The sequence below is a fragment of the Duganella caerulea genome (assembly GCF_040362985.1).
GTDB lineage: Bacteria > Pseudomonadota > Gammaproteobacteria > Burkholderiales > Burkholderiaceae_D > Rugamonas > Rugamonas vulcania.
Genome location: NZ_BPWJ01000004.1, coordinates 225,731 through 341,073, shown reverse-complemented (window position 1 = coordinate 341,073; position 115,343 = coordinate 225,731). Strand labels below are relative to the sequence as shown.

The following is a 115,343-nucleotide window of genomic DNA, read 5'->3' as shown; positions in this document are numbered from 1 at the left end:
GTTTTCATCGGATATGGAGCACCGATTGGTTCTATAGCCGCAGCATCGAGATCGAGCGCTTGCGCGTCGCCCTCGACGATGCGCGAATCGCGGCGGAGGCTGGCGTAAAGATAGAAGGAGCCAATCGCGCGCGTCCGGTGCCGGCCATGGATCTGCCAGTGGAAGCGCCTCCGTCATTTGATGTCTCGCGAGTGGAGCCTCGACAGATGCCTGCCTATCAGCGGGCCCATTTCCCGGTGACTGGCGGACACGAGCCGCATGAGGTGGCCGTTGCCGTGCTGGCGGATCTGGTGAAGCGCATTGTCGATGTCGAAGGACCGATACACATAGAAGAGACCGCCCGGCGCCTGGCGGCCTGCTTTGGAAAGGAAAAGGCGGGCGCGCGCATCGTGACAAAAACGCGCGAGGCGCTCAGCCATGCGCAATCGAATGGGCAGGACCTGCTCTCCGACGGAACGTTTTGGTTTACCCGCCAGCAGTCGGAGGCGCCGCCGGTCAGGGATCGATCGGCTGAGAGCGGTGCGACGATCAAGCCTCTTAGCATCTCCATGCTGGAGGTGACCGCAGCCCTGAAGATGGCGCGCAATGACAACGCGGGCGGTGCCGAGAGCGATCTGATACGGACGGCGGCCAGGTTGCTTGGTTTCCGTCGGGTGGGGCCGGACTTGCAGGAGCGGCTTGCGGCGGGCCTGGAACAGCGGAGTTGATGATATAAGCAAATCTCTTGAGGAGCGGTCGCATCGCGCCGAGGCAGTGGAATAATTTTTAGGTGTCAGCGGCCTGCGGTGGTACGCCCGGCTCCCGTGCATCGAGCAGGGATCAGGGAACCAGCACGGCAGCGCCATCCAGATCGCCGGCGCGCAACGCGGCCAGCGCTTCGTTGGCCTGCGCCAGCGGGAACACCGTCGTGTGGGTTTGCAGCGGGCATTCCGCTGCGAGCTGGAAAAAGGCCAGCCCATCGGCGCGCGTGAGGTTGGCTACGGACCGCAGCGTCCGCTCTCCCCACAGCAGCGCGTAAGGAAACGCCGGCACGTCGCTCATGTGGATGCCGGCGCAAATCACGCTGCCGCCGGCACGGACCGCCGCCAGCGCGCGCGGCACCAAGGCTCCATTCGGCGCGAACAGGATGGCGGCGTCCAGCGGAACCGGCGCGTCTTGCTCGCTGTCGCCAGCCCAGATCGCGCCCAGGCTGCGGGCGAATTCCTGTGAGCGCGTGTCGCCTGGCCGCGTGAACGCATACACCTCGCGTCCCTGATGGCGGGCGATCTGGCACAGGATGTGGGCCGCCGCGCCGAACCCATACAGGCCGATGCGCTGGGCCTGGCCTGCCATCGCGTACGCGCGGTAGCCGATCAGTCCGGCGCACAGCAGCGGCGCGGCGTGGACGTCGTCGTAAGAGGCGGGCAGGCGGAAGACATAGCGCGCGTCGGCCACCATGTATTCGGCATAGCCGCCGTTCAGGTCGTAACCTGTGAAGAGAGCCTGTTCGCACAGGTTTTCATTTTGCCTCGCGCAGTAGGGACAATGGCCGCAGCTGTCGCCCAGCCATGCAACGCCGACGCGGTCGCCGGGTGCATAGCCTTGCACTTCGGCGCCGCAGCGCACCACATATCCGACCGCTTCATGGCCTGGTATCAGCGGTGCCTTGTGTGGCGCCAGTTCGCCGTCGACGATGTGCAGGTCGGTACGGCATACGCCACATGCACTCACCCGCAACAGCAACTGTTGGGGCGAGGGTGTGGGTGTCGCCATGTGCGCGGCGCGCAGCGCCTGGCCCGGCCGATCCAGCAGCATGGCCAGCATTTGGCCATCCGGGCCAAGCGAGCCACTCATGATGTCAGCGGAACACCAGCACCGGGATCTGGCTGTGGGTCAGCACTTTCTGCGTTTCGCTGCCCAGCAACATCCCTTTGACGCCGCGCCGTCCGTGCGAGGCCATGCAGATCAGGTCGCAGCCGTGCAGGCGCGCGGTCTCGATGATCTGTTCGTAGGGCTGGTCGTCGGTGCAGATGACCGTCTTGCATTGCACGCCCATTTCACGCGCGGCCTTTTCGATATCGTCGAGGTAGCGCTGCGCGTGTTGCTGGCTGTCGCGGACATATTCGTCGCGGGTGGCTTCCAGCATGTCGGCATGCGCCGTCAGGACGTGGAAGGGCGCGATCACGTGCACGGCGGTGACCGTGGCGTTGCTCTCCTTGGCGAAGGCGATGGTCTTCTGGATGATGGCGGAGGAAATGGCCGAGCCGTCGGTCGGCAATAAGATGTGCTTGAACATGATCTTCTTTCCGTTGCGTGAGCGAGTGGGTGGCTGGTTACACTGTACTGCGAATCAAATAAATCGGACGTACGACTAACGCTTGCTGCCGCCAGCGATGGCGACCTTGGGCTTGCGCGGCGCGGCCTGCTTGTCTTGTTCGCGCTGCAGGCGCGCCATGCGGCGCCGGATTTCATCCGAGTCCATCCACAGGTCGGAGCCTTTCAGGATGTTCTTGATTTCGCTGGCGGCCAGGAAGGGCTGGCACGTGCGCGACATGAATTTCTCGAACCAGCTGCTGAGCGCCAGCGATTCGGCTTGCTGTTCGTTGCCCTTGCCGGTGAAGACGCCGGAATAGATGTGGAACAGCAGCTGGCAATTGTCGTGCACCACCAGTTCGTCGCCGGCCAGGAAGATGAACGCACCCATCGAATAGGCGCGCGCTTCCAGCACGGTGACCACGTGCGCATTCGACGCCTGCATGTTGTTGATGATCTGGAGCCCGGTGTCGAAGTCGCCGCCGGAGGTGTTCAGATGCAGGAACACCAGGTCGTTCTCGCTGGCGGTGCGCAGGGTGTGGAACAGATCGGTGTAGTAGCTTGCCTGGACGATGCTGCCCGACAGGTAGTAGGAGATCTGCCGCAGCTGCGTGTGGTATTCGTAGCGCATCAGGCCCTGGAACGGTTCCTGCCCGGCATCTTCCGGTTCCTGCTCCTGTTCCTTGAAGAGCGCTGGCCTCATCGTGCAACTCCCGCGGCGGAAGTTTTGTTCGTCACGGAGCGCAGCACCGAAACCACGGACAGCCATAGGGCGCGTGGGCGTGTTTGCGTGCGATAACGTTGAATCACGGGCATGATGGTTCCTTTGTGAATTGGCGATGTCAGCCGTGGCGGCCTCCTTGATTTACAAGGTAGTGCATCACCTCAACAGAAGCATCAGCGGCGCTTGACTCAAATCAAAAAACCAAGAAATTGTTTGTGGCGGCTTCCTCGTCCTGCCGTCAGGGGCCTGTTTTCCGGGGCGCCCTTCTGTCGTCCGTGTATCCGTTCGAATGTCTTTTGTAGTTTCTCAATATATAAAAATGTCCACGCTCAATAATTGGCGCTCGGCATTGTTCTTTTCTTCCCTCGATTAACAAGGACAAGGAGTTATGAATGCGGCGCTATACGATTACGTTGGGGGCATCGACCACTGCTGGCGGTAAAGTCATCACAGCCAGCGCTAATGGCAGCATTAGCGGAGCACAGATCGCTCTTGAGAACGATCTTATTTTTTGCCCCGCTTGTAAGTCCCAAGGGAAGATATTGTGCGTTGGACCACGCATCCCGGAAACCTGGAACGGAAAGCGAGTCGCACTGGGGGATGACTTGTGCATGTGCGCTTGTACGGTACTTCCGAAGCTTGTTCCAAATCAAACCCTGCGAAGCCAAGTAATCGAGGGTTCCCCAACGTCAGCTGGTGTATCGTCCGCAGCAGAAATTTCATCTGATGGTCAAAATGTCCGCACGTCAGAAGAAGAGATTATCGAGCAATTTTTTTCTCTCTTGGATGAGCGAGGCCAACCGGTGGAAGGCTTCCGGTACGATCTGTATAAAAATGGTGAACTACACGCCAGAGCGGCCGACTATGCGAACGGTGCCACTGAGAAGATACCAGGGATGGGCGACTTGAAGTTGGTAACTTGGTTTAATACTGATGGAGCAAGTCGCCATGGCTGATAAGACTACTAAGGGACTGAGTGCTGAGACGAGGCTGCTTGCGGCAATTACATTTGGTGAGTCGTCGACTAAAGATGATCCTGACGAGATGTTTGCCATTGCCAGCTTGCTTGTCAGACAGCGGGATGCGCGCAGATATAAGGACATCATGCATTTCACTGCGCGGGAGAAATCGTTTGCATTTGCTGTTAGTGATGGCAACGACCGATACGAAGATCTGATGAAGGCTTCGGAAAATAAGATAGACCAACAGCCTGGGATGAAGATCGCGATCTTGGCCGCTGTCAACGCGCTCGAAGGCGGCGAAGATAAATCTAATGGTGCATATTTTTGGGATGGCGCTGACATCAAATCGAACTACAAGCATCACTTTAAGGTCAGACGAGGAATCAAGTTTGCCGAACCCTCGCATAACATCTATGGGATTCAAGATTCCATCAAGCTTGAAATCAAATACAAGACGACCAAGGTCAAGAACACCAGCACGGGAAAGGTTTCCGTGACTCGTGTAGAGATTGGTCGCTACGATCATCAATATGATTCAACAGCAGCGTACGGTGGAACCATCTTCTGGAAGTTTAATCCACAGTTTCTGGAAGTTACGCATGGATGGGAGTACAAATGATGCGTGGACCTTTGTTTTTCGTGATCTGGCTGGTTATGTCGGAAGCACCGGCTGCCGAGCCTTCCAGAGCGGCGATTCTCAGCTGTTTATCGGCGAGGGCGGTTTCCTCGTCCGTGACCTGGAAGGCGTTGCCGACGGCGGAAATTAACTCGCAAGACGACTACCAGGATGGGTTCAACGCTACCTATTATCTCGTCGCGCAAGGAAAGGAGATTGGCTATGCGGAGAAGGGCGCGGCTAAGGGGATCCTGTTCGATCACAAAATTTATCCGATGGAGATGGCTCGGGCACTCCCCGGCTTTGAAGTACGGCCGACTGAGTTGAACCCGTACATCGCGGAATGGGGAACGGTGAAGGATGCCAGCGGAAGATTTATGTGCGTCAGTTTTCCTTTTGGTACGCTAGGACAGAGCGGGAGCTTTCAGCAAAATAGAAGCGCCTATTTGGTCGCACTTACCGCTTCCAAGAAAGCCCGCATCCTTTATTCGGCGACTGGTCATATTGATTTGATCGGGACGCCAAAATAATGGTGGCGCGATGAGGCGTTCAGGTAGCAAAGAACCTGGCCGAGTCCGATACTTGCCACACTCCTTCCAATCTTGGTAATGTTGGCCAATTCGGCCCGTGTGGATATTATTTGATAAATGGTATAAATTATATACTTCGTTATCTCTTCGGCTGGGATATGCGGTTCGCTGCTGGCAGCTCCATCGCCGCTGCTTCGTCGTCCTGCCGTTCCTTGATGCACCAGTCGACAAAGCCGCGCAACGCGGCAGACATGTGCTTGCGGCTCGGGTAGTACAGGTAGAAACCGGGCATGGCCGGACACCACTCTTCGCACAGGCGCACCAGCTTGCCCTGCCGGATGTGCTCCAGCGCGTAGGACTCATGCACGAAGGCGATGCCGACGCCGTCGCATGCCGCGTCCACCATCATGGCGTCATCGTCCAGCACCAGCGGGCCGTCGACGCTGACCGCCATGCCCTGGCCGTCGCGTTCGAATTCCCATGCGTAGATCACGCCGCTGGGGAAGCGGCGGCCGATGCAGGGCAGTCCGCGCAGCTCGGACGGGCTGGCCGGGCGGCCGTGCACATCGATAAAATCAGGCGCGGCGACCACCGCGAAGCGTTGCGCCGCGCCGATAGGGATGGCGATCATGTCCAGCGCCAGGCTCTCGCCGAAGCGCACACCGGCGTCGTAGCCCTCGGCCACGATGTCGACCAGCTGATCGTCGGTGACGACTTCGATCTTGACGCCCGGGTGCATCTTCAGGAATCCGCTCAGTATCGGCGCCAGCAGCAGGCGCGCGGCGGGACGCGGCACGTTCAGCCGCAGCGTGCCCTGGATGGTGTCGCGGAAGCCGTTGATTTCATCGAGCGCCTGGTCCAGGTCCTCGATCACGCGGCTCACCCGCGCGTACAGATGCTTGCCCGCCTCGGTGGGCTCGACGCTGCGCGTGGTGCGGTTCAACAGGCGTATGCCCAGCCGCGTCTCCAGCGCGCGCATGGCGTGGCTCAGCGACGAGGCGGTGACGTTGCGTTCCTCGGCCGCCTTGCGGAAGCTGCGGTGGCGCGCGACGGCGACAAATATTTCCAACTCGTTGAGGTCATGGCGCATGGGGCTATTGCTGAATTCCGTTCATTGGTTCAAGTGATTTCCTGGTGATTGTATAGAGGATAGAGCAAACGTATCATTTTCACCATTGATTACAAGGAGCGGAAAATGAAACAGCGAAAATTAGGAAGTGGCGGCTTGCAGGTATCGGCCATAGGCCTCGGTTGCATGGGCATGAGTTTCGCCTACGGTGGCGGCGACGATGCGGAGTCCATCCGCACCATGCACCGGGCCGTCGACCTGGGCGTGAGCTTCTTCGATACGGCCGAGGTGTACGGGCCTTACGTCAACGAGGAGCTGGTCGGCAAGGCGCTCAGGAGCTTGCGCGACAAGGTGCAGATCGCCACCAAGTTCGGCTTCCGCATCCTGCCGCATGGCCAGGGCCTGCAGCGCATGGCCGGCGTCGACAGCCGGCCGGAGCATATCCGGGAAGCGGTGACGGGTTCGCTGCAACGGCTCGGCATCGAGACCATCGACCTGCTGTACCAGCACCGTCCCGATCCGTCCGTGCCGGTGGAGGAGGTGGTGGGCGTGATGGCGGAGCTGGTGCGCGAGGGGAAGGTGCGCCACCTGGGCCTGTCGGAAGTGTCCGCCGCGACGGTGCGGCGGGCGCATGCGGTGCATCCGATCGCCGCCGTGCAGAGCGAGTATTCGCTGTGGAGCCGCGATCCGGAGCAGCAGGTGCTGCCGGTGTGCCGCGAGCTGGGCATAGGCTTCGTGCCGTACAGCCCGCTGGGCCGGGGCTTCCTGACCGGCGCGCTGACATCGGCCGATGGGCTGGCGCACGATGATTTCCGCCGCACGCTGCCGCGTTTCCAGGATGCGGCCATGCGCAACAACCTGGCCTTGGTCCACCAGTTGCGGCGGCTGGCGGACGGCCACGGCATCACCCTGGCGCAGCTGGCGCTGGCCTGGCTGCTGCATCAGGGCGAGGACATCGTGCCCATCCCCGGCGCGCGCCAGCTCGGCCATCTGGAGGAGAACTGCGGCGCGGCGGAGATCAAGCTGGGCGCGGCCGACCTGGCCGGCGTCGCTGCCCTCTTCGACGAGGGCAGCGTGCACGGCGCGCGTTATACCCAGGGCGATTTCGATTTGCTGGAGCGTTGATCGCTGTTTTCCGGGGTGGCAGAAATTCATTCATGATTGTCACTTCCGCCAGGCAGGCGGCTGATATGGTCTGCGTTTTCAACTGAACACGGGCGTATCAAATGTCGATCGGTAGCTTCAGCAGAATCAGCGCGGCAGGTCTATGCGCCATGACGGCATTGTCGGCGCATGCCCAGGCGTTGCCGTCTGGGTGCGACAGCGTGGGGAGCGGCGGGGGTACCGTCTCGTCGGAAGGCGCGCCGGCGCCCGTATTCCCGCCGATCCAGCTGGAGATCCGCACGCCGCTGGCGCCGACCCTGTTCGCCGGCGGCGGCCGCAGCTTCCTGCTGTATGAACTGCACCTGCATAATTTTTCCGATCAGGCCTTGCCGCTGCGCGGGATCGAAGTCATCAACGCGGACAACGGCGCGGTGCTTGATCTGATCAAGGAGCCGCAACTGAAGGAGCGCGTGCGCCTGGCCGGGGGCGACGACGATGGCGGCGCGCCCCGCCTTGCAGCGGGACAGGGTGCCGTCGCCTTCCTGTGCCTCGCGTTCGATACGGCCGCGGTCCCGCGGACATTGCGCCACCGTGTGCTGCTCGATAATGCCTTTGCGGACAGCGCGTCCATCGGAACGCGCGCCAATAAAATGCACGTGCTTGGCCCGCCGCTGGCTGGTGCGAATTGGAGCGCCGATAATGGTCCGAGCATTCAGTCGCACCACCGCATCGGTGTGTTCGTCGCCGGTGGCCTGGCCTACAATGCCCGCCGCTACGCGATCGATTGGAAGAAGTACCAGGCCGGCGCCACCTTCAGCGGCGATGCGCGCGACGTTCATGCCCACTTTGCATACGGGCAGGACGTGCTGGCCGTCGCGGACGGCAGGATCGTCGCCGCGCGCAACGACATGCCGGACAATATCCCCCGCACCAAGGATGGCTTTACGCCCGCCGTGGCCATCACGATGGACAATATTGCCGGCAATTTCGTTGTGCTCGATTTGGGGGACGGACAGTTCGCGCAGTATGCCCACCTCCAGCCCGGCAGCGTGCGCGTCAAGGCCGGCGACCGGGTGCGGCGCGGGCAACTCATTGCGCACGTGGGCAATTCCGGTGACGCGCGCGTTCCGCATCTGCATTTCCAGGTCGCGAACGCGCCGGACTTCCTGGCCAGCGAGGGCTTGCCGTACCTGATCGACCACTTCAAACTCAAAACGGCGGAGGGGGTATGGAAGACGCGGAAGCGCGAGTTCCCGCTGGATGCCTCTGTTGTTGATTTCGGCTCCGAGGGCAAGGGACCAATGAAATAGGGTGGCCCGGGCACAGCGGGATAGGCACGCCTTGGCGTCCCGTGAACGGTGATTCGTGGCGCGGTCTGATATCATCGCCCGATGAACAAGAAACTGCTTTCCGTTGCCGCCGTCGCTGGCCTGCTGGGTGTGCTCAACCTGATGAGCCACGCCGAGCAGCGCGGCCAGGCGCCGTTCAAATCGCTGGTCAGTCCGATTAGCTGCGCGCAGCCGCAGTGGCCGGACGAGGCGCGGCGCTATGAAATCGAAGGCGTGACGACGATACGTTTCCAGATAGGCGAGGACGGCAAGGTGGTGCGCCCGGAAGTGACCCAGGGCAGCGGCTGGAAGATCCTCGACGATGCCGCCGTCAGCGGCATCTCCCGCTGCGTGTTCCAGCCGCACCTGGACGAAGCCAAAAGCGGCGCTTCCTTCCCGATGCAATTTGTCTGGCAGTTCAGCGACGGCCCGGCCGTCCGGCCCAAGCTGGTGGCCGGCAGCTGCCAGCCGTCCGACCGCTTCGACGGCTTCAAGGAATTCGACCGCCGGCCGAGCGGCAGCGACGGCATCCTGCTGCGCTTCCTGGTCAACAGCGATGGTGCGCCGATCCGCGTGGTGGCCGAACCCAGCGGTCAGGCGCCGGATGTGGTGGCGCAGGCCGCCGGCTATCTGCAGAGCTGCCGTTTCGCGATCGATCCGCAACTGCCGGGGCAGCATACGGACACGGCTTTCGGCCGCGTGCTGCTCAAGCCCTAGCTATTTGCCGGCGCGCAGCGCTTGCAGTTCGCCTTTGAGCCAGACGCCGCTGGCGACGGCCGGCTGGGTGCCGCATCTCACCTGGTAATTTTTCCCCGAGCTGCTGCTGGAGCTGGCGGCCAGGTCGATGAACTGTTCGGTGCTCTCGACCTGTTTTTTCTCGACCAGATAGTCGAGCTTGCGCGTCAGGTGGGTCTTGGCGTCGACCGGCGTGTACCAGCTGCCGTTGCGGTTGAACTGGCAGCCCGAGCTGGCCAGCCGGTTGAGCAAGGCGTTGATTTCCGTGCGCGAGGCCGGCGACAGTTCTGCCGCCATGCCCGAAGTCATGGCCAGCATTAAAATGGGCAGGGTCAGGTATTTGATTTTCATGGGCCTTTAGCGCAGGTCTTCGGCGCGGCGCTTGTCCGGTTCCGACAGCACGCGGGCGATCACGGGCAAGGGCACGCCCGCGTCTTCGAGGAAAGTGGCGGCGGCTTCGCGGCCGGCGGTTTCAAGCAGGGCCAGGCCCGCGTTGACGGCGATGGCTTTGACGCGATCTGGACGCGAACGGCGTTCTATTTGCATGGGTGACTCCGGTTGTTGGTCAACAGCAGCGTTTGAGCTTATCACAAAAGCAATTGGAAGATCCTTCTTTTGGCCGGCTTGAAGAACCGGGGAACGTCGCTAAATTGTACAGAGATACTCACTAAGGATGGAATATGACGACAACTGAAAAAGCGATATTGGCCGGCGGATGCTTCTGGGGCGTGCAGGATCTGCTGCGCAGGTACCCCGGCGTGCTGGCGACGCGGGTCGGCTACACCGGCGGCGATGTGGCGAACGCCACGTACCGCAACCACGGCACCCATGCCGAGGGGCTGGAGATCATCTTTGATCCGGCCGTCATCAGCTATCGCAAGATCCTGGAATTTTTCTTCCAGATCCACGATCCGACCACTCGCAACCGGCAGGGCAACGACATCGGGACCAGTTATCGCTCAGCAATCTACTATGTCAACGAGCAACAGAAGGCGGTTGCCGAGGACACCATCGCCGACGTCAACGCGTCCGGTCTGTGGCCGGGGAAAGTCGTCACCGAAGTGGCGCCGGCCGGCCCGTTCTGGGAGGCGGAACCGGAGCACCAGGACTATCTGGAGCGCGTTCCCAACGGCTACACCTGCCATTTCATCCGTCCGGACTGGCAGTTGCCCAAGCGTTGATGCTGGAAATATTTTCAATATAATCAAGCGCTTGGCGGCCGGAAGGTATTCGGAAGGCAAGTTTTAGCTTGCGCCGCTAGAGTTGACTCATGTTTCATCTTCATTCGTCAGGAAGCACCATGAGTCAATTATTTACTGCAGTGTATGAAATCACCAGCGCCATCGAAGGCAATCCGACCTTGCGCTTGAACCTGGTCGTCAATGCCTTGAACGACAGCGTGATGGGCCACGCCCGCGTGGAGTTCGGCGACGGCGAAAGCGCCGGGATTTCCATCCGCGGCCATCACACGGAAATCGACAGCGGCGAGCCCTTGCGGGCGGTGGTGCTGGCCGGATTGCCGTCGATTTTCCCGTCGGTGGAGGAAGAGCCGAGCGCCTTCCAGCTGCTGATGGTGTTGCCTACCGCATCCAAGGACGGCCAGGTTTGCTACAAGATGAGCTTTGGCGATGCGCGGCAACCGCGTATCGTCGAAGTCCGCGACGGCGTCGCGCGGGCCATGCTGCCGGAGCTCGACTCCGCGATGTAGCCGGCCGTACCACTTGCCGGACGCGCAAAATTGGTACTCGTCATTTAACACCATGTTCAATTTGAGACATTCGAAAGTCAGGGGCGAGCCGCGCCGGTTTGCCTGCTGAATTTGGTTGGTGAGTACTCACATACTATTTCAAGCCGCACATCGAATCTTTCCGTAATAACTCTTCCTTGGTTGAAACTGGTATTCGAATGGTCGCAACAAAATAAAACCACTTGACTACCACTTTTTTAGACTCCATCCTGAAAAAATAATAAAAGCAGAGAGTCACCCAACCAAGGAGGAGAGAGCATGGAACGTGCAGTCAAGGGTAATGCGGCCGTACTCGGCCTGATCGCCAGTATGCTGGCGGCTTGCGGCGGGGGCAGCGACAGCCCCGCCACCACTTCATCACCAAAATTGCTGGCCAGCGTGCAAACCGCCGACGCCACCGCCGATTGTCCGGCATGGTCGTCCAGCGCCATCTACACGGTCGGCATGTGCGTGACCTATAACGGCTCGACGTACAAGGCCAAATGGTGGACGCAAAATAACGTGCCGGGCACGGAGGAGTGGGGGCCATGGGCGCTGCAGTCGGTGACGCCGACACCAACGCCGACACCAACGCCGACACCAACACCAACTCCAACGCCGACACCGACGCCAACGCCAACGCCAACGCCAACGCCAACGCCGGTCGGCGGCCGCGAGATCGGCTCCTACTTCGCGCAGTGGGGCGTGTATGGACGCGGCTACGAAGTGGCCGACATCCACACCACCAAAACCCCGGTCAACGGCGTCCAGACCAGCATCGCCGACCAGCTCACCTTCATCAACTACGCCTTCGGCAACACCTACGCCAAGAACGGCGGCTACGAATGCGACATGGTCACCAGCGCCGAAGTGGGTAACGACAATCCGACCTCACCGGCGGCCGGCACCGGCGGCGACGCCTACGCCGACTATCAACGCCAGCCAGCGCGCACCGTCGACGGCAAGACCATTCCGTGGGACGCTCCGCTGACCGGCAACTTCCAGCAACTCAAGCTGCTCAAGGCCGCGCACCCGAACCTGAAGGTGTTCATCTCGCTGGGCGGCTGGACCTGGTCGAAGAACTTCTCGGCCGCGGCCAAGACCGACGCGCTACGCAAGCAGCTGGCCAAATCCTGCGTGAAGATGTTCATCGCCGGTGACCTGCCGGTGCAGGATGGACGCGGCGGCCCAGGCTCCGCCAAGGGCGTCTTCGACGGCATCGACATCGACTGGGAATATCCGGGCGGTGGCGGCCAGCCGTACAACACCGTCGACGCGGTCAACGACAAGCATAACTTCACGCTGCTGATGGCCGAGTTCCGCGCGCAGCTGGACGCGCAAGGCGCCATCGACGGCAAGCGTTATGCGCTGACGGCCGCCATCGGTGCCGGGACCGAGAAGATCGCCCAGACGGAACCCAACCTGTATTCGCAATACATGGACTGGGTCAACCTGATGAGCTACGACTTCCACGGCGCATGGGAAAGCACCACCAACTTCCACTCGCCGCTGTACCACGATCCCGCCGATCCGGCCACCGGTGTCCTCGCCAAGTACAACACCAACGACGCCGTGACGGCGCTGGTGGCGGCCGGTATGCCGCGCAATAAGATCCTGCTCGGCGTGCCGTTCTACGGACGCGGATGGAAAGGCGTGGCCGCCGGCCCGAACGGCAACGGCCTGTATCAAACCACCACCGGCGGCGCGGCGGGCACCTACGAAACCGGCATCGACGACTACAAGGTCCTGGTCAACAAGGCTGGCACGCGCTGGTACCATCCGCAGACCAAGCAGCTGTTCCTGTACACCGGCACCGGCGAATGGTGGAGCTACGACGACCCGACCGTGATCGCGACCAAGATGCAGTACATGCGCGACCAGAGCCTGCGCGGCGCCTTCTCGTGGGAGCTGGACGGCGACGCCAGCGGCGCCCTGACCAGCGCCGTCTGGAAAGGACGCTAAGCCATGAAGCGCCATGCCGTTGTCCAAACCATCGGCGTCAGCGATGCATGGCGCAGCTGGATCGCCGAGAACCTGATCCTCGGCAGCCGGCCGGATACACTGGCCGGCATCCTGATCCAGTCCGGCATCGGCGCGCGCGATGCGCACGCGGAGATCGCCGCCGCGCTGCACAGCCCTTACCTGAAGGGCGTATCGCGATTGCATAACCGGCTGGCCAAGCGCGACTGGGTGATCGGCATCCAGTCGCAATTGAACCGGCTGGCGCCTGTTGAACTTCCGCGGCGGGCGCGCCTGTCCGGCGCGGAGTTCCTGGACCAGCACTACCGCCGCAATCTGCCGGTGATCATCACCGGCATGCTGGACGACTGCGCGGCGCGCGCCAAGTGGACGCTGGATTACCTTGGCGCGCAGCTGGGCGAGCGCATGGTGGAGGTGCAGTTCGGCCGCAGCGCCGATCCGGATTATGAGATGAACAGCCAGTCGCACAAGCGCCGCATGCGCTTCGGCGAGTACGTGGCGCTGGTGCGCGACAGCGGCCATACCAACGACTTCTACATGACCGCCAATAACGACGGGCAGAATCGGGAGTCGTTGCAGGAGCTGATGGCGGATGTGCCGCCGCTGCCGGAGTATCTGAATCCGGAAGGGCGGGGCTTCTTCTGGTTTGGCCCGGCCGGCACGATCACGCCGTTCCATCATGACTTGACCAACAACTTCATGATCCAGATCGCGGGGCGCAAGCGCGTGCGGCTGATCGCTCCTTGCGATACGCCCAAGCTGTACAACCAGCGCCACTGTTTCACTCCGGTCGATGGACGCGACATCGACCTGCAGCGTTTTCCGATGATGGCAGACGTGCCGGTCATCGACTGCGTGCTGGAGCCAGGCGAGATCCTGTTCCTGCCCGTCGGTTGGTGGCACTTCGTCGAAGCGCTGGATATCACCATCACCATCTCCGCCACCCACTTCAAGTGGGACAACGATTTCTACAGCCGTTACCCGAACAATCACGATTTCTAAAATACGGGAATACAAAATGAGACACAACCTTTTGATGCTGGCGCTGATCGGCAGCGCTGTTGCCGCCTGTGGCGGCGGTTCCGATCCGCAAAGCGCCACGCCCGCGCCCAAGCTGATGGCCGGCATACAGACCGCCGACGCCACCGCCGATTGCCCGGCATGGTCGTCCAGCGCGGTCTACACGGTCGGCATGTGCGTGACCTACAACGGCTCCACCTACAAGGCCAAGTGGTGGACGCAAAATAACGTGCCGGGCACGGAGGAGTGGGGACCGTGGGCGCTGCAGTCCGTGACGCCAACGCCTACTCCGACACCAACGCCAACGCCAACGCCAACGCCAACGCCAACTCCGACGCCCACGCCTACGCCGACACCTACGCCCACGCCCACGCCAGTCGCGTGCCGCCCCGATGGTCTGACCTCGCCGGTACCGAACGTGAACTACTGCGGCGTGTACGACGCCAACGGCCGCGAGAAGCTTGCCAATGGCCTGAACCGCCGAATCGTCGGCTACTTCACCAGCTGGCGCACGGGCGCGAACAACACGCCGTCCTACCTGGTCAACAACATCCCGTGGGACAAAATCACCCACGTGAACTACGCCTTCGCCTCGGTGGACGCCAACGCCAAAGTGCAGCTGGGCAGCGGCGCCAACAACCCCGACACCGGCATGACCTGGCCCACCATCCCCGCCGCCGCGATGGACCCATCGCTGCCGTACAAAGGCCACTTCAACCTGCTGGCGCAATACAAGAAGCGCTACCCCGGCGTGAAGGTCATGCTGTCGGTGGGCGGCTGGGCCGGCAGCGGCGGCTACTACACCGCCACCACCAACGCCGACGGCTCGCTCAACACCGCCGGCATCAACACGCTGGCCGATTCGATGGTGGCCGTGCTGCGCCAGTACACCTTCTTCGACGGCATCGACATCGACTACGAGCACCCGACCACCAACAACGAAGCCGGCAACCCGCTGGACTTCAGCCTCTCCAAGCCACGCCTGGCGGGCCTGATGAAGAGCTACAACGTGCTGCTGAAAACCGTGCGCCAGAAGCTGGACACGGCGGCCGTCGCCGACAACAAGTACTACATGCTGACCATCGCCGGCTCCGCGTCCGGCTGGATACTGCGCGGCGAGGAAAACCTCTCCGGCCTGCAGTACCTTGATTACGCCAGCCTGATGTCCTACGATCTGCACGGCGGCTGGAACCAGTACGTCGGCCCCAACGCCGCGCTGTTCGACGACGGCAACGACGCCGAACTCAAAGCCGGCAACGCCTACTCCTACGGCGGCATCGGCTACCTGAACGTCGACTGGGCCTACCGTTACTATCGCGGCGCATTGCAGGCCGGCCGCATCAATATCGGCGTGCCGTACTACACGCGCGGCTGGAAGGACGTCACCGGCGGCAGCAGCGGCCTGTGGGGAACCACGCCGCTGGTGAGCGACACCGTCACCTGCGCCGGCGTCAAGACCTGCGGCACCGGCGCGGTCGGCATCGACAACGTATGGTACGACCTCGATGCCAACGGCAAGCCGGTTCCCGGCGGCGGCAATCCGCTGTGGCACGCGCTCAACCTGCAGAACGCCATCGTGCCGGATTACCTCGATGCCTACGGCGTGACCGAGAAGACCATCACCGGGACGTACGCCGCCAACTACAGCGCCACGATGGCCGCGCCATGGCTGTGGAACGCCACGCGCAAAGTCTTCATCTCCACCGAGACGGCGCAATCGATGGCCGCCAAGACCCAGTACGTGATCGACAACGCCATCGGCGGCATCATGATCTGGGAGCTGGCCGGCGACTACGGCTGGGACGCGAGCAGGAACGGCGGCAAGGGCGAGTACTTCATGGGCTACACGCTGACCACCAACATCTACAATGCCTTCAAGGCCGCCAGCCCGTACGGCGCCACGCGGGCGGAGTCGCCGATGCCGGCCAGCAGCGCGAAGGTCAGCATATCGCTGGGCGACTGGAAGCTCGGCGACAGCAACTACCCGATCAACCCCGTGATGACGGTGACGAACAACACCACCGTCACCATCCCCGGCGGCTCGGTGGTGGAATTCGACTATCCGGTATCGGCGCCCGCCAACATGAGCGATCAATCGGGCTATGGACTGGTGGTGACCAAGGCCGGCTACACGGGGCCGAACAACATCGGCGGCTTCAAGGCCAACTTCAACCACGCCAAGTTCACGATCCCATCGTGGCAATCGCTGGCGCCGGGGGCCTCGGTGTCGCTGACGCTGAACTACTCGCTGCCGATCTCGGGACCGTCCGCCTACGTGGTCACGGTCAACGGCGTGCGCTACGCCTTGAGCGACGAGTATCCCGGCCTGCCGGTCGCGCTGAAATAAGGAGACGCGATGAAACCAGTTCACAGCATCGCTGTGCTGGGCGCCTTGCTGCTGGCCGCCTGTGGCGGCGGCAGTGGCGGCGGCCAGGCAGACAGCAACGCTCCACGCGTACTCTCCGGCGGCATCAGCACGGCTGCCGCCACCGCCTGCCCGGCATGGACCGCCACGGCGGTCTACACCGCCGGCATGTGCGCGATCTATCAGGGCAAGCAGTACGAGGCCAAATGGTGGGTGCAGGGCACCGCGCCCAATCAGGCCGACACTTGGGGGCCGTGGAAGTACATCGGCGACGCCACCGATCCCACGCCCACCGATCCGGGCACACCGCAACCGGGCGGCGTGCCGACCAAGGCGCAGGCCGAGGCGCGCGAGGCCCAGCTCACCGACAATGACTTCTTCCGCACGGTGAAGGCATCGATCCGCACGCTGGACAACGCGGCGGTGGAAGCCGTATCGCCCGGCGCTGCGGCCAATCCCGCCAACGTCAAGCGGGTGGAGCACCTGCTCACGTCTTCCAAGTGGGACTACTACTTCGGCATCCGTGAGCCCAGCTACACGTACGGCCGCTTCCTGCAGGCGGTGGCCAAGTTCCCGGCAATCTGCGGCGACTACACCGACGGCCGCGATGCGGACGCCATCTGCCGCCACTCGCTGGCGACCATGTTCGCCCACTTCGCGCAGGAGACGGGCGACCACAACGCCAGCCTGCCGCTGCCGCAATGGCGCCAGGGACTGAAGTACCTGCGCGAGATGGGCTGCGACGAAACGGGCACCAACTGCGGCTACAACGTCGAGTGCTCGGACCCGGTGTTCAACACCGTCTGGACCTGCGGAAAAAACGCCGACGGCAGTTTCAAGAAGTACTACGGGCGTGGCGCCAAGCAGCTCTCGTACAACTACAACTACGGTCCGTTCTCGCAGGTGATGTTCAACGGCGACCAGTCGGTGCTGCTGAAGAATCCCGATCAGGTGGCGTCGACCTGGCTCAATCTCGCCTCGGCGACGTTCTTCTTCGTCTATCCGCAGCCTCCCAAGCCGTCGATGCTGCATGTGCTGGACGGGACCTGGGTGCCGAATGCGGCGGACAAGGCGGCTGGCGCGGGCAACAACTTCGCCACCACGATCATGATCATCAACGCCGAATGCGGCACCGGCACCGAGAAGGCGGCGGCGCAGAACCGCATCGACTACTACAAGCAGTTCGCGGCGGACCTGGGCTGGAACATCGGCAGCGAGCAGCTGTCCTGCGCGACGATGCAGCGCTTCAGCGGTTCCAGCTCGGCGGCCTACAACATCTACTGGGAGAAGAACTGGAGCAGCGGCGGCGACTACCAATGCCAGTTGGTCAACTATCAAACGCCGTACAGCGCTCTAATCCCCGGAAACTACACCAAATGCGTGGAGAAGAACTGGGGAGTAACGCTCAAGTGAGGTGATGGCATACAATGGACGGGCCGTCAGTAACAAGGAGGCCCCCCATGCCTATGCACTACCTGCGGGCCATGACAAGTCCGCAACGCACCGATATCAGTAACCGCCGCCTTGGTCGTTCGCTGGCCTTCGTGGCCGGCGCGGTCAATGCCGGCGGCTTTTTCGCGGTGGGACAATACACGTCCCACATGAGTGGCATCGTCTCGGCGGTGGCCGACGACGCCGCGCTGGGCGAGGTGCGGCTGGTGCTGGCGGGCCTGGCGTCGCTGCTGTCGTTCCTGCTGGGCGCGGCCACGTCGGCGATCCTGATCAACTGGGGCCGGCGGCGCGGGGCGCAAAGCCTGTATGCGCTGCCGCTGATCGTGGAGGCGGCGCTGCTGCTGTGTTTCGGCCTGATGGGCGCGCGGCTGGACGCATCCGGGCAGGTGTCCGCCATCATCGCCTTGCTATGCTTTGTGATGGGACTGCAAAACGCCATCATCACGAAGGTGTCGCGCGCCGAAATCCGCACCACCCACGTCACCGGCCTGGTGACCGACATCGGCATCGAGCTGGGTAAAATGTTTTACTGGAACGACAGCGCCCTGGCCGAGAGGGTGATGGCCGACCGCGGCAAGCTATTGTTACTGAGCTCCCTGCTGGGGATGTTTTTGCTGGGCGGCCTGGCCGGCGCCTTCGGCTTCAAATACCTGGGCTTCATCGTCACGGTGCCGCTGGCGGTGGCGCTGCTGTCGCTGGCCATCATCCCCGTGTTCGACGACCTGCTGCAGGCGAAGAGTTAAGGATTAGTCTATACTTTGCCGCAAGGAGATACCACCGGGATGATGAGGACTTACCAAGGTAGCTGCCATTGCGGCGCGGTGCGCTTCGAGGCGGATGTCGACCTGGCGCACGGCACGCTGCGCTGCAATTGCTCGTTCTGCCTGAAGATACGCTGCTGGGCCGTGATGGCCAAGCCGGAGGCCTTTCGCCTGCTGGCCGGCGAGGGCGAGATGAGCGTCTACCAGTTCGGCGCGAAGAACGAGCATCACTACTTCTGCAAGCACTGCGGCGTGCGACCGTACGGTGTCGGCAACTCGCCGCGTTACGGTGTGTTCTACGGCGTGAACGTCGCCAGCCTCGATGGCGTCAGCGACGAGGACTTCGCCAACGCGCCCATCACCTATGTCGACGGCCGCGCCGACAACTGGATTTCTCCACCCACCGAAACCCGCTACCTGTGAATCCGATGATACGACCCGCCACACCGGACGATGCATCCGCCATCGTCGCCATCTACAACCACTACATCGCCACCACCACCATCAGCTTCGAGGAGCATCCGGTCGCGCCGGAGGACATGGCGGGCCGCATCCGCGACGTCACCACGCACCTGCCTTGGCTGGTGTATGAGCGGGATGGCGAAGTGCTCGGCTACGCCTACGCAACCAAATGGCGTGCCCGCAGCGCCTACCGTTTTTCCGCCGAGACCAGCGTCTACGTGAAGTTCGGGCAGGGCGGCAAGGGGATAGGATCGGCGTTGTACAAGGTGCTGCTGGAGGAGTTGCGTGCGCGCGAGATCCACATGGCGATAGGCGGCATCGCCCAGCCCAACGAGGCCAGCGTGGCGCTGCATGAAAGCCTGGGCTTCGAGAAGGTCGCCCATTTCAAACAGGTCGGCCGCAAGTTCGACCGCTGGGTCGACGTCGCCTACTGGGAGCTGCAGCTGGCCTGAGCCAGCCGCGCCCCGTCGCATCAGTAGGTGGTCAGCGCAACCGGCTGGCCGCCCTTGAAGTGGAAGATGGTGACCGGCGACTGCTTCATGTCGCCGCGCTGGTCGAACGAGTAGGTGCCCGCCACGCCCGTGTACGAGCCGGCGCTGATCGCGGCCCCCACTTTTTGCGGATCGATCGAATTCACCTTCTGCATCGCCTGCGCGTACATCATGGTCGCATCGTAGTAGGCCGCCGCGTAGACGTCCGGCTCCTGCTTGAAGCGCGCCTTGTACTTCGCCTTGAAGGCCGGGCCGCTGGCCAATTTATCCAGGCTGGCGCCGCCCTGCGGGCACAGGACGTTCTCGCCAACGGCGTCGCCACCGAGCTTGCCCATCTCCGCGGTGCAGATGGTGTCGCCGCCCAGCAGCTTGGCGTTGATGCCCAGCTGCTTCATCTGGCGCGCCATCGGTGCGCCCTGCGGCGCGTAGCCGCCGAAGAAGATCGCCTCGACCTTCTTGGTTTTCAGCTTGGTCAGGATGGAGCTGAAGTCGAACGACTTATCGGTGGTGAACTCGTGGCCGGCCACGGTCATGCCGGCGGCCTTGGCCTGCTTCTTGAACTCCTCGGCCAAGCCCTGGCCGAAGGCGGTGCGGTCGTCGATCACGGCCACGGTCTTCAGTTTCAATTCATTGGCCGCGTACAGCGCCATCTTGCTGCCCAGCTGCGAGTCGCTGGCGTTCACGCGGAACAGGCCCTTGTAGCCTTGCTGCGTGAGTTTGGGATTGGTGGCGACGGAGGCGATCAACACGCCGGCGTCGTTGTAGGCGCGCGAGGCGGGGATGGCCACGCCCGAGTTGTACGGGCCGACCACGTACTTGACGCCCTGGTCGATCAGCTTCTGGGCCGCCGCCATGCCGGCTTTCGGATCGCCCTGGTCGTCCTCCGATTGCAGTTCGAACTTGAGCTTCTTGCCGCCCACGGTGATCGGCTTGGCGTTCAGCTCCTCGACCGCCAGGCGCGCGCCGTTCTCGTTGTCCTTGCCCGAAAACGCCTGGGCGCCGGACAGCGGGCCGCTATGGCCGATCTTGACCAGGGTGTCCTGGGCGTGGGCGCCGGCGGCGGCCAGCAGTGCGGCGGCGGCTGCGATGTGCTTCAGTTTCATGCGATCTCCTGATTGTGGTGTTGTAAGGTGCTGGCGAGATTATCGCCAAAAACGCAAAATATTATCGTGTGACTTGCACTTGCGAATGGCCTGTTTTGCGGCATATCGCCTTTCGAATCGGCTGCGGCCGAAATTTAATTCGGCGCGTGCTGGCGCCTCGCGTCCTCCTCGCGCTTGTGGATGCGCGCCAGCGCGAGGTTGATGCGGTCGATGATGCCGTCGTCACGGTCGCGGGCGATGGCGAAAAACTGGCCGCTGTCGGTGACCAGGGGCTTGGGCAGCACGCTGAAGCCGGCGTTGGCGGCGGCGCCGATGGCCGGCAGGCGTGGGGCCATGAACAGGCGGATGCTGGCCTCCAGGTCTTTGGCGGTCAGGCCCTCGGGCTGGAACAGCAGCACCGCGTCCACCCGCTTGAGCATCAGGCGCGTGAGGCGCGTGCCGCGCGAGGAGATGTCGTCGTCGGTGCGGAACAGCTTACCGCGCGCCGCGTCGAACTCCGGGCCGTAGCTGTAGCCGCGCACCGTGCTGATGGTTTTACCGCGCAGGTCTTCGAGACCGTTGAAGGGGAAGGTGGCGTCGCTGCGCGTGACCACCCACAGGCTGTTGTGGGTGGCGGGGTCGGAGTAGTGCAGCGCGCGCAGGCGGTCGGCGGTTTTCGGCAGGCCGAACACCAGGGCCTCGCCGTTCAGCGCGTGGCGTTCGGCGCGCGCCCATGGATAGGTGCGCGGCTCGAAGGTCACGCCCAGCTCCTGCGCCACGGCGTCGAGCACCTTGCGCTTGACCGCCGGCATGGGGCGGGGCCTGCCCTGTTCATCGAGCGTGTCGCCGATCAGCAGTGGCACCTTGGGCGCGGTGGCGGCGAGCGCCGGGGCGGCGCACGACAGCGCGGCGGCGAGCAGCATTGCGGTGATGTTCAGGCGCTTCATCGGCAACAGGGCAGTGGGCAAGCGCCGATTATTGCATGGTTTGGAAAACCCCCGGTGCTTATGGCGTGTGGCCGTTGGCGCGTGTGCGGGCGGTGGCGGCCACCGCCGGCACACGCGGGATGGCGCTGCCCGCCGTTTGCGCGAGATGGCTGGCGGCGCCGGCGATGTCGTTGATGCGGTAGGCGGCGATGGCGGCGGCCAGCGCCGGATTGGCGCCCAGCGGATCGTTCTGCTGCGCGAAGGCCAGCCGCGCGGCGAAGTTCTCCGCCACGGCGTCGAAGTTGCCAAGGGTCGCTTGCAGCGTGGCGGCGGTGGCCTCCGGGGCGGTGTGGAAGGCGGTTTGCAGCTGGACGTCGTCGAGCGACAGGCTGTTGTGCGCGTCCGGCGGCAGGGTCGCTTGCAGGGTCAGGCCGATCTGCGCCAGGTTCTGCGCGACCGCCGGCGGTCGCAGGCTTTGCACCAGCGTGTCCAGCAGGGACGGTTCCTGCGGGGCGCGGTCGAATTCGCCGGAGGGCAGCAGGTTGAAGGCGTCGACCACGTCGCGCGTGCGGTCGCTCAGGGTGGTGTCGCTGTTGGGCGGCGCGGTGCCTTGGGCCAGGGCCGCCTGCAACTGGGCCAGGTGTTGTTGGGTCTGCGACACGGTCAGCAGGAAGCTGGCCACCGGCGACAGGTCCACCGTGACCGCGGCGGGGGCGGGCGCGTCGGTGGACGAGGCGATTGCCGTCACCAGGTCGGCATCCAGAGGCCCGAGGGGCGTCACGTTACTGGCCGGCGTGGATGAAATGGGAAACATGCGGCGCTCCAGAGCAGTATTTTTAGCTCAGCATGCGCCATCCGGCCGCCGCCGTCCGTGTGGCAGCTCACATAGCACGATGATTGCTAGGTGGGGGCGGCCAGGCGGTCTGCTGTTGTGTCCGGCATGGGGTGTTGCGCCAGATGGTCCAGTTCCGCGCGCGCCAGGTCCAGCCGCGCGTTGGCCGCCATGTCGGCGGGCGTCAGCGATGGCTGCGGCCGGGCCGCCTGCGCTTCCGCCGCGTCGTTGCCGGCGGCGCTCAGCTGTTCCGCGTAGCGCTTCGCCACGTCGCTGAAAGTGTCCAGTGTGTCCTGCAAGGCCAGCATGGCGCTTTGCGGTTGGCGGTTGAACGCGGCCCGCAACACTTCGTTGTCCAGCGACAGGCCGCCGGTCGCGTCCGACAGCAGCGGCGCCTGCAGCGTGATGCCGATTCGCGCCAGCCGTTGCTCCGGCGTCCATGCCGCTGGCGCTTTGCCCGAGCTTGGTTGCCGCAAGCTTTGCACCAGGCTGTTGAGCAGCGACGGCGTCTGCGATTGCGCCTGGTTGAAATCGACCGAGGGCAACAAGTTGAAGGCGTTCACTAGATTTTGCGCGGCATCGTTCAGGGACGCGGCCGCTTCGCGCTGCTGTGCGCCGTTGGCAAGCGCCGTGTGCAGCTGCGACAGTTCCTCCTGGGACTGCGACACCGCCAGCAGGAAGTTGGCCACCGGCGACAGGTCGACGCTGGCCGAGGCCGCCGCCGCGTCGTCGGCCGGGTCCGTGCGCGCCGGGGCGACCTCGGCAGGCGTCGTCAGCGACGCCGATGAAATGGGAAACATGCCGCTCTCCTCAACCGGGCAATGGATGCTAGCAACCAGCATCCTCCTGTCGGACGCGGCAGTCCGTGTGCCAGTTCACATACCCGGCGCGTTGCCGCAAAGCTGCGCTCTGCCTGCCACTTTGTTAGTTTCCGCACGGTTAAGCGGCGGCGAGGAGCCTATCGTATCCCTTGCAGTTCCAACATTCACTCGAAAAAGGAAAGCATCATGGACAACAACCTCGACAACAAAATCAACTCCACCCGCGACGGCGTCACCCAGATCGGCAACAACCTGCGCGCCGATGCGCACGCCGCCATCGACAAGGTCGCCGACAAGGTTCCGCCCGCCACCGACCGCCTGGCCAACAGCGCGCACAACAGCGTCGACCGCGTCGCCGACGGTGTCAACAAGATGGCCGACACGATGGAACACACGTCCGACAGCCTGCTGGAACGCGGCAAGCGCGTCACCGCCAGCTGCAAGGCGCTGACCGAATCGGGCCGCAGCCGCGTGCGCGCCAGCCCGGCCATGTCGGTCCTGCTGGCCGCCGCCGCTGGTTACGGCCTGTCCAAGCTGCTGAGCTCGCGCAGCGCCAAATAACACCAGGCTGCCCCGCCGGTGCGCCCGCCGGGATAAGCGGCGGCCCGGCCGGGCGCCGCTTATCGGAGTACATCGATGGAAAATTCCAGCAAAGCGCCGGCCGCCGTCATCGGGGCCGGATCGGTTTTGAGCACGGTGTCCGGGCCTTCGTCGGCGCCGCCGGATCATCTGGGGGACGACTCCCCGCAGCAGCAAGCCTTGCTCCACAAGGTCAAGGGCGGCCAGCAGCTGGCCGCCGGCATGGCGTTCAACGCCAACAAGCCCAATGAACACGGCGAGGCCGCGCGCACGCCGCAGGCCGGCCAGAGCTGCCCGGTGCCGCATCCCGCCGCCACCGCCAGCACCGCCGGCGAAACCACGCCGTCCGCCAAGACCGGCAGCGGCGTGCCGCCGCACGGCGTCAATCCCGCCAACGCGTCGCTGGACCGCGTGCGTGTCGACAGCGGCGACCAGCGCCTGACCACCAACCAGGGCGTGCCGGTCGCTGACAACCAGAACTCGCTCAAGGTCGGCCTGCGCGGCCCCACCGCGATGGAAGACTTCATCCTGCGCGAGAAGCTCACCCACTTCGACCACGAACGCATCCCCGAACGCGTGGTGCACGCGCGCGGCTCGGCGGCCCACGGCTACTTCGAAAGCTATGGCGACTTGAGCGACATCACGCGCGCCGCGCCGTTCGCGGCGGCCGGCAAACGCACGCCGGTGTTCGTGCGCTTCTCCACCGTGGCCGGCGAGCGCGGTTCGGCCGACACCGTGCGCGACGTGCGCGGCTTCGCCGTCAAGTTCTACACGGATGAGGGCAACTGGGACCTGGTCGGCAATAACATCCCGGTGTTCTTCATCCAGGACGCGATGAAATTCCCGGACCTGGTCCATGCCGTCAAGCCGGAGCCGCACAACGGCATGCCGCAGGCGGCCAGCGCGCACGACACCTTCTGGGACTTCGTCACGCTGATGCCGGAATCGACGCACATGCTGATGTGGCACCTGTCCGACCGCGCGATCCCGCGCAGCCTGCGCACCATGCAGGGCTTCGGCGTGCATACCTTCCGGCTGGTGAACGCCGAGGGCGCGTCGGTGTTCTGCAAATTCCACTGGAATCCGGTGGCCGGCACCCACTCGCTGATGTGGGACGAGGCGGCGAAGATCTGCGGCGCCGATGCCGACTTCCACCGCCGCGACCTGTGGGAGGCCATCGAGGCCGGCGCCTACCCTGAATGGGAACTGGGCCTGCAAATCTTCACCGAGGAGGAGGCCGAGCGCTTCCCGTTCGACGTGCTTGACCCCACCAAGCTGGTGCCGGAAGAACTGGTGCCGGTGCGCGTGGTCGGCAAGATGACGCTGAACCGCAACCCGGATAACTTCTTCGCCGAGACCGAGCAGGTGGCCTTCTGCACCGCGCACGTGGTGCCGGGCATCGATTTCAGCAACGACCCGCTGCTGCAGGGGCGCATCCACTCCTACCTGGACACGCAGATCAGCCGCCTGGGTGGCGCGAACTTCCACGAGATTCCGGTCAACGCCTCGCTGGCGCCGGTGCACAACAACCAGCGCGACGGCATGCACCGCCAGGCGATCGCGCGCGGTCGCGTGGCGTACGAGCCCAATTCGCTGGGCGGCGGCTGTCCCTTCCAGGCCGGCATGGCCGGCTTCACCACGGCCGCCAGCAGCAGGCCGCAGCCGCCGGAGGACAAGGTGCGCGGCAAGCCGGAGCTGTTCGCCGACCACTACTCTCAGGCGCGCCTGTTCTGGATCAGCCAAAGCCCGGCCGAGCAGGCCCACATCGTCAACGCCTACCGCTTTGAATTGAGCCGCGTGCAGACGCCGGCGATCCGCGTGCGGCTGCTGTCCATGCTGGCCAACGTCGATCCCATCCTGGCCGAGGGCGTGGCCGAAGGATTGGGGCTGGAGGTGCCGCCGCCGATGCCGCTGGCCATCGACGCCGAGCCGCCGCAGTACGCTCCGTCGCCGACGCTGTCGCTGCTGGCTCGGCCGGGTGCGACCGGCATCGCCACGCGCCGGGTCGCCATCCTCGCGGGCCACGGCGTGGAGGCGGCCAGCGTCAAGGCGATTTACGCCGACCTGCTGGAAGCCGGCGCGGTGCCGCGGCTGGTGGCGCCGCAGCTGGGGCAACTGACGGCGGCCGATGGCGGAAAGCTCGATATCGACATCTCCATCGAAGCCGGTCCGGCGGTGCTGTACGACGCGCTGATCGTGGCCGACGGCGCCGCCAGCGCGGCCATGCTGATGCGCGACGCCGACGCGCTGGACTTCGTGCGCCAGCAGTACCGCCACTGCAAGCCGGTGCTGGCGGTGGGCGCGGGCGTCGAGCTGCTGTTGAAGGCGGGCCTGCCGGCCACGCTGGAAAACGGCGCGCCGGACCTGTCCCTGTGGCGCGCGGATGCCGCCAGCCTCGATGCGGCGCTGGCGGAGTTCAAGCACGCGCTGGCCGGACACCGCAACTTCCAGCGCGAGACCGAGGCGGTGGTCCTGTAGGCTCTCCCTTTTGAGTGGGCTGTAATATACGCAACAATGACGAGCATAGTGATATGCTCGTCATTGTGTTGTTTACGCCCCATACAATTCGCTTCCGGACCTTCTGACCACCATGGACGTTTACGCCCCACAGGTATGGCTTCCGCACGAGCGCCCCTCCTTGCCGGGATCGCCGTCGACACCGCTGCACACGGCCGAGCGCCGGCTGGCCTTCCTGGTGGTGGGCTTCATCGTCGCCGTCACCGGTGGCCTGGGGAACGCGCTGGTGTCGGTCAACCTGCCTTACCTGCAAGGCTCGCTGGGCGTTTACTCGGCCGAGATCCAGTGGCTGCCGGCTGCCTATGTGATGGCCAACGTGTCGATGAACCTTCTGCTGGTGAAGTTCCGCCAGCAGTACGGCCTGCGCCTGTTCACCGAATTATTCCTGGTGGTGTACGCGGTGGCCACCGTGGCCCACCTGTTCGTGCACGGCCTGGCCTCGGCCATCGCGGTGCGCGCGGCGCACGGCATGAGCGGCGCGGCGCTGACCACCCTCGGCCTGTACTACACGCTGCAGGCCTTCCCGGCCCAGCACCGGCTCAAGGCGGCGGTGTTCGGCATCGGCTTCTCGCAGCTCGCGCTGCCGATGGCGCGCTTGTTCTCGTCGGAGCTGATGGAGTTCGGCGAGTGGCGCGGCCTGTACTTCTTCGAGTTGGGACTGGCGCTGTTGTCGCTGGCCTGCGTGCTGGCGCTCAAGCTGCCGCCGGGCGACCGCGTCAAGGCCTTCGAGAAAATGGACTTCCTCACCTTCGGCCTGTTCGCGCCCGGCGTGGCCTTGCTGTCGGCGGTGCTGGCGCTGGGCCGCACGGTGTGGTGGTTCGAGTCGCGCTGGCTGGGCCTTTGCCTGGCCGGCGCCATCGTGCTGATCGCCGCCGCGCTGCTGGTCGAGCATAACCGCGCGCGCCCGCTGCTCAACACGCGTTGGCTCAGCAACGGCAATATCGCGAGGCTGGCCTTGTCGGTGCTGCTGATCCGCGTGGTGCAGTCGGAGGCCAACGGCACCGTGGGCTTCCTGCAGGCGCTGGGCCTGAACAACGACCAGATGCAGATGCTGTGGATCGTCGTCATGGTCGGCACGGTGGCGGGGCTGGTGGCCAGCGCGCTGACCATCACGCCGCCGCGCATTCCCTTGCAGCTGATGTTCTCGCTGGTGCTGATGGCGATCGGCGCCTACATGGATTCCGACGCCACCAATTTGACCCGGCCCTCCGACCTGTATGTGAGCCAGTTCCTGCTGGCCTTCGGTGGCGCCTTCTTTGTCGGGCCCACGTTTATCTCCGGCTTTGGCGCGGTGATTGCGGCGCCGAATAACCTGGTCAGCTTCTCGGTCATGTTCAGCATCACGCAGACGCTGGGTAGCCTGCTTGGCTCGGCGCTGGTCGGTACCTTCCAGGTCGTGCGCGAGAAATTCCACTCCAGCATACTGGTCGAGCATCTGACCCTGCTCGATCCGTTGGTGGCGGCGCGCATCCAGAGCGGCGGCGCGAGCGTGGGCGCGGGGCTGGCCGATCCCGCCGCGCGCAGCGCCACCGGTGTGGCGGCGCTGGGCGCGGCGGCCACGCGCGAGGCCAATATCCTGGCCTATAACGATGTCTTCCTGATGATTACCCTGGTGGCGCTGCTGACACTGGCCTGGATGCTGGGCCGTCATCTGTGGTCGGTGTGCGTCGTCTGTCCTGGCAGCCCTGCGCACAACGCGCAAACCGGCATGGCCAACGTCTCCCTTAACAATTCTGGATCCCGCTGAACCACATGGCTAACACGACTCCCGACAATACCTCTTCCTCCGAAACCCGCGTCGCGGCGGTGGCCGCCGCCGCTGCCGCGGCAGCCGTCGCCGCGGCGGCGCCCACCGCGCCAGCGCCCGACCGGCGCGCGCAGATCCTGTCGGCGATCGCGTTCTCGTTCGTGGCGCTGGTGGGTGTGCTAATCGTGCTGTATGCGTGGCGGCTGCCGCCGTTCAGCAGCGCCATCGTCTCCACCGAGAACGCGCTGGTGCGCGGCCAGGTCACGTTGATCGGCACGCAGCTGCCCGGTTACGTGGTGGATGTGCGGGTGCAGGATTTCCAGCAGGTGAAGCAGGGCGATTTGCTGGTGCTGATCGATGACCGCATCTACCAGCAGCGCTATGAACAGGCGCAGGCGCAGTTGGCTGCGCAGAAGGCGGCGCTGGCCAACTGGGAGCAGGCGCGCCGTACGGCGGAGGCGGGCGTGGCGCTGAACCAGGCCACGCTGGCCAACGCGGAGGCGCAGGCCGCCAAGTCGGTGGCCGATTTGAGCCGCGTGAATTCGCTGGCGGCCGATGGATCGCTGTCGGTGCGCGAGCAGGATTCGTCCAAGGCGGCCAAGGTGCAGACAGCGGCGGCGGTGTCGCAGGCGCGCGCCAGCCTGGAGATCGCGAAGCAGCAGGTGCAGACGGTGGTGGTGAACAAGCTGTCGCTCGAGGCGGCGGTGGCCAATGCGACGGCCGCGCTGAACGCGGCCAAGGTGGACCTGGATAACACGCGCATCACGGCGCCGGAGGATGGGCAGCTGGGGCAGGTCACGGTGCGCAAGGGCGCCTACGTCAACACCGGCGCGCAGTTGATGGGATTGGTGCCGCGCCAGTTGTGGGTGATCGCCAATCTGAAGGAGACGCAGATGAATGGCGTGCAGGTTGGCCAGAGCGCTACCTTCAAGGTCGATGCGCTGGATGGGGCGCTGTTGACCGGGCAGGTGGAGCGGATCTCGCCGGCCACCGGTTCCGAGTTCAGCGTGCTGCCGGCCGATAACGCGACCGGCAATTACGTGAAGATCGCGCAGCGCATCCCGGTCCGCATCCGCATCGATCCGGGCCAGGCCAAGGCGCGCAGGCTGGCGCCGGGGATGTCGGTGGTGGTCAGCATCGATACGTCGGCGGTGCTGGACGACGCTGGCGCCCAAGCCAAACACGCGGGAGCCAGGCCATGAGGGAGCGGGCCGTAACGGCGCGTCCGGTCGCTGCGGCGCTGGCCGTGATGCTGGCGCTGGCCGGCTGTGCCGCCAAGGCGCCGCCGCCTCCCGCGTCGTCCTTGCAGATGCCGGCCGCATGGCGCACCGCCGCCGAAGCCGGGCAGGGCGCCGCTGTCGCAGCCCAATGGTGGCAAGCGTTTGGCGATCCCGCACTGAGCGCGCTGGTGGCCGCCGCGCTGGAAAACAACGGCGACCTGCGCATCGCCCGCGCCCGCGTGGCGCAGTACCGCGCGCTGGTGGGCGTGGCCGCCGCCGGCCAGAAGCCCAACGTCATCGTCGACACCGCGCCCACCCGCGCGCGCCAGCTGGCCTACAACGGCGTCCCTTACGTCACCAACGTCTACCAGGCCGAGTTCCAGGCCAGTTATGAAGTCGACGTGTGGGGCCGCTTGGCCGCGCTGACCGATGCCGCCACCGCCACCTATCAGTCGGAGCAGGCCAACGCCGATGCCGCCGCGTTGTCGATCGCCGCCACCGTGGCATCGGGCTACCTGAACCTGCGCGGCCTGGATGCCCAGCTGGCGCTGACCGAAGCCACGCTGAAGCTGCGCGAGGAATCGCGCGACCTGGCCAAGCGCCAATTCGACGTCGGCTACAGCTCGCGGCTGGAATGGCTGCAGGCGGAGGCCGAATACCAGACCACCGCCGAACAGGTACCGCAGCTCAAACGCTCCATCTTCGAACAGGAAAACGCGCTGTCGATACTCACCGGCGGCAATCCGGGCCCGATCGCGCGCGGGCTGGAGCTTGCGCAATTGGCCGCGCCGCCCGTACCTGCGGGGCTGCCGTCCGAACTGCTGCGCCGCCGGCCGGACATCGCCCGCGCCGAATTGAACCTGGTCGCGGCCAACGCCAACCTGGCCGCCACGCGCGACCAGTTGCTACCGTCGTTCAAGCTGACTATGGTGGGCGGCGTGCAAAACCTGAAGTGGCATGATTTCGTCAACGCCCCGACGGCGCTGTGGCACCTGACCGGTGCGGTGGCTGCGCCGGTGTTCGAGGGCGACCGCGTGCAGCACCAGACCGACGCCGTGGCGGCGCAGCGCGATCAATCGGTGTACGCATATGAGAGCGCCGTGCGCACCGCCTTCGCCGAAACCGACAACAGCCTGGGTGCGTTGGCGCGCCTGAAGGAACAGGCGGTGCAGAACGATGCGCGCCGCGCCACGGCTGCGGAAACGCTGCGCATCGCGCACAACCGCTATCGCAATGGCTACGCTTCGTATCTGGAGGAACTGGATGCCCAGCGCACGCTGTACAACGCCGATGTCGGCCGCTTGCAGCTGAAGACGCGCATGCTGGTGGCGTCGGTGGATCTGTATCGCGCGATGGGCGGCGGCTGGGCGCCGCCGCCGTAAGTCCGGTGGCTTATTTCACCGGGATGCACAGCTCCGATTCGAACACGCCGGTGGCCGGGTCCATCGCGTAGTCGGCCGGATAGCGCTCGAAACAGATGCCTGCGACGGCCTTGCCTTCAGCCTGCAGCTGGCCGAAGAACTCACCCCACGCCTGCGGCACCTGGTCGCCGGTGCCCTTGAACTTGGCGACGGCGTAGCGGCCGCCGGGAATGGTGGCCTCCTTGGCCGGCTCCTTGACCGGATAGTCGGCCGACACCTCCACGCAGGCGTCGTAGCGGCACTGGTCCGGCGGCGTGGTGGACGGATCGTCCTGCGCCACACCGTAGGTGACCTTGTTCACCAGGCCGAAGGCCTTCTGCCACGGCGTGAACACCTCTTTCCAGAACTCGCCGATCGGCGCGCCGAACGGACCTTTGTAGCGCAGGTAGGCGACGCGCACCGCCGGCAAATCCTTGACTTCATATTCCATGATCATCTCCTAATGTTAGTGGCCACCGCCGGCGACTTTGCGCAGCGGTTGCATGGCTTCTTCAGGCGCTGGCGCAGGCTCGCGGCGCAGCTTGCCCATCAGGCGTTTCAGCAGGTGTTCGAGATCGTCGATGTACGTGAACACCGCCGGTATCACCAGCAGGCTAAGTAACGTCGACGTGATCAACCCGCCGATCACCGTGATCGCCATCGGCGAACGGAAGCTCGGATCGGCGCCCCAGCCCAGCGCCAGCGGCAGCATGCCGGCGCCCATCGCGATGGTGGTCATCAGGATCGGGCGGCTGCGCTTGTGGCAGGCGTCGACCAAAGCTTCGAAACGGCTCATGCCTTCCTGACGCGCCAGAATAGCATAATCAACCAGCAAGATTGAGTTCTTTGTAACGATCCCCATCAGCATAATCAGGCCGATCATCGACGGCATCGACAGCGCGCGGCCGGTGACCAGCAGCGCCACGAAGGCGCCGCCGATCGACAGCGGCAGCGCGAACAGAATCGTCACCGGCTGCATGAAGTCCTTGAACAGCAGGACCAGCACGCAGTAGATGCAGACCACGCCGATCAGCATGGCGATGCCGAAGCTGGCGAACAGCGACGCCATCTCCTGGGTATCGCCCAGTTCCGCGATCCGCACCGATGGCGGCAGGTTCATCATGGTCGGCAGCGCACGCGCCTCGGTGTTCACTTCACCCAGCGAGCGTTTGCCCAGCTCCACTTCCAGCGTCACGTTGCGGCTGCGGTTCAGGCGATTGATCTGCGCCGGGCCGCTCTCCATCGTGATGGTGGCGACGGTGGCCAGCAGCACCGGGCCGTTCTTGCCCGGCACCGTCAGGCGGCCGATGGCGTCCAGGTCGGCGCGCACGGCATCCGGCAGCTTGACTCGGATCGGCACCTGGCGCTCCGGCAGGTTCATCTTGGTCAGGTCGGTGTCGTAGTCGCCGGCGGTGGCCACGCGCACTGTCTGGCCGATGGACGCGGCGGTCACGCTCAGATCGGCGGCCTTGGCGAAGTCCGGGGTGACGATGATCTCGGGCCGCACCAGCGAGGCGCTGGAGCGCACGTTGCCCACGCCTTTGAGAGTGCGCATTTCGCGCTCCACTTTCTGCGCCGTCTCCTTCAGCGCGACCGGGTCTTCGCTGCGCAGCACCAGCTGCATCTTGACGCCGTTGTCCGGCGGGCCGACCTTGAAGCGGGCGCCGGGAATGGCGCTGAGCTTCTGGCGGATCTCGCCTTCCAGGTCGGCCATCGATTCCTTGCGGTCGTTGCGGTGCGCGGTGGTCAGCGTCAGCACGGCGCTGCGCGCCTCGGCCGCCGCGCCGGGCGCGAAGGCGTCGCCGCTGGAGCCGCCGCCGATGGAGCTGAACACGGCCTTGATGCCTTTGACTTCCATCGCGGCCTTGCGGGCGCGCTCGGCGACCACGCGGGTTTCGGCCAGCGTGGAGCCGGGCGGCAGTTCCAGGTTGATCTGGGTCTGCGCGCGGTCGGCCGCGGGAACGAAGCCGGTCGGCAGCAGGCCGACCAGCATGATCGAACCGATGAAGAACGCGGCCGAGGCGATGGCCGTCACCAGCCGGTGCGACAGGCACCAGCGCATCACGCGGATGTAGCGCGTCATCAGCCAGCCGTCTTTTTCCTCGGCGTGGACGACCGGCTTGAGGATATAGGCCGCCATCATCGGCGTCAGCAAACGGGCCACCACCAGCGACGCTAGCACCGCCACCACGGCGGTCCAGCCGAACTGCTTGAAGAACAGGCCCGGCACGCCGCCCATGAAGGCGGTCGGCAGGAACACGGCGACCAGCGCGAAGGTGGTGGCGATGACAGCCATGCCGATTTCGTCGGCCGCTTCCATCGCCGCCTCCATCGGGGTTTTACCCATGCGCAGGTGGCGCGCGATGTTTTCGATTTCAACGATGGCATCGTCCACCAGCACGCCCACCACCAGCGCCATCGACAGCAGCGTGACGGTGTTGAGCGTGTAGCCGAACAGGTACAGGCCGAGGAAGGCCGGCATCACCGACAGCGGCAGCGCGGCGGCGGCCACCAGCGTGGCGCGCCAGTCGCGCAGGAACCACCACACCACCAGCACCGCCAGCAGCGCACCTTCGTACAGCAGCTCCATCGAGCCATTGAAGTTCTCTTCGACCGGGAAGGCGTTGTCGATCACCGGTTTCAGTTCCACGCGCGGATTGGCGCGGGCCAGTTCGGCGACGGCGGCGCGCGCACCCTTGGCGACCGCCAGTTCGCTGGCGCCCTTGGTGCGGAAGATTTCAAAGCCGATTACCGGCACGCCGTCCTGCAGCGCGATGGCGCGCGGCTCGGAGACGGTGTCGGTTACGGTGGCCACCTGGTCGAGACGCACGCGGCGGCCGTCGGTCAGCGGCAGTTCGATGGCGGCCAGCGAGGCCGCGCTCTGCACGGTGGCGATGGTGCGCACCGATTGCTCGGCGCCGCTCACGTCACCGCGTCCACCCGGCGCTTCCTTCTGCACCAGGCGCAGTTGGCGCGACACGTCCAGCGCCGACACGCGCAGCGCGGCCATGCGGGCGTCGTCGAGCTCCACGCGGATTTCGCGCTTCACGCCGCCGACACGTTTGACCGCGCCCACGCCGGGCACCGCCAGCAGGCGCTTGGAAACGGCGTTGTCGACGAACCAGCTCAGTTCCTGGTTGTCCATCTTCTCGCCGGGCGTCTTGGCCGCGGCGGCGGTGAAGGTCATGATCACGCGGCCGGCGGTGGAGGCCTTGGTCACGGTCGGGTCGCGCAGCTCGGCCGGCATGTCGGCCTTGACCCGGGCCACCGCGTCGCGCACCTCGTTGACGGCGTCGGAGATCGGCTTCTCAAGAATGAACTCCACGGTGGTGGTGGAGACACCGTCCAGCACCGTGGTGTAGATGTTCTTGATGCCTTGCAGCGTGGCGACCGAATCCTCGATCTTGCGCGCCACTTCGGTTTCCAGCTGGGCCGGCGCACTGCCGTCCAGCGTGGCGGTGACGGTGACGATGGGCAGTTCGATGTCCGGGAAGTCCTGCACCGGATTGGCCTTGAAGGCCATCAGCCCGGCCAGCGTCAGCAGCGCGAACAGCATGATCGCCGGGATCGGGTTCTTGATCGATAGGGAGGAAAAGTTCATGGCGCGTCCTTACCTGGCTGCCAGCTTATTGGCCTGTTTTTCGGCAGGCGCGGTCTCGGCGACGTTGTGTACCAGGTCGCCGTCGTTGAGGAAGCCGGCGCCGCGCACCACCACCTGGGTGTCGGCGGTCAGGCCGCCCAGCACTTCGATGCGGTCGCCCAGGCGGCGGCCCGGCTGCACCTTGATCTGGCTGACATGCTGGTCGGCGTTGAGGCGGAACACGAAGCTGAAGCCGTCGCGCACAACGATGGATTGCTGCGGCACGGTCATCGCGTCCGACGTGCCCAGTTCAAACTGGCCGCTGGCGAACATGCCGGCCTTGAACGGCGCGTCCTTGGCGCCGGCGCTGGCCGGCAGGTCGACGTAGACCAGCGCGGAGCGGGTCTGCGCATCGACGGTCGGCGCGATCATGCGCACCTTGCCGGTCACCTCGCTGCCGTTGGCCGCCTTGACGACGGCGCCGGTGCCGGTCTTCAGGTTGCGCAGGTCGGCGGCCACCACTTCGGCGCGCCATTCAAGGCGGCCCTGGCGGATCATGCGGAACAGTTCCGTGCCGGGGCCGGAGACCGCGCCCACGGTGGCGTTGTTGGTGCGGGCGGAGATGATGCCGCTGTCCGGCGCCACGACCCTGGTGTACTTGAGGCGCAGCTGCTGGCTGGCCAGCGCCGCCTTGGCCGAGGCGATGCGGGCGTTGGCGGTCTGCTCGGCGGTGGTGTATTGGCTGATCTGCTGCGCGCTCAGGGCGCCGGTGTTTTGCAGCGTGCGCGCGCGGGCCGCGTTGGCGACGGCATCGGCGGCGTTGGCTTCCGCCTCCTGCACGGCGGCCTTGGCCTGCGCCAGGTCGGCGTTGACGGTATCGGCCGAGAACACGGCCAGCACGTCGCCGGCCTTGACCACGTCGCCGACGTTGACGCGCACCTCGGTCAGGCGCAAGCCGTTCGATTCGCTGCTGACGCTCGCCTCCTGCCAGGCGGCGACGTTGCCGTTGGCGGCCAGCTTGATCGGCAGGCGCACGGCCGATGGCTTGGTGGTCGTGACGGTCAGCGCCGGCTTGGCGGTTTCCGCCTTCTTGTCGTCGGCGGCCTGGGTGGCGGACGGGTAGAACGCCATGCCGGCGCCGCCGATGACAAATACCGCCAGCAGTGCGTAGGCGACGGGCTTCAGATTGGTTTTCAGTTTTTTCATGATGAGCACAAGTTAGTTGGCGCTGGCGACGGCGGGAGCGCCGTCGGTCGGGGCGGTCCAGCCGCCGCCGGCCGCGCGGTACAGCGCGACCCAGGCGGCGCTGCGTTCGCGCTGCAGGTTGATGACGGTTTGTTCGGCGGCCAGGCGGGTGCGGCGCGCGTCTTCCAGTTCGAACAGGCTGGCCAACCCGTTCTTGTAGCGGTCTTCCACGGCGGTGTAGTTGACGCGGTAGCCGTCCAGCGCGGCCTGCGCATCGGCGGCGCGCGCGCCGGTGGCGTCCAGGTTGACCAGCGCCTGTTCCACTTCGCTCACGGCCTGGCGCACGGCGGCGCGGTAGCTGGAGACGGCGGCGTCGTAGCGCGCGCTGGCCGCGTCGACGTTGGCGCGGCGCTTGCCGGCGTCGAAGATCGGCAGCGACATCGAGACCGGGCCGATGGTCCAGGTGTCGGTGCCGGTGTTGACGCCACCGGCGCGGAAGTTGCCGTAGCCGATGGAGCCGGACAAGGCCAGGCGCGGATAACGCTGCGCCTGCGCGCTGCCGACATCGGCGCTGGCGGCGGTCACTTCGCGTTCGGCGGTGAAGACGTCGGGCCGCTGGCTCAGTGTTTGCGCCGGCAGTTCGGCGATAGCGATGGCCGGTGCATTGGCTGCAGCGCCGGCGGCCGCCGCTGCGCCATCGGCCAGCTTGCGGCGCAGATCAGGTTCGGCGACGGCGGTCAGTGCCACCAGCGCCTTGACGTTGACGTCGCAGGCGGCGCGTTGCGTGATGTAGCGGTTGTTGCCGTCGGCCGCGCTGGCACGCGCCAGCGCCAGGTTGGCCGGCGACTGGAAGCCCGCCTTGGCGCTCAGCTCCGTGAGGCGCGCGGTGTCGGCGCGCGAGGCGGCGTCCTGTTTGGCCACCGCCAGCAGCTGTTCGCAGGCGCGCAGGCCATAGTATTGGTTGGCCACTTCTGCCGCCACCGAGACGCGGGCGTCATGCCAGCCCGCGTGGGCGCTGTCCAGGCGGGCCTGGGCCGCATCGCGCGCGGCGCGGTTGCCGCCGAACAGATCGATCTCCCACGAAGCCTGCAAGGCAGCCTGCGAGGTGGTCCCCATCGGCATCGTCGATTGCTGGTTGGAGCGGTTGACGCTCGCCGATGCGTCCAGCGACGGCGCCAGCGCGGCGCCGGCGGCCACGCGCTCGGCGCGCGATTGCGCGATGCGCGAGCCGGCGGTGGCGATGGTCGGGCTGACCGCCTGCGCCGATTCGATCAGCTGCACCAGCAGCGCGTCGGCCTGGCGGCTCCACCACGTGGCAAGGTCGGCCTGGCTGCCGTTGTGCGGAAGTTGCGTCGGCAGCGGCGCCTGCCACTGCTGCGGCGCTTGCGCGGCCACGTGCGGCGCGGGAGCCTGCGTGGCGCAGGCGCTCAGCGACGCGGCGACGGCCAGCGCCGCCGCGCGTAGGAATATCTTCATGGTTATCCTTGTTGAAGTTTGGATCTCTCGGCGAGCACCAGGGCTTCGGCAAAGCCGACCAGGTACTGCGCCCACTTTTCTATCGCTTCCGGCCCGTCCAGCAGGTGCGGCGTGATCGAGGCGATGATGTCGCGTCCGACCATCAGCTGCACCGCCATGCCGACTAGGGCATAGGCCAGGCGGTGCACGTCGTCGGTCGGCCGCTTCACGCCCAGGTGGCGGCACAACGCATCGACCAGTGCCAGGTGCTCCGGCTTGATGTTGTTGTCGATCTCCTGCTGCCACAGGCCGGTCGGCTCCAGCATCTCGCGGTAGAACAAACGCAGCATCAGCTGCGCATCGCCGCCCGCCGTCAACGGCGCCAGCATCTGCCGGTAGAAGCCCTCCAGCGTTTGCCGCAGCGTGAAGTGCGGCTGCGCGAACTGCGCGATGTTGTCCGGCTCCGGCTGGCACATGAAACTGAAGCAGGCCTGGTACAGCCCCGCCTTGTCGCCGAAGTAGTAGCTGATCGCGGCGACGTTGGCATTGGCCGCCTGCGCGATCTCGCGCGTCGAGGTCTTGGAAAAGCCCTGCGCGGCGAACAGGCGCATGGCCGCCAGCAGCAGCCGCTCGCGCGATTGCTCGCCGTCGGAACGTGGCTTGCGGCCGTCGTCGGCTGGCTGGCTGGTATCGATGGAAGTGGGTTTAGCGTTCATGGGCGGCATTAGATCACATAACTTAAACAATTGATATAACTAAATCAGTTGTTTAATTTATTTGTGAAGCAACGCTAACAGCCGCTTACAACCGATACATGGCAGTCGTTTGGGGAGCAACAATATTGCGTTATAAAGTAAATATATTTTTCGACAGGAGCACCGCCATGAACTTCTCCCGCTGGATCGCCGTTGCCGCCATGGCCGCCGCCTCCGCCACCGCCATGGCCGCCGAGCCGCTGACGCCCGAGCAGGCCGCCGCCCATGTGCTCAACCGCATCGCCTACGGTCCCAAGCCGGGCGATATCGAACGGGTGACGCAGATGGGCGTGCAGCGCTACATCGACGCGCAGCTCAATGCGGGCATGCCGCTGCCGCCGGCGCTGAATGCGCGCCTCGCCAGCCTGGATGCGGCGCAGGAGCCGGCCGGCGTGGTGATGAAGCGCTTCCTGGAAGTACGCGCTATGGCCAAGGACGAAACGGACGGCGACAAGTCCAAGCGCCGCGAGGTGGTCACCGCCATCGCGCAGCAGACGGCGGAGGCGCGCATCGCCCGCGCCGTCGACAGCCCGAACCAGCTGGAAGAGGTGATGGTCGATTTCTGGTTCAACCATTTCAACGTCTTCTCCGGCAAAGGCGTGGACCGTGCGCTGATCGCCAGCTACGAGCGCGATGCGATCCGCCCCTACGCGCTGGGGAACTTCCGCGACCTGCTGGGCGCCACCGCGCACCATCCGGCCATGCTGTACTACCTGGACAACTGGGTCTCCACCGCCAACGGCTACGTCCCGCGCGGGAAGAAGCAGGGCGGCCAGAAGGGCAAGAGCAGCGGCCTGAATGAAAACTATGCGCGCGAGTTGATGGAGCTGCACACGATGGGTGTCAACAGCGGCTACACGCAGAAGGACGTCACCGAACTGGCGCGCATGCTGACCGGCTGGACCTACGACAACCGCGAACTGGTGAAGCGCAACCGCACCTTCGCCTTCGACCCGGCGCGCCATGACCGCGACGACAAGGTCTGGCTGGGCCGCCGCATCAAGGCCGGCGGGCAGGATGAGGGCGAGTACGCGCTCGACGTGCTGGCGATGCTGCCGGCCACCGCGCATCACCTGAGCTTCCAGCTGGCGCAGTACTTCGTGCAGGACCAGCCGCCGCCGGCGCTGGTGGACCGCATGGCCAAGACCTACATCGACAGCAAGGGCGACATCCGCAGCGTGCTGCGCACCTTGTTCACCAGCGCCGAGTTCATGGCGCCGGAAGCGGTGGGCGCGAAGTTCAAGACGCCGTATCAATACGTGATCTCGGCCGCGCGCGCCAGCGACACGGCGCCGACGGACATCAAGCAGACATTGGGCGTGTTGAACCGCCTCGGCATGCCGCTGTACGGCTGCCAGACACCGGACGGCTACAAGAACACGCAGGACGCGTGGCTCAATCCCGATGCGCTGAGCCGGCGCATCGCCTTCGCCACGCAGCTGTCGCCGGCGCTGGACGCGCAAGCCTTGCAGGCCACGCTGGCCGGTTCGATCTCGCCGAAGACGCAGAACGCCATCGCCGGCAGCCCACCGCCACTGCGCGCGGCCATGCTGCTGGGCAGTCCCGATTTCATGCAGCGCTAATCACCAGACGGAGAACACCATGCAACGCAGAGACTTCCTGAACGCGCTGGCCGCCGGCGCCGGCCTGATGATACCGCTGGGCCGCCATGCCTGGGCCGCGACCGCCGCATCGCCAAACACCACACCAAACACCGACGCCACCAGCCGCAAGCTGATTGTCGTCATGCTGCGCGGCGCGGTGGACGGCCTGAACGTGGTGGCGCCGGTGGCCGACGTCAACTACGCGCGCCTGCGTCCGACCATCGCGCTCGGCCGGCCGGGCGAGGACAACGGCGCCCTGAACCTGGACGGCTACTTCGGCCTGCATCCGGCGCTGGCGCCGCTGCTGCCCTTGTGGGAGCAGAAGAAGCTGGCCTTCATCCACGCCAGCGGCTCGCCGGACATCACCCGCTCGCACTTCGACGCGCAGGACTATATGGAATCGGCCACGCCCGGCATCAAGAGTACGGCGGACGGCTGGATGAACCGGCTGGTGGCATCGCTGCCCGGCACCACCACGCCGACGCGCGCGCTGAGCATCGGCCCGACCATGCCGCGCATCCTGTCGGGCCATGCGGCGGCGGTCAACCTGGCCAACGGCGCGGCCGGCACCAAGGCCAATGTGCTGGACCGGCCGGCGGTGGGCAAGGCCTTCGACCAGCTGTACGCGGACAACGCGCGCTTCGGCGCCGCCTACCAGCAGGGCCAGGACGCGCACCGTGAAGTGATGGACGCGGCGGCCGGCAAGATGAGCGGCGGCGGCATGGCGGGCGGGATGTCGGCGGAGATGCAGGCCGCGAACGGCGGCGCGCCTTTGCCGAACGGCTTCCCCGACGATGCGGCGCGGCTGGCGGCGCTGATGCGCAACGACCCCAATATCCAATTGGCCTTCGTGGCCTTGGGCGGCTGGGACACGCACGCCAGCCAGGGTTCGGCGCGCGGCCAGCTGGCCAATCGCCTGCAGCCATTGGGGCAGGGCCTGGCGGTGCTGGCGCAGCGGCTCGGGCCACTGTTCGACCAGACCACCATCGTGGTGATGTCGGAGTTCGGCCGCACCGCGCGCGAGAACGGCAACGGCGGCACGGATCACGGCCATGGCAATGCGATGTGGGTGTTGGGCGGCGCCGTCAAAGGCGGGAAGGTGCTGGGCGACTGGCGCGGCGTCGGCGACGCAGAATTGAACGAGGGCCGCGACCTGCCGGTGACGACCGACTTCCGCACAGTGCTGGCCACGATCGCCGAGCGTCACCTGCGCCTGGGCGACAAGCAGCTGGTACAGGTCTTCCCATCGATGCCGCGCGCCGGGCGGCTCGATCTGGTATGACAAAAAAATGCCCGCTACCTTGACGGGGCGGGCTTAATTCCAATGTTCAGCGAACGGTTGGAGGAGACAGTTCCAACTATATGCCGATTTATGTTGCGGTGCAATACCGTAGAACTACGGTGTCCAACTTTCTACAGTATAAAAAAGCCAAGCTTGTTCACGCGCCGCGCAGCGGCAGCGCCAGCGTGAAGGTGCTGCCTTGGCCGAAATCGCTCTTGAAGAACAGCGAGCCGCCAATCAGGTTGGCCAGGTTCTGGCACAGGTACAGTCCCAGTCCCGCGCCTTCCGCGTGCCGCGTCGAGGTGGAGTCCAGCTGCGAGAAGGCCTGGAACAACTTGGCCTGGTCTTCCTCGCGGATGCCGGCGCCGCTGTCGGCCACCGAGAATTCGATGGTGTCGTGGCCATCGCCCGGCCGCTGCGACAGCGTCACCCGCACCTGGCCCGACTCGGTGAACTTGATCGCGTTGTTGGCCAGGTTGAGCAGGATCTGCGTCAGCGCGCGGCGGTCGGTCTGCAGCACGATGGGATCCGGCGCCAGTTCCACCTCCAGCCCCAGCCCCTTTTGCAGCGCCAGCGGCCGCAGGGTGTCCACCACGTCGTTGACCAGGTGCTGGCACTGCACCGTCTCCAGCTCCAGCGTGACCTTGCCCGCCTCGATCTTGGCCACGTCCAGGATGTCGTTGATCAGCGAGAGCAGATGGCGCGCGCTGGTGCGGATGGTGTTGAGCTGCTTGTCCTGCTCGTTCGTCAGCGGGCCGGGAAGCTTCATCAGCAGCGCGCCGGTGAAGCCGATGATGGCGTTGAGCGGCGTGCGCAGCTCGTGCGACATGTTGGCGATGAAGGCCGACTTCATGCGGCTCGCCTCGGCCAGCTCCAGGTTCTTGAGCGCGATCTCGCGGTTGATGGTTTCCAGTTCACCCGCGTGGTGCGCCAGCCGCATATTCAGTTCGATCACCTGGCGCTCGCGCGCCTGCAGCTCGCTGTTGACCTGCACCGCCTGCTCGTAGGTGGAGATCAGCAGGTCGAGGATCTGCTGGCGCTCGGCGTTGATGAAGTGCTTCTGGTCGCCCAGGTACAGGGCGATGCCGATCTCCATGTTCTGGTTCCGGCGCAGCTTCTGGTTCATCAGCATGTGGCCGATGCGGTTGAGCAGGTAGTCCTCGGCGTAGGGCTTGCGGATGAAATTGTCGGCGCCGCATTCGATGCCGCGGATGATGTCCTTCGGATCCATCAGCGACGTCACCAGGATCACCGGGATGTCGCGCAGATCGGGATCGGTCTTGATGGCGCGGCACAGCGTGTAGCCGTCCATCTCGGGCATCACGATATCGGACAGCACCAGGTCTGGCTTGCGGTCGCGGATCGCCTCCAGCGCCAGCTGTCCGTTGCCGGCCACGCGCGCGCCGTACCGCATCGACTGGATCAGCCGCCGCAGACGCTCGGCCTGGGTCGGGCTGTCTTCAACGATGAGGATCTCGATCTCGTCGGGCTGGATTTCGTAGCTGGTGTCCACGGACGACCCTCCTGATTGCGTATTTGGCTGGTGTGACTATATCGGATTTAGCCCGTCAGGGGGCGTTTTCCTGGCCCTGGAAGCCGCCCGCGCGCCACGTCAGCACCAGCGTGTCGCGATGGCCGTGCTCCGCCAACGGCTGGATCGGCGTCGATTCGTGGATCACCGCGGCGTCGTCCAGCAGCAGCATGGTCCACGGCTCGGTCATCGTGAAGCGCTTGCCGTTCGGGCCATCGGCTTCAAAGATGCGAGTCTCCCCGCCCTTGATCTGCTCGCGCCCCACCAGCAGCACGGCGACGAAATCGACGCCGTCGCGGTGGGCGCCTTCCGGCGTCGGCCGGCCGATGCCGTCGGTGGTGTCGATGCGGAACTGGTGCGCTTCAACATACCACGGCGCGCTGCTGCGGCGCGCAGCGCTGCACAACTGGCCGATGCCGCGCACCAGCTTTTGCCACGCCGGCTGCGCCACGGTGGCCGGCAGCATCGGCTCGAACAGGCGGTTCATGCCGCCGTGCAGGGCGTTGTATTCGAGCGGCTGCCAGTGCGCGCGGTGCGGCGACTGCGTCAGCTCGGCGCCGTTTTGCACGAAGCACGAATGGCGCCGGCGGCGGTAACGGCCGCCGTCCTTGAGGTAGTTGTCCAGCTCCAGCGCGTCCCAGCTGGGCGTCAGCGCGTTCAGCTCCGCCAGCGTCACGCCGGCCAGCGCCGCCACGTCCTGCGGCGGCATGACCGCGTAGCCGTCCTTGCGCAGCGCCTCGGCCACATGGAGGGGATGGGTGTAGATCGGGTTCGAGGTCGTCATCGGCGCGCTCAGCTCGCGGACATCAGGCTGGTACGCAGCGCGTCGAGCTGCTGCTTCATGCCGACCACTTCGTCCAGCGTGCAGCGGGTCGCTTGCAGGATGGACGGCGGCAGCTTGGCCGCCTCGTGGCGCAGCGCGTCGCCGTGCGGCGTGAGCGAGATGATGACCTGGCGCTCGTCGTTGGCGGCGCGGGTGCGGGTGAGCAGCTCGGCCTGTTCCATGCGCTTGAGCAGCGGCGTCAGCGTGGCCGAGTCGAGGAACAGGCGCTCGCCCACCTCCGACACGGTCAGCTCGTTTTTCTCCCACAGCACCATCATCACCAGGTACTGGGAATAGGTCAGGCCGAGGCCGCGCAACAGTTTGCGGTACAGCTTGCTCATCGCGAGCGAGGTCGAGTACAGCGCAAAGCACAGCTGGCCGTCCAACTGGGGCACGGCGGAAGGGGCGGGTTGGGGTGTTTTGGTATCCATGATTACAGTATAGATAGTGCGCTATACAATTGCAAGCTAACCGAGAAAAATGTTTTGCAGGCAAAACGCCTCGGTTATGATGATATCGACAAAGACCAATATCAGGAGTAGTGGCAGATGAATATCAAAAAGGCCATCGTGCTCGTCGCCGACGAGGCGGCGGACAACCTGATCCTGATGCATGGCCTGCTGCAGGACCAGTACGAGGTCAAGCTGGCCAACAGCGGCCGCGCCGCGCTGGACATCATGCAGCAGGTGCCGCGCCCGCACCTGGCGGTGCTGGACGCCGCGTTGCCCGAGGTGGACGGCTACAGCGTGTGCCAGCAGCTCAAGTCCAGCCCCGACACCGCCGACATCCCTGTCATTTTTCTGCAACGTCACGCCGACGAGGCGCGCGCCTTCCGCGCCGGCGGCGCCGACACGGTCCACAAGCCGATCGCCGCCGACGTGCTGCGCGCGCGGGTCGACACCCATCTGCAGCTGCGCCACTCGCGCGAGCTGCTCAAGCAGCAGCGCAACCTGCTGGAGCACGTGGTCGAGGAAGTCACGGCGGAGCTGAGCCAGATGCTCGACGCGATGATCTGGGCGCTGGCCTCGCTGGCCGAGACGCGCGAATACGAAACCGCCAACCACCTGCGCCGCGTGCAGCACTACGTGGCCGCGCTGGGCCGGCAGCTGCAGCCGCACAAGCGCTTCAAGGAAGAGCTGAGCGAGGCCAATATCAAGTCGCTGTTCAAGGCCGCGCCGCTGCACGACATCGGCAAGGTGTCGATCCCGGACGCCATCCTGCTCAAGCCGGACCGCCTGACGGACGAGGAGTTCGCCGTGATGAAGATGCACACGGTGTCCGGGCGCGACGCCATCGTCAACGTCGAGAACCACCTGGGCTACACCAACACCTTCCTGCGCTACGCGCGCGAGATCGCCTACTCGCACCAGGAGAAGTACGACGGCTCCGGTTATCCGCAAGGCCTGGCGGGCGACGCCATCCCGATGTCGGCGCGGCTGATGGCGGTGGCCGACGTGTACGACGCGCTGATCTCCAAGCGCGTCTACAAGCCGGCCTTCACCCACGAGACGGCGATGGAGATGATCAGGCAGGGCAGCGGCGAGCATTTCGATCCCGACGTGGTCGACGCCATGCTGACCATCGAGGAGGAATTCATGGCCATCGCCGAGCGTTACAGCGATCATCCGGCCAGCGGCGCGGCGGCGCCGCACATCGCGGCATAGGCGCCGCCCAGCCATCATGCGATCGCGCGGATACCTGGCGTTCATCGTAGGTATCTGCGTCACCGCCGCGACCTGCGGCTTCGTGGTCATGACGCAGCGCCAGCAGGTGCAGGCGAACTTCCAGCGCGACGTCGACAAGGTGGCGCACGACACCGAGGTGCGGCTGCAAACCTACTTCGACGTGCTGCTGGCCATCAAGGGCATGTACGCGTTGGACCAGGACATCGACCGGCTGCGCTTCCACCGCTTCGTGGCGGAGCTCAAGCTCGATCGCCGCTATCCCGGCTTCCAGGCGATCCAGTTCGTGCGCGCCGTGCCGCAGGCGCGCCTGGCGCCGTTCGTCGCCGCCGTCAAGGGCGACACCTCGATCGATGCCGGCGGCTACCCCGGTTTCCTGGTGCACCCGGCCAATCTGCGCGACCCGCACTTCATCATCGAATACACCGAGCCGCTGAAGGGCAACGAGAACGCCTTCGGCCTCGATCTGTCGGCATTGCCGCCGCACCTGAAGGCGCTGGAGCTGGGCCGCGACACCGGCGAAATCGTCGCCACCGAGCGCATCACGCTGGTGCAGGACGCCACCGGCGAACCGGGTTTCGTGGCGCGCGCGCCGGTCTACCGCGGCGGTGCGCCCTTGCAGACGGTCGAACAGCGGCGGGATGCGCTGGTGGGCTTTGTCGCCATCGTGTTCCGCGTCAGTACGCTGATGCGCGAGGTGATCGACTCGCCGCTGCTGGAGCATCTGCACGTGCGCATCGACGACGACGGCTATTTCGACGCGAAGGCGGCGCAGGCGCCCAGCGCCGACACGCTGCTCTACAACAGCGCCGGCGTGGCCGGAGTGCGCGAGCCGCTGGACGGCCTGGTGTCGCAGAAGGCGCTGCTGGTCGGCCAGCGCCGCTGGCTGATGCGCTTCGAAGGCTACGGCGGCGGGCGATACGGCCGCTCGCCGCTGCTGGTGCTGCTGATCGGCGTAGCCGGCTTCATTATCAGCGCGCTGTTCGGGGCGCTGCTGGTGTCGACCCGGCGCGTGGTCGACGCCAAGCACGGATTGGAATACAGCCTCGCCGAGCTGGAACGGCAGAAGGCCAATGTGGAGCAGGCGCGCAGCGACCTGGCGGTGGTGGTGGAAACGCTGAAGCAGGCGCAGACCAACCTGCTGACGTCGGAGAAGATGGCGTCTCTGGGCGCGCTGGTGGCCGGCGTGGCGCACGAGCTCAATACGCCGATCGGCAACAGCCTGCTGACCGCCAGCGCGCTGAGCGACATGGTGCGCGATTTCGAACGGCGCCTGGCGGAGGAAGGCGGCTTGAAACGCTCGGTGCTGGAGGCCCACCTGCACGACGCCCGCAAGGCCTGCGACATCATGAACAGCTCATTGACGCGGGCGGCCGATTTGATCACGTCCTTCAAGCAGGTGGCGGTGGACCAGGCTAGCGGCCAGCGGCGCCGCTTCAAGCTCGACGAGGTGGTGCACGATACGCTGGCCACCTACGCGGCGCAATTGCGGCGCAGCGGCTGCGAGGTGCGCGTGGACGTGCCGGAGGGGCTGGAGTTCGATTCCTATCCGGGCAGCTTGAGCCAGGTGTTGAGCAATTTGATCGGCAACGCGCTGCTGCACGGCTTCGACGGCCGTGGCCACGGTGCCATCGCGGTCGAGGCGAGGCGCGAAAGCGCGGACACGGTGAAGCTGATCTTCTCCGACAACGGCGCCGGCATGACGGCCAACACCCTGCACAAGGTCTTCGATCCCTTCTTCACCACCAAGCTGGGACAGGGCGGCTCGGGGCTGGGGATGAATATCGTTTATAACATTGTCACCGGCGTGCTGCGCGGGACGATACGGGTGGATTCCTCGCCCGGCGCCGGCACCACCGTCACGCTGGTGTTGCCGATGCAGGCGCCGCAGGAACCTGTGCCTCAGGAAGCGTAGCGGGCCCGCAGCAGCGCCAGCATCGCCACGTTCAGCTCCCACGCGTTCGATACTTCCTTCTGTGTGTAGGGCAGCGTTTGCGTGTACGGCACCGGGCCGAATTCCGGCGTCAGCGTCATGCGCTGCGCCCCGGCCGCGCGGCGCAGCCGTATCACCTCGTCCCACCACGCCAGGTGCGCCTGCAGCGCGGCCTGCGCTTCCGGCGCGCGGAAGTCGGCCACCTGCGGCCCTTGCGGATGGCCGACGCGCGCGTGGATGTGGCGCACGTGCGGCAGCGTCGCCGCCAGCGTGTGCGGCTGGTCCTCCAGCAGCGATTCGCAGGCGCAGCACCAGTGCGAGAGGTCGGCCGTCAGCTCCAGCTCCGGCATCTGTTCCAGGTAGGGCAGCAGCAGCATCGGGTGGCCGCTGAAACGGCTGCGGTGGATCTCGTGCACGATAGGCACGCCGTGCTGGCGCGAAATGGCGGCGGCCAGTTCCAGCAGCTCGCGGTTCTGCGCCGGCGTGAAGTAGTCCTTGCCGGTGTGCGAGTTCACATGCAGCGGCTTGGCCGCGCAGGCGTTGTGCAGCAGTTCGGCCAGCGCGTCGCGGTGCGGTTCGAAGGTCGGATGGAACACCGTTTCCCATTGGGCGGCGATCAGTTCCAGGCCGGCGGCGGCGATGCGGCCGGTCCAGTCGTCGCGGGCGGCGGCGTCCAGCGGCAGCGACATTTCGATGCCGTCGAAGCCGGCCTGCTTGACGCGGTCGATGAACACCTGCGGCGCCAGGTCGTTGTTGCCCCAGTGGGCGGCGAAAATCTGGACCCGCATTACAGGAAGCCCCGCACCGGGAAGGAAGCGTCGCGCTGGATCCAGTTCTGCGGCGAGTATTCGGTGGCGGCATCGGTCACGTGCAGCGTGTAGGCGTGGCGCGAGACGGCCGAGCGGTTCGGCGCGCTGTAGTGCGGCAGCAGGCCGTGGAAGCATACCAGGCTGCCGGCCTTGCATTCGAGCGGCACGGCGGTGCGGTCGTCCGGCCACGGCATGTCGCTCAGTTTTTCCATGCGCACCTCGTCGCCGTTGCGCAGGAAGCGCTCGCGCATCGGGCCGCGGTGGCCGCCCGGTTCGGCCCACATGCAGCCGTTCTGCAGGGTGGCGTCTTCCAGCGCGAACCAGAAGGTGGTCACGCTGATTGGATTGGTGTCGAAGTAGGTGGCGTCCTGGTGCCAGCGCACCTCGCCGCCGATGCCGGGCTGCTTGAAGATGTACATCGACTGCCAGACCTGCGCCTGCGACAGGCCCAGGTCGCGCGCCACGGCGGGCAGCCGCACGTCGGTGGAGAAGGCGCGGAACACCGGGTCCAGGTCGTGCATGGCGTGGCCGATCTTGTTGATCGACAGCGACTTGTCCTGTTTCAGCTGGCCGTCCGGACCGAACGCCTCTTCCTCGAAGAAGCAGCGCACCGTGTTGTCGGAGCCGAGGAAGTAGTCGTCGTTGGTCTTTTCCTGTTCGACGGTGCTGAAGATGCCGGATTTGGCGCTGGGATCGAAATCGTTGACAATCTGCGCGGCGCGTGCGCGCAGCGCGGCGATCTCCTGCGGCGTCTTGAAGTTGGGCAGGACGATGTAGCCGTCGCGTTGGTATTGTTGTTTTTGTGCGTCTGTCAGCATGGCGGGCTCCGAAGTGCGGGAAGGGATGACGCATTGTAGGGCGCGCACCGGAGCGGGACAATCCGTAAAAGGTTGACACATTGTCTCCATAATGAAGACAATGTGATATGGATCAATTACGCGCAATGGAGATTTTCATCGAGGTGGCGCGCCAGCGCAGCTTCAGCGAGGCGGGCCGCCGCCTGGGGCTGACGCGCGCCATGGTCAGCAAGCATATCCTGCAGCTGGAGGACAAGCTGCAGGCGCGCCTGCTGCACCGCTCGACCCGCGAGGTGAGCCTGACGGACGCCGGCCAAGCCTATCTGGCGCCGTGCATCGCGACGGTGGAGCAGTCGCAGGAGGCGGCGCGGGCGCTGAGCCAGGCCACCCAGGCCGGCGCCGAACTGGCGGGGCCCTTGCGGATACAGGCGCCGTCCAGTTTCGGCAGCGAGTGGCTGGCCGACGCGGTGGCGCGCTTCAGCGTGCCGCATCCGCAGCTGGCGCCGATGCTGTACGTGGACGACGCGCTGCTCGATCCGATCGAGCATGGTTTCGATTTGACGGTGCGGGTGGGCGGCATCCCCGACGTGCACGCGCTGGCGATGCGGCAGCTGGCGCCGTGCCGGGGCGTGTTGTGCGCGTCGCCGGCCTACCTGGCGCGCCACGGCGTGCCGCAGTCGCCGCAGGACCTGCACCAGCACCGCTGCCTGCACTTCAGCCACCTGACCGACGGCACGCAATGGCACTTCACGCGCGGCGCGGAGCGGCAGACGGTAAGGGTGCAGGCGGCGTTCACCGCCAACAATGGCGTGGTGCTGCAGCGCGCCGCGCAGCGCGGGCTGGGCATCGTCTACAACACCACCTTCCTGGCCTGGCGCGCGCTGATCGAGGGCACGCTGGTGCCGGTGCTGACCGACTGGGAGCTGCCGCTCAACCATCTGAGCGCGCTGTATCCGGCCAGCCGGCAGCCGTCGGCCAAGGTGCGGGCGCTGATCGATTTCCTGGTGGCCGAATACCAGCCGGTGCCGCCGTGGGACCGCGAGCTGCGCTCCCACGGCTTGCTGGCTTAGTCCGCTAGCGGCCGGTCAGGCGGGCGTAAGAGGCTTGCACGGGCGAGCTGTAGAGGTTGGCGTACTGCGCCCACAGCAGCATGGCCTGGCCGCTCTGGTCCAGCGACAGCGCGGGATCGCCCATCGCCGAGGTGCCGGAGGCGAGCGACACCGGCGCATCCCATTTGCCCGCCGCGGCGTTGAAGCGCATGGTGACCATCGAATACACGCCGCCGTCGTAGTTCACCCACGAGGTGAGCGCGTTGCCGGCCGGGTCGAACGCCAGCGGCATGATGGAGCCGGTGTAGCTGGAGATGTTGGGCAGCGCGGTCCAGGTCCCGGTCGAGCGCTGATAGCGCCGGCTGTTGATGTTGAAGGTCGAGGGGACGGTGTAGGTGGCCCACACCAGCAGCGCGTTGCCGGCGGCGTCGACCGCCAGCGTGGAGTCATGGTAGGCCGTGTCCATCAGCTCGGGCTGGCCCCAGGTATTGCTGGCGCCGGTGTAGCGGACGGCGTGCACGGAGCTGGGGCTTTGCGGCGTCGCCAGGCTGAGGATCGCCAGCGCGTCGCCGGCGGCGTCGAAGACGAACTGCGTGACGCTGGAACCACCGGTCGCGCCCGGCGCGATCTGGGTGTTCGGGCTCCAACTGCGGGCGCGGGCGTCGTAGCGCGCGGCGTAGGCCTGGCCGATGCCGCCGTTCGGGGCGAGCTGCGACCACAGCACCATGGCGTTGCCCGCAGCGTCGATGGCGGCGATCGGGAAGCCGGTGTCCGCCAGGCTGTTCTGCAGCGATCGCGCCGGCGTCCATTGCTGGCTGGTCGCGTCGAAGTAGGCGATATCGGTGGTGCTCTGGCTGACGACGGTGCTGTGGTATTGCAGCCAGGCGACGATGATGTCGCCGGTGCGGCTGATGGCGACCGTCGCCCCGGAGTAGCGCGACGAATATTCGCCCGGCCGGGACACGACCGCCGGCGCCGACCAGCGGCCGGTGGCGGCGTTGTAGCGCGCGGCCTTGATCGCGTACTTGCCGTTGTCCAGCTGCTCCTCCCACACCGCGCAGGCGTTGCCGGCGTCGTCGGCGCGCAGCACCGGCGACTCGCCCCATTTTTCGGTGCCCTGGATGGAGGTGGTCGTGCCCCAGCTCTGGGTGGCGGCGGTGTAGCGGGTCGAGGTCACCTGCGAGGCGCCGTTGGCGCCCACTTCGGTCCAGACCGCCAGAACATCGCCGTTGCGCGCGCCGGCGGTCTGCAGGCTGCCCATGGCGGGCTTGCTGACCGGGGACTTGACCGTGGCGCCCCAGGTCGGCATGCGGGTGTCGAAGCCGGCGCTGTAGGGCGCGGCCAGCACGCCGCCGGCGGTGGCGCGCAGCGAGGTGGCGGCGCTGAGCTGGTAGTGGCTGCCCCAGACCAGCGGCTGCGTCGGCGTCAGCGTGACGGTGCTGCCGTTCAGCGCCAGGCTGCTGTTGACCGCGCCGATGGGGCTGCTCAGCGTGACCGCTGCGACGCTCACCGTGGTCGCGTCCAGCGTCTGGTTGAACATCAGGCTGGGCGTGGCGTCGGTGCCGCTGGCGCCACCGGGCGCCGGGTTGGACGCGCCGACCGCCAATGGCGTCGCCAGCACCGGCGTGGGGGCCGGCGCGGGCGCGGAGGCCGGAGTGGAACCGCCGCCGCCACCGCAGGCGCTCAACAGCAGGGTAACGATGGACAGAATGGGGAAGGATGAATGGCGCAAAATAATTCTTTCTAAGAATGATTTCCTGAAAGAATTATTATAATCTATTAAACTTTTATCCGGTTTTTTGAGTGGTGTCGAGCCGCCAGGCGCCGTCCTGGTAGACCCGCTCGTCGTCCAGGTAGACCGCCTCGGTCACGGCGAACACGTCGACGTGGTAGCGCGCGTCCTTGCGCTTGAACTGCGGCTTGGCGTACACGCCGTGCTTGGCGCCCAGCGACAGGTGGATGCCGCACATGCGCTCGTAGGTGCCGATGTCGTCGACCATGCGCTCGCGCGAGAAGGCGCGGTTCATGCCGAAGCCCAGTTCGCGCAGCCACACCTCGCCCTCGTGCGCGCGGATGATGGCCAGCATGTTGTCGAACTCCGGCGTGGCGTTCTCGGCGCCCACCACGCGGCCCTTCTCGACGATCAGCGTGACCGGCGTGGCCGGCTGGTTGACCAGGAAGTTGGTGTCGCCGAACACGAAGATCCGCACCCGGCCGTTGACCGCCTCCAGGTCGCGCGCTTCGGTGAATACCTCGCCCAGCGGGAACTGGCCGCCGACGTTGTTCATGCCGCTGTAGTCGCCGATGTTGAGCTTGGCCGATTCAAACGGCGAGCCGAACACCAGCCGGGCGCCGTCGCCGCTGTCGACCACGCCGTGTTGCGCGCGGTCGATGCGCGCCTTGAGCGCGTGGCCCACGCCGCGATAGTAGGCCGGGTCGTAGGCCAGCGAGGCGATGTAGTGCAGGCCCTGCTCGCCGGGCATGCGCGACAGGTGCACGTGCTCGATCACCTTCAGGCCGCGCTTGAACAGCTCGATGCGGATGCGGAACGCCTCCAGCCGGAAGCTGGTCGACTGGATCAGCACCACCAGGTCGCCCGCGTGCAGGCGGGCGAAGGCGGCCAGCACCTGCTCGGGCGTGGTGCTGTCGAAGTCGACGAACTCGGCGTCCGGCACCACGCGGCGGTAGGCTTCGGTCAGTGCGCGGTTGAGGTCGGTGCGGGTGTCGTGGACGATCAGCGCGGCGTGCGGGGCGGCGTGTTCGATGGCCACGGCCAGCGTGTCGCGCACGTTGCGCTCGGCGGTGTCGACCGCGTGTTCGGGAATGGCGCCGAAGCGGGAGCCGGCGGGGAGGGAGGACGACGTCATGGCGTGGCGGGCAGAAAGGATCAGCCCGCATTATACGGGCTCGGCAGGCGCGATTACCCGTTGCGCCACGCCTGCGCGGTTTCTCCTTGTATTGGGCAGGGGCGCGAGATAGAATCACAAATATAGCCTAGCAGCAACTCCGGCGACGACAACAGGAAGCGTGATGAGCGTAATAATGGGACAGGATTTGCCGCTGGAGCGACCGGACGCCACCGGCCGCGCAGCGTTGTTCGTGCCGACCGCGAACATCAAGGACGATGTGCTGGAGACGGTGCGCAAGGGTGCGGCGATTGTCGGCTTCGGCAACCACGACCGCACCTTGACCATCTACTACGAGAGCAACCGCTTCAACGAACCCAACCTGGCCAAATGGGAGCAGAAGGCGCGCAAGGCCTTCGAGCGCCTGGCCGAGAACCTGCCGACCGTGTCCAAGATGGTGAGCAAGCCCGAGAATTTCGAGCAGGTCGGCTACATCAGCAGCAAGGGCATCTTGATCCGCCGCATGGAAAAATTGATGAAGTGGCTGGAGGCGTCCGAGGCGCTCGATGGCGCGCCGGAGTCCGAGAACATCGTCTTCACGCCGCCGCCCCCGCCCAAGAAGATCACCTGACCCACGCCGCCGCGGCGCCCGCACTGAGGAGATACACGATGAAGCATCTGTTCCAGTTGTTAATGGCCGCCGCACTGACCCTGAGCCTGACCGGCGCCGCCTCGGCGCAGGACGCGCCCCGGCGCGGCACCGCCGACGAGGCGGTGGCGATGGTCAAGCGCGCCGGCGAGTATCTGCAGAAGAACGGCAAGGACAAGGCGGTGGCCGCGTTCAACGATCCCAAGGGCGAATTCATCCAGGGTGACCTGTACGTGTTCATGTTCGACAAGACCGGCGTGGCGCTGGCGCACGGCCAGAACCCCAAGATGGTCAACAAGAACCTGATGGAGCTGAGCGCCGGCGGCGTGTATCCGATCAAGGAATTCCTCAAGATCGCGGCCAGCCCGGCCGGCAAGGGCTGGGTCAAGTACATGTGGCCCAACTCGATCAGCAAGAACCTCGAAGAGAAAAACACCTACGTGGAAAAAGTCGGCGACTACGTCATCGGCGTGGGCATCTACAAGTAAACCGCCATCGGTGCGCTGTTCCGGTGCTCGGCGATGTATGCTGTCGGGAATGTTTGATTCCTTGAGGAGATGGCGATGACGGCGATGACAACGGTGCGCGGCGCGGCCGCCGCGATGGTGGTGCTGGCGCTGCTGGGCGGCTGCCAGAAGAAGGATCCCGCTACCCCCGGCCCGGCGGAAACGGCCGGCCGCAAGCTCGACCAGGCCACCGACAAGGCCGGCCGCCAGCTGACCGAGGCCGCGCAGCAGGCCAACCAGCAGATCACCGACGCGGCCAAGGAAACCAGCCAGCAGATCGACAAGGCCACCGAGGCCGCCGGCGAAAAACTCAACCAGGCCACCGAGCAGGCCGGCAAGAAGCTGGAACAGGCCGGCGAAAAAATGCAGGAAAAAGCCCGCGAGCGCGAGGCGTCCACGCCCGCCAAATAAGGCGGCTGAGGCTCAGCGGCCGCTCTTCTGCGCCGCCTGCTTGAGCGGCACCACGTTGCCGTGCTCCGACGGCGACGGCGACGGCGTTTCCGGCTCGCCGCCCAGCACCACGCTTAGGTCCACATAGCCGGCCCGCCACGCGCTCTCCAGGTCCTGCTCGATCGCCTCCATCGTGGTCAGGTGGAAGTTCTCGAAACCGCGCACGCCGTAGGCGCGGTTGCGGCCGTGCGACTTGGCCAGGTACAGCGCCATGTCGACCAGGTTGACCGCGCGCTCCCACGGCAGCGGCGCGCCGTCCGGCGACAGCGGATACGGCGAGAAGCCCACCGACACGTTCACCGAAATCTCGTGCTCCTGGTAGCGGATGGCCTGCGATGAAATCCCCACCAGGATGCGGCGCGCGATCTCGTCGACGCCGTGGCGCGGGATCGCCGGCAGGAAGGCCAGGAACTCCTCGCCGCCCCAGCGCACGATCATGTCGGTCTCGCGCAGCACCACGCGCAGGTTCTCGGCGATCATCCGCAGCACGGCGTCGCCGGCCGCGTGGCCGTAGCTGTCGTTGATGTGCTTGAAGTGGTCGACGTCCAGCAGGAACAGCGCGCCGACGATGTCGTCGCCGTGCGGCGTGCGTTGCGCCACCTGCGACTGGCCGGGCGCGCGCGGGTCCGGCAGGGCGCGCATGTAGTCCTGGAAGTGGCGGCGGTTGTACAGCGCGGTGAGCGGGTCCAGCGTCGATTGCGCCTTGAGTTCGATGTTCTTCACCTCCAGCCGGGCGTTGGCGTGGCGCACCTTGCGGTACAACAGCCCGACCACGCCCGAGGCCAGCGCGCACGCCAGCGCCACCAGCCACCAGACGCGCTGCTCCAGCCGGCGGTTCTCCAGCTCCGCGCCCTTGACCTGGCTTTCACGGCGCAACAGCTCGATCTGGCGCTGCTTTTTTTCGGTCTCGTACTTCTGCTGCAGCTCCAGCATGGACTTGCGGCGCTGGGTTTCCTCCATCTCGTCCGACAGCTTGCGCTCGCGGTGATAGGCCTGCACCGCGCCCGCCATGTCGCCCGCCTGTTCCAGCGCCTGGCCATATTCCATCAACGCTTCCTGCAGGTCGGAGCCGCGGCCGCTCTGGTCGAGCGTGGCCAGGCCGGCCTCGTAAAACTTCTTGCCCTCGGCGACCCGCCGCATGCCCAGATAGGCATGGCCGAGGTTCATGCGCGACTTCGCCATGCCCACCACGGACTTGCGGGCGGTCGCCTCCTGCAGGGCTTCGGACGCGTAGTGCGCGGCCTGCGCGTAGTCGTGCTGCTTCAGATACAGGTCGGAGATGTTGACCTGCATGGCGATCAGCATGCGCCGCTCGCCCAGCTTGCGCAGCAGCGCCAGGTTGTCCATCAGCGCCTGCAGCGCGCGCTGCGGCTGGCCGAAGCGGTTGGCCACCTCGTATTCCATGAATTTGACGTCGATCGCCAGCGACGGCGCCGGCTGCGCCGCCACCGCCTTCTCCATCTCGGCCAGCGCGGCGTAGGCCTGCTCGCGCTCTCCGGTGCGCACGTGGAGATGGATCAGTTGCTGCAGCGCGTTGGGCAGCAGGACCGGCACGTCCGTCGCCTGGCGCGCCAGCTGGACCGCCGCCTGCAGCTGGTCCAGCGCGGTCAGGAAATTGCCCTGCGCCGTGCTCTGCATACCGGCGGTGGTCGCGGCCCGCGCTTGCGCGGCCTTGTCGCTGGTGGTGTAGGCCAGCTTTTCCGCCTGCAGCGCCAGCGTGTAGGCCTCGTTGGCATGGTCGCTGCCGGCCAGCGCGATCGCCCGCGCCCGCATGCCTTCGGCGACGATGGCGTCGTCGTGCTGCGCGCGGCCGAGGGCGGTGAGCTCGGCGGCGGTCGCCAGCGCCGCGTCGAACTGGCGCAGATAGCTTTGCGTGGCGCTGAGCTGCACCAGCCGTTCGGCGCGGGTCCGGACCGGCGCGGCAGCCATCTGCGGTTGCAGTTCGAGCAGCTGGGCCAGGGCCTTGTCGGGATCGAGGTTGCTTTGTTCCTGCAATTGCGCGATGCGCTGGTCGAGCTCGGACAGCGCCAGCGCCGCTCCCGGCGCGAGCGCGAGCAGGAGGGCGGCGCACCGCAGCCGCGCCCGCACTCCTGTCCATCTGTTTCCTGGCTTGATCACCGCCTGCCGCCCCTCGCTTTGAAAATTTCCAAAAAAACCCAGCTTATTATATTTCAGTTGAAATTTGGAAAGTCAATGAGGTGTGGTCTTCGCCGGTTCCGGCGTGCGCTTGAGCGGAACCACGTTGTTGTGTTCGGCCAGTCGCTGTTCCTGCTCGCTGCCGAACACCACGCTCAGGTCGACGAAGCCGGCCCGCCACGCGCCCTCCAGGTCCTGTTCGATCTGCTCCATCGAGGTGTGCTGGAAGTTGTGGAAGCCGCGCAAGCCATAGGCGCGGTTGCGGCCGTGCGCCTTAGCCAGGTACAGCGCCATGTCGACCAGGTTGACCGCGCGTTCCCACGGCAGCGGCGCGCCGGCCGGCGCCAGCGGGAACGGCGCGAAGCCCACCGACACGTTGACTGAAATCTCCTGGTCCTGGTAGCGGATGACCTGCGACGAGATGCCGGCCAGGATGCGGCGCGCGACCTCGTCAACGCCATGGCGCGGCAGCGCCGGCAGGAAGGCCAGGAACTCCTCGCCGCCCCAGCGCACGATCATGTCGGTCTCGCGCAGCACCACGCGCAGGTTCTCGGCGATCATCCGCAACACGGCGTCGCCGGCGGCATGGCCGTGGCGGTCGTTGATGTGCTTGAAGTGATCGACGTCCAGCAGGAACAGGGCGCCGACGATGTCGTCGCCGTGCAGCGTGCGCTTGTCCAGCACCGGCAGGCCGGCGTGCAGGCTGTCGCGCATGAAGTCCTGGAAGTGGCGGCGGTTGTACAGCGAGGTCAGCGGATCGAGGGTGGACTGCGCCTTGAGCTCCAGGTTCTTCACCTCCAGCTGGGCGTTGGCGTGCCGCACCTTGCGGTACAACAGCCCGACCACCACCGACGCCAGCGCGAACACCAGGGCCAGCAGCCACCACACGCGCTGCTGCAGGCGGCGGTTGTCGATCTCGGCGCCCTTGACCTGGTTCTCCTGGCTCAGCAGCTGGATCTGGCGCTGCTTCTTCTCGGTCTCGTATTTTTCCTGCAGCTCCAGCACCGCCTGCCGGCGCTGCTTCTCGAACAGTTCGTTCGACAGCTTGCGCTCGCGGTGGTAGGCCGACACCGCGCCGCCCAGGTCGCCCGAGCGCTCCAGCGCCTCGCCATATTCGCGCAGCGCCGATTGCAGGTCGGGCTTGTTGTTCTCCTGCTCGTAGCGGGCCATGCCGGCCTCGTACTGCTTCTTGCCCTCGGCGATGCGGCCCATGCCCAGGTAGGCCTGGCCCAGGTTGACGCGCGCGGTGGCCTCCACCGACTTGTCGTTGGTCAGCTGGGTCGAGCGCAGCGATTCGGTCGCGTACTGGGCCGCGCGCGGGTAGTCGTGCTCCTTCAGGTAGCTGTCGGACAGGTTGACCAGGGTCACGCCCATCATGCGCTCGGCGCCCAGCTTGCGCTCCAGGTCCAGGCTTTGCAGCAGCGCGCGCAGGGCGCGCTTGGGCTGGCCGGAATCGATGGCCAGGCCGTACTCGGTGATCTTGGCGGCCGCCATGCGGCCCGGCGAGCGCAGCTTCTCGGTCTCGGTCAGCAGCTCCTCCAGCGCGGCCGAGGCCTTGTCGTAGTCCTTCATCTGCGTGTACAGCCCGACCAGCTCGTTGAGCGCGCCGACCAGGATCACTGGATCGTCGTTCACCTGGCGCGCCATGTCGACGCCGTTCTGCAGCTTGACCAGCGCGGCGGGGAAGTTGCCTTGCGCGGCGTAGGTGTCGCCGACCGCCACCGCGATCTGCGAGCGCAAGGCCAGGTTGCTGCTGTTGGCGGCGGTCTTCTCGGCGTCGAAGGAGAGCTGGTGCGCGGCCTTGACGTCGGCGCGGTCGAACAGCACGAAGCTCTTGACCATCTGGCCCTTGGCGATGATGGCGTTGTCGCGCAGCGACTGGCCATAGGCGATCAGCTGGTCGGCCGCGGCCAGGGCGGCGTCGCTGTGGCCGGCGCGCATATTGGCCATGGTCAGCTGGGTGAGCAGTTCGGCCTGGGTGGCGGGCGGCGCGTTGACCGCCTCGGCCTGCAGCTTGAGCAGCTGCGTCAGGGCCTTGTCCGGCACGAAGCGGCTTTGTTCGCGCACTTCGAGGATGCGGGCATACAGCGAGGACGGCACGGCATCGGCCGCCATCACCGCCGCCGGCGTCAGGGCGAGTGTCACGGCGGCCGCGAGGGCACGCGGTCCCGCGCGAACTAGCCACCAGCCATTTCTGATACCCGCCAACTGACGCTCCCGGTTGTCCATTGCACGTGCAAAGTGTCTAGACAATTATATTCTTGTTGCAGACGAGAAAGCCCCTGAAACCATGATTTTTCACCCGAAAATGCACACTATTCGTGGCGGAAATGGCAAGAAAATGATCGATATTGCCAGTTGAATAGCAATGTTTTTTACAACGTTGCCAGAACGGGAAGGCTGTCGGCGGCCTGCACCACGCTCAAGTCCACGAGGCCGGCCCGCCACGCGCCCTCCAGGTCCTGTTCGATCCGCGCCATCGAGGTGTGCTGGAAGTTGTGGAAGCCGCGCACGCCGTAGGCGCGGTTGCGGCCGTTGGCCTTGGCCAGGTACAGCGCCATGTCGGCCAGGTTGACCGCGCATTCCCACGGCAGCGGCGCGCCGGCCGGCGCCAGCGGGTACGGCGCGAAGCCCACCGACACGCTCACCGAAATCTCCTGCTCCTGGTAGCGGACGACCTGCGACGCGATGCCGTCTAGGATGCGGCGCGCGACCTCGTCGATGCCGTGGCGCGGCAGCGCCGGCAGGAAGGCCAGGAACTCCTCGCCGCCCCAGCGCACGATCATGTCGGTCTCGCGCAGCACCACGCGCAGGTTCCCGGCGATCATCTTCAGCACGGCGTCGCCGGCGGCGTGGCCGTGGCGGTCGTTGATGTGCTTGAAATGGTCGACGTCCAGCAGGAACAGGGCGCCGACGGTGTCGTCACCTTCCGGCGCGCACTCGCGCATGTGGTCCTGGAAGTGGCGGCGGTTGTACAGCGAGGTCAGCGGATCGAGGGTGGACTGCGCCTTGAGCTCCAGGTTCTTCACCTCCAGCTGCGCGTTGGCCTGCCTCATCCTGCGGTACAACAGGCCGACCACCACCGACGCCAGCCCGAACACCAGGGCCATCAGCCACCATACGCGCTGCTGCAGGCGGCGGTTCTCGATCTCGGCACCCTTGACCTGGTTCTCCTGGCTCAGCAGCTGGATCTGGCGCTGCCGCTTGTCGGTGTCGTATCTTTCCTGCAGTTCCAGCACCGCCTGCCGGCGCCGCTTCTCGAACAGCTCGTTGGACAGCACGCGTTCGCGGTGGTAGGCCGACACCGCCGCGGTCAGGTCGCCCGCCTGCTCCAGCGCCTCGCCGTATTCGCGCAGCGTGGCTTGCAGTTCGGGCTTGTCGTTCTGCTGCTCGTAGCGCGCCATGCTCGCCTCATACTGCCGCTTGCCCTCGGCGATGCGGCCCAGGCCCAGGTAGGCCTGGCCCAGGTTGGAACGCGCGACCGCCTCCACCGTTTGGTCGTTGCTCAGCTGGGTGTAGCGCAGCGATTCCTTCGCGTACTGGGCCGCGTGCACATAGTCGTGCTCCTTCAGGTAGTTGTCGGACAGGTTGACCAGGGTCGTGCCCAGCATGCGCTCCGCGCCCAGCTGGCGTTCCAGGTCCAGGCTGTGCAGCAGCGCGCGCTGGGCGCGCTTGGGATGGCCGGTGGCGGTGGCCAGGATGGACTCGGTGTTCCTGGCAGCCGCCATGCGGCCCGGCAGGTGCAGCTTCTCGGTATAAGGCAGCAGCTCGTCCAGCGTGGCGTAGGCCTTGTCGTATTCCTTCATCTGTCTGTACAGCCCGACCAGCGCGTTGAGCGCGGCGAACAGGATCAGCGGATCGTCGTTCACCTGGCGCGCCAGGTCGACGCCGTTCTGCAGCTTGACCAGCGCGGCGGGGAAGTCGCCCTGTATCGAGCAGGTCTGGCCGGCGGTGACGGCGGCCTGCGAGCGTACCGCCAGGTTGCTGCTGGCGGCGGCGGTTTTTTCGGCGTCGAAGGACAGCTGGTTCGCGGCCTTGACGTCGGCGCGGTCGAACAGCGCATAGCTCTTGGCCATCTGGCCCCGGGCGATGATGGCGTTGTCGCGCAGCGACCGGCCGTAGGCGATCAGCTGGTCGGCTGCGGCCAGGGCGGCGTCGCTGTGGCCGGCGCGCAGGTTCGCCATGCTCAGCTGTTCGAGCAGCTCGGCCTTGGCGGCCGGCGGCGCACTGGCCGATTCGACCTGCAGCCTGAGCAGCTGCGGCAGCGCCTTGTATGAGACGAAGCGGCTTTGTTCGCGCAGCTCGAGGATGCGGGCATGCAGCGTGGGCGGGCCATCGTCGGCTGCGGCCGGCGCGGCCGCTGCCAGCGCGAGCGCGGCGGCGGCCGCGATGGCGCGCGGTCCCGCGTGGACTAGCCTCCAGCCATTTCTGTTCCCTGCCAACTGACGCTCCCGGTTGTTCCGCCGCACCTGCAAAGTGCCTCGGTGATTATATTCGTGTTGCAGACAGGAAAGTTCGCAGGGCAGGAATTTTTCACACGGGAACGACATATTGCCAACAGGATGGCAATACTTCCAACATTGTCGGCGGGACCGGAAAGCTAGGCGGCCAGCTGCTGCAGCAGGTAGAGCCGCTGGTACAGGCCGCCGTTGATCTGCATCAGCTGCTCGTGCGGGCCGGTCTCGGCGATGCGGCCGTGGTTGAGCACGATGATGCGGTCGGCGTCGCGGATGGTCGACAGCCGGTGCGCGATGGCGATCACCGTCACGGTGCCGCGCAGCTCGTCGAGCGCGGTCTGCACGATCTGCTCGGTCTGCGAATCGATGTGCGAGGTGGCCTCGTCCAGCAGCAGGATGCGCGGCGCGCCGGCCAGCGCGCGGGCGATGGCGATCAGCTGCTTCTGGCCGACCGACAGCCGCGAGCCGCCTTCGCCCAGCGCGGTGTCGTAGCCCTGGTCCAGCGCGGCGATGAAGTCGTGCGCGTGGGCGGCGCGCGCGGCGGTCTCGATCTGCGCCTGCGTCAGGCCGCGGCCCATGTCGATGTTCTCGCGCGCCGAGGCGGCCAGCAGGAAGGGGTCTTGCGGCACCAGGCCGACGTCGGCGCGGAAGCGCTCGTTGGCGATGGCGTCCAGCGGCACGCCGTGGATGGCGATGCTGCCCTGGCGCACCGGATAAAAACGCAGCAGCAGCGACAGCAGCGTGGATTTGCCGCTGCCGGTGTGGCCGACGATGCCGACGAAGGCGCCCTGCGGGATCTCCAGCGACAGGTCGTGCAGCACCGGATGGCCTTCGTTGTAGGCAAAGCTCAGGTGGCGGATGGCGACCGCCGGCGCGTTGGCATCGTTGGCGGCGGTGCGCGCGGTGGCCAGGCCGGCGTCGTGGCCTTGGCTGGCGTGCTCGGTGGCGGTGGCCTCGTCCAGCAGCGTGGCCACGCGCGCGGTGGCCACCACCGATTGCTGCAGCTGGCTGAACTGCATGGTGATCTGGATCAGCGGCTCGATCACGCGCGCCAGGTAGCTGATGAAGGCGTACAGCACGCCCACCTCGGCGGCGGTCATGGCGCGCTGGCCGAACAGGTAGATCACCGCCGCCAGCAGGATGATGTTGAACAGGTCCAGCGCCGGGCGCAGCAGCCAGGCGTTGGCGCGCAGCTCGGCCAGGCGGGCGGTGTAGTGGTCCTGGTTGGTGGCGGCGAAGCGCTGGCCGAAGCGCGCCTCGGCGTTGTTCGCCTGCAGCACGCTCATGCCGCCGATCGACTCTGCCATCTGGCCGTTGATGTCGCTGCGCAGCGCGCGGGCGCGCGTGACGGCCGGCGCGCTCCAGCGCTGGTACAGCCAGACGATCAGCAGCACCGCCGGCAGCAGCGCCAGCACGATCAGCATCAGGTGCCAGTCCAGCCAGGCCATCGCCGCCACCGTGCCGACCAGTACGATGGTCGAGTCCAGCATCACGAACAGCACCTGGATGTACAGCGTCTTGACGGCCTCGGTGTCGTTGGTCACGCGCGAGACCAGCTGGCCGGTGATGGCGCGGTCGAAGAAGGCCATCGGCAGCAGCAGCACGTGGGTGTAGACCATCTCGCGCAGCCGCATCACCGAGCGCATCGCCAGGCCTGACAGGCGCACCAGCTGCAGGTAGCGCAGGCCGCTGGCGATCCAGCCGGTCAGCACCATGCCGCCCAGCAGGCCGGCCATGCGCGGCCAGTCCAGGTGGTGCGGCAGCAGGTGCTCGTCGATCAGCGCCTTGCCCATGATCGGGCCGGACACTTCCAGCAGCGCGGCCAGCACCAGCCACAGCACGGCCCAGCCCAGGTGGTGCTGGTCGGGCAGGGCGGCCCGGCGCAGCAGGGAGAACGCCTGCCAGGTCTGGCGGCGCGCGGAGGTGGGTTCGGGCTTAAAGGGCATTGAGGCTGGCTTCCAATTGTTGATAGCGCCACTGGCTGGCGTACCAGCCGTCCTGCTCCAGCAGTTGTTCGTGGCTGCCGGTTTCGCTGACGCGGCCGTCGCGCAGCACGACGATCAGGTCGGCGTTGACCACCGCGCTCAGGCGATGGCTGGCGATGACGGCGCTGCGGCCGTGGCGCGCCTGGCGCAGTTCCTCCAGGTGGCGCAGGATGCGCGTCTCGGTGCCGGTGTCGACGGCGGACAGGGCGTCGTCGAGCAGCAGCAGGTCGTTATCGGCCAGCAGCGCGCGGGCGATGGCGACGCGCTGGCGCTGGCCGCCGGACAGCGTGATGCCTTTCTCGCCCACCTCGGTCTCATACCCTTGCGGGAATTGCAGGATGTCGTCGTGGATGGCGGCCAGCGTGGCCGCGTGCTCGACCTGCGCGCGCGTGGCGCCGGGACGCGCCAGCGCGATGTTGTCGGCGATCGAGGCGGAGAACAGGAACGATTCCTGCGGCACCCAGCTGATGGCGGCGCGTAGCGCGTGCAGCTTGTATTCGTCGAGCGCGTGGCCGCTCCAGCGCACGCTGCCCGATTGTGGCGTCAGCTGGCGCAGCAGCACCCGCAGCAGGGTCGACTTGCCGCAGCCGGTGGGGCCGACCAGGCCGAGCGTCTGGCCTGGCTTGAGTTCCAGCGTGATGCCGCTCAGCGCCGGCGCGCCCTGTTCGGGATAGGCGTACGTGACATTGTGCAGCGACAACGGACCCGGCGCCACAGCGGCCAGCGTGCCGTGGTCGTCGATGGCCAGCGGCGCGTCCAGCATCGGATGCAGGCGCTGCCAGGCGGCGCGGCCGCGCTCGATCAGCGACAGCACCCAGCCGGCCGCGAACATCGGCCAGATCAGCTGGCCGAGGTACATGGTGAAGCTGGTCAGCGCGCCGATGGTCAGCTGGTTCTGCCAGACCAGGTAGCCGCCCAGGCCCAAGGTCAGGCCGCCGGCCGCGGTCAGCGTCAGGCCGACCGCCGGTTCGTAGGCCGCCTCCCACACTTGGGCGCGCAGGCTGGCGTCGGACGCCTTTTGCGCCAGCTCGCCGAACTGGCGCGCGCTGCGCTGCTCCAGGCCCAGCGCGCGCAAGGTGCGCACGCCGGACAGGGTTTCCTGCACATGGTCGTTGAGGGCGCTGAAGCGCTTGAGCGAATCGGTGGAGGCGGTGTGGATGTGGCCGGAGATGTACCAGAACGCCCATCCCATCAGCGGGAACGGCAGCAGCGCGATGCAGGCCAGGCGCCAGTCGACGCCGAGCAGCATCACGCCCAGCACCATCACCAGCGTCAGCGCGCCGTCGAAGCCGGCCAGCATGGCTTCGCCGGCGGCCATCTCGATGGCGTCGATATCGTTGGTGGCCAGCGCCATCAGGTCGCCGGTGCGCTGGCGCTGGTAGAACGCGGCGCCTTGCACGGTGAGGCGGTTGTACAGGCGGGTGCGCAGCGACACGCCGAGCTGGTAGGCGGCGCCGTACAGGATCTGGCGCCAGGCCACGCGCAGGAAATAGATGCCGGCGCCGATCAGCAGCAGTGTGCCGATTTCCATCAGCAGCGCGTTGCCGCCGAGGGTGTGGGCGGCCAGGCCGTCGATCATGGCGCCGACCTTGCGCGGCACCCAGATGGTGAGGATGGCCACGCCGGCCAGCATGGCGCCGGACAGGGCGTAGGCACGGCTGTGCTGGCGGACGAAGCCGCCGATCAGCACGGAAAGTTTAGACATGTTGCCTCGGATTAGCGCGTAGTCCGCTAGGATACAACATGCCCGCCGGACGTGCCCGGCACCAGCGCGGCGCTAGCTTACTTCTTGGATTTGCTGCCGCTCAGCATGTCGAGCTGCTTGCTGCTGGGTTTGACCTTTGGCGCCGGCACGGATTTCAGATCCGGCTTGCTGTCGACGGCGGCGGCCACTGGTTTTTCAGGCGGCGCCGGGAACGAACGCTTGACCGCGGCCTTGACTTCCACCGGCGCCGGCGCTTCCTCGGCGGCTTTCGGCTTGGCAGTCGCCTTGGCGGTTTTGACTTCCGGCGCGGCGACCGGCTCGTTGGCCGGCGTTGCCACCGCCACCACCACCGGCGGCGCAACCACGGCCGGCGCTGCGGCTGGAGCGGCGGCAACCGGCGCCGCGGCCACTGGCGCTGCGGCTACCGGCGCGGCAGCGGCTGGAGCGGGCGCGGCCGCCTTGACGCCGGCCTTCAGCGCGGTGACCGGCGCGGCGGCCAGGTCGGAGACTTGCTTGATGGTGGACTGCGCGCTCTGGATCAACTCGTTCTGGACGCCGGAGGCGATGCTGTACAGCTCACGGCCATAGGCCAGCAGGTTGTCGAAGCTGGCCGGTTCGGCGGCGCTCAGGCTGAAGAATTCGCGCGGGTCCTTGGCGCCGAGCAGTTTTTTCGCCGCTGCCGACGATTTTTCCACCGAAGCCTTGGTGGTGCTGATGTTCAGCGCGATGACCTTTTCCGCGCTCTCGACGGCGGTGCTGGCAAACGTGTTGAAGATCTTGAATTGGGCTTCCAACTGGGACTTCGTAGCTGCGGAAAACTGTTCGGTGATCGAAGACATGGTTTCTCCTGAGACGATTAGAATGTCGGTCAAGCTGCGCACACGGGGTGCATTATGATGCATTGCAATATCCTCATTCTAGCGGCGAAAGCCGGGCTTGGAAAGTTATTTTATCTGCCATGTCGCAAAGCCCGCAACAAGGAAACATGCCGCGTGGACACTACCCGTACGGATGTTGATCTACCGCAATGCAGACAGGAAAAAACTCTGGATTACTGCGCCGCAACAAGTTATCGAATTCAATGAAAAAGGAAACGCATGGCCATCAAATTGAACAAGGAAGTCGAGCAACGCCTGCTGGGTTCCATCCAGCGCTACTGCGCGGAAAACATGGACGAGGAGGTGGGTGAGCTGAAGGCGCGCCTGCTGCTCGATTATTGTTTGCGTGAAATCGGCCCGTCTGTCTACAATCAGGCCATCCTCGACGCCCAGGCGGCGATGCAGGACAAGATCGCGGAGATCGAAACGGTCTGCTACGAGTCGGAATTTTCATACTGGACGAAAAAATAGGCGGGGAGCGCGGATGGATGCGGTGATCGAGACGGTAATACGAAACGCCAGCCTGGCCGATGGACAAACGGGCGTGGACGTCGCCATCGGGCACGGCCGCATCACCGCCGTCGGCCCGGCGCTGCCGCTCAAGGGCGCGCAGGAAATCGACGCCGGCGGCGACCTGCTCAGCGCGCCGTTTGTCGACGCCCATTTCCACATGGACGCCACGCTCAGCTACGGCCTGCCGCGCGTCAACGCCTCCGGCACTTTGCTCGAAGGCATAGCGCTGTGGGGCGAGCTCAAGCCCGAGTTGACCCAGCAGGCGCTGGTCGAGCGCGCGCTGCAGTATTGCGACTGGGCCGCCGCGCGCGGCCTGCTGGCGATCCGCACCCACGTCGACATCTGCGACGACCGCCTGCTGGCGGTGGAGGCGCTGCTGGAGGTCAAGCGCCTGGTCGCGCCCTACCTGGACATGCAACTGGTGGCCTTCCCGCAGGACGGCGTGCTGCGCAGCCCGACCGCGCTGGCCAACCTCAAGCGCGCGGTCGGCATGGGCGTGGACGTGGTGGGCGGCATCCCGCACTTCGAGCGCACCATGGCCGACGGCGCCGAGTCGGTGCGCATCCTGTGCGAGTTCGCCGCCGAGCAGGGCCTGATGGTGGACATGCATTGCGACGAGTCGGACGATCCGATGTCGCGCCACATCGAAACGCTGGCCTACCACAGCAACCGGCTCGGCCTGCACGGCCGCGTGGCCGGCTCGCACCTGACCTCCATGCATTCGATGGACAACTATTATGTGAGCAAGCTGCTGCCGCTGATCCGCGAGGCGGGCGTGGCGGCGATCGCCAACCCGCTGATCAACATCACGCTGCAGGGCCGCCACGACAGCTATCCGAAGCGGCGCGGCATGACGCGGGTGCCGGAGATGCTGGCGGCCGGCATCGAGGTCGCGTTCGGCCACGACTGCGTGATGGACCCGTGGTACAGCCTGGGTTCGGGCGACATGCTGGAGGTGGCGCACATGGGCCTGCACGTGGCGCAGATGACGGGGCAGGACGCCATGCGCGCCTGCTACCAGGCGGTGACGGCGGCGCCGGCGCGCATCCTCGGCCTGCGCGACTACGGCGTGGCGGTGGGCTGCCACGCCGACCTGGTGCTGCTGGACGCGGCCGATCCGGTGGAGGCGATCCGCCTGCGCGCGGCGCGCCGCATGGTGATGCGGCGCGGGAAGGTGATCGCCGAGGCGCCGCGCGCGCAGGCGCGCCTGAGCTTGCCGGGGCGGCCGGCCACGGTCGATTTCCGCTTGGGGCGCTGAGGCTGGACTTGCCTTCGGAAATACATGACAATCGAACACTGTTTAACTCGCCTGGAGCCGACTTGAAAGAAATCGCCATCCGTCCCGCCTCGGAAGCTGACTTCGGCGCCATGTGGGAAATTTTCCAGGAATTGATAGCCAGCGGCGACACCTATTTGTTCGCCGCCGACACCAGCCGCGAAGATTGCCATGCGTACTGGTTCGGTCCCGGGGTGCAATCGTATGTGGCCGTCCTGAACGGCGAACGGCTGGTCGGCATGTACCGCCTGATCGCCAACCAGCGCGACCGCGGCTCGCACGTTGCCAGCGCCTCCTTCATGGTCAGCCCGGCGGCGCAGGGCGTCGGCGTCGGCAAGCTGCTGGGCGGCGACTGCCTGGACCGCGCACGCGCGCAAGGCTACCTGGCGATGCAGTTCAACTACGTGGTCAGCTCCAACGTCCCCGCCGTGCTGCTGTGGAAGAAGCTCGGCTTCACCATCGTCGGCACGCTGCCGCGCGCCTACTATCACGCCCATCTCGGGTATGTCGACGTGTACGTCATGTACCAGTTGCTGGACGATCCCTCTCATTGGCCCGATGCATGAAGATATTGGAAACCGAACGCCTCAGCCTGCGCACCATCACCGTCGATGACGCGCATTTTTACTTTGAACTGGTCAACGATCCAACCTGGCTGGAGTTTATCGGCGACAAGGGCATCCGCAGCATCGACGATGCGCGCAAGGCCATCATCGAAGGGCCGCGCGCGATGCAGGAGCAGCGCGGCCATTCGCTGTACGTGATGGAGCGCAAGAGCGACGGCGCGCCGCTGGGCTTGTGCGGCCTGATCAAGCGCGACGGCCTGGACGATGTCGACATCGGCTACGCGATCCGCCCGGCCTGGTTCGGCCAGGGCTACACCTACGAGGCGGCGGTGGCTGTGGTGGCCTACGCGCGCGACCAGCTGCGCATGCGGCGCCTGCTGGGCCTGACCGATCCGGGCAACGCCAATTCCATCCGGCTGCTGCAAAAGCTGGGGCTGGAATTTGTCGAGCTGCGCAAGCTGCCGCCGCATGACCGTCCTACCAATATTTACCGCATCGAGTTGCAGGGCTGATCGCTTGGGCTGTTGCAACGGTGGGAATTCGATAGATTTTTGAGAGGGGTGGCTTGGATTTTCTGGCGCGTGAGCGCATGATGGATTTTAAGAACTAAAGGTTGCCTGGTCCCCAAAAAACGGCCGCAATTCAAGAAATATGAGTCACACATTCGCGGCGGCCACTCCGTCGCGCGGGTCTTGTACGAATTGAATTTTTACCGAAGGGGATACTAATGAAACTCGCCAACCTGAAGATAGGCGTGCGGCTGGGTTTGCTGGGCGGCTTCTTCTTTATCTCGCTGCTGGTCGTCGCCACCGGCGGCTGGCGTGCGCTGGATTCCAGCAACGCGGCCAATGCCGTCGCCATGCAGCGCATGCAAGCGCTGACGCAGGCTGTCGACATGGCGCGCAGCGCCCAGGTCGAATTCAAGATCCAGGTCCAGGAGTGGAAGAATACCCTGTTGCGCGGCAACGATCCGGCCAACTTCGACAAGTACAGCAAGGCCTTCGTCAAGGGCGGCGAAACCACGCGCGGCGAATTGCAGAAGCTGAATGCGCTGCTGGCCAAGCTGGACCTGAAAACGCCGCTGATGGACGAGGCGATCGCCACCCAGAACGAGCTGGTGAAACGCTATATGGGGGCCCTGGAAAAATACGATCCCGCCAGCCAGGACAGCGCCCATGTGGTCGACGCGCTGGTGAAGGGCATGGACCGCGAGCCTACCAAGAAGATCGATGACATCGTCGCCTTCATCGGCAAGGAATCGCAGCGCATGATCGTTGAAATGGAGGTCGAGAACAAGGCGGAGCATGCGCGGGCGATGCTGGCCATGGGTGTCACGCTGCTGGTCACGCTGGTGGTCGGCTGCGTCACGGTGCTGTGGCTGATCAAGAGCATCACGGTGCCGCTGCACGAGGCGGTCAACATGGCGGAGACCGTGGCTTCCGGCGATCTGAGCAGCGAGGTGCACGTCCGCAGCACCGACGAGATCGGGCTCTTGCTTGGCGCGCTCAAACGCATGCAGGGCAACTTGAGCCACATTGTCGGCCAGGTGCGCGTCGGCACCGACGCCATCCACGGCGCGGCGGTGGACATCGCCGCCGGCAATCTCGATCTGTCGGGCCGCACCGAGGAGCAGGCCAGCTCGCTGGAGGAAACCGCGGCGGCCATGGTGCAACTGACCACCACCGTGCAGCAGAACAATGCCAACGCGGCCGAGGCTTGCAAGCTGGCCGACACCGCCTCCAGCGTGGCGGCCAAGGGCGGCGATGCGGTCGAGCAGATGGTGCGCACCATGGGTTCGATCAATGAATCGTCGCGCAAGATTGTCGACATCATCGGCGTGATCGATGGTATCGCTTTCCAGACCAACATCCTGGCGCTGAACGCGGCGGTGGAGGCGGCCCGCGCCGGCGAGCAGGGACGTGGTTTCGCGGTGGTGGCGTCCGAGGTGCGCAACCTGGCCCAGCGTTCGGCTGCGGCGGCCAAGGAAATCAAGGAACTGATCGGCGATTCGGTGGGGCGGGTGGAGGCCGGCAGCCGGCTGGTCGGCCAGGCCGGCGAGACCATGGGCGAGGTGGTGGCCAGCGTGCAGCGGGTGACCGCCATCATCGGCGAGATCTCGGTCGCCAGCGTCGAGCAGCGCGACGGCATCGAACAGATCAGCATCGCCATCAGCCAGATGGACAGCGTGACCCAGCAGAACGCCGCGCTGGTGGAGGAGGCCGCGGCGGCCGCCGACGCGCTGGAGCAGCAGGCGGCCGGGCTGGCCGCGGCGGTGAGCGTGTTCAAGCTGCAGGGGCAACTGCACCACGCGCCGACAGCCCCGACGCGCAGGTTACAGGTGGCCGGAGCGGCCTGATTGTGGGGCGTCTTTTGATGTCGCTCAAATACAGGCTCGAACACGCTTGGAACCGCTGATCTATTGAGTATGCTTCCCTCTTCCCCGGGACGGAGAGGGACAGCATGAACAGTCTATTGCCGGTACTGGCCGGCCTTGCATTCAGCCTGCTGGCGCTGTGGTACGGCGAACTGCGGGTCCGTGGCATGCGCGCCCGGTGCGTACAGCTGCAATCGGCGCTGGAGGCGCACCGCGAAGCGGAAATGCGGCTGGACTACATCGCCCACCATGACAACCTGACCGGCCTGCCCAACCGCCTGCAATGCCAGTTGCAGCTGGAACACGGCATCGCCTACGCGCGCCGGCACGGCAGCCTGCTGGCGGTGTTGTTTGTCGACATCGACCATTTCAAAGCCATCAACGACACGCTCGGCCACGACGCCGGCGACCAGGTGTTGGTGCAGTTCGCGCAGCGCCTGCGCCAGTGCGTGCGCGAGGTCGACACAGTGGCGCGCCAGGGCGGCGATGAGTTTATCGTGCTACTGACCGAACTGCGCTGCGCCCAGGATGCGCAGCAGGTGGCCGACAAGATCAAGGCGGCGATCGCCTTGCCATTCCTGGTCCACGGCGAGACGCTGGCGGTGGCCGCCAGCATCGGCATCGCCGTCTATCCCGACGACGACCTCGACATCGAGGCGCTGCTGGAGAAAGCCGACCTGGCGATGTACGCTGCCAAGCAGCGCGGCAAGGGCGCCGGGGTGCGCTTCGTGCCCACCATGCAGGCCAAGGCCTACTCGCGGGTGGTGCAGGAGACTGCGCTGCGCCACGCGCTGGAGCACGGCGAGTTCGTGCTGACCTACCAGCCCAAGCTGAACCTGAGCGAGCAGAAGATAACCGGCGTCAAGGCGCTGCTGCGCTGGCGCCATCCGGAGCTGGGGCTGGTGATGCCGCCGGACTTCCTGCCGGTGCTGGAGGACAGTGCGCTGATCCTGCCGGTGGGCGCGTGGGTGCTGGCCACCGCCGCCGCCCAGGCGCGGCGCTGGATGGAGCTGGGCCATCCGCTGACGGTGTCGGTGCACCTGTCGCAGCGCCAGTTCTACCAGAAGGACATCGCCGGCGTCTTTGCCGACATCCTGGAGCGGGCCGGCGTGCCGGGGCGTTACATCGAACTGGAAATCACCGAGGACATGTTGATCGATAAGAATCAGAATTGCGAGACTGTGCTGCGCCAGTTCAAGGAGCTGGGCATGCGCATTTCGATCAGCGATTTCGGCACCGGCTATGCGTCGCTCAATTACCTGCGGCGCTTCCCGGTCGATCTGGTGAAGATCAACAATTCCTTCGTCGACGACCTGCGCCGCACGACCCTGCATCCGCCCGAACGCCACTGCGACGGCCGGGCGGCGGACGAGGGCGCGATGGTGCGCGCCATCATCGCCATGGCCCATACGCTGAACATGCAGGTGATCGCCGGCGGCGTGGAAACCGGCGACCAGCTGGCCCAGCTGACCGCGATGGGCTGCGATGAGGCCTTCGGCTTCTGCCTGAGCGCCGCCGTGCCGCCGGACGAGCTGGAGACGCTGCTGGCAAACCGCCGCCGGCTGTCGGCGCCAGCGGACACTGCCGTTTAGCCGTCACCGCCGCCTGCCGCGCCCGCGCGGATGGGCGCCGCCGCTTAGCCGCCGCTTGCCGTGCCGGCTTCGCGCGGCAGCGGCATGATGCGGATGCCGTGGATATCGAAGCGGTTCGATGGTCCCTTGACGCCGCCCGCATCGCCATAGCTTGCGTTACTTTGCAGGTAGCTCATGTTGTAGAAATCGCCGAGCTCCAAGCGGTAACTGCCCGCCTTGAGCGCGGCCTTCAGCGGCGTCGACCACGACGGCTCCGCGCTGGCCGGCGAATGCGGCAGCGCCACCACGCCTTGCGCCACGACGGCGCCGCTGCCATCCTTGAGCGTCATCCACTTCACGCCGCCACTGATGCCCAGGTTGACCTGGTGCGCGGTGTTGCGGTACTTGAGCTGCAGCGCGTAGCTGCCGTCGCGCTCGACCTTGATGTCCTGCACCGCGAAGGTATCGGCCGGCGCGCCCCAGCCGGCGATGCGGCCATCCGCCTCGGCCACGCTCGATCGCACGCGCCGGTCGCCGACGGCGATCTCCACGCCACCGCCCAGGCAGACCGGCGCACTGTGATGGCTGCGGTTGCCCGAGCCGGCGTACATCGCCTCCACCGAGTAGCACAGATTGTCGCTCTCGCCATGACCTGGCAGCGTGGCGCGGCGGTCAGCCCACGTCTTGGCGGTCACGCGTTGCGTGGCCAGCCTGCCGTTGCGGTAGATGTTGTATACCACACCCTTGCCGGCACCCTCAAGATGCAGCGTCGGAAAATCGTAAGTGCCGCGTTCCAGCTTGACGATGCGCGGCTCCGGCGGCGCGTACACGGCAGGATCGACCGCCAGCGGCTGCGCGCCCACGCTGCGCTTGATCTGCTGGCCCGCCACCAGCTTGCCGAGACGGACCTCTATGACATTGTCCGCATCCAGCGCCGACCAGGCCAGCGAAGCCGCCGCCGGTTTGCCGTTCAGCGTGACGGCATCCACTTCGTAATAGCCGTCGCCGCGCCCGGCGGGCGGCAGCGACAGCCGCACCTGCACACGCTTGCCGCGCAGCGCCAGATTGTTCAGCGTGACCGCATCGCTGCCCGCGAACGCCTCGCGCCGCAGCCTGGCCGTCACGAACGGACGCAACGCGATGCCGTCGTCCGTCGTCTGCACACCGAACACGCCGCCCACCACCATACCCAGGTAAGCGCCGACGGACCACAGCTGCCGCCGCGAGTCCACCACCGGCCCGCTCAGGTCACGCTGTCCTTGGCGGTCCTTCAGCATTGGCTGGCCCGACAGCCACTCCAGGTTCTCCATGTTCGACAAGTTGAGGGCCGCGCCGCGCATCAGCGTATCGTAGGCCGCATCGGCGACGGCGACATTGCCCGTCATCGCCGCCGCCCTCAAGCCGAACGCCGTCACGAACGGCCACATGGCGCGGTTGTGATAGATCGCCACGCCCGGCTGCTGCGGGTAGATCACCGGCGCGCCCAGCGGGCCATGCGGATAATGCGCCAGGATGCTCTCGGCCTGCTTGCGGTCGGCGATGCCGGTGACAATCGCCAGCGATTGCCCGAGCCAGTCGTACTTGTACATCGGCGCGCCGTCGAAATGGCCGGCCGTCAGGCTGCTGTACATGCCGGGGTCGGCCTGCCACAGACGCTGGTTGATGGCGCGCTTCAGGTCCGCAGCCCACGCCGCGTACTTGTCCGCCAGCGCAGCGTCGCCTTGTTCCCGCGCCAGCCGCGCCGCCAGCGTCAGCGCCTTGTAATGCCCGGCGTTGGTGGACAGCGCCTTCGACGTTGCCATGCTGGCCAGGTCACCCGCGATCCAGTTCGCGTAGCTCTGCTCGCGCCAGTCGAGGAAGGATTCCTCGCCGTTGTACAAGCCATCCGCCGGATCGTAGACGGCCAGCCGGTCGTTCTCCAGCGTGTTGGACAGCGCACGCAGCGCGGTCGCCGCGAAGGCCTTGCGTTCTTCAGGCGCCAGCGCCTTCAAGGCTTCCTCCGCGCCGAAGGCCCAGCTGACGCGGTCCGTGCTGACCGGCCAACTGCCGCCGCTGCCGGTGTCCTGGATGATCTGCAAACCGTCGGCGCTGCCGGCAACGTGCGCGCCCGGCCGCACGCCGTCGCGATAACCGGACAGCTTGAACTCCAGCGAGTTGCGCACGCGGCGCGGGTCCAGCATGCCCAGTCCCAGCGAGGCCGCATACGACAGGTCGCGCGTCCACACGTAGTGCCACAACTCGCCCGTCTCGAAACAATCGCAGGTGATGGCCTTGCCGCCGTTGTAGCTGCCGTCGCGGATCTCGCTGACCGAGTCCTGCTTCATCTCGACGCCGGCCAGCGCGAACAAGGCGTCGAAGGCCAGGTTGCCGCTGCGGACGGACGGCAGCCCGTCCGCCTCCGCGTAGCTGATCTCCTGCCTGCCGCCGTCGCGCACGCGCATCGTGGTCGACTGCGTGTAGCTGCGCAGTGCGGCGCCGGCGTCTGGCGTGGTATAGCGCACGGTCTCCTGCTTGCCGTCCCAGGTGGGGTAGCTGGTGCTCAGCGTGGTGGTGGCACTGGCGGCCAGCGCGGGCAGGGCGAGGGACAGGGCGCCAAGACGGCGACGGGACAGCTTCATTGTTCGATCTCCAGTATCAGCGCCGAGCGCGCGGGCAGCGTCACTTCGCCATCGAGCGCAACGCGCTTGCCGCTGATGACGTCGACGCCGGCGCGCACGCCGTTCAGCATCTCATGGAAACGCGCAGTCTTTAGCACGGTGTCGGTGGCGTTCTTGTTCAAGGCTACCATGACTTTTTTGGCGCCGTCGTAGCGGAAGTAGACGTAGGTGTTCTGCTCAGGACCGTAGTGCATCATCTTCCCGTGATGGATCACGGACGCACCCTTGCGCCAGTTGAACAGCTTCTTCACATATGCCTGCGCGGCCGCCTGCTGCGCGCTCAGCCCCGCGCCGGTGAAGGCGTTGACCGCGTCGCCCCGCCAGCCGCCGGGGAAGTCGCGACGATACGACGCATCGTCGCGGCCCTTGGTGGTGCTGGTCATCTGGATCTCGGTGCCGGCGTAGAACTGCGGGATGCGCGGCGCCGTCGCAATGAAGGCCATCGCCATGCGGAACAAGCCATCGTCCGCATTAAGCTCGCTGTAGATGCGCGACATGTCGTGATTACCCTCGAACAGCACCAGGTTGCCGGCGTTCGGATACAGGTAGTCCTGCGACAGCGTCTCATACAGATTGGTCAGCCCATGCTCGGCGCCTTCCGGCGCGGCCAGCGCGCGGCGCATCGCATCGGTCAGCGGGAAGTCCATCATGCTCGGCATGTGCGACTCGTAGCCGTTGAAGTTCCGCTTGCCCTCCTGCCAGTGCGCGACCACCGGTATCAGCGGACTCCATTCCTCGCCCACCAGGTTCAGCTTCGGATACTCGGCCATCACGCTGCCGGACCAGCGGCTCAGGAAGGCGGTATTGGAATAGCCATAGGTGTCGACCCGCAGGCCGGCCAAGCCCGCGTACTCGATCCACCAGATATCGTTCTGGATCAGATAGGTCGCCACATGCGGGTTGGCCTGGTTCAGGTCCGGCATGCTCTCGACAAACCAGCCCTCTGTGAAGTTGCGCTTGTCCTCCTCCGACGCGTACGGATCCTGGAGCGCCACCCGATGGTGCTCGGTCGGCACGAACTTGCCTTGGTAGGTCAGCCAGTCCGCCATCGGCATGTCCTGCATCCACCAGTGCTTGTCGCCGATGTGGTTCAGCACCACGTCCTGGATCACGCCCAGCCCCTTGGTGCGCGCCTGCGCGACAAAGGCGCGGTACTCCTCGTTGCTGCCATAGCGCGGATCGATGCGGTAATGGTCGGTGGTGGCGTAGCCGTGATAGGAGTAGGCCGGCGAGTTCGATTCCAGCAGCGGCGTCGGCCAAATGGTGGTGAAGCCCATGCCGGCGATGTAGTCCAGATGCTCGGCCATGCCGCGCAGGTCGCCGCCGTGGCGGCCGGAGGCATCGGCGCGGTTGGCGCGTTCGGTCATGCCGGCCGCGTTGTCGTTGGCGGGATCGCCGTTGGCGAAGCGGTCCGGCATCACCTGATAGATGGCGTCGCTGCTGTTGAAGCCCTCACGCTGGGCCGAGCCGGCGGCCCGCGCCAGCAGCTGGTAGTTGTAGTGCACCGCCTGGCCGTCGCGCTTGAACACCAGGTCCATCTTCCCCGGCGCGGCGTTGGGCGCGATCTCCAGGTTGACGAACAGGTAGTTGCGGTTGGCGACCCGCTCCACCGAGGCGATCCGCACGCCGGGGTAGGCCAGCGCCGGCTCGAGGTCGGCGATCCGTGGCCCGTGCACCATCAGTTGCAGCGCGCCGTTGTGCATGCCGGTCCACCACAGCGGCGGGTCCATGTGCTCGATGCGGTAGTTGTCGGCGTGGGCGATGAACGGCAGCGCGGACAGCAGCGCGGCGGCGAGGATTTTGCTCATGGTGTCTCCATCAGGTAGTCGGACTACAGCTGTTTTTCTGTGCAGTTCCACCCGAGAATACTATGAAAGAGGCGGGTCATCAAATGCGGGATTCTAGTTTTAGTACATTTCATTGTTGAGTCTGTCTTAAAATTATCCGTGCAGCAACTTTGCCATGGCGGCGGCGTCGGAAATGCTACGTATCGAAGTCGCATTGAGGTCAAATATGTAGTTCCACTACACTTTCTGCCGCCCACTTCTGTAGCCGAAATACAACGCGCACAGCTTTTTCGCGGGGCGCCCAAGGGCTGGCGCCACTCTGCGGGTGTAGCGCGGCTGAAGTCTGATTGACACAGAATCTAGTTTTAGTACAAAATTCTTCATAGAACGTCTTTTAGAACGTTTGCAATTCCTTGGAACCCGTGTAGTCGATGGTGCGAGAGCAGGCTGTAGTTGTCGCGGGTGTGTTTTTAGATGAGTGAGGGACATTTGATGATGAAATCCACCAACCAGCGCGGCGCAAGCCCTGCTCCGACCAGCGTTGCATTTAAATTGAGCCCGGTAGCCGCCGGCCGCGCAATGCTGCTGTCCGCCATTTCCGGTTCCGCCTACGCGCAAGACGCGACCGCCGGCCAAGCCGCCGACGCGCCTGTCATCCAGACCGTGAAAGTGTCCGGTATCCGCCGTGGTATCGAAGACGCGATCTCCGTTAAAAAGAATTCCGAATCCATCGTTGAAGCGATTTCCGCTGAAGACATCGGCAAGCTGCCGGACGTGTCGATCGCCGAATCGCTGTCGCGCCTGCCAGGTGTGGCCGCGCAACGCGTGGCCGGCCGCGCCCAGGTGCTGAGCATCCGCGGCCTGGCGCCAGACTTCTCGACCACCACCCTCAATGGTCGTGAACAGGCGTCCACCGGCGACAACCGCAGCGTCGAATACGACCAGTATCCATCGGAACTGATCAACGGCGCCGTGGTCTACAAGACCCCTGACGCATCGCTGGTCGGCCAGGGCCTGTCGGGCACCGTCGACCTGCAGACCGTGCGTCCGCTGGAGTTCCCGGGCCGCACCATGGCGATCAACGTGCGCGGCGAGAAGAACTCGCTGGGCAAGCAGAACGCCGGCTACAAGGACAAGGGCTACCGCCTGAGCGGCATCTACATCGACCAGTTCAACAACCGCACCCTGGGTGTGGCGGTCGGCTACGCCCGCCTGGATTCCCCAGGCCAGTACCAGAAGTGGAGCAGCTGGGGCTACGGCATCGATCCGAAGACCGGCAGCACCACCGGCCTGGCCAACTCCGGCAACGAGATCGACGCCGGCTCGACCAAGCAGACCCGCGACGGCCTGATGGCGGTCGTGCAGTGGAAACCGAACCGCGACTTCCAGTCGATGGTCGACACCTACTACTCGAAATTCGATTCCGACACCACCATCCGTGGCATGCAGTTCGGCACCGGCAACTGGATGAAGGACCTGACCTACACCAACCCTGTGTTCGCCAGCTACGGCGGCACCCAGGTGCTGCAGAGCGCGACCGTGGGCGGCATCAAGCCCGTGCTGCGTAACGACCTGAACACGAACCGCGACAAGCTGTTCGCCATCGGCTGGAACAACAAGCTGCGCATGAACGAAGACTGGACCGGCATCGCCGACTTCAGCTACTCGAAGGCCGACCGCCAGGACATGATCCTGGAGACCTACGCCGGCGCCGCCAACACCGACACCGCCAAGATCGTCCGCGACAACAACACCGGCCTGCCGCAAGTGACCACCGGCCTGAACTATGCCGATCCTTCGATCGTCAAGCTGAGCGATTCGGGCGGCTGGGGCCAGGACGGTTACGTCAAGTATCCGCAAGTGACCGACAAGCTGAAATCGGCCCGTTTCTCGGCCAAGCGCAGCCTGGACGGCATGTTCAGCAACCTGGACGTGGGCTTCAACTTCACCAAGCGCGACAAGACCCGTCAATCGTCGGAGATGCTGGTCAACCTGAAGAACGGCCGCACCCCGATCGCCGTGCCGTCCAACCTGATCCAGGACCCGACCTCGCTGGGCTTCGCCGGCATCCCTGGCATCATGAGCTACGACATCATGGGCGCCCTCAACAGCGTGTACACGTTGACGCCCAAGATCCACCAGGACATCTACAACAAGGACTGGCTGGTCAGCGAGAAGGTTTCGACCGCCTACGCCAAGGTCGGCATCGACGACACCTGGGGCGTGCCGGTCAAGGGCAACTTCGGTGTGCAGATGATCCACACCAACCAGAGCTCCAACGCGTACAACGTCGACACCAACAACCTGAACGCGCCGAAGTCGGCGGAAGAAGGCACGTCGTACAACGACTTCCTGCCTAGCCTGAACCTGAACTTCGACCTGGGCAGCGAGCAGCACGTGCGCTTCGGCCTGGGCAAGACGATGGCCCGTCCACGCCTGGACCAGCTGCGCGCGTCGTCGAGCGCGTCGGTGGATACCACCAAGCTGCTGTGGACCGGCAGCGGCGGCAACCCGAACCTGAAGCCATGGCGCGCCAACGCGATCGACCTGACGTACGAGAAGTATTTCGACAAGAGCACCTACTTCAGCGCCGCGACCTTCTACAAGAAGCTGAGCACCTACATCTACGACCAGATCGTACCGTTCGATTTCACCAGCTATCCTAACGATGGCGTGACGCCGAAATCGAACATCGGCACGCTGACCCGCCCAGCCAACGGCACCGGCGGCTCGATCAAGGGCGTGGAACTGTCGGGCTCCATCGACGGCAAGGTCCTGTGGACTGGCCTGGACGGCTTCGGCGCCACCGGTTCGATCTCCCGCACCAAGAGCGAGATCGCTCCGGATGGTCCTGGCACCACCGGCGCATTGCCTGGCCTGTCGCGCACCGTGTCGAACGTTCAGTTCTTCTACGAGAAGTCGGGCTACTCGGCACGCGTAACCCGCAGCGAGCGCTCCAACTTCCGTGGCGAAGTGACCGGCTTCGGCGCCGACCGCACCTTCACCGACATCAAGGGCGCCGCGCAAGTGGACTTCCAGGTTGGCTACGAGTTCAAGGAAGGTCAGTACAAGGGCCTGTCGCTGCTGTTCCAGGTGATCAACGCGAACGACGCCGCCTACCAGACCACCCTGAGCAACGGCACCCTGAAAGTGCCGGGCGAGTACACCAAGTACGGCCGCACCATGCTGCTGGGCCTGAACTACAAGATGTAATTTGGACCGGTCCAAAACACCCCCTGTCAGCAGCAGCCGGCAGGGGGTGTTTTTTTTCGTGCACAATATCGGACAATACAAAAGCTGGAGACAAGCATGCAGCACAATCAAGCGGACCGCCGCATCAAGCAGATCCTGATCGTCGGCGGCGGCACCGCCGGCTGGATGACGGCGGCGGCCATGTCCAAACTGCTGGGCGGCCATTACCAGGTGCGCCTGGTGGAATCGGACGAAATCTCCACCGTCGGCGTGGGCGAGGCCACCATCCCGCAGATCAAACTGTTCAACCAGGCGCTGGGCATCGACGAAGACGAGTTCCTGCGCGAGACGCAGGGCACCTTCAAGCTGGGCATCCAGTTCGTCGACTGGGGCCGGCTGGGCGAGAACTACATCCACACCTTCGGCAGCATCGGCCAGGACATGGGGCTGGTCGAGTTCCACCACTACTGGCTCAAGCTGCACCAGGCCGGGTTGGCGCCCGACTTCGGCGCCTACTCGCTGGCGGCGGTGGCCGCGCCGCAGAACAAATTCATGCGCGCGGTCGATGCCGGCAACTCGCCGGTGTCGCACATCGCCCACGCCTTCCAGTTCGACGCCGGCCTGTATGCCCGCTACCTGCGCAAGTTCGCCGAAGCGCGCGGCGTGGTCCGCACCGAGGGCAAGATCGCCGACGTGATCCTGCGCGAAGGCGACGGCCATGTGGCGGCGGTGACGATGGAGAACGGCGAGCGTATCGAAGCGGACCTGTTCATCGACTGCTCCGGCTTCCGTGGCCTGCTGATCGAAGGCGCGCTGAAAACCGGTTACGAGGACTGGACCCACTGGCTGCCGTGCGACCGCGCGCTGGCGGTGCCGTGCGAATCGCGCGGGCCGATCACGCCATACACGCGCGCCACCGCGCGCACGGCCGGCTGGCAGTGGCGCATCCCGCTGCAGCACCGCATCGGCAATGGCCACGTCTATTCGAGCAAATACATCAGCGACGACGAAGCCACCGCGCAGTTGCTGGCGAACCTGGACGGCGCGCCGCTGGCCGAGCCCAAGCCGCTGCGCTTCGTCACCGGCAAGCGCAAGAAAATCTGGAACAAGAACGTGGTGGCGATCGGCCTGTCCAGCGGTTTCATGGAGCCGCTGGAATCGACCAGCATCCACCTGATCCAGTCGAGCATCGCGCGCTTGATGAGCTTTTTCCCCGACCGCGATTTCAACCAGCAGAACATCGACGAGTTCAATCGCCAGGCGCACTTCGAAGTCGACAAGATCCGCGACTTCCTGGTGCTGCACTACCACGCGACGGAGCGCGACGACACGCCGTTCTGGAACTACTGCCGCACGATGGAAGTGCCGGAAAGCCTGAAGCAGAAGATGGACCTGTTCAAGCAGCACGGCCGCTTCTACCGTGAGAAGGACGAGATGTTCGCGTCGGTGAGCTGGCTGCAGGTGATGCTGGGGCAGGGCATGCGGCCGCAGTCCTACCATCCATTGGTGGACCTGTATCCGCAGGAGCAGATCGAAGCCCACCTGCGCACCATCAAGACCGTGGTGGAGAACTGCGCCGCCAAGATGCCGGGCCACGAAGACTTCATCAACGCCCACTGCGCATCGGCGGCGATGCGGATGAAGCGGCCGAACTACGGGGTGCGCTGATAAACCACCTCGCTTGCGCGCGCGTAGCACGGAATGCGGCGAATACTTCTAGCCAAATGTAACTTGCTAAAAAAATATTGTTGTTGATCGTGGAATGACACTTGGTTACATTGCTCCTACCACTAGACAGGGAGCATACGTATGTTGAACTCGTCTTTTCTCGCGCAGCGGCCGCTGTTGCGGACCGTCGTAACACTACTCGGCAGCATCGTTCTGCTTCACTCGGTCGCTAGCGCCGATACGACGATCCCCGCTGAACTCTCGGATACCATCAAGGCTCCCAACGCCGTGGCCAAGTTTGGCCCGGACCTGTTCGGTGATAAGGTCAATTTGTATAACGGTACGCTGATCTTTGCGCAGACAGACGTGCGCCTGGACGGAATCGGGGCGATTCCATTGACCGTAGGCCGCACGCTCACGGTCGGCAAGTCGAACGTTGGGCAAGGGGGGCGCGCGTTCGGCATATGGGATCTGGACATACCCTATTTGTCCGGCGTGTTTGAAATCTCAAATGGTTGGACCAATTCGCAAAACTCAACTGCGCGCTGCAGCAACTTCAGCGCGCCGCCGGTGTATTACAACCAGCGGACGTGGGAGTTCTACCCAACTGATTACTGGCAGGGGAATACGCTGCACCTGCCAGGTCAAAGCGACCAACTGATGTTGCTGCGCTATGCATCTATGCCCAACGTCCCGTCCGACGGGCCGGCTTATCCGGTTGTCACGCCGCAGTTGTGGGCCTTCAGTTGCCTGAGCACGTTGGCAGATAACACCGGTGCCGGTGAGGGCTTTCTGGCTGTAGCGCCAGATGGCACCCGGTACAAATTCGACCATATGGTAAGTGTTTCCGCACCCACCATCACCGGCGGGACGCAAGGGGCGGCAAAGCCTGCATTGGGTGACGTGAAACGAGACCTGAGTGCACGACCCGGCAGTCCGGAAAATCCGCTCACTAGCGCGGCCGGCCAAGGCATCATGCATCGCAAGGAGGTGCGGCTGTTGCCGACGTTGATCACTGACCGGAACGGCAACACAGTAACTTTCACTTATGATCCAGCGCTGCCGGGCAATCTGAAAACCATCGCAGCCAGCGACGGCAGAAGGCTTACCTTCACTTATGGTAACTCCAGCGCGACCAATCTCATCACCAGTGTGACTGACGGGGTGCGGACCTGGAGTTACTCTTATTCGGGCACCATCCTTAATCTTGATACGGTGACCCAGCCCGATGGTTCGAGATGGAGTTTGGCGGGAATCTCGCCTTTATTTACGAATGTGAAGTTCAGTAGCAAGCCTAACTGCGACAATCCCGGCGAGGTGACGGGGTCGTCGACGGGATCGATGACGCATCCATCCGGCGCGGTCGGTACGTTCACGTTGAAGGCGACGATACACGGGCGTTCGTTGGTCGATCAGCAGTGTATTCAAAACGTCTTCGACGGCACGGAATGGGCAGTCACGCCACGCTATTTTTACACCAATTCGCTGGTTAATAAAACCATCTCAGGCCCAGGCCTTCCCGCGACGACCTGGACGTACGACTACGGCCCTCTCAACGCCAGCTGGAGTAACTGCGCCGGCGATTGCCCAAGTACGAAAATTGTGACGGTGACCGATCCATCGTCGTTCGTCACGCGCTACACCTTCGGCAATGTCTGGTTGCAGACCGATGGCAGATTGCAGCAGACGGACTTTGGTTGGAATGGTGGCAGCGCCCTGCGCACGGTTAAACAGCGGTATCGCCAATTTGGGGCCGGTCCCTACCCCGACATGGTTGGCGCATCCGGCAGCGGCAGCATCGGCGATTCGGATATGCAGCAGCGTCTGGCACCGATGGACCAGAAAGTTATTACCCAGCAGGGCGTCGACTTTACATGGGAGGGGAGTGGTTACGACGTCAAGGCGCGGCCCACGGTGGTATCGCGTTACAGCGCCTTGGGCAGTCGTACGGAAACCACCGTTTTCAGTGACAACCTGAGTAAATGGGTGCTGGGCCAAATCGGCTCCGTCACGGAAAGCAGCACTGGCAAGGTGATGGTGCAGAATACTTACGACTCGATAACTGCGGATCTGCTGACCGTCAGCCAGTTCGGGCTGCTCAAAGAAACTCGGACCTACTATGCCGATGGGACGCTGAAGACCAGCAAAGACGGCCTGAACCAGACCACCACGTTTAGTAGCTACCTGTTCGGGATACCGCGACTGGTCAGTTTTGCGGATGGAAAAACGAAAAGCACGGTGGTGTCGCCGTCGTACGCCCAGATCAACTCAACCACCGATGAAACCGGTGCAACGACCAGCTTCAGTTATGACAGCATGGGGCGCTTGTTTTCGATTGTCTATCCGGCAGCCGACACGGTCGCCTGGAACGCGACCAATCTGCGGTTTGATCAGGTGTCCACGGCGGAGTACGGCCTGCCGGCAGGTCACTGGCGCAGGATCGTCTTTACCGGCAACGGCAACGAGGTAACATATTTCGACGCCATGTGGAGGCCGGTATTGTCGCGCCGTTTCGATGCAGGCGACGAGGCCAATACCCGCAGCATGGTGCTGCGCAAGTTTGACTATAACGGTGCACTCATCTTCGAGTCGTATCCGCAGCGCACGATCAACGCGATGACCGATAGCGTCAATGGCACCACCACCACGCTCGATGCTTTGGGACGGCCGACCAACATCGCCGCCAATAGCGAACTTGGTACGCTCAACACGGGCTTCAACTACAACCAGGGATTCAATAAGACCATCGTCAACCCGCGCGGTATCGGAACGATTTACGGCTACCAGGCATTTGACCAGCCGAGTGAAAACGCGATCACCGTCATCAATGAACCCTACGGCATCACGACGCAAATCGGACGCGACGTATTCGGCAAGACAACCAGCATCTACAAAGGTGATGCGTCGGTCAACGCCACGCATTACTATGTCTACGACGCCTATTCCAGACTGTGCAAGACCATCGAGCCGGAAGGTATCACGGTACAGGATTACGATGCGGCGGACAATGTCAAGTGGCGCGCCTTCGGCCAAGCACTGCCGTCGGGCGACAGTTGCGATCAAACTAGCGTACCGGCGGCGAATAAGGTCGTGTACGGTTACGATACCCGCAACCGTTTGCTGACGACCAGCTATTCCGATGGTAGCGCAGGCATTACCCGTACCCTTTACGGCGATGGTAAGCTGAACACGATACTCTCCAACGGCACCACCTGGACTTATGGCTACAACAAGCGCCGCCTGCTTGAAACGGAGACGCTCAACTACCTGGGCAAGAACTACGTCGTCAAGCATGGATTCGACGCTAACGGCAATGATAGTTCGCTGACCTATCCCGATGTAGCCGCCACCAAGTTGCCATATTTCGCGAACCAAGTGGGGCAGATCACTCAGGTGGGCGATGCCAGCAGCGGCGTCTACATCAGCGCAGTCAGATACCATCCGAATAACGCGATTGCCAGTTTCAATTACGGTAACGGCATAGCGCATGCGATGGGCCAAAATATCCGCGGCTTGCCGCTGCAGGGCGGCGACGTAGGCGTCATCAACGATACCTACACCTACGACGAGAACGGTAACGTCAAAGGCATCACCGACAACCAGGAAGGTGTTACCACGCGCACCATGCAGTATAACGACGTGGATGCATTGACCAACGTGACGGCGCCGAACATGTGGGGCAGTGCTACCTATGCGAATGATGCACTGGGCAATGTGCGTGGCGTGACTGTGAGCCAAGGACCGACTGCGCGCACCAATGCGATCAATTACGACGCGGCTACCAACCGTGTAGACAACATCTCCGGCGTCACCTATTTTCAATACGACCGCCAAGGCAACGTCAAGGCACGCGGTGCGGACCAGTATGCATTCGACATGGCCAACCGGATGACCAGTGCTACAGGCAAGGCAAGCTATGTATATGATGGCTTGGGTCGCAGAGTAGCGACAACCCGGACGGACAATACCAAGCAGATTCAGATTTATACGCAGGATGGCTTGCTGGTCTACGCGACCAATCAGGTGGGCGCGGGTGCGGTGACGGAGACGCGTTATGGCTATCTCAACGGCAGTTTGATCGCCGAGCTAGGCATCGCTTATATCCATACCGACGCGCTGCGTAGCCCGGTGGCCCGTACCGATGCCGTCAGAAATGTGCTGAGCCGCACGCGCTACGAACCCTATGGATTGACTGCAGCCGGCGCGACGCCGACAGTCGGCTTCACCGGGCATGTGAATGATGCCTACACCGGATTAGTATATATGCAGCAACGTTACTATGATCCGAGCTCTGCGCGCTTCCTAAGTATTGACCCGATATTAACTGATGTGAATACTGCGAGGAGTTTTAACCGGTATGCCTACGCTGCCAATAACCCTTACCGGTACATAGATCCTGATGGCCGAGATTTTTGTGGAAGCTATCAGTGTGAAAAGTTTGGCGTAGGGAATAGTGACGGTAGTTTGCGAGGGCTTGTGAATTCCTTGGCAGCCGGTGCCCAAGCAAATATCGTTGAACCTATACAAGCATCGGTGGATGCATCTGTCAATTGGTTGGATGAGAATTGGAACAGATATCTAGATTACAGACAGGCTCGGTCGGATCTATTGTCGGCTGCACTGCACGGTGATAAAGTCGCATCAGACCAAGTGGCGTTGGAGTTTGCGATGGGGTTTGTTGGTGCGACCTCGTCCAAAATTGCGGCTGGCCATGCTTTTGAGAAACATGTCTTGGGTGTCGGGGCTAGATTGGACGATCCCCTATTCCGAGGTCTTGGAATAAGAACCGTTGCGCAACTGGAGGCGCATATTGCTCAGATTATGGCAAATCCGACTGCTCAACGAGCACTTAGCAGAGGGAGAACCGCCTATTTAGACGCGCAGACCGGTACGGTGGTGATTCATAACCCGCGGGCTGCCGATTTGGGGACTGTATTTCGACCCAGCGATGCTCTTAAATATTTTAACGACTTAAAATGATGATTATGAAAACTGAAAATCGAAATGAAAAATCTATCACCCTACAATTTTCAATTGATGAGATTTTAATAGTCAACAACGCTTTGAATGAGGTTTGCAACGCCTTGGGTCCTCACGATTTCGAGACACGTATGGGGGCTACAATTGATGAAGCGAGAGCATTATTGAAGAGCGTAGGCGAACTCTTGGATAAATACTCTTCGGCTTGATCCACTCATAATCGAATTTAATGGTTCGCTGTATTCACTCTTGGCATGCTCGGAAAATGACAAATGGCAGACATGTTAGTCTGCTCGGTAAATCTTGAGTTATTTTCCGTCAGCCGCCGCGAAAGTGGCATTCTGCGTATCGACCCAGGTTTTAGCAGCGCGAAGTAGTCGAGCAGCGTACCTCCGTCGATCTTGTGCTTGCCCGAAATCGTACTCAGCGCCTCGGGCACAGCTTGCTCGTCACCATCGCCAGCATCACTGCAGTTTGGCGCCGGCCTTGGCAGCGTCATACACCGAGTAACGATGCGGTGGATCGGTGTGTACCAGTTGGCCGATAATTCTGATCCGGTGTTTGAACGCGACCACGGTACGCGATCCGCAGGCGACGCCTACAGCGGCGCCGAGCAGCACGAGGCGATGTATTCCTCGTGCGTCGGCATATGCTCGGCGCAGCGCAGCACCACTTCCTTGACGTTGCCCAGGAAGGCGGCGATGTCCTCCGCCGAGCGCTGGTCCACCAGCGGGTGGTAGCCCTTGGCGCGCAGGCCCTGGCCGTGCATCACCTGCAGCCAGCTGGTTTCGGTGAACAGCTCATCGCTGCCCCGGATGATGCGGCCGTTGCTGCGGTACAGATCCATGCGCCGCTGCAGCGTCGCCGGTATCTCCATGTTGCGGCAGTAGTCCCAGAACGGCTTGCTCTCGCGCGCATTGAGCTTGTAGTGGAGGATCAGGAAATCGCGGATGGCGGCGTACTCCTCGTCGGTCGCCTGGTTGAAGGCGTTGATGTCCGGCTGGTCGTAGCCCTTGTGCGGGAACATCGTCAGCAGCCGCGTGATCCCGGTTTGCACCAGATGGATGCTGGTCGATTCCAGCGGCTCCATGAAGCCGCCCGCCAGGCCGATGGCCACCACGTTCTTGTTCCAGGCCCGTTTGCGCTTGCCGGTGGTGAAGCGCAGATGGCGCGGCTGCGCCAGCGGCGTGCCGTCCAGGTTATTCATCAGGATGGACTCCGCCTGTTCCGGCTCCATGAATTTGCTGCTGTAGACGTGGCCATTGCCGATGCGGTGCTGCAGCGGGATGCGCCACTGCCAGCCGGCGTCGTGGGCGGTGGAGCGGGTGTAGGGCAGCAGCGGGCTGACGGACTCGCACGGCACCGCGATCGCGCGGTCGCACGGCAGCCAGTGCGACCAGTCCTCGTAGCCGGTGTTGAGCGCGCCCTCGATCAGCAGGCCACGGAAGCCCGAGCAGTCGATGAACAGGTCGCCCTCGATGCGCTCGCCGTTTTCCAGCACGATGGCCTGGACATGGCCGTCGTCGGTGCGCAGCACGGTTTCGACGATGCGGCCTTCGGTGCGGTGCACGCCGCGTTTTTCGCTCAGGCCGCGCAGGTACTTGGCGTACAGCGCGGCGTCGAAGTGGAAGGCGTGGGAGATGTCGGACAGTGGAGAGCCCGTGCTGTCGCTGACGGCGCGCAGGAATTTGTTCTTGCGGGCGGCGACGGTGTTGATCGAGTAGTGTTCGATGTCCGGCACCTGGCCGTCCTGGTACAGCTTGAGCCAGTACTGGTAGAACTTGGCGAGCAGCTGGTCGCGCCCGATCACGCCGAAGCCGTGGATGTAGGAGTCGCCTTGCTGGCCCCAGTTGACGAATTCGATGCCGAGTTTGAAGGTGCCCTGGGTCTGGCGCAGGAATTCGTTTTCGTCGACGCCGATCAACTGGTTGTAGCCGCGGATGACCGGGATGGTGGCCTCGCCGACGCCGATGGTCGATATCTCGTCCGATTCGACCAGGCGGATCTTGCATCCGTTTGAAATCAGCGTAGACAGCGCGGCGGCGGTCATCCATCCAGCAGTGCCGCCGCCGACGATGACGACGTTCTTCACCAGTCCAAGACCCATTTTGTCTCCTGTAGTTATATGTGTAGTTATTTGATTTGGCACCCTTCGATGGGGTGCCAAATCATTAACTTAACATACACAGGAGAGGGTTACTTCTTCTCCGCCGCCGCGAAGGCCGCGTTCTGCGTATCGAGCCAGGTTTTCAGCGGCGCGAAGTAATCGAGCAGCGCGCCGCCGTCGATCTTGTCCTCGCCCGAAATCGCCTTCAGCGCTTCCGGCCACGGCTTGCTCGCGCCCATCGCCAGCATCTGCTGCAGCTTGGCGCCGGCCTTGGCGTTGCCGTACACCGAGCAGCGATGCAGCGGACCGGTGTAGCCGGCCTCGCGGCACAGCGCGCGGTGGAACTGGAACTGCAGCATATCGGCCAGGAAGTAGCGCGCATACGGCACGTCCGCCGCCACATGGTACTTGGCGCCGGCATCGAAACCCGCGCCGCTGGCGTCGATGGCGACAGGGCGCTTCATGCCCATGTACTGCTCGCGTAGCTGCCACCAGCTCTTGTCGTAGTCGGCCGGCTTGGTCTTGCCGGAGTAGACGTCCCAGCGCCACTTGTCCACCGAGTAGGCGAACGGCAGGATGGCGACCTTGCTCAACGCGCGCTCCAGCAGCTGGCCGATATCGGCGTCGGCATCCGGCGCCTTGTCCATCAGGCCGACCTTCTGCAGATAGTTCGGCGTGATCGACAACGCGACCGTATCGCCGATGGCTTCATGGAAGCCGTCGTTGGCGCCGTTGCGGAACAGGAAGGGCTGCTTGGTGTAGGCGAGGAAGTAGTAGATGTGACCCAGCTCGTGATGGATCGTGGTGAAGTCCTCGGCGGTCGGCGTGATGCACATCTTGATGCGGACATCGTCCTTCTCGTTCAGCGGCCAGGCGGAGGCGTGGCACACCACGTCGCGGTCGCGCGGCTTGGTCAGCAGCGAGCGTTCCCAGAACGATTCCGGCAGCTTCTGCATGCCCAGCGAGGTGTAGAAACGCTCGGCGTATTGCGTCATCTGCTTGGCGTCGGTCTTGCGCTCCTCCAGCACCTTGGTCAGGTCGAAGCTGCTGGCGCCCGTCGCAGGCTTCAGAATCGGATACAGGTTGGTCCAGCTCTGGCTCCACATATTCCCGAACAGGTGGGCGGGGATCGGGCCGGTCAGCGGCACCACGTCCGGGCCGTAGGTCTGGCGCAGCTTGTAGCGGGTGTAGGTGTGCAGCGCTTCATACAGCGGCTTGACCTGCTGCCACAGGCGTTCCATCTCGGCGGAGAAGGCCTCCGGCGGCATGTCGTACTGCGCGCGCCACATCGCGCCGGTATCGACAAAGCCCATCTGCTTGGCGCCCTTGTTCGACAGGGCGACGTACTCGGTGTATTTCTGCTTGTAGGACGGCGACTGCGCGTGCCAGCCGGTCCACATTTCCTTCAGCTTGGCCTCGTCGCGGCTGTTGGCCAGGACCTTCTCCATTTCGCCCAGCGCCATGCAGGCGTCGGCCGTGCCGTCGGGCTTTTTCGGGCAGTACTTGGCTTTGCCGTAGGCGCCGTTCATCGCCGCCTGCAGCTGCGCGTATTGTTCGCGTTCCTTGGGATCGGCGAAGACCAGCGTCTGCTGCAACAGCATCATCTTGCGTGCCGATTCGGCCGGCAGCTTCAAGCCGTTGAAGCGGCGCGCGCCGATCGCCGCCTCGCCGGCCGCCGTCAGATAGCGCTCTGCGAAGAAGGAGGCGATGGCTTCCGTGTCGTCGGTGATGAAGTTGGAACCGACCCAGGCGCCCCTGGACTGTTCGTTGTTGAGCTTATTGAGGCGCTCTTCGGTATCGGCGAGAAAACGCTCGGCTTCCGCGACGGTTGGTTTTTTTGCGGGGGCAGCCAACACGGTGGTGCTGGCGGCTGTCATGGCGCTGAGCGCGAACAGCGTGCTGATGATTTTTGGTGACACTGGCATCTCCCTTGTAGTCTTGTTTGGCCATCGAACCGGTCGATTCGATGGCCGACAATCATACACGCTTACAGGGTGATGAAGACACTCCGGGCAGGCTGGCTGCTGGCCGGCAGCTGGATGTTCAGCACCTTGGCCGCTTCGTCCCAGACGAAGATAACCGGCTTGCCTTCGACGCGCACCAGCGACGGGTGGGCCGTCACGTTATGCACCTGCAGCGCGATGCTGCGCTCCGGGCGCTCGTACTGCTTGCCCACTTCCGATTCGATGCGCAGGGTCAGGCTGCGGCCCTGCAGCTTGCTGGCGAAGTGCAGCAGCTCGTACTTGCCCTGTTCGTAGGCTTGCGCGGTGGCGCCGTCGTCGTCATACAGCTTGCCGGCGCCGGCGCTGACCGAGGCGTCGTGGTAGTAGTGCAGTTCGAGCTGTTTGGTCGAGTAATCGCGCGTGGTCTGCACCACCTTGATCATCGGGATGAAGGCGCCGGCGCGCACGTAGACCGGCACATGATCGTCGCTCAGCTTCACCGCTTCGGTGGCGCCGCCCGCGTGCTTCTCGCCGGTGAAGAAATCGAACCACGCGCTGCGCGCCGGGAAGTAGACATCGGCCGTCGCCGCGCCTTGCTTGAGCACCGGCGTGACCAGGAAGTCCTTGCCCCACAAGTAGGTCGACGACATCGCGCGCACCTTGGCGTTGCCCGGCTCCTCGTACAGCATGGGGCGCATCAGCGGCAGGCCTTTCTGGTTGTTGTCGAAGCCCAGCGTGTAGTTATACGGCAGCAGGCGATAGCGCAGGCGGATCGCCTCGCGCGCCAGCGCCTTGGTGCGGTCTTCCCGATAGACCGGCTCCGGCGGCACCTCGTCCTGCGCGTGCGGCCGGAAGATCGGCTGGAACACGCCGTACTGCAGCCAGCGCGTGTAGAGCTCATTGTCCAGCACCGGGTTGGCGAAGCCGCCCAGGTCCGAGTGCATATAGCCCGTGCCTTGCATTCCCATCTGCAGCGAGATCTCGGGCTGCGCCTGCAAACCGCCCCAGCTCCGGTCCACATCGCCGGACCACGGGATGATGCCGTAGCGCTGCGTGCCCGAGTACCCGGCGCGCATCAGGATGAATGGGCGTTCGTTCGGGAAGTCCCGCTGGTAGCCTTCCGCCACCAGCTTCGCCCATTGATGGCCGTAGATGTTGTGCACCTGGTCGGCGCTGCCGGTGGCGTGGCGCATGGCGGTCGGGTGGACTTCCGGTTCGCCCAGGTCGCCCCACACGCCGGTCACGCCCTGCTGGCGCAGGCCCTTGTAGATGTTCCAGAACCAGTCCTTGCCTGGCTTGCCGAAGATGTCGATCAAGCCGGTGTGGCCGAAGTAGAAGTCGTAGGCCAGCGGCGCGCCGGCGGCGTCGGTGCCCAGCACCTTCTGCTCGACGGCTTCCTTCCATTTGCCGGACGTATCGAGAATAAAGGGCTCGGTGATCACCACCGTCTGCACGCCTTTTTTCTGGAAGTCGGCGATCATGCCGGTGGGATTGGGGAAGCTGTCCTTGTCCCACGCCAGGTTGCCCATCGTGCCCTTGATCTCTTTACCGAACCAGAACAGGTCGAACACGATGGCGTCGAGCGGGATATCGTCGGCGATGAATTTGTTGACGGTGTCGCGCGCGACGGCCTCGTTGCGGTAGCCGAAGCGCATCGCGAAATTACCGAAGGCCCAGCGCGGCGGCAGCGGTTGTTTGCCGGTCAGGCTGGTGTAATTGCCCACCACGTCCTCCCAGCTGTCGCCGGCGATCACCTGATAGGTCTTGCGGCCGCCGATGGTTTCGTAGGTCAGGCTGTCGTTCTTCTTGCTGTCGAAATCGAGGTAGCCGGTTTGCGGATTGTCGAAGTGGATCGCGTACATCTTCGACGACAGCGCCATCGGAATCGCGTAGCCCATCTGCTCGGACTTGTCGTCGTAGCCGTAGTGCGCCTTGTTGTACAAGGTGAAGCGATGGCCGCGGCGGTTCATGCCCACCGCGCGTTCGCCGGCGCCGTACAAGGCCTCGTCCTTGTCCAGCGCGAACTCTATGCCTTCCAGTTCGCGCGCCTCGCCCTTGTTGATATCTTTGCTACCGGTGGCCACATCGTCCCTGACCTTGATGTAGCCATGCTTTTCCGCGACCAGGCGCTTGCCCTTGTAGGCATACGAAATCTGGAACGGCGACTTGGTGATGGTGACGACGATGCCGGGTGTGGCATATTCGATGCTATTCAGTTTTGTGGTCAGCGTGGTCCTGACGTTGGCCGGCGCCAGCACCACCGCATGCGAGGCCGGGTCCAGCTGCTCGCCGTTCGGCACGAAAGTGGTTTCGACGATGCCGGCGGAGTAGGGCTTGATGACGTAGCTGCCGTCGCTGGTGTGGATTTCCAGCTGGCCGTCGCGGCGGGTGGCGCTGTCGAAGTGGCGGTCGGCGTTTTGCGCGTGCCCGGCCTGGCCGGCGGCCAGCAGCGGCAAGACTGCCGCAAGTTTTGCGATGGAATTGCTTTTCATGTAAGTTGAGTGGTCTCTGAGGTTGTTATGATTTTGTTGTTTGGCTACATTTGACTACAAAATTCTGCCCTTGGGATGGCTTGTTTCCTTTATTTTACTGGGAAACTCTTTCAATTGACACGCACCAGCCTGCGTGTTATTTTGCTACAAATTCAAAATAATCCGGGACGCGCAGCATGCAATCTTCCAGCAGCAAGCCCATACTGTCGTTTTGGCAGCTGTGGAACATGAGCTTAGGCTTTTTAGGCATCCAGTTCGGCTTTGCGCTGCAAAACGCCAACGTCAGCCGGATCTTCTCCACGCTGGGCGCCAATCCCGACGACCTGCCGTTGTTCTGGCTCGCGCCGCCCGTGACCGGATTGCTGGTACAACCGATTATCGGCTACCTGAGCGACAACACCTGGCATCCGACTTGGGGCCGCCGCCGGCCGTTCTTCTTTGTCGGCGCCTTGCTGGCGTCGATCGCGCTGTTCCTGATGCCGAATTCCACCGCGGTCTGGATGGCCGCCATCGTCCTGTGGCTGCTCGACGGCGCGATCAACGTGTCGATGGAGCCGTTCCGCGCCTTCGTCGGCGACAAGCTCGGACCCTCGCAGCAGACCGCCGGCTTCGCGATGCAGACCTTCTTCATCGGCTGGGGCGCGGTGATCGCCTCGCTGCTGCCGACCATCTTCACCCATCTGGGCGTGAGCAACGTGCCGGTCGGCGGCGCCATTCCGGACACCGTGCGCTACTCGTTCTACAGCGGCGGTGCGATCTACTTCCTGGCGGTGCTGTGGACCGTGCTCACCGCGAAGGAAACGCCGCCGGACGACATGGAGGCCTTCCGCGCCGAGCAGCGCCGCACCAAGGGCCTGGGTCACGCGCTCAAGGAAATCCTCGGTGGCTTCGTGCGCATGCCGAAGACCATGGTGCAGCTGGCCGCCGTGCAGTTCTTCACCTGGATCGCGCTGTTCGCGATGTGGATCTATACCACCAACGCCATCGGCGAAAACGTGTTCGGCACCACCGACGCGCAATCGGCCGCGTTCCAGAGCGCGGGCAACCATGTGGGCGTGATGTTCGCGGTGTACAGCGGCGTGTCCGCGCTGGCCGCCTTCATCCTGCCCATCCTGGCCCGCATGACCAGCCGCAAATTCGTCCACATGAGCTGCCTGACGATAGGCGGCATCAGTTTGTTCAGCATCTACGCCATCCATGACCTGAACATGCTGTTCGTGCCGATGGTCGGCGTGGGCATCGCCTGGGCCAGCATCCTGACCATGCCGTATGCGATCCTGGCCGGCGCGCTGCCCGCCAAGCGCATGGGCTACTACATGGGCGTCTTCAACTTCTTCATCGTGATCCCGCAGATCGTCAGCGGCCTGCTGCTGGGTTATGTGACCAAGTACTGGTTCGCCGGCCATCCGGTCAAGACCCTGATGCTGGGCGGCGTATGCATGGTGATGGCGGGCGCGCTGACGCTGGCCGTGCGCGATAACGCCGATCCGGTGGCCCGCTGAGGTAAGATTGTTCGCTTGACCATGTATTTGCGCGCCGCGGTTTCGCCGGAACAGGTAAAACAGAGGCTGTGAATACAGTCCTTTACCCTGCGGAGCGAACATGAGCATACAAATCGTAGCAACCAAACCATTCCCTGGCCAGCGGCCGGGGACTTCCGGCTTGAGGAAAAAAGTCAGCGTCTTCCAGCAGCCCTCCTATCTCGAGAATTTTGTGCAAAGCGTGTTCGACACGCTGGGCGACTGCGCCGGAAAAACGCTGGTGCTGGGCGGCGATGGCCGCTACCACAACCGCGAGGCGGTGCAGACCATCCTGCACATGGCGGCGGCCCACGGCTTCGCCAAGGTGCTGGTGGGGCAGGGCGGCATCCTGTCGACGCCCGCGGTCAGCTGCGTGATCCGCAAGCACGGCGCGCTGGGCGGCATCGTGCTGTCGGCCAGCCATAATCCGGGTGGACCGGATGGGGACTTCGGCATCAAGTACAACATCGCCGCCGGCGGCCCCGCGCCGGAAAGCGTGACCGAGGCGGTCTTCCACCGCACCGAATCCATTTCGCTCTACCGCATCAGCGACGCCCCGGCCATCGACATCGACCGCATCGCCACCTCCCGCATCGAGCAGATGGACGTGGAGGTGATCGACCCGGTGGCCGATTACGCGGAGCTGATGCAGCGCCTGTTCGATTTCGACGCCATCAAGGCGCTGTTCGGGCGCGGCTTCCGCATGTGCTTCGACGGCATGCACGCCGTCTCCGGCCCGTACGCCAAGGCCATCATCGAAGGCATGCTGGGCGCGCCGGCCGGCACCGTCATCAACGCCGTGCCGCTGGAGGATTTCGGCGGCCATCATCCGGATCCCAACCCCGTCAACGCCGCGCAGCTGATCGCCATCATGGCGGAGGACGACGCGCCCGATTTCGGCGCCGCTTCCGACGGCGACGGCGACCGCAATATGATCGTCGGCCGCAAGTTCGAGGTCACGCCGTCCGACAGCCTGGCCGTGCTGGCCGCGAATGCGACCATGGCGCCGGGCTACCGCGCCGGGTTGAAAGGCATCGCCCGTTCGATGCCCACCTCGCGCGCGGCCGACCGCGTGGCCGAGGCGCTGGGCATCCCGTGCTACGAAACGCCGACCGGCTGGAAGTTCTTCGGCACGCTGCTCGACGCCGGCAAGGCCACGTTGTGCGGCGAGGAGAGCTACGGCACCGGCTCGGACCACATCCGCGAGAAGGACGGCTTATGGGCAGTGCTGTTCTGGCTTAACCTGCTGGCCGTCAGCGGCAAATCGGTGCAGCAGCTGGTCGACGAACATTGGGCGCGTTTTGGCCGCAACTACTATTCGCGCCACGACTACGAGGCGGTCGCCTCCGAGGCGGCCAATGAGCTCATGGCCTCCCTGCGCATCAAGCTGCCCACGCTGGCGGGGCAGGACCTGGGCCATTACGTGGTCGATTTCGCCGACGACTTCGAGTACACCGATCCGGTCGACGGCTCGGTCGCCACGCAGCAGGGCATACGCATCGTGATGACCAACGGCTCGCGCATCGTGTTCCGGCTGTCCGGCACCGGCACCGAGGGCGCCACCCTGCGCGTCTACCTGGAGCGCTACGAGGCCGATCCGACTTACCACCACCTGCTCACCCAGCAGGCCTTGGCCGCATTGATACTCATCGCCGAGCAGGTCGGCGGCATCACCGGATGGACCGGACGCGCGCGTCCGACCGTCATCACTTAAAACCACAACTAAGGACGACAGCATGAAATTGACTCCCCTTGCAATGACTTTGGCGTTGGCGCTCGGCGCCGCGACAGTTGGCACCACCGCCATCGCCGCGCCGGCCGCAAAGCCGGCCGCGCGCCAGCCATTCCTGTGGGAGAACGCCACCGTCTACTTCCTGCTGACGGACCGTTTCAACAACGCCTATGTCGGCAACGACCTGGCCTACGGCCGCAAGGCGGATGCCGGTCCGCTGCGCGGCTTCATGGGCGGCGACCTGGCCGGCATCACCACCAAGATCAACGACGGCTACTTCGACAGCCTCGGTGTCAGCGCGATCTGGGTGTCGCCGCCGGTGGAGCAGATCCACGAAGGCACCGATGAAGGCACCGGCAAGTCCTACGGCTTCCACGGCTACTGGGCCGCCGACTTCACCGCGGTCGACGCCAACCTGGGAACGGAGAACGACTTCCGCAACTTCGTCGACGCCGCCCACGCGCACGGCATGCGCGTGCTGCTGGACGTGGTGATGAACCAGACCGGCCCTGTGACGGAGACCGATTACGTCTGGCCGGACGACTGGGTACGCACCGGCCCGCAGTGCACCTACAAGGACGCCAAGACCACCATTGAATGCACGCTGGTGAAGAACCTGCCCGACTTCCGCACCGACAGTGACACCCCGGTCGAGCTGCCGGAAAACCTGGCGGCGAAGTGGCAGCGCGAAGGCCGCTTCGAACGCGAAGTGAAGGAGCTGGACGAATTCTTCGCCCGCACCGGCTATCCGCGCGCGCCGCGTTACTACTTGATGAAGTGGCATTCGGACTGGGTGCGCAAGTACGGCGTGGACGGCTTCCGCGCCGACACCGTCAAGCACGTGGAAGCCAAGGTATGGAAGGAACTGGGCACGGTGGCCAGCGCGGCCTACGAGGACTGGAAGCGCGCCAATCCGGACAAGAAGCTAAGCGACGACAAGTTCTTCATGACGGCGGAAGTCTTCAACTACAACATCGCGCAGGGACAAGTGTTCGACCTGGGCGGCGGGCAGACCGCCAACTACTACCAGAATGGCTTTAACAGCATGATCAATTTTGGCATGGTATACGACGCCGCCAAGGATTACGAATCGCTGTTCAGCAGCTATTCGAACATGCTGCACGGCGGCGCGCTCGATGGCTACTCGGTCTTGAACTACCTGGACTCGCACGACTACGACAAGCCGTTCGACGCTTCGCGCAAGAAGCCTTTCGAAAGTGCGAACAAGCTGCTGCTGGCGCCCGGCGCCGCGCAGATCTACTACGGCGACGAAACCGCGCGCAAGCTCGATGTGGCGGAAGCGGTGGGCGACGCCAAGCTGCGTTCCTTCATGAACTGGGACGAGCTGCAGCAAAACGCGCAGCGCGACGGCTACAAGATCGCCGACGTACGCGCGCATTGGGCCAAACTGGGCTTGTTCCGCAAGGCCCACGTCGCGGTCGGCGCCGGCGTGCACCAGCAGCTACAGGCGAAGCCTTACGTCTTCAAACGCACCTATGACAAGGGCGCGCTGCACGACAAGGTGGTCGTCGCGCTGGACCTGCCGGCCGACAAACCCGCCAGCATCAACCTGCACGGCGTGTTCGCCAACGGCCAGAAGGTCAAGGACTACTACTCCGGCAAGAGCGCCGTCGTCAAAGGCGGCAGCGTCAATTTCGGTACGAGGAACGCGGTCGTCCTGATCGGTCAGGAGTAAGCCGCCTCCCGGGTGCGCCGCATGAACCGCGTGACCAGCATGGCCACGGTTTCCGGCGCATCCTCGAGACAGTAGTGGCCCACGCCCGGCAACGTGTGCACCTCGGACTTCGGAAACAGATCGCTGTACAGCGGCAGGAAATGCCCGGCATGCAGCGTGCGGTCGGCCAGGCCCCAGATGGCGAGGGCCGGCAGCGACTTGATGGCTTCCCTGGCCGCGTCGCCGGGCGTTTCGAATTGATGCGCGCCGGTCGCAAATCCCTTTGCCCAGCCGATCGCACCCAGGCAATCTGCCGGCGTGGCGAAATGCGCCGCATAGGCGCGCAGCCAGGTCTGGTCGATGAGCGCGTGGTTTTCGAATCCATTGAGCTTGAGTGTACTCAGGATATTGAATCCCAACTCGCCCAGCACGTTTTCCAGCCGCTGCTCCGCTTCCGCCTTCAGTATCCATTGAAACCACGGCGAGACCTGCGCGTTCGCCACCAGGCGGGAAGACAAATCGGACTGCCCGAACGGAGTCGGGCCATTGGCCGAGATGACGCGGGCGATGCGCTCCGGATGGCGCGCGGCCAGGCCCATGCCGACCGGGCCGCCGAAATCGTGCATGAGCAGCGTCACCTTGCGCAGGTCGAGCGCCAGCACCAACCGTTCGAGATTATCGATATGGTCCTGCAGCCAGTAGCTGCGCGCCTGCGGCGTGGCGCTCTTGCCGAAGCCCATGTGGTCGGGCGCGATGACGCGGTATTCGCCGGACAGGCTGGCGATCAGGTGCCGGAACATATAGCCCCAGGTAGGCTCGCCGTGCAGGCAGAGGATCACCTCCGCGTCGCGTGGCCCTTCGTCGACATAGTGCATCTGGAATCCGGGTGCGTCGCTGTAGTGCGGGGCAAAGGGGAAGGTGCCGTCAAAGGTTTCGTCGGAATGGATCATGGTTGGCCTCTATTCAATTTGGTTTTAATATGAAACCATTTGATTTATAGCTCATTCGGTTTTATTATGCAACCACAATCGTAAAGGAGAGATGGAATGGTCAAGCGCACCAGTCACAAGGACGTGGCATGCGGGGTGGCGCGTCCGCTGGATGCGATAGGCGATGGATGGTCCTTGCTGATCGTGCGCGATGCCTTCGATGGCCTGCGCAGGTTCGGCGAATTCCAGCGCAGCCTGGGGCTGGCCAAGAACATCCTGTCCACGCGGCTGCGCAACCTGGTCGAACACGGGATACTTGAAACGGTGCAGCCGGACGACGGCGGCGCGCATCTGGAATACCAGCTCACCGGGAAAGGGCGGGCGCTCTTTCCGATGCTGGTCGCTCTACGCCAATGGGGGGAGGATTACTTCTTCGAGCAAGGCGAGGCGCATGTGCGATTGGTCGACCGCAAACGCGGCCAGCCGGTGCGGCGGATCGAGGTGCGCGCACAGGATGGCCGCGTGTTGTCGGCTGAAGATGCGGTCGTGGACCGCAACGGCATCGACGGCTGAACGGTGGATGAACGTTAGCCGTTAGGGATGCGGGTCGGTTGAAAGCGAGTAGGGCGCGTCGGACGGCGCGGTGGCGCGCTGCTTGTTCGGCTGGCTGGACATGTCGAAGTCCAGCACCGCGCCCTGCATCAGGCTTGCGTGGCTCAACCAGTTCTTCGAGTAGGCCTTGCCGTCCAACTTGAGCGCGTTCACATAGCGCTTGCTGTCGCTGTTGGCCGGCGCGTTGATGACCACCGTCTTGCCGTTCTCCAGCCGCAGCGTGACCTTCTTGAAGAGCGGCGCGCCGATCACATACTGCGGCACCGCCGGCGTGACCGGGTAGAAGCCCAGCGCCGAGAACACATACCACGCGGACGTCTGGCCGTTGTCCTCGTCGCCGCAATAGCCGTCGGGCGTGGCCTTGTACAGGCGGTTCATGGTCTCGCGCGCCCAGTACTGCGTCTTCCACGGCGCGCCGGCGTAGCCGTACAGGTAGATCATGTGCTGGATAGGCTGGTTGCCGTGCGCGTACTGGCCCATGTTCGCGATCTGCATTTCGCGGATCTCGTGGATCACTTCACCGTAGTAGCTCTCGTCGAAGGTCGGCGGCAGCGCGAACACCTGATCCAGCTTGGCGACAAACTTCTCGCGGCCGCCCATCAGGTCCACCAGCCCGTTCACGTCGTGGAAGACGGACCAGGTGTAGTGCCAGCTGTTCCCCTCGGTGAAGGCGTCGCCCCATTTGAAGGGATTGAACGGCGACTGGAAGCTGCCGTCCTTGTTCTTGCCGCGCATGAGGCCCGTCTCCGGGTCGAACAGCTTCTTGTAGTTCATCGCCCGCTGCGCGTAGATGGCGATCTCCGACTGCGGCTTGCCGAGCGCCTTGCCCAGCTGGTAGATGGTGAAATCGTCGTACGCGTATTCCAGCGTGCGTGCGGCGTTCTCGTTGATCTTGACGTCATACGGCACGTAGCCAAGTTCGTTGTAGTACTTGACGCCGGCGCGGCCGACGGCGCTCATCGGCCCCTCGTTGTCGGCGCCGTGCTTGAGCGCCTGCCACAGCGTTTCGATGTCGTAGCCGCGCAGGCCCTTGATGTAGGCGTCCGCCACCACCGATGCCGAGTTATTCCCGATCATGACGTCGGCCAAGCCGGGGCTGGACCATTCGGGCAGCCAGCCGCTTTCCTTGTAGTCGTTGGCCAGGCCGGCCTGCATCTCGCGGTTGATCGACGGGTACATCAGGTTCAGGAAGGGATACAGCGCGCGGAAGGTGTCCCAGAAGCCGGTGCCGGCGAACATATAGCCGGGCAGGATCTTGCCGTTGTAGGGACTCCAGTGGACCACCTGGTTGTTGGCGTCGATCTCGTACAGCTTATTCGGGAAGAACAGCATGCGATAAAGGCTGGAATAGAAGGTGCGCGTCTGCTCGTCGCTGCCGCCTTCCACTCTGATGCGGCTCAGCGTCTTGTTCCATACGTCCTTGCCTTTTTGCGCGGTGGCGTCGAAGCTGTCGCCGGCAAGCTCGCGCTTCAGGTTCAGCTCCGCCTGTTCCTCGCTGATGAAGGAGGAGGCCACGCGCATGCCGACCTTCTCGCCCTTTTCGGTCTTGAAGCCGACCACCGCGCCGCTATGGTCGCTGGTCAGTTCCATCACGTCGCCGGCCAGCTTGTCGCCGCTCCAGATGCGGGTTGAGGCGAAGGGTTTGTCGAAGTAGATGACGAAGTAGTTCTTGAAGTTCTTCGGCAGCGGGCCGCGCGCATAGCGTGTGCTGTAGCCGACGATCTTGCGCTCCGACGGAATCACCTTGATGTACGAACCCTTGTCGTAGGCGTCCACCACCACGTAGGCCTGGTCGGTCTTGGGGAAGGTGAAGCGGAACTGCGCGGCGCGTTCGGTCGGCGCGATCTCGGTGGTGACGTCGGCGTCGGCCAGGTAGACGCTGTAGTAGTAGGGCTTCGCCACTTCCGCCTTGTGCGAGAACCAGCTGGCGCGTTCGTCCTGCGTGAACTTGAGTTTCCCCGTCACCGGCATGATGGCGAACTGGCCGTAGTCGTTCATCCATGGCGAGGGCTGGTGCGTTTGCTTGAAGCCGCGGATCTTGTCGGCGTCGTAGGTGTAGGCCCAGCCATTGCCCATCTTGCCGGTCTGCGGCGTCCAGAAGTTCATCCCCCACGGCATCGCGATGGCCGGGTAGGTGTTACCGTTCGAGAGTTCCGGCTTGCTGGCGGTGCCCATCAGGGGATTGATCAATTCAACCGGATCGGCGATGGGCGCGGCGGAAGCCGACAGAGCGAAGAAGAAGAGGGGCAGCGCGAGCGTGTGCAGTTTCATGTTTTGAACGACGGTGACGGGCGAAAAACTAGTGTAGCAGCTATGCCATCGCCGGGAGGCCGCGGGCCTTGGCGGCCGCCGTGTTTAATGGCGGCGCACTAAACGAGGTGCGACAGTTACTGCGCCGTGATGATCACGGACGATGGTGCGCTATTGAGTTTGCCGTCATCGACCACCAGCGTGGCGGTGTACACGCCCGGCAGGTCGGCAAAGAAGGTCGGCGTGGCGACTTTGGCGTTGAGCAGGGTCGCACCGCTGCCGGAGGGCTTGGTCAGCGTCCAGGTGTAGCTGAGGAGGTCCTGGTCGGCGTCGGCGCCGCTGCCGGCCAGTTTGATCGAGGTGCCGGCGGCGACGGTTTGCGCGGGACCGGCCATGGCGACCGGCGGGCGGTTAGCCTGCGCGGCGTAGTCGCCGCCGCCACCGCAGGCGCTGAGCGCGAGCAGTAGCAGCAGTGCTGCGATAGGGTTGCGTCTCATCATGATCTCTTTCTGGATCGATAGGGAGCCAAAAAGATATCACGGTGTTTAGTTCTTTTCTACGAATACCACGGCGCTGCGTGGCGGAATTGCAAACGTGCCGGAGGCCGCGTCGTATTTGGCTTCCAAGGCCACGCGTTTGTCCGCTGCGGTCATGCTGGTGTGGACCGGATGCAGCTGGTAGCGGCGGTTCTTTTCCTCCGCGACCGTCACGCGCTGCGCCACTTTGTCGACGTTGATCAGGTAAGTGACGGACTTGAAGTTTGCGCCCGCGTAGCCTGCGCCATCCAGGTGCGCGGCGATCACGGTCGGCACCTGGCCGCCGCCGGTGTTGTGGAAGCGCAGGCGCTGTTTGATGTCGGCCGCCGTGCGAAGGCGGAACAGCGTGCTGCTGGAGCGGATCGCCAGCAGGTCGCGGAAGGCGTCGCGCGCGTAGGCGATGTCCTTCGGCGACGGCTTGATGGCGGCGTCGCGCAGCAGGGGCTTGATCAGGGCGTAGTCCTTGCCGTTGTCCTCCGCGCGCGGCGCGCCGGTGCCGTAGTAGTTGTCCTGGTAGCTCCAGTCGATGCGGTTGAACCAGTCGCCCGATTCGAAGCTGTTGCGGTCCAGCGATTTGGATCGCAGGATGTCGAAGCCCGCGTGGAAGTAGGCCACGCCCTGGCTGAAGGCGTTGATGGCGGCGCCCAGCATCTGCACCTGCGCGCGTTCGGCGCTGGTGGTCGATTGCGGTAGCTTGAAGGCGTTGATGTCGTACAGCGTCTGGTTGTCGTGGTTCTCGACGTAGTTGACCACTTCGCCCGGCTCGCTGGCGTAGCCGGCCGGCTGGTTGCCGCCGTAGACGATGTCCTGCAGCTGTTGCGTCTTGCCGTCCCAGGTTTGCAGCGGGTAGCTGCGGATGGAGCCGGCCAGGCCGGCCTTCACCAGGTCCGACGCTTGCAGCAGGTCGCTGGCGGGGCGCTTGCCCGCTTGCGCATTGGTGTCGTACACCAGGCCATTGATGTAGCCCTGCTGCGTGACCATCTGCACGCCGCTGTCGCCGGCGCCGCCGCCACGCACGGCGTCGCGCGCGCGGTCGCTGAAAGTGCCGATGCCACTGCCGTTCAGCGACAGCTGCGACGCCTGCACGAAGCGCGCGCCGTCGGCCACTTCGCCGAAGTTCCAGCCTTCGCCGATGAGGTTTACGTGTCGGCCGGTGGCGCGGTCGGCGCGGGCTTGCAGCTGCTCCATCGCGGCGCGCGGCTGGTGGCCCATCAGGTCGAAGCGGAAGGAGTCGATCTTGTACTGCACCGCCCACTGTTCGACGGAGTCGATCATCAGCTTGGCCATCATCAGGTTTTCGGTGGCGGTGTTGTCGCAGCAGGTGGAACGTTCGATGGCGCCCTTGGCGTTCAGGCGGTGGTAGTAGCCGGGTACCACGCGGTCCAATACCGACTTCTCATTCTGGCCGGCGATGAAGGTATGGTTGTACACCACGTCCATGCCGACGCGCAGGCCGGTCTTGTGCAGCGCCTGCACCATCTGGCGGAATTCGATGATGCGCTTCGCGCCGTTGGCGGGATCGGTGGAGTAGCTGCCTTCGGGGGCGTTGTAGTGGTAGGGATCGTAGCCCCAGTTGTAGCAATCGGTGGACTGGGTCTTTGCGACCAGCGCTTGCTGTTCCTCGCTGCCCGGCGCCAGGACGGCCGGAATGGCGGGTGTGACGCAGCCTTTTTCCGGCACGCTGCCGATGTCGAATACCGGCAGCAGGTGGATGTCGGTCAGGCCGGCTTTGCTCAGCGCCGCCAGGTGCTTCATGCCGTTGGAGCTGGCTTCGGTGAAGGCGGTGTACTTGCCGCGGTTGGCGGCGCTGACGGTGCTGTCGTTGATGGAGAAGTCGCGCACATGCAGTTCATAGACTGTCATGTCGGATTGGGTGGCGACCTTTTTCGGTGCAGGGGTTTTGTCCCAGCCGGCGGGTTTCAGGTTGGCGGCGTTCAGGTCGGCGATGTAGCTGCGCTTCGAATCGGTGGTCAGGCTGATGGAATAAGGATCGGTGACGAGATTGCGCACCAGGCCAGCCGACGGCGCCACCACGTCCACCAGGTATTGGTAGTACTGGCCGGAGCGGTTGCCGTCGAGGTGCGCGGACCAGATGCCGGTGGCCTCGTCGCGCTGCATGGTGGTGAGGGCGGAGGCTTTTCCGGAGCCGTCGGCGTAGGTGCATAGCGCCACGCGCTGCGCGGTCGGCGCCCACAGTTTGAAGCCGGTCTGCTTGCGCGACTGCGCACCGGCCCCGCCGACACTAACGCCCAGATCCCGCGCCTTGGCGGCGCCAGCGTACAAGTCATCGAGCGCGCCGGCGATTTGCAGCGTGGTGGCGTCGCGCACGGTGCCATCGTCGGCCTCGTGCACCAGCATGACCTGCTGCGTCAACACGCCGCCGAGGTGCGTAGAATCGGTGGAGGCCAACGCCAGCAAAGCGCCGTCGCCGACAAATTTGAAGTGCTGCGCGACATCGGCCGGCACGCCGCCATCGAAGCGCACCAACGCCAGCGCACCATCCGCGCCGGACACGCGCGTGCCAGGCGCAGCGTGCAGCGATGCGGAAGCGGAGTGATAGAGTTTGAAAACGCCGCCAGCGGCATCTGCGCCCGGCCATTTGATCAACTGGCGATTGAGCCAATAAGCCCGCGCATCGGCGGCGACGGCCGGCTGCAGGACGGTGGCGAAAGGCCCATCGCAAGCGGCAAGCGTCGCCGCATCGGCGGCAGCGGCGGCCACACTAGTCAGCGCCAGTGCACCGCCAACAAAACCCCCGACCACCCGCCGCCACACTCCAAGATGCCTACCGCCCATATCGCCGCCTCCAAAAACTATAGATTTAGGTAGTGTGGCTACAAAAAACCAGCAAATACCCTTGAATTTGCTGGTTATGGTAATCTAAAACCTGTAGTTTTGATACCTTGATTGGTTGGCCGGGTCTATTCCTCCCTTGCGGAGTGCCATGCCTGCGCGCGTGTTATACACTAACTGTATAGGCAACCGAAATGGGTGTTTCATGGCGCAACTTACGGTAGAGCTGGACGATCGCGAAATAGCGCGCGTGCGTGCGGCTGCTCGTGCGCGGCAGGTTGACTCTAATCATTTGACTAGCGTTGAACTGCTGCAGGCGCTTGCGGCCGCATATCCGAAGAAGGCCAAAGCTAAAGGGGTGTGGCTCAGTGGTAGCGCGGCACGCATGACGCGTATGAGGGGGACGAAAGGCATCGATGCGCTTTTGTTAGCCTATGCCGCCCAGTGCGCGACCGAGATGCTTGAGCGGCAGCACCAGGCCGCCCTTGCAAAGATGGCAGAGGCTGTCAAAGAGACCGGCGTAGCTGCTGACACGGCCGCCATCAGCGCCGCCGCGCGCGCGAAACGTCTTGCTGCCGTCATGAGCGTGCATGGCATGTGGAAGCATGACCCGGATAAGCCACGCGACGCGGTCGCTTACCAGCGCGAGGCGCGTGCCGAATGGAAATAGTCCTCTTCGACACGAATATCCTGATCGACAATCTGGAGGGGCATGCGGCTGCGGTGGTCGAACTGACGAGCTATGACGACGCTATCATTAGCTCCATCACCTGGATGGAAGTGGCGTGCAAGATGGACATCTGAACGACGATATCATGGAACGCGCGGCTACTTTGCGAGGCCACAGCATCACTCATCCTCCCAAGTACTCACTGCCAGACTGCATCGTACGTGCGACAGCTGAAGCGGAAGGTCGTCTTATCATCACGCGCAATCCTGCCGATTTCGGCGGTGAAGGGCCTCGGGTGCGCGTGCCGTATGACATCATCGCGGGCGTTGCCGTGAACATCAAGGCGCCGCCCGCGTAGGTCGCCTACTTGGTCGCGCTGCCCTGGTTTTCAGTGCGGTAGTTGTCCACCATCTTGTAGCGCATCGCGTACAGCGCGAAGATGGCGGCGACCAGCAGCGCGAAGGCGGCGAAGAAGAACATCTGGAACGCGATCACGCCCATACCGCTGGTGGCGATGTGCGCGCTGACCGCATCGTTCTTCACGCCGGCGTTGACGATCAACACCCACAGGTTGCCGATGGTGACCGCCAGATACCAGAAGCTCAGAATGATGCCCTTCATCGGCGCCGGCGCCTGGCTGTAAGCGAATTCCAGTCCCGTCGCCGAGACCAGCACCTCGCCCAGCGTCAGCAGCGCGTACGGCAGCAATTGCCACAGGATGGACACCTTGTCGCCACCATCCATGCGCAGCTGGATCATGCCGATCACCACCCAAGCCGCCGCCGACAGCGCGATGCCCAGGCCCATGCGGCGCAGCGGCGTCGGCGTGATGCCGATGGCGCGCATGATCGGGAACAGCGCCAGGTTGTTGAAGGGGATCAGCAGCATCACCAGGATCGGATTGACCGCCTGCATCTGCGCCGGCAGCAGCGTGAATTCCCAGCCGAGGATGTTCAGCAGCGGGCTCTCCATCGAGTTGGCCTGCACGATCCAGGTCGAAGCCTTTTGGTCGAACAGCGACCAGAACGGCGTCACCATCGCGAACACGATCAGGATGCGCAGCACGGCGCGCACGCCTTCCACGGCCTCGTCGCTGTGCAGGCCGCGCGCGCGGTCCAGCTGCATCGACACGCCGATGCCGCCGAACGCCAGCACCAGCACCAGCGCCAGGCAGGCGGCGATGACGAAGCCCCACTGCGGCGTCATGCACAGCGACGCCACCGCGCCCAGCGCGCCGACACCGGCCATCACCAGGCCGGGCCGCGATTGGCCCGGCTGCTTGCTCATCAACGCGGTGCGGGCCACGCTGCTGAAGGAGTTCGGATTCGGCGCGGCCGGCGGCACGTGGATGTATTTGCGCTTGCCAAGCCAGAACACCAGCGTGGCGACCGCCATGAGAATGCCTGGAATGCCGAAGGCGACGGCCGGGCCGTAGTCGCGCAGGAACAGCGGCATCAGCAGCGAGGCGAAGAAGGAGCCGAAGTTGATGATCCAGTAGAAGGCGTCGTACACCGCCTTGGCGCGGTTCTTGTTGGTCTGGTCGAACTGGTCGCCGACAAACGCCGCCACCAGCGGCTTGATGCCGCCCGAGCCGAACGCGATCAGGAACAGGCCGAAGTAGAAGCCCTTGAGGTTGTCCTCGAAGATCGCCAGGCAGGCGTGGCCAGCCACGTAGATCAGGCTGAACCAGAACACCGTGTTGTACTTGCCGAACCAGCGGTCGGCCAGCCAGCCGCCCAGCAGCGGGAAGAAGTACACGCCGATGACGAAGGTGTGGAACACGTGCTTGGCCTCGCTGGCGCGGTCGGCCAGCGGCACGAACAGCAGCAGGGTGCTGAGCAGGAAGGGCGTCAGGATGTTGCGCATGCCATAGAAGCTGAAGCGTTCGCAGCCTTCGTTGGCGATGATGTAAGGGATTTGCCGGGGCATTGGCCCGTTGCCGGTATTGCTCACTATCTCTCTCCTGAGTGTGTAGTTTGACTACTATTTTTATCCGACGAATTTTTGTAAAAATCCATAAGACGTTGATTTTTAAGGATTAATTGTAATAATCCGCTACTGGCTCATGGATTGAAAATTCCACTACCGTGATGTATATTGTCTACAAACCTATATCCAGTGTCGCCAACCCAGGATTTTCTTATGACCAAACAACTTACACAAGTTTCTCCGCACGCCCAGGACTGGTACCGCGAGGCGATCATCTATCAGGTCTACCCGCGCAGCTTCAACGATACCAACGGTGACGGCATTGGAGATATACCTGGTATTACGGAAAAGCTGGACTATATCGCATCGCTGGGTGTGGACATCGTTTGGATCTCTCCCTATTTCAAATCGCCGATGAAGGACTTCGGCTACGACATCGCCGATTACTGCGACGTCGACCCGATGTTCGGCACGCTGGCCGACTTCGACGCCATGGTCGCCAAGGCGCACGGCCTGGGCCTGAAGATCATGATCGACCAGGTGATGGCCCACACGGCCGAGGATCACGCGTGGTTCAAGGAGAGCCGCTCCAGCCGCGACAATCCCAAGGCCGACTGGTACGTCTGGTCCGATCCCGCGCCGGACGGCAACCCGCCCAACAACTGGATGTCGGTGTTCGGCGGCTCGTCGTGGCAGTGGGACACGCGCCGCCGTCAATACTATTTACACAATTTCCTGGTCAGCCAGCCGCAGCTCAACTTCCACAACCCGCAAGTGCAGCAGGCGCACCTGGACGCGCTGCGCTTCTGGCTGGAGCGCGGCGTCGACGGCATCCGCCTGGACGCCTGCAACTTCCACTTCCACGACCTGGAACTGCGCAGCAATCCGCCGGCCGTCAACCGCGACACCGCCACCGTCTCGGACGTCAATCCCTACGGCATGCAGGCCCACATCTACGACAAGAGCCGCCCGGAGAACCTGGCGTTCCTGCAGAAGCTGCGCAAGCTGCTGGATGAATACAAGGCGGTCGCCATCGGCGAAGTGGGCGCCGACGATTCGCTGGCCGTGATGGCCGAGTACACCGCCGACGGCGACAAGCTGCAGATGGCCTACAGCTTCAACTTGCTGGTGCCGACCTGCTCGTCGCACTACATCCGCAAGCAGGTCGAGAATTTCGAGGCGCGCGTCAAGGGTGGCTGGGCTTCCTGGTCGGTCGGCAACCACGACGTGCAGCGCGTGGCGACCCGCTGGGGCGGCCCGTCCGCGCCGGTGGCGTTCGCCAAGATGATCCTGGCGATGCAGCTGTCGCTCAAGGGCACGCCGTGCCTGTACCAGGGCGACGAGCTGGCCTTCGCCGAGGCCGACGTGCCGTTCGAGCTGCTGCAGGACCCGTACGGCATCACCTTCTGGCCGGAGTTCAAGGGCCGCGACGGCTGCCGCACGCCGATGGCCTGGACCACCGGCGCCAACGGCGGCTTCACCGAGGGCAAGCCGTGGCTGCCGGTCTCGCCGGACCACCTGGCCAAGGCGGCCTCGGTGCAGGAGGGCGACGCCGCGTCGTCGCTGGAGTTCACCCGCAAGTTCATCGCCTGGCGCCGCAAGCTGCCGCAGCTGACGCGCGGCGCGATCCAGTTCTTCGACACGCCCGAGCCGGTGCTGGCGCTGCGCCGCGACGCCGAGGGCGAGCGCGGCATCATCGCCGTGTTCAACCTGGGCGCCGAGCCGGTCAGCTGCGCGCTGCCGCAGGCGGTGGGCGCCGAACAGATGGAAGGCTATGGCCTGCCGGGCACGGTCGTCAACGGCCAGGTGGAGCTGCCGGCCTTCGGCGCGTGGTTCGGCTACGCCGCGTAGCGTGGCGGGAGAGGGGAATTTGCACCAGTTTCCTTCTTAACATCGCGTATTTCGGGTATGCTTCCGCCAACTGTTTTGACTGAATCGACGATGAAACAAGCTGAAGTGGATCAAAAACTGAATCGCACCGCCTTTGCCGACGGCCCGCGCCTGCTGGCCGACATCGGCGCCACCCACGCCCGCTTCGCCCTGCAGACCGCGCCCGGCGAGTTCCGCGCGGTGCGCGTGCTCAAGTGCGACGACTACACCGACATCGTCGCCATGCTGCGCTCCTACCTGGCGGACCACGCCGACATCACGCTGAACCACGCGGCGCTGGCGGTGGCCAACCCGGTCAGCGGCGACCATGTGCGCATGACTAACCGCGACTGGGAATTCTCCACCGACGAAGTACGCCGCGCGCTGGGCCTGCACACGCTGCTGGTGGTGAACGACTTCACCGCGCTGGCGATGTCGCTGCCGGGCCTGAAGCCTGCCGATTTGATGCAGGTGGGCGGCGGCAAACCGGCCTCCAATTCCGTCATCGGCGTGCTGGGGCCGGGCACCGGCCTGGGCGTGTCGGGCGTGATTCCGACCGTGGACGGTTTCGTCACGCTCGGATCGGAAGGCGGCCACACCAACTTCGCGCCGGCCGACGAGCGCGAATATTCGATTTTGCAGTACGCGTGGCAGACCTGGTCGCACGTGTCGACCGAGCGTCTGATTTCCGGCCCCGGCATGGAGATCATCTACCGCGCCATCGCCAAGCGCAACGGCCGCCAGGTGCGCGACCTGACCTCGCAGGAGATCATGGCCGGCGCGCTGACTGACAAGGACCCGCTGTGCCTGGAAGTGCTGGAATGCTTCTGCGCCATGCTGGGCGGCGCCACCGCCAACCTGGCCGTGACCTTGGGCGCGTTCGGCGGCATGTTCATCGGTGGCGGCATCGTGCCGCGCATGGGCGAGTGGTTCGCTTCGTCGCCGTTCCGCGCGCGCTTCGAGGCCAAGGGGCGTTTCACCAGCTACCTGTCGGAGATTCCTACCTATGTGATCACCACGCCGAATCCGGCGTTCTATGGCGTGGCGACGATTTTGTCCGAGCACCTGCGCGGACGCAGCGGCGCCAACACGCTGATGGAGCGCGTGCAGCATCTGCAGCACGAGCTGACACCGGCCGAGCAGCGCGTGGCGCAGCTGGTGCTGGAGCAGCCGCGCCTGGTGCTGAACGAGCCGATCGCCGATATCGCGCGTTTGGCCGAAGTGAGCCAGCCGACTGTGATCCGCTTCTGCCGCTCGCTGGGTTTCCTCGGCCTGGCCGATTTCAAATTGAAGTTCGCCAGCAGCCTGACCGGCGCGATTCCGGTGCGGCACAGCCAGGTGCGCGTCAGCGACAGCACGCATGATCTGAGCGCCAAGGTAATCGATAATACTGTTTCCGCGATTTTGAAATTCCGCGACCAGCTGGACGTGCGTTCGCTGGACAAGGCGATCGCGCTGGTGGCCAAGGCCAAGCGGGTCGAGTTCTACGCGATGGGCAATTCGCGCGTGGTGGCGCTGGACGGGCAGCACAAGTTCTTCCGCTTCCGCATTCCGACCGCGGCGTATGGCGACTCGCACCTGCTGACCTTGGCGGCCGAGTTGTTGAATCCTGGTGATGTGGTGATCGCCATCTCCAATTCCGGCAAGCTGCCGGACCTGCTGCAAGCCGTGGACGCGGCCCGGGCGGCGGGGGCGGACGTCATCGCCATCACGTCGAGCAACTCGCCGCTGGCCAAGAAAGCCAGTGTGTGCCTGGCGGTCGATCACAGCGAGGACAGCACGACCTTCCTGTCGATGATCTCGCGCATCCTGCAACTGCTGCTGATCGACATCCTGTCGGTGGGCATCTCGCTGGACGCGCAAAACTCGCGCCTGGTGGTCGAACACAAAGCCAGCACCGGCGACGCCGACAACCGCCGCCTGCTGATCTCCCACCTCGACAGCTAAACCCTGGGGTCAAGTCTGACATTCGGACACGAGCTCTGCCGTAGACGCGCGTCTACGGCAGAGCTCGTGTCCGAATGTCAGACTTGACCCCCGACGTAAGTTCCTCATGATGGCGCTGTTCCGCCTCCTGCACATATTCCTGCTGCTGTGCCTTGTTCAGCCCTGGACTGTATAAAAAAGTCCTTGAACTCTTCCGTAAACTGGTTAAGATATATCTTATTAAGTTATATCTTAACTTGTTATATCGTAAGGAGAGACAAATGTTTAGATTTTTACATCACCAGCACCACCATCACGCCATGCATGGCGACCATCACCACCATCGCGGCGGAGGCGGGCGCGGCCGTGGGCCGAAGATGTTCGACGCCGGCGCCATGCGCTACGTCGTGCTGCACCTGATCGCTGAAAAGCCGCGCCACGGCTACGAGATCATCAAGGCGCTGGAGCAGCTGTCCGGCGGCGGCTACACGCCCAGCCCCGGCGCGATCTACCCGCTGCTGTCGATGATGCTCGACATGGGACACGTCTCGGCCACGGCCGACGGCAACAAGAAGCTGCACACCATCACTCCCGAAGGCGAGGCTTTCCTGGCCGAGAACCGCCAGTTCGTCGACGTTATCCTGGCGCGCCTGGCCGAGCCGTCCGAAGGCCGCGTCGACCTGCGCCTGGCGATGCACGAGCTGAAGGCCGCCGTGATCGACAAGGCCCACGGTCCCGGCGCCAGCGACCAGCGCGCCGCGCAGATCCGCGCTATCCTGCAGCGTGCGGTCGACGACGTGCGGCAGCTGGATTAATCCAACCCTACCAATCAGATGACAACAATAACCAACCCCCTGCCGCCGGCGCGCGAGCGCATCGTGCTCTGGCTGCTGGCGCTGACTCAGTTCACCGTCATCATGGACTTCATGGTGATGATGCCGCTGGCGCCGCAGCTGATGCGCGCGTTTTCCATCACGCCGGCGGCCGTGTCCGGCGCGGTGTCGGCCTACGCCTGGTGCGCCGGCCTGTCCGGCCTGCTGGCCTCGATGTACATCGACCGCTTCGACCGCAAGCGCCTGCTGCTGGCGATGTTCGCGTTGTTCACGCTGTCCAACCTGGCCTGCGCGCTGGCCCCCAACTTCCACATACTGGTGCTGTCGCGCGCCTTCGCCGGCCTGACCGGCGGCGTGCTGGGCTCGATCATCATGGCCATCATCGGCGACCTGATCCCGGTCGAGCGCCGTGGCGCCGCCACCGGCGTCGTGATGACCTCGTTCAGCCTGGCCGCCGTGGCCGGCGTGCCGACCGGCGTGATGCTGGCCGCGCATTACGGCTGGGCCTCGCCGTTCTACCTGCTGGTGCTGCTGTCGCTGCTGATCTGGGGCGGCGCCTGGCGCGTGCTGCCCTCGCTGGGCGGCCATCTGACCCGCCCGGTGCCGCTGTCCGAGGTGCTGCCCAACCTGATCGGCCTCTACCGCGTGGGCGGCCACCTGAAAGCCTTCCTGCTGTCGGGCGTGAACATGATGACGGGCATGCTGGTGATTCCCTTCATCTCGCCCATGCTGGTCGAGAACATCGGCGTGCAGCCGGCGGAGATCACCTGGGTCTACCTGGCCGGCGGCGTGGCCACGCTGTTCAGCGCGCGCATGATAGGCAAGTGGTCGGACCGTTCAGGCGCGCAGCGCGTGTACCGCTACATCGCGCTGTTCTCCATCCTGCCCATCATGTTCATGACGCACATGCCGGTGATCCCGCTGGCGGCGGTGATGCTGTTCTTCCCGTTCTTCATGACGGCCATCTCGGGCCGCAACATCCCGATGCAGGCGCTGATGACGACCGTGCCTGAGCCGGCCCGGCGCGGCGCCTTCCTCAGCTCGAACTCGGCGATCCAGCAAGTGGGCAGCGGCTTTGGCGCGCTGGCGGGCGGATGGATGTTGCACACCGACGCGGCCGGCCATATCGCCGGCTACGGCCTGAACGGCTGGATCGCCGCCGGGCTGACGCTGTTCTCGGTGCTGTGGGTGGGGCAGGTGGGCGCGGCCGCGAAGGCCGTGCCGGTGGGGGAGCGGAAGGTCGCTTAACCGTCGATGCTGGTGCGCTTGGCCGGGTGTTTTTCACGGCGCCAGCGCGCCAAGCTGATCACCTCGTCGGTGCTGGCGTCTTCCACCAGGATCTCGTCGTCGCTGGACGAGACCAGGAAGCTTTCCCAGCGCTGCGCCGCGTCGCTGCTGTTTTCCACAAAGCTGAACTGCCAGTAGCTCTTGCCGTTCAACAGGCGCGGGGCCGGGTCGTATTCGATCAGCGCGCCGTGCGATTTGCCGCCGGAATTCTTCTCGACGATGGCCGACCAGGCTTGCAATTCCGGCAGCGCCATCAGGGCTGCAGCGGCCTGTTCCTTGCTGCGCAGGTGCTTGGCTTCGGCCGGGGCGGACGGCGCCGCGCTGGCCACCGCGCGCGGCGCCGCCGCCACCGGCGCGGAGCTCGCCGCCGAGGCCGAACTGCTGGCGCTGGCCGGATGCTTGGCCGGGGCCGGCATGACCTGCGATTCAGCCGGCGTCATGGCGGAAAAATAGACACCCCCGCCCAGCAGCAGCGCACCGGCGACGGCGCCTGCAATGAACAGATTTCGGGTGGACGGGGTGCGAGATTCCATATACATGCATGCCTGGATTGTTTGTTGCGGTCATACTAAACCAAAGGCATCCAAGGGGCAACTTTTACCGGCCTCGGCAGGGGCTTGCCATACCATTTTGGTATTAGTCCAGCGAGATAATTCATTGGAGCCGGGGCGGCCTTTTTCGTACCATGTTGGCAGCGTCAGCAAAGGGATCGCATAGTGGACAAAAAAATACTGGGAGTGGACTGGGGCACGAGCAATCGGCGCGCCTATCTGGTCGATCAACATGGCGCCTGCCTGGCCGAACACGAGGACGGCCTGGGCATGCTGGCGGTCGGCGGACGCGAGCGTTTCAGCGGCGCGCTGGCCGGCCTGCTGGAGACCATGGGCGTAGGCCGCGAGGTGCCGGTGATCATGTCCGGCATGGTCGGCAGCGCCTCCGGCTGGCAGGAAGTGCCTTACCTGGACAGTTCCGTGCCGCTGACGGAGTTGCCCACCCACCTGGCGCCGGTGGCCGACGCCGACTGGGCCGGCCGCTGCCACATCGTGCCCGGCTATTGCCACCGTGACGGCGGCGCGGTCGACGTCATGCGCGGCGAGGAAACCCAGCTGCTGGGCGCGGTGGCGCTCGGCCATCGCGACGGCTGGCTCGTTCTGCCCGGCACCCACAGCAAATGGGTGCTGCTGCGCGACGGCTTGATCCAGTCGATGTCCACCTACATGACCGGCGAACTGTTCGCCATGCTGTCGGCCGGCGGCACCTTGTCGTCGATGATGGGCGGCGACGCCTCCGACGTCGAGGGCTATGCCATCGGCCTGGCCCAGGCCCGCCGCAACGAGCCGCTGTCGAACACGCTGTTCCGCGTGCGCGCCGGCGTGGTCTCGCGCAGCGCCCCGGCGGCGCAGGCGCCGGCCGTGGTCAGCGGCCTGCTGATCGGCGCCGAATTCGCCGCCGCCACCCGCGCGCTGGAAGCCAGCGGCGGCGCGGCCAACATCACCGTCATCGGCTCGCCGGCGCTGGCTGTCCGCTACGCGGTGGCCGCTGATCACTTCGGCCTGCGCTGCGACGTGCTCGATCCGCATCGCGTGTACTGCACCGCGATCTCCCAATTTTTCCCACAGGCTTGATCATGACTCCATCCCATCCCACCATTCCCCTGGTCGCCATCCTGCGCGGCCTGCAGCCTGCGGAGGCGGTCGCGGTCGGCAAGGTGCTGCACCAGGCCGGCTTCCGCGCGCTGGAAGTGCCGCTCAACCGTCCCGGCGCCCTCGAGTGCATCGCCTCGCTGGTCAAGGAGCAGCTGCCGGACACGCTGATCGGCGGCGGCACCATGCTCAACGTCGGCCACGTCGAAGCCGTGTATGAGGCGGGCGGGCGCCTGCTGGTCTCGCCGAACTGCAATCCGGCCGCCATCCGCCGCGCGGCCGACTTGGGCATGTACTGCGCGCCCGGCGTCGCCACGCCGACCGAGGCGTTCGCCGCGCTGGACGCCGGCGCCCACGCGCTGAAACTGTTCCCGGCCGATATGGTCGGCCACAACGGCCTGAAGGCGTTCAACAGCGTGGTGCCCGCCGGGACGCCGATGTGGCCGGTCGGCGGCATCACGCCCGACAATATGGAAGGCTGGGTGCGCGCCGGCGCCACTGGCTTCGGCATCGGTGGCCAGCTGTACACGCCGGGAGTCGGTCTTGACGAGCTGGGCCAACGCGCCGCCGCCTATGTGGCCAAGTGGCGCGCATTGTCAGTATGATGGTGGATTCCACACTGGGAGCGAAATTGATGAGCAAGCATGAAGTGCAATGCATCTGGGAAGCCGGCGCGCAGCTGGGCGAAGGTCCGTCGTGGGTGGCGGAGCAAAACCGGCTGTATTTCGTCGACCTGAAGAGCCAGACGCTGCACGCGCTGGACGCCGGCAGCGGCCAGCGCCACAGCTGGGCCATGCCCGACTACATCTGCTGGCTGATCGCGCGCCGCGACGGCGACGGTTTCATGGCCGGCCTGCGCGACGGCATCGTCCGCCTGTGGCTGGAGCCGGAAGTGCGCATCGAATACCTGGCCCGTCCGTTCCCGGCCGGCAGCGCCCTGCGCATGAACGACGCCAAGGCCGACAGCGCCGGCCGCATCTGGGCCGGCTCCATGCACAACACCGACTACGCCCAGGCCATCGGCCAGCTGTTCCGTCTCGACACCGACCTGTCGCTGACGGTGGCGGACCAGGACTACCACATCTGCAACGGCCCGGCCTTCAGCCTGGACGGCGCCACCATGTACCACACCGACAGCTATGAGGACCGCACCTACGCCTATCCGCTGGCGGCCG

At 64.8% G+C, this 115,343-nt stretch carries 92 protein-coding genes (2 of these 92 running past the window's edge); 53 read left to right on the top strand and 39 right to left on the bottom strand.

Features of this window, described 5'->3' with window-relative positions:
• A protein-coding gene (locus tag ACUJB0_RS14315) for a DUF3320 domain-containing protein (protein ID WP_444845808.1) crosses the window boundary here: on the top strand, nt 1-707 show its end. It extends 3,997 nt beyond the left edge of the window; only the last 707 of its 4,704 coding nucleotides appear in the window; its start codon lies beyond the left edge, outside the window; its stop codon occupies nt 705-707.
• Nucleotides 708-819: 112 nt separating this feature from the next.
• Here ACUJB0_RS14315 and ACUJB0_RS14310 read toward each other — a convergent pair whose 3' ends face one another.
• The 3 genes from ACUJB0_RS14310 to ACUJB0_RS14300 all read right to left on the bottom strand — a co-directional run bounded on the left by ACUJB0_RS14310 (nt 820) and on the right by ACUJB0_RS14300 (nt 2,995).
• Nucleotides 820-1,803, bottom strand: coding sequence for a zinc-dependent alcohol dehydrogenase family protein (locus ACUJB0_RS14310; RefSeq protein ID WP_444846054.1), 984 nt, complete (start codon nt 1,801-1,803; stop codon nt 820-822).
• A 34-nt stretch (nt 1,804-1,837) separates the two neighbouring features.
• Entirely contained in the window at nt 1,838-2,275 is a 438-nt protein-coding gene (locus ACUJB0_RS14305) for a universal stress protein (RefSeq protein ID WP_444845807.1), read from the bottom strand.
• A gap of 75 nt (nt 2,276-2,350) precedes the next feature.
• A complete protein-coding gene (locus ACUJB0_RS14300) occupies nt 2,351-2,995 on the bottom strand; it encodes a Clp protease ClpP (protein WP_444845806.1) in 645 nt (214 codons plus the stop codon).
• Between the two features lie 413 nt (nt 2,996-3,408).
• Here ACUJB0_RS14300 and ACUJB0_RS14295 point away from each other — a divergent pair, with 413 nt between their 5' ends.
• From ACUJB0_RS14295 to ACUJB0_RS14285, 3 genes are read left to right on the top strand one after another with little or no spacing between them, the layout of a single operon-like run.
• Nucleotides 3,409-3,972 (top strand): PAAR domain-containing protein, encoded by a 564-nt coding sequence (locus ACUJB0_RS14295; RefSeq protein ID WP_444845805.1) that lies wholly within the window; start codon nt 3,409-3,411, stop codon nt 3,970-3,972.
• Entirely contained in the window at nt 3,965-4,597 is a 633-nt protein-coding gene (locus ACUJB0_RS14290; RefSeq protein WP_444845804.1) for a hypothetical protein, read from the top strand. Before ACUJB0_RS14295 ends, ACUJB0_RS14290 begins: the two co-directional genes overlap by 8 nt.
• On the top strand, nt 4,594-5,124 hold the full coding sequence (locus ACUJB0_RS14285) for a hypothetical protein (RefSeq protein ID WP_444845803.1): 531 nt from the start codon (nt 4,594-4,596) through the stop codon (nt 5,122-5,124). Before ACUJB0_RS14290 ends, ACUJB0_RS14285 begins: the two co-directional genes overlap by 4 nt.
• A gap of 139 nt (nt 5,125-5,263) precedes the next feature.
• Here the strand turns inward: ACUJB0_RS14285 and ACUJB0_RS14280 are convergent, their stop codons facing one another.
• Nucleotides 5,264-6,214 carry a LysR family transcriptional regulator gene (locus ACUJB0_RS14280; RefSeq protein ID WP_444845802.1) on the bottom strand — a complete coding sequence of 317 codons (951 nt, stop codon included), beginning with the start codon at nt 6,212-6,214 and terminating at the stop codon, nt 5,264-5,266.
• 105 nt (nt 6,215-6,319) lie between these two features.
• Between ACUJB0_RS14280 and ACUJB0_RS14275 the strand changes: the two genes are divergently transcribed.
• The 3 genes from ACUJB0_RS14275 (at nt 6,320) to ACUJB0_RS14265 (ending at nt 9,342) form a co-directional block, all read left to right on the top strand.
• Nucleotides 6,320-7,318, top strand: a complete 999-nt coding sequence (locus ACUJB0_RS14275; protein ID WP_444845801.1) for an aldo/keto reductase — start codon at nt 6,320-6,322, stop codon at nt 7,316-7,318.
• A 101-nt stretch (nt 7,319-7,419) separates the two neighbouring features.
• The gene (locus ACUJB0_RS14270) at nt 7,420-8,607 is read left to right on the top strand and encodes a M23 family metallopeptidase (protein ID WP_444845800.1); all 1,188 of its coding nucleotides are present in this window, start codon (nt 7,420-7,422) and stop codon (nt 8,605-8,607) included.
• Nucleotides 8,608-8,688: 81 nt separating this feature from the next.
• Nucleotides 8,689-9,342, top strand: coding sequence for an energy transducer TonB (locus tag ACUJB0_RS14265; protein ID WP_444845799.1), 654 nt, complete (start codon nt 8,689-8,691; stop codon nt 9,340-9,342).
• On the opposite strand, the gene ACUJB0_RS14260 is transcribed toward ACUJB0_RS14265, so the two are convergent.
• Nucleotides 9,343-9,711: a DUF5329 family protein gene (locus ACUJB0_RS14260; RefSeq protein ID WP_444845798.1), complete on the bottom strand. Its 369-nt coding sequence runs from the start codon at nt 9,709-9,711 to the stop codon at nt 9,343-9,345.
• A gap of 6 nt (nt 9,712-9,717) precedes the next feature.
• On the bottom strand, nt 9,718-9,906 hold the full coding sequence (locus ACUJB0_RS14255) for a hypothetical protein (protein ID WP_117011873.1): 189 nt from the start codon (nt 9,904-9,906) through the stop codon (nt 9,718-9,720).
• 134 nt (nt 9,907-10,040) lie between these two features.
• On the opposite strand from ACUJB0_RS14255, the gene msrA reads away from it, so the two are divergent.
• From msrA to ACUJB0_RS14210, 9 genes are all read left to right on the top strand, one after another.
• On the top strand, nt 10,041-10,541 hold the full coding sequence (msrA, locus tag ACUJB0_RS14250; protein WP_161090472.1) for a peptide-methionine (S)-S-oxide reductase MsrA: 501 nt from the start codon (nt 10,041-10,043) through the stop codon (nt 10,539-10,541).
• A gap of 119 nt (nt 10,542-10,660) precedes the next feature.
• Nucleotides 10,661-11,068, top strand: a complete 408-nt coding sequence (locus ACUJB0_RS14245) for a DUF1842 domain-containing protein (RefSeq protein WP_444845797.1) — start codon at nt 10,661-10,663, stop codon at nt 11,066-11,068.
• Nucleotides 11,069-11,365: 297 nt separating this feature from the next.
• On the top strand, nt 11,366-13,048 hold the full coding sequence (locus ACUJB0_RS14240; protein ID WP_444845796.1) for a glycosyl hydrolase family 18 protein: 1,683 nt from the start codon (nt 11,366-11,368) through the stop codon (nt 13,046-13,048).
• Between the two features lie 3 nt (nt 13,049-13,051).
• Nucleotides 13,052-14,068, top strand: coding sequence for a cupin-like domain-containing protein (locus ACUJB0_RS14235; RefSeq protein WP_444845795.1), 1,017 nt, complete (start codon nt 13,052-13,054; stop codon nt 14,066-14,068).
• 16 nt (nt 14,069-14,084) lie between these two features.
• Complete coding sequence (locus tag ACUJB0_RS14230; protein WP_444845794.1) at nt 14,085-16,433, top strand: chitinase C-terminal domain-containing protein; 2,349 nt, start codon at nt 14,085-14,087, stop codon at nt 16,431-16,433.
• Between the two features lie 9 nt (nt 16,434-16,442).
• Nucleotides 16,443-17,864: a glycoside hydrolase family 19 protein gene (locus ACUJB0_RS14225; RefSeq protein WP_444845793.1), complete on the top strand. Its 1,422-nt coding sequence runs from the start codon at nt 16,443-16,445 to the stop codon at nt 17,862-17,864.
• 47 nt (nt 17,865-17,911) lie between these two features.
• A complete protein-coding gene (locus ACUJB0_RS14220) occupies nt 17,912-18,646 on the top strand; it encodes a YoaK family protein (RefSeq protein WP_444845792.1) in 735 nt (244 codons plus the stop codon).
• A gap of 39 nt (nt 18,647-18,685) precedes the next feature.
• Nucleotides 18,686-19,087: a GFA family protein gene (locus ACUJB0_RS14215; RefSeq protein WP_444845791.1), complete on the top strand. Its 402-nt coding sequence runs from the start codon at nt 18,686-18,688 to the stop codon at nt 19,085-19,087.
• Nucleotides 19,088-19,092: 5 nt separating this feature from the next.
• Nucleotides 19,093-19,578, top strand: coding sequence for an arsinothricin resistance N-acetyltransferase ArsN1 family B (locus ACUJB0_RS14210; protein ID WP_444845790.1), 486 nt, complete (start codon nt 19,093-19,095; stop codon nt 19,576-19,578).
• Nucleotides 19,579-19,598: 20 nt separating this feature from the next.
• Here the strand turns inward: ACUJB0_RS14210 and ACUJB0_RS14205 are convergent, their stop codons facing one another.
• From ACUJB0_RS14205 to ACUJB0_RS14190, 4 genes are all read right to left on the bottom strand, one after another.
• On the bottom strand, nt 19,599-20,720 hold the full coding sequence (locus tag ACUJB0_RS14205) for a branched-chain amino acid ABC transporter substrate-binding protein (RefSeq protein ID WP_444845789.1): 1,122 nt from the start codon (nt 20,718-20,720) through the stop codon (nt 19,599-19,601).
• A gap of 134 nt (nt 20,721-20,854) precedes the next feature.
• The gene (locus ACUJB0_RS14200; RefSeq protein ID WP_444845788.1) at nt 20,855-21,667 is read right to left on the bottom strand and encodes a substrate-binding periplasmic protein; all 813 of its coding nucleotides are present in this window, start codon (nt 21,665-21,667) and stop codon (nt 20,855-20,857) included.
• A 37-nt stretch (nt 21,668-21,704) separates the two neighbouring features.
• On the bottom strand, nt 21,705-22,439 hold the full coding sequence (locus ACUJB0_RS14195; RefSeq protein ID WP_444845787.1) for a hypothetical protein: 735 nt from the start codon (nt 22,437-22,439) through the stop codon (nt 21,705-21,707).
• 86 nt (nt 22,440-22,525) lie between these two features.
• Nucleotides 22,526-23,257 carry a hypothetical protein gene (locus tag ACUJB0_RS14190; protein WP_444845786.1) on the bottom strand — a complete coding sequence of 244 codons (732 nt, stop codon included), beginning with the start codon at nt 23,255-23,257 and terminating at the stop codon, nt 22,526-22,528.
• A 207-nt stretch (nt 23,258-23,464) separates the two neighbouring features.
• Between ACUJB0_RS14190 and ACUJB0_RS14185 the strand changes: the two genes are divergently transcribed.
• From ACUJB0_RS14185 to ACUJB0_RS14165, 5 genes are all read left to right on the top strand, one after another.
• On the top strand, nt 23,465-23,839 hold the full coding sequence (locus ACUJB0_RS14185) for a hypothetical protein (RefSeq protein ID WP_444845785.1): 375 nt from the start codon (nt 23,465-23,467) through the stop codon (nt 23,837-23,839).
• 75 nt (nt 23,840-23,914) lie between these two features.
• Nucleotides 23,915-26,335: a catalase gene (locus tag ACUJB0_RS14180; RefSeq protein WP_444845784.1), complete on the top strand. Its 2,421-nt coding sequence runs from the start codon at nt 23,915-23,917 to the stop codon at nt 26,333-26,335.
• 112 nt (nt 26,336-26,447) lie between these two features.
• A complete protein-coding gene (locus ACUJB0_RS14175; protein ID WP_444845783.1) occupies nt 26,448-28,121 on the top strand; it encodes an MFS transporter in 1,674 nt (557 codons plus the stop codon).
• A gap of 5 nt (nt 28,122-28,126) precedes the next feature.
• Nucleotides 28,127-29,323 carry an HlyD family secretion protein gene (locus ACUJB0_RS14170; RefSeq protein WP_444845782.1) on the top strand — a complete coding sequence of 399 codons (1,197 nt, stop codon included), beginning with the start codon at nt 28,127-28,129 and terminating at the stop codon, nt 29,321-29,323.
• On the top strand, nt 29,320-30,723 hold the full coding sequence (locus tag ACUJB0_RS14165) for an efflux transporter outer membrane subunit (protein ID WP_444845781.1): 1,404 nt from the start codon (nt 29,320-29,322) through the stop codon (nt 30,721-30,723). The genes ACUJB0_RS14170 and ACUJB0_RS14165 overlap by 4 nt, the downstream gene beginning before the upstream one ends.
• Nucleotides 30,724-30,733: 10 nt before the next feature.
• Here the strand turns inward: ACUJB0_RS14165 and ACUJB0_RS14160 are convergent, their stop codons facing one another.
• Genes ACUJB0_RS14160 through ACUJB0_RS14140 form a run of 5 tightly spaced genes read right to left on the bottom strand, consistent with a single transcriptional unit; the run spans nt 30,734 to nt 37,677 of the window.
• Nucleotides 30,734-31,192 carry an AraC family transcriptional regulator gene (locus ACUJB0_RS14160; RefSeq protein WP_444845780.1) on the bottom strand — a complete coding sequence of 153 codons (459 nt, stop codon included), beginning with the start codon at nt 31,190-31,192 and terminating at the stop codon, nt 30,734-30,736.
• Between the two features lie 15 nt (nt 31,193-31,207).
• Nucleotides 31,208-34,342: an efflux RND transporter permease subunit gene (locus ACUJB0_RS14155; protein WP_444845779.1), complete on the bottom strand. Its 3,135-nt coding sequence runs from the start codon at nt 34,340-34,342 to the stop codon at nt 31,208-31,210.
• Nucleotides 34,343-34,351: 9 nt separating this feature from the next.
• Nucleotides 34,352-35,527: an efflux RND transporter periplasmic adaptor subunit gene (locus ACUJB0_RS14150; protein ID WP_444845778.1), complete on the bottom strand. Its 1,176-nt coding sequence runs from the start codon at nt 35,525-35,527 to the stop codon at nt 34,352-34,354.
• Between the two features lie 12 nt (nt 35,528-35,539).
• Nucleotides 35,540-36,982, bottom strand: coding sequence for an efflux transporter outer membrane subunit (locus ACUJB0_RS14145; protein WP_444845777.1), 1,443 nt, complete (start codon nt 36,980-36,982; stop codon nt 35,540-35,542).
• Nucleotides 36,983-36,984: 2 nt separating this feature from the next.
• Nucleotides 36,985-37,677 carry a CerR family C-terminal domain-containing protein gene (locus tag ACUJB0_RS14140; protein WP_444845776.1) on the bottom strand — a complete coding sequence of 231 codons (693 nt, stop codon included), beginning with the start codon at nt 37,675-37,677 and terminating at the stop codon, nt 36,985-36,987.
• 167 nt (nt 37,678-37,844) lie between these two features.
• Between ACUJB0_RS14140 and ACUJB0_RS14135 the strand changes: the two genes are divergently transcribed.
• Both ACUJB0_RS14135 and ACUJB0_RS14130 read left to right on the top strand, forming a co-directional pair.
• Nucleotides 37,845-39,299 (top strand): DUF1800 domain-containing protein, encoded by a 1,455-nt coding sequence (locus ACUJB0_RS14135; RefSeq protein WP_444845775.1) that lies wholly within the window; start codon nt 37,845-37,847, stop codon nt 39,297-39,299.
• Between the two features lie 19 nt (nt 39,300-39,318).
• Nucleotides 39,319-40,602 (top strand): DUF1501 domain-containing protein, encoded by a 1,284-nt coding sequence (locus ACUJB0_RS14130; RefSeq protein ID WP_444845774.1) that lies wholly within the window; start codon nt 39,319-39,321, stop codon nt 40,600-40,602.
• Nucleotides 40,603-40,759: 157 nt separating this feature from the next.
• Here ACUJB0_RS14130 and ACUJB0_RS14125 read toward each other — a convergent pair whose 3' ends face one another.
• From ACUJB0_RS14125 to ACUJB0_RS14115, 3 genes are read right to left on the bottom strand one after another with little or no spacing between them, the layout of a single operon-like run.
• Nucleotides 40,760-42,115: a hybrid sensor histidine kinase/response regulator gene (locus ACUJB0_RS14125; protein WP_444845773.1), complete on the bottom strand. Its 1,356-nt coding sequence runs from the start codon at nt 42,113-42,115 to the stop codon at nt 40,760-40,762.
• Nucleotides 42,116-42,170: 55 nt separating this feature from the next.
• Nucleotides 42,171-42,917, bottom strand: a complete 747-nt coding sequence (locus tag ACUJB0_RS14120; protein WP_444845772.1) for a 2OG-Fe dioxygenase family protein — start codon at nt 42,915-42,917, stop codon at nt 42,171-42,173.
• Nucleotides 42,918-42,925: 8 nt separating this feature from the next.
• Nucleotides 42,926-43,387 carry a MarR family winged helix-turn-helix transcriptional regulator gene (locus tag ACUJB0_RS14115; RefSeq protein WP_444845771.1) on the bottom strand — a complete coding sequence of 154 codons (462 nt, stop codon included), beginning with the start codon at nt 43,385-43,387 and terminating at the stop codon, nt 42,926-42,928.
• Nucleotides 43,388-43,504: 117 nt separating this feature from the next.
• On the opposite strand from ACUJB0_RS14115, the gene ACUJB0_RS14110 reads away from it, so the two are divergent.
• Both ACUJB0_RS14110 and ACUJB0_RS14105 read left to right on the top strand, forming a co-directional pair.
• Nucleotides 43,505-44,620 (top strand): HD-GYP domain-containing protein, encoded by a 1,116-nt coding sequence (locus ACUJB0_RS14110; RefSeq protein WP_444845770.1) that lies wholly within the window; start codon nt 43,505-43,507, stop codon nt 44,618-44,620.
• 16 nt (nt 44,621-44,636) lie between these two features.
• Nucleotides 44,637-46,553 (top strand): CHASE domain-containing protein, encoded by a 1,917-nt coding sequence (locus ACUJB0_RS14105; RefSeq protein WP_444845769.1) that lies wholly within the window; start codon nt 44,637-44,639, stop codon nt 46,551-46,553.
• Here ACUJB0_RS14105 and ACUJB0_RS14100 read toward each other — a convergent pair.
• Both ACUJB0_RS14100 and ACUJB0_RS14095 read right to left on the bottom strand, forming a co-directional pair.
• Nucleotides 46,541-47,359: a sugar phosphate isomerase/epimerase family protein gene (locus ACUJB0_RS14100; protein WP_444845768.1), complete on the bottom strand. Its 819-nt coding sequence runs from the start codon at nt 47,357-47,359 to the stop codon at nt 46,541-46,543. The two genes, ACUJB0_RS14105 and ACUJB0_RS14100, sit on opposite strands and share 13 nt — an antisense overlap.
• On the bottom strand, nt 47,359-48,198 hold the full coding sequence (locus tag ACUJB0_RS14095) for a phytanoyl-CoA dioxygenase family protein (protein WP_444845767.1): 840 nt from the start codon (nt 48,196-48,198) through the stop codon (nt 47,359-47,361). Before ACUJB0_RS14095 ends, ACUJB0_RS14100 begins: the two co-directional genes overlap by 1 nt.
• A gap of 107 nt (nt 48,199-48,305) precedes the next feature.
• Between ACUJB0_RS14095 and ACUJB0_RS14090 the strand changes: the two genes are divergently transcribed.
• Nucleotides 48,306-49,247: a LysR family transcriptional regulator gene (locus ACUJB0_RS14090; RefSeq protein WP_444845766.1), complete on the top strand. Its 942-nt coding sequence runs from the start codon at nt 48,306-48,308 to the stop codon at nt 49,245-49,247.
• Nucleotides 49,248-49,251: 4 nt separating this feature from the next.
• On the opposite strand, the gene ACUJB0_RS14085 is transcribed toward ACUJB0_RS14090, so the two are convergent.
• On the bottom strand, nt 49,252-50,958 hold the full coding sequence (locus ACUJB0_RS14085) for an Ig-like domain-containing domain (protein WP_444845765.1): 1,707 nt from the start codon (nt 50,956-50,958) through the stop codon (nt 49,252-49,254).
• Nucleotides 50,959-51,013: 55 nt separating this feature from the next.
• The gene (locus tag ACUJB0_RS14080; protein ID WP_444845764.1) at nt 51,014-52,093 is read right to left on the bottom strand and encodes a M29 family metallopeptidase; all 1,080 of its coding nucleotides are present in this window, start codon (nt 52,091-52,093) and stop codon (nt 51,014-51,016) included.
• Between the two features lie 163 nt (nt 52,094-52,256).
• Here ACUJB0_RS14080 and ACUJB0_RS14075 point away from each other — a divergent pair, with 163 nt between their 5' ends.
• The 3 genes from ACUJB0_RS14075 to ACUJB0_RS14065 all read left to right on the top strand — a co-directional run bounded on the left by ACUJB0_RS14075 (nt 52,257) and on the right by ACUJB0_RS14065 (nt 53,638).
• Entirely contained in the window at nt 52,257-52,703 is a 447-nt protein-coding gene (locus tag ACUJB0_RS14075) for a hypothetical protein (RefSeq protein WP_161084741.1), read from the top strand.
• A gap of 38 nt (nt 52,704-52,741) precedes the next feature.
• A complete protein-coding gene (locus tag ACUJB0_RS14070; RefSeq protein ID WP_444845763.1) occupies nt 52,742-53,209 on the top strand; it encodes a cache domain-containing protein in 468 nt (155 codons plus the stop codon).
• Nucleotides 53,210-53,284: 75 nt separating this feature from the next.
• Entirely contained in the window at nt 53,285-53,638 is a 354-nt protein-coding gene (locus ACUJB0_RS14065) for a F0F1 ATP synthase subunit B family protein (protein WP_444845762.1), read from the top strand.
• A 12-nt stretch (nt 53,639-53,650) separates the two neighbouring features.
• Here the strand turns inward: ACUJB0_RS14065 and ACUJB0_RS14060 are convergent, their stop codons facing one another.
• The 6 genes from ACUJB0_RS14060 to ACUJB0_RS14035 all read right to left on the bottom strand — a co-directional run bounded on the left by ACUJB0_RS14060 (nt 53,651) and on the right by ACUJB0_RS14035 (nt 64,799).
• A complete protein-coding gene (locus tag ACUJB0_RS14060) occupies nt 53,651-55,765 on the bottom strand; it encodes a sensor domain-containing diguanylate cyclase (protein ID WP_444845761.1) in 2,115 nt (704 codons plus the stop codon).
• 102 nt (nt 55,766-55,867) lie between these two features.
• Nucleotides 55,868-58,042 carry a tetratricopeptide repeat-containing diguanylate cyclase gene (locus tag ACUJB0_RS14055; RefSeq protein ID WP_444845760.1) on the bottom strand — a complete coding sequence of 725 codons (2,175 nt, stop codon included), beginning with the start codon at nt 58,040-58,042 and terminating at the stop codon, nt 55,868-55,870.
• 146 nt (nt 58,043-58,188) lie between these two features.
• On the bottom strand, nt 58,189-60,255 hold the full coding sequence (locus ACUJB0_RS14050) for a tetratricopeptide repeat-containing diguanylate cyclase (RefSeq protein WP_444845759.1): 2,067 nt from the start codon (nt 60,253-60,255) through the stop codon (nt 58,189-58,191).
• Nucleotides 60,256-60,413: 158 nt separating this feature from the next.
• A complete protein-coding gene (locus tag ACUJB0_RS14045) occupies nt 60,414-62,216 on the bottom strand; it encodes an ABC transporter ATP-binding protein (RefSeq protein ID WP_444845758.1) in 1,803 nt (600 codons plus the stop codon).
• Nucleotides 62,206-63,960 (bottom strand): ABC transporter transmembrane domain-containing protein, encoded by a 1,755-nt coding sequence (locus ACUJB0_RS14040; protein ID WP_444845757.1) that lies wholly within the window; start codon nt 63,958-63,960, stop codon nt 62,206-62,208. Before ACUJB0_RS14040 ends, ACUJB0_RS14045 begins: the two co-directional genes overlap by 11 nt.
• A 77-nt stretch (nt 63,961-64,037) precedes the next feature.
• Nucleotides 64,038-64,799 carry a phasin family protein gene (locus ACUJB0_RS14035; protein ID WP_444845756.1) on the bottom strand — a complete coding sequence of 254 codons (762 nt, stop codon included), beginning with the start codon at nt 64,797-64,799 and terminating at the stop codon, nt 64,038-64,040.
• 258 nt (nt 64,800-65,057) lie between these two features.
• Between ACUJB0_RS14035 and ACUJB0_RS14030 the strand changes: the two genes are divergently transcribed.
• The 6 genes from ACUJB0_RS14030 (at nt 65,058) to ACUJB0_RS14005 (ending at nt 71,159) form a co-directional block, all read left to right on the top strand.
• Nucleotides 65,058-65,309: a DUF2164 domain-containing protein gene (locus ACUJB0_RS14030; RefSeq protein ID WP_161089874.1), complete on the top strand. Its 252-nt coding sequence runs from the start codon at nt 65,058-65,060 to the stop codon at nt 65,307-65,309.
• Between the two features lie 25 nt (nt 65,310-65,334).
• Nucleotides 65,335-66,609, top strand: coding sequence for an amidohydrolase family protein (locus ACUJB0_RS14025; protein WP_444846053.1), 1,275 nt, complete (start codon nt 65,335-65,337; stop codon nt 66,607-66,609).
• A 62-nt stretch (nt 66,610-66,671) separates the two neighbouring features.
• Nucleotides 66,672-67,193 carry a GNAT family N-acetyltransferase gene (locus ACUJB0_RS14020; protein ID WP_444845755.1) on the top strand — a complete coding sequence of 174 codons (522 nt, stop codon included), beginning with the start codon at nt 66,672-66,674 and terminating at the stop codon, nt 67,191-67,193.
• Nucleotides 67,190-67,705 (top strand): GNAT family N-acetyltransferase, encoded by a 516-nt coding sequence (locus ACUJB0_RS14015; RefSeq protein ID WP_444845754.1) that lies wholly within the window; start codon nt 67,190-67,192, stop codon nt 67,703-67,705. Before ACUJB0_RS14020 ends, ACUJB0_RS14015 begins: the two co-directional genes overlap by 4 nt.
• Before the next feature lie 215 nt (nt 67,706-67,920).
• The gene (locus ACUJB0_RS14010; RefSeq protein ID WP_444845753.1) at nt 67,921-69,549 is read left to right on the top strand and encodes a methyl-accepting chemotaxis protein; all 1,629 of its coding nucleotides are present in this window, start codon (nt 67,921-67,923) and stop codon (nt 69,547-69,549) included.
• A gap of 104 nt (nt 69,550-69,653) precedes the next feature.
• On the top strand, nt 69,654-71,159 hold the full coding sequence (locus tag ACUJB0_RS14005) for a putative bifunctional diguanylate cyclase/phosphodiesterase (RefSeq protein ID WP_444845752.1): 1,506 nt from the start codon (nt 69,654-69,656) through the stop codon (nt 71,157-71,159).
• Nucleotides 71,160-71,203: 44 nt separating this feature from the next.
• On the opposite strand, the gene ACUJB0_RS14000 is transcribed toward ACUJB0_RS14005, so the two are convergent.
• Nucleotides 71,204-73,756, bottom strand: a complete 2,553-nt coding sequence (locus ACUJB0_RS14000) for an MGH1-like glycoside hydrolase domain-containing protein (protein WP_444845751.1) — start codon at nt 73,754-73,756, stop codon at nt 71,204-71,206.
• A complete protein-coding gene (locus tag ACUJB0_RS13995) occupies nt 73,753-75,603 on the bottom strand; it encodes a glycoside hydrolase family 13 protein (protein WP_444845750.1) in 1,851 nt (616 codons plus the stop codon). Before ACUJB0_RS13995 ends, ACUJB0_RS14000 begins: the two co-directional genes overlap by 4 nt.
• Before the next feature lie 471 nt (nt 75,604-76,074).
• Here ACUJB0_RS13995 and ACUJB0_RS13990 point away from each other — a divergent pair, with 471 nt between their 5' ends.
• From ACUJB0_RS13990 to ACUJB0_RS13975, 4 genes are all read left to right on the top strand, one after another.
• On the top strand, nt 76,075-78,795 hold the full coding sequence (locus tag ACUJB0_RS13990) for a TonB-dependent receptor (RefSeq protein WP_444845749.1): 2,721 nt from the start codon (nt 76,075-76,077) through the stop codon (nt 78,793-78,795).
• Nucleotides 78,796-78,891: 96 nt separating this feature from the next.
• Nucleotides 78,892-80,442 carry a tryptophan halogenase family protein gene (locus tag ACUJB0_RS13985; RefSeq protein ID WP_444845748.1) on the top strand — a complete coding sequence of 517 codons (1,551 nt, stop codon included), beginning with the start codon at nt 78,892-78,894 and terminating at the stop codon, nt 80,440-80,442.
• A 141-nt stretch (nt 80,443-80,583) separates the two neighbouring features.
• Entirely contained in the window at nt 80,584-85,422 is a 4,839-nt protein-coding gene (locus ACUJB0_RS13980; RefSeq protein ID WP_444845747.1) for an RHS repeat domain-containing protein, read from the top strand.
• A complete protein-coding gene (locus ACUJB0_RS13975; RefSeq protein WP_444845746.1) occupies nt 85,419-85,631 on the top strand; it encodes a hypothetical protein in 213 nt (70 codons plus the stop codon). Before ACUJB0_RS13980 ends, ACUJB0_RS13975 begins: the two co-directional genes overlap by 4 nt.
• 389 nt (nt 85,632-86,020) lie before the next feature.
• On the opposite strand, the gene ACUJB0_RS13970 is transcribed toward ACUJB0_RS13975, so the two are convergent.
• From ACUJB0_RS13970 to ACUJB0_RS13960, 3 genes are all read right to left on the bottom strand, one after another.
• Nucleotides 86,021-87,529, bottom strand: a complete 1,509-nt coding sequence (locus ACUJB0_RS13970; RefSeq protein ID WP_444845745.1) for a tryptophan halogenase family protein — start codon at nt 87,527-87,529, stop codon at nt 86,021-86,023.
• 89 nt (nt 87,530-87,618) lie between these two features.
• Nucleotides 87,619-89,454: a M2 family metallopeptidase gene (locus ACUJB0_RS13965; protein ID WP_444845744.1), complete on the bottom strand. Its 1,836-nt coding sequence runs from the start codon at nt 89,452-89,454 to the stop codon at nt 87,619-87,621.
• A gap of 62 nt (nt 89,455-89,516) precedes the next feature.
• On the bottom strand, nt 89,517-91,964 hold the full coding sequence (locus ACUJB0_RS13960; protein ID WP_444845743.1) for a glycoside hydrolase family 31 protein: 2,448 nt from the start codon (nt 91,962-91,964) through the stop codon (nt 89,517-89,519).
• A gap of 176 nt (nt 91,965-92,140) precedes the next feature.
• Here ACUJB0_RS13960 and ACUJB0_RS13955 point away from each other — a divergent pair, with 176 nt between their 5' ends.
• The 3 genes from ACUJB0_RS13955 (at nt 92,141) to ACUJB0_RS13945 (ending at nt 96,912) form a co-directional block, all read left to right on the top strand.
• Nucleotides 92,141-93,466 (top strand): MFS transporter, encoded by a 1,326-nt coding sequence (locus ACUJB0_RS13955; RefSeq protein ID WP_444845742.1) that lies wholly within the window; start codon nt 92,141-92,143, stop codon nt 93,464-93,466.
• Nucleotides 93,467-93,566: 100 nt separating this feature from the next.
• Nucleotides 93,567-95,198, top strand: coding sequence for an alpha-D-glucose phosphate-specific phosphoglucomutase (locus ACUJB0_RS13950; RefSeq protein WP_444845741.1), 1,632 nt, complete (start codon nt 93,567-93,569; stop codon nt 95,196-95,198).
• A 22-nt stretch (nt 95,199-95,220) separates the two neighbouring features.
• Nucleotides 95,221-96,912: an alpha-amylase family glycosyl hydrolase gene (locus ACUJB0_RS13945; protein WP_444845740.1), complete on the top strand. Its 1,692-nt coding sequence runs from the start codon at nt 95,221-95,223 to the stop codon at nt 96,910-96,912.
• Here ACUJB0_RS13945 and ACUJB0_RS13940 read toward each other — a convergent pair.
• Nucleotides 96,903-97,841, bottom strand: a complete 939-nt coding sequence (locus ACUJB0_RS13940; RefSeq protein ID WP_444845739.1) for an alpha/beta fold hydrolase — start codon at nt 97,839-97,841, stop codon at nt 96,903-96,905. The two genes, ACUJB0_RS13945 and ACUJB0_RS13940, sit on opposite strands and share 10 nt — an antisense overlap.
• Nucleotides 97,842-97,937: 96 nt before the next feature.
• Here ACUJB0_RS13940 and ACUJB0_RS13935 point away from each other — a divergent pair, with 96 nt between their 5' ends.
• The gene (locus tag ACUJB0_RS13935) at nt 97,938-98,393 is read left to right on the top strand and encodes a winged helix-turn-helix transcriptional regulator (RefSeq protein WP_444845738.1); all 456 of its coding nucleotides are present in this window, start codon (nt 97,938-97,940) and stop codon (nt 98,391-98,393) included.
• A gap of 21 nt (nt 98,394-98,414) precedes the next feature.
• Here the strand turns inward: ACUJB0_RS13935 and ACUJB0_RS13930 are convergent, their stop codons facing one another.
• From ACUJB0_RS13930 to ACUJB0_RS13920, 3 genes are all read right to left on the bottom strand, one after another.
• A complete protein-coding gene (locus tag ACUJB0_RS13930) occupies nt 98,415-100,703 on the bottom strand; it encodes a GH92 family glycosyl hydrolase (protein ID WP_444845737.1) in 2,289 nt (762 codons plus the stop codon).
• Between the two features lie 116 nt (nt 100,704-100,819).
• Entirely contained in the window at nt 100,820-101,179 is a 360-nt protein-coding gene (locus ACUJB0_RS13925) for a PKD domain-containing protein (RefSeq protein ID WP_444845736.1), read from the bottom strand.
• Nucleotides 101,180-101,227: 48 nt separating this feature from the next.
• Complete coding sequence (locus ACUJB0_RS13920; RefSeq protein ID WP_444845735.1) at nt 101,228-104,014, bottom strand: alpha-1,6-glucosidase domain-containing protein; 2,787 nt, start codon at nt 104,012-104,014, stop codon at nt 101,228-101,230.
• Between the two features lie 202 nt (nt 104,015-104,216).
• Here ACUJB0_RS13920 and ACUJB0_RS13915 point away from each other — a divergent pair, with 202 nt between their 5' ends.
• Genes ACUJB0_RS13915 through ACUJB0_RS13905 form a run of 3 tightly spaced genes read left to right on the top strand, consistent with a single transcriptional unit; the run spans nt 104,217 to nt 105,039 of the window.
• On the top strand, nt 104,217-104,681 hold the full coding sequence (locus ACUJB0_RS13915) for a hypothetical protein (protein ID WP_444845734.1): 465 nt from the start codon (nt 104,217-104,219) through the stop codon (nt 104,679-104,681).
• Nucleotides 104,672-104,815, top strand: coding sequence for a PIN domain-containing protein (locus ACUJB0_RS13910; protein ID WP_444845733.1), 144 nt, complete (start codon nt 104,672-104,674; stop codon nt 104,813-104,815). Before ACUJB0_RS13915 ends, ACUJB0_RS13910 begins: the two co-directional genes overlap by 10 nt.
• Before the next feature lie 11 nt (nt 104,816-104,826).
• Complete coding sequence (locus ACUJB0_RS13905) at nt 104,827-105,039, top strand: PIN domain-containing protein (RefSeq protein ID WP_161084770.1); 213 nt, start codon at nt 104,827-104,829, stop codon at nt 105,037-105,039.
• 5 nt (nt 105,040-105,044) lie between these two features.
• Here ACUJB0_RS13905 and ACUJB0_RS13900 read toward each other — a convergent pair whose 3' ends face one another.
• Entirely contained in the window at nt 105,045-106,610 is a 1,566-nt protein-coding gene (locus ACUJB0_RS13900) for a POT-type proton-dependent oligopeptide transporter (RefSeq protein WP_444845732.1), read from the bottom strand.
• A gap of 213 nt (nt 106,611-106,823) precedes the next feature.
• Between ACUJB0_RS13900 and ACUJB0_RS13895 the strand changes: the two genes are divergently transcribed.
• The 4 genes from ACUJB0_RS13895 (at nt 106,824) to ACUJB0_RS13880 (ending at nt 112,486) form a co-directional block, all read left to right on the top strand.
• Nucleotides 106,824-108,461 (top strand): alpha-glucosidase, encoded by a 1,638-nt coding sequence (locus ACUJB0_RS13895; protein ID WP_444845731.1) that lies wholly within the window; start codon nt 106,824-106,826, stop codon nt 108,459-108,461.
• 90 nt (nt 108,462-108,551) lie between these two features.
• Entirely contained in the window at nt 108,552-110,426 is a 1,875-nt protein-coding gene (locus ACUJB0_RS13890; protein ID WP_176363431.1) for a glucokinase, read from the top strand.
• 260 nt (nt 110,427-110,686) lie between these two features.
• Nucleotides 110,687-111,220 (top strand): PadR family transcriptional regulator, encoded by a 534-nt coding sequence (locus ACUJB0_RS13885; RefSeq protein WP_444845730.1) that lies wholly within the window; start codon nt 110,687-110,689, stop codon nt 111,218-111,220.
• A gap of 18 nt (nt 111,221-111,238) precedes the next feature.
• Entirely contained in the window at nt 111,239-112,486 is a 1,248-nt protein-coding gene (locus tag ACUJB0_RS13880; RefSeq protein ID WP_444845729.1) for an MFS transporter, read from the top strand.
• Here ACUJB0_RS13880 and ACUJB0_RS13875 read toward each other — a convergent pair.
• Entirely contained in the window at nt 112,483-113,058 is a 576-nt protein-coding gene (locus ACUJB0_RS13875; protein ID WP_444845728.1) for a hypothetical protein, read from the bottom strand. The two genes, ACUJB0_RS13880 and ACUJB0_RS13875, sit on opposite strands and share 4 nt — an antisense overlap.
• Before the next feature lie 183 nt (nt 113,059-113,241).
• Here ACUJB0_RS13875 and ACUJB0_RS13870 point away from each other — a divergent pair, with 183 nt between their 5' ends.
• The 3 genes in view from ACUJB0_RS13870 to ACUJB0_RS13860 are tightly spaced (at most 29 nt apart) and all read left to right on the top strand, a layout consistent with a single transcriptional unit that may run on beyond the window.
• Nucleotides 113,242-114,150 (top strand): 2-dehydro-3-deoxygalactonokinase, encoded by a 909-nt coding sequence (locus tag ACUJB0_RS13870; RefSeq protein ID WP_444845727.1) that lies wholly within the window; start codon nt 113,242-113,244, stop codon nt 114,148-114,150.
• Between the two features lie 2 nt (nt 114,151-114,152).
• Complete coding sequence (locus ACUJB0_RS13865) at nt 114,153-114,773, top strand: 2-dehydro-3-deoxy-6-phosphogalactonate aldolase (RefSeq protein ID WP_444845726.1); 621 nt, start codon at nt 114,153-114,155, stop codon at nt 114,771-114,773.
• A 29-nt stretch (nt 114,774-114,802) separates the two neighbouring features.
• Nucleotides 114,803-115,343 carry the 5' portion of an SMP-30/gluconolactonase/LRE family protein gene (locus tag ACUJB0_RS13860; RefSeq protein ID WP_444845725.1) on the top strand. It continues 341 nt past the right edge of the window, so only the first 541 of its 882 coding nucleotides appear in the window; the start codon lies at nt 114,803-114,805; the stop codon falls past the right edge of the window.

Bases quoted from the DNA above. Each gene is read 5' to 3' on its own strand.
- ACUJB0_RS14045 (WP_444845758.1), bottom strand. From the start codon at position 62,216: ATGCCCTTTAAGCCCGAACCCACCTCCGCGCGCCGCCAGACCTGGCAG.
- ACUJB0_RS14210 (WP_444845790.1), top strand. From the start codon at position 19,093: ATGATACGACCCGCCACACCGGACGATGCATCCGCCATCGTCGCCATC.
- ACUJB0_RS13940 (WP_444845739.1), bottom strand. From the start codon at position 97,841: ATGATCCATTCCGACGAAACCTTTGACGGCACCTTCCCCTTTGCCCCG.
- ACUJB0_RS14110 (WP_444845770.1), top strand. From the start codon at position 43,505: ATGAATATCAAAAAGGCCATCGTGCTCGTCGCCGACGAGGCGGCGGAC.
- ACUJB0_RS13920 (WP_444845735.1), bottom strand. From the start codon at position 104,014: ATGGGCGGTAGGCATCTTGGAGTGTGGCGGCGGGTGGTCGGGGGTTTT.
- ACUJB0_RS14040 (WP_444845757.1), bottom strand. From the start codon at position 63,960: ATGTCTAAACTTTCCGTGCTGATCGGCGGCTTCGTCCGCCAGCACAGC.
- ACUJB0_RS14055 (WP_444845760.1), bottom strand. From the start codon at position 58,042: ATGGACAACCGGGAGCGTCAGTTGGCGGGTATCAGAAATGGCTGGTGG.
- ACUJB0_RS14095 (WP_444845767.1), bottom strand. From the start codon at position 48,198: ATGCTGACAGACGCACAAAAACAACAATACCAACGCGACGGCTACATC.
- ACUJB0_RS13990 (WP_444845749.1), top strand. From the start codon at position 76,075: ATGATGAAATCCACCAACCAGCGCGGCGCAAGCCCTGCTCCGACCAGC.
- ACUJB0_RS14260 (WP_444845798.1), bottom strand. From the start codon at position 9,711: ATGAAAATCAAATACCTGACCCTGCCCATTTTAATGCTGGCCATGACT.
- ACUJB0_RS14030 (WP_161089874.1), top strand. From the start codon at position 65,058: ATGGCCATCAAATTGAACAAGGAAGTCGAGCAACGCCTGCTGGGTTCC.
- ACUJB0_RS13995 (WP_444845750.1), bottom strand. From the start codon at position 75,603: ATGAGCAAAATCCTCGCCGCCGCGCTGCTGTCCGCGCTGCCGTTCATC.
- ACUJB0_RS14065 (WP_444845762.1), top strand. From the start codon at position 53,285: ATGACGGCGATGACAACGGTGCGCGGCGCGGCCGCCGCGATGGTGGTG.
- ACUJB0_RS13910 (WP_444845733.1), top strand. From the start codon at position 104,672: ATGGAAATAGTCCTCTTCGACACGAATATCCTGATCGACAATCTGGAG.
- ACUJB0_RS14180 (WP_444845784.1), top strand. From the start codon at position 23,915: ATGGAAAATTCCAGCAAAGCGCCGGCCGCCGTCATCGGGGCCGGATCG.
- ACUJB0_RS13935 (WP_444845738.1), top strand. From the start codon at position 97,938: ATGGTCAAGCGCACCAGTCACAAGGACGTGGCATGCGGGGTGGCGCGT.
- ACUJB0_RS13865 (WP_444845726.1), top strand. From the start codon at position 114,153: ATGACTCCATCCCATCCCACCATTCCCCTGGTCGCCATCCTGCGCGGC.
- ACUJB0_RS14185 (WP_444845785.1), top strand. From the start codon at position 23,465: ATGGACAACAACCTCGACAACAAAATCAACTCCACCCGCGACGGCGTC.
- ACUJB0_RS14175 (WP_444845783.1), top strand. From the start codon at position 26,448: ATGGACGTTTACGCCCCACAGGTATGGCTTCCGCACGAGCGCCCCTCC.
- ACUJB0_RS14160 (WP_444845780.1), bottom strand. From the start codon at position 31,192: ATGGAATATGAAGTCAAGGATTTGCCGGCGGTGCGCGTCGCCTACCTG.
- ACUJB0_RS14295 (WP_444845805.1), top strand. From the start codon at position 3,409: ATGCGGCGCTATACGATTACGTTGGGGGCATCGACCACTGCTGGCGGT.
- ACUJB0_RS14035 (WP_444845756.1), bottom strand. From the start codon at position 64,799: ATGTCTTCGATCACCGAACAGTTTTCCGCAGCTACGAAGTCCCAGTTG.
- ACUJB0_RS14090 (WP_444845766.1), top strand. From the start codon at position 48,306: ATGGATCAATTACGCGCAATGGAGATTTTCATCGAGGTGGCGCGCCAG.
- ACUJB0_RS13950 (WP_444845741.1), top strand. From the start codon at position 93,567: ATGAGCATACAAATCGTAGCAACCAAACCATTCCCTGGCCAGCGGCCG.
- ACUJB0_RS14155 (WP_444845779.1), bottom strand. From the start codon at position 34,342: ATGAACTTTTCCTCCCTATCGATCAAGAACCCGATCCCGGCGATCATG.
- ACUJB0_RS13955 (WP_444845742.1), top strand. From the start codon at position 92,141: ATGCAATCTTCCAGCAGCAAGCCCATACTGTCGTTTTGGCAGCTGTGG.
- ACUJB0_RS14195 (WP_444845787.1), bottom strand. From the start codon at position 22,439: ATGTTTCCCATTTCATCCACGCCGGCCAGTAACGTGACGCCCCTCGGG.
- ACUJB0_RS13890 (WP_176363431.1), top strand. From the start codon at position 108,552: ATGAAACAAGCTGAAGTGGATCAAAAACTGAATCGCACCGCCTTTGCC.
- ACUJB0_RS13970 (WP_444845745.1), bottom strand. From the start codon at position 87,529: ATGGGTCTTGGACTGGTGAAGAACGTCGTCATCGTCGGCGGCGGCACT.
- ACUJB0_RS13980 (WP_444845747.1), top strand. From the start codon at position 80,584: ATGTTGAACTCGTCTTTTCTCGCGCAGCGGCCGCTGTTGCGGACCGTC.
- ACUJB0_RS14240 (WP_444845796.1), top strand. From the start codon at position 11,366: ATGGAACGTGCAGTCAAGGGTAATGCGGCCGTACTCGGCCTGATCGCC.
- ACUJB0_RS14010 (WP_444845753.1), top strand. From the start codon at position 67,921: ATGAAACTCGCCAACCTGAAGATAGGCGTGCGGCTGGGTTTGCTGGGC.
- ACUJB0_RS14245 (WP_444845797.1), top strand. From the start codon at position 10,661: ATGAGTCAATTATTTACTGCAGTGTATGAAATCACCAGCGCCATCGAA.
- ACUJB0_RS14150 (WP_444845778.1), bottom strand. From the start codon at position 35,527: ATGAAAAAACTGAAAACCAATCTGAAGCCCGTCGCCTACGCACTGCTG.
- ACUJB0_RS14165 (WP_444845781.1), top strand. From the start codon at position 29,320: ATGAGGGAGCGGGCCGTAACGGCGCGTCCGGTCGCTGCGGCGCTGGCC.
- ACUJB0_RS14075 (WP_161084741.1), top strand. From the start codon at position 52,257: ATGAGCGTAATAATGGGACAGGATTTGCCGCTGGAGCGACCGGACGCC.
- ACUJB0_RS13875 (WP_444845728.1), bottom strand. From the start codon at position 113,058: ATGGAATCTCGCACCCCGTCCACCCGAAATCTGTTCATTGCAGGCGCC.
- ACUJB0_RS14305 (WP_444845807.1), bottom strand. From the start codon at position 2,275: ATGTTCAAGCACATCTTATTGCCGACCGACGGCTCGGCCATTTCCTCC.
- ACUJB0_RS14190 (WP_444845786.1), bottom strand. From the start codon at position 23,257: ATGTTTCCCATTTCATCGGCGTCGCTGACGACGCCTGCCGAGGTCGCC.
- ACUJB0_RS14145 (WP_444845777.1), bottom strand. From the start codon at position 36,982: ATGAAGATATTCCTACGCGCGGCGGCGCTGGCCGTCGCCGCGTCGCTG.
- ACUJB0_RS13945 (WP_444845740.1), top strand. From the start codon at position 95,221: ATGAAATTGACTCCCCTTGCAATGACTTTGGCGTTGGCGCTCGGCGCC.
- ACUJB0_RS14270 (WP_444845800.1), top strand. From the start codon at position 7,420: ATGTCGATCGGTAGCTTCAGCAGAATCAGCGCGGCAGGTCTATGCGCC.
- ACUJB0_RS14235 (WP_444845795.1), top strand. From the start codon at position 13,052: ATGAAGCGCCATGCCGTTGTCCAAACCATCGGCGTCAGCGATGCATGG.
- ACUJB0_RS13880 (WP_444845729.1), top strand. From the start codon at position 111,239: ATGACAACAATAACCAACCCCCTGCCGCCGGCGCGCGAGCGCATCGTG.
- ACUJB0_RS13930 (WP_444845737.1), bottom strand. From the start codon at position 100,703: ATGAAACTGCACACGCTCGCGCTGCCCCTCTTCTTCTTCGCTCTGTCG.
- ACUJB0_RS14220 (WP_444845792.1), top strand. From the start codon at position 17,912: ATGCCTATGCACTACCTGCGGGCCATGACAAGTCCGCAACGCACCGAT.
- ACUJB0_RS14070 (WP_444845763.1), top strand. From the start codon at position 52,742: ATGAAGCATCTGTTCCAGTTGTTAATGGCCGCCGCACTGACCCTGAGC.
- ACUJB0_RS13905 (WP_161084770.1), top strand. From the start codon at position 104,827: ATGGAACGCGCGGCTACTTTGCGAGGCCACAGCATCACTCATCCTCCC.
- ACUJB0_RS14225 (WP_444845793.1), top strand. From the start codon at position 16,443: ATGAAACCAGTTCACAGCATCGCTGTGCTGGGCGCCTTGCTGCTGGCC.
- ACUJB0_RS14015 (WP_444845754.1), top strand. From the start codon at position 67,190: ATGAAGATATTGGAAACCGAACGCCTCAGCCTGCGCACCATCACCGTC.
- ACUJB0_RS14310 (WP_444846054.1), bottom strand. From the start codon at position 1,803: ATGCTGGCCATGCTGCTGGATCGGCCGGGCCAGGCGCTGCGCGCCGCG.
- ACUJB0_RS14275 (WP_444845801.1), top strand. From the start codon at position 6,320: ATGAAACAGCGAAAATTAGGAAGTGGCGGCTTGCAGGTATCGGCCATA.
- ACUJB0_RS14285 (WP_444845803.1), top strand. From the start codon at position 4,594: ATGATGCGTGGACCTTTGTTTTTCGTGATCTGGCTGGTTATGTCGGAA.
- ACUJB0_RS14280 (WP_444845802.1), bottom strand. From the start codon at position 6,214: ATGCGCCATGACCTCAACGAGTTGGAAATATTTGTCGCCGTCGCGCGC.
- ACUJB0_RS14100 (WP_444845768.1), bottom strand. From the start codon at position 47,359: ATGCGGGTCCAGATTTTCGCCGCCCACTGGGGCAACAACGACCTGGCG.
- ACUJB0_RS14135 (WP_444845775.1), top strand. From the start codon at position 37,845: ATGAACTTCTCCCGCTGGATCGCCGTTGCCGCCATGGCCGCCGCCTCC.
- ACUJB0_RS13965 (WP_444845744.1), bottom strand. From the start codon at position 89,454: ATGCCAGTGTCACCAAAAATCATCAGCACGCTGTTCGCGCTCAGCGCC.
- ACUJB0_RS14120 (WP_444845772.1), bottom strand. From the start codon at position 42,917: ATGACGACCTCGAACCCGATCTACACCCATCCCCTCCATGTGGCCGAG.
- ACUJB0_RS13985 (WP_444845748.1), top strand. From the start codon at position 78,892: ATGCAGCACAATCAAGCGGACCGCCGCATCAAGCAGATCCTGATCGTC.
- ACUJB0_RS13960 (WP_444845743.1), bottom strand. From the start codon at position 91,964: ATGAAAAGCAATTCCATCGCAAAACTTGCGGCAGTCTTGCCGCTGCTG.
- ACUJB0_RS13925 (WP_444845736.1), bottom strand. From the start codon at position 101,179: ATGAGACGCAACCCTATCGCAGCACTGCTGCTACTGCTCGCGCTCAGC.
- ACUJB0_RS14005 (WP_444845752.1), top strand. From the start codon at position 69,654: ATGAACAGTCTATTGCCGGTACTGGCCGGCCTTGCATTCAGCCTGCTG.
- ACUJB0_RS14000 (WP_444845751.1), bottom strand. From the start codon at position 73,756: ATGAAGCTGTCCCGTCGCCGTCTTGGCGCCCTGTCCCTCGCCCTGCCC.
- ACUJB0_RS14265 (WP_444845799.1), top strand. From the start codon at position 8,689: ATGAACAAGAAACTGCTTTCCGTTGCCGCCGTCGCTGGCCTGCTGGGT.
- ACUJB0_RS14115 (WP_444845771.1), bottom strand. From the start codon at position 43,387: ATGGATACCAAAACACCCCAACCCGCCCCTTCCGCCGTGCCCCAGTTG.
- ACUJB0_RS14170 (WP_444845782.1), top strand. From the start codon at position 28,127: ATGGCTAACACGACTCCCGACAATACCTCTTCCTCCGAAACCCGCGTC.
- ACUJB0_RS14130 (WP_444845774.1), top strand. From the start codon at position 39,319: ATGCAACGCAGAGACTTCCTGAACGCGCTGGCCGCCGGCGCCGGCCTG.
- ACUJB0_RS14140 (WP_444845776.1), bottom strand. From the start codon at position 37,677: ATGAACGCTAAACCCACTTCCATCGATACCAGCCAGCCAGCCGACGAC.
- ACUJB0_RS13895 (WP_444845731.1), top strand. From the start codon at position 106,824: ATGACCAAACAACTTACACAAGTTTCTCCGCACGCCCAGGACTGGTAC.
- ACUJB0_RS14300 (WP_444845806.1), bottom strand. From the start codon at position 2,995: ATGAGGCCAGCGCTCTTCAAGGAACAGGAGCAGGAACCGGAAGATGCC.
- ACUJB0_RS14255 (WP_117011873.1), bottom strand. From the start codon at position 9,906: ATGCAAATAGAACGCCGTTCGCGTCCAGATCGCGTCAAAGCCATCGCC.
- ACUJB0_RS14205 (WP_444845789.1), bottom strand. From the start codon at position 20,720: ATGAAACTGAAGCACATCGCAGCCGCCGCCGCACTGCTGGCCGCCGCC.
- ACUJB0_RS13885 (WP_444845730.1), top strand. From the start codon at position 110,687: ATGTTTAGATTTTTACATCACCAGCACCACCATCACGCCATGCATGGC.
- ACUJB0_RS13900 (WP_444845732.1), bottom strand. From the start codon at position 106,610: ATGCCCCGGCAAATCCCTTACATCATCGCCAACGAAGGCTGCGAACGC.
- ACUJB0_RS13975 (WP_444845746.1), top strand. From the start codon at position 85,419: ATGATGATTATGAAAACTGAAAATCGAAATGAAAAATCTATCACCCTA.
- ACUJB0_RS13915 (WP_444845734.1), top strand. From the start codon at position 104,217: ATGGCGCAACTTACGGTAGAGCTGGACGATCGCGAAATAGCGCGCGTG.
- msrA (WP_161090472.1), top strand. From the start codon at position 10,041: ATGACGACAACTGAAAAAGCGATATTGGCCGGCGGATGCTTCTGGGGC.
- ACUJB0_RS14080 (WP_444845764.1), bottom strand. From the start codon at position 52,093: ATGACGTCGTCCTCCCTCCCCGCCGGCTCCCGCTTCGGCGCCATTCCC.
- ACUJB0_RS14290 (WP_444845804.1), top strand. From the start codon at position 3,965: ATGGCTGATAAGACTACTAAGGGACTGAGTGCTGAGACGAGGCTGCTT.
- ACUJB0_RS14230 (WP_444845794.1), top strand. From the start codon at position 14,085: ATGAGACACAACCTTTTGATGCTGGCGCTGATCGGCAGCGCTGTTGCC.
- ACUJB0_RS14215 (WP_444845791.1), top strand. From the start codon at position 18,686: ATGATGAGGACTTACCAAGGTAGCTGCCATTGCGGCGCGGTGCGCTTC.
- ACUJB0_RS14105 (WP_444845769.1), top strand. From the start codon at position 44,637: ATGCGATCGCGCGGATACCTGGCGTTCATCGTAGGTATCTGCGTCACC.